The 109,389-nt window shown below is 68.4% G+C and carries 115 protein-coding genes and 1 tRNA gene (1 of these 116 only partly in view); 55 read left to right on the top strand and 61 right to left on the bottom strand.

The genetic code is table 11. The features are described 5' to 3' along the window. Positions 1-237, top strand: partial view of a flagellar motor switch protein FliG gene (gene fliG / locus B9N97_RS13075; protein WP_085087081.1) — the end only. It extends 786 nt beyond the left edge of the window; the window shows 237 of its 1,023 coding nt (coding positions 787-1,023); the start codon falls outside the window, past its left edge; it ends in the stop codon at positions 235-237. Positions 238-331: 94 nt separating this feature from the next. Here the strand turns inward: fliG and B9N97_RS13070 are convergent, their stop codons facing one another. Further along, positions 332-961, bottom strand: coding sequence for a M23 family metallopeptidase (locus B9N97_RS13070; protein WP_085087079.1), 630 nt, complete (start codon positions 959-961; stop codon positions 332-334). Positions 962-1,245: 284 nt separating this feature from the next. Between B9N97_RS13070 and B9N97_RS13065 the strand changes: the two genes are divergently transcribed. Together B9N97_RS13065 and B9N97_RS13060 are read left to right on the top strand one after the other, a co-directional pair. After that, positions 1,246-2,109: an AraC family transcriptional regulator gene (locus B9N97_RS13065; protein WP_085087077.1), complete on the top strand. Its 864-nt coding sequence runs from the start codon at positions 1,246-1,248 to the stop codon at positions 2,107-2,109. Positions 2,110-2,153: 44 nt separating this feature from the next. Further along, positions 2,154-2,609 (top strand): DUF2000 domain-containing protein, encoded by a 456-nt coding sequence (locus tag B9N97_RS13060; RefSeq protein WP_244560702.1) that lies wholly within the window; start codon positions 2,154-2,156, stop codon positions 2,607-2,609. A gap of 15 nt (positions 2,610-2,624) precedes the next feature. On the opposite strand, the gene B9N97_RS13055 is transcribed toward B9N97_RS13060, so the two are convergent. Then, positions 2,625-3,821 (bottom strand): sensor histidine kinase, encoded by a 1,197-nt coding sequence (locus tag B9N97_RS13055; RefSeq protein ID WP_085087075.1) that lies wholly within the window; start codon positions 3,819-3,821, stop codon positions 2,625-2,627. Between the two features lie 69 nt (positions 3,822-3,890). Further along, a complete protein-coding gene (locus tag B9N97_RS13050; protein WP_085087073.1) occupies positions 3,891-4,388 on the bottom strand; it encodes a low molecular weight protein-tyrosine-phosphatase in 498 nt (165 codons plus the stop codon). A gap of 108 nt (positions 4,389-4,496) precedes the next feature. Here B9N97_RS13050 and B9N97_RS13045 point away from each other — a divergent pair, with 108 nt between their 5' ends. After that, positions 4,497-5,237: an NAD-dependent deacylase gene (locus B9N97_RS13045; RefSeq protein ID WP_085087071.1), complete on the top strand. Its 741-nt coding sequence runs from the start codon at positions 4,497-4,499 to the stop codon at positions 5,235-5,237. Beyond that, positions 5,230-5,841 (top strand): uracil-DNA glycosylase family protein, encoded by a 612-nt coding sequence (locus B9N97_RS13040; protein ID WP_085087069.1) that lies wholly within the window; start codon positions 5,230-5,232, stop codon positions 5,839-5,841. Before B9N97_RS13045 ends, B9N97_RS13040 begins: the two co-directional genes overlap by 8 nt. A 36-nt stretch (positions 5,842-5,877) precedes the next feature. Here the strand turns inward: B9N97_RS13040 and B9N97_RS13035 are convergent, their stop codons facing one another. After that, complete coding sequence (locus B9N97_RS13035) at positions 5,878-6,228, bottom strand: metallopeptidase family protein (protein WP_083896940.1); 351 nt, start codon at positions 6,226-6,228, stop codon at positions 5,878-5,880. Positions 6,229-6,369: 141 nt separating this feature from the next. Between B9N97_RS13035 and B9N97_RS13030 the strand changes: the two genes are divergently transcribed. Together B9N97_RS13030 and B9N97_RS13025 are read left to right on the top strand one after the other, a co-directional pair. Beyond that, complete coding sequence (locus tag B9N97_RS13030; RefSeq protein WP_085087067.1) at positions 6,370-6,672, top strand: 4a-hydroxytetrahydrobiopterin dehydratase; 303 nt, start codon at positions 6,370-6,372, stop codon at positions 6,670-6,672. A 72-nt stretch (positions 6,673-6,744) separates the two neighbouring features. Continuing rightward, the gene (locus tag B9N97_RS13025; RefSeq protein ID WP_085087065.1) at positions 6,745-7,056 is read left to right on the top strand and encodes a polyhydroxyalkanoic acid system family protein; all 312 of its coding nucleotides are present in this window, start codon (positions 6,745-6,747) and stop codon (positions 7,054-7,056) included. A gap of 59 nt (positions 7,057-7,115) precedes the next feature. On the opposite strand, the gene B9N97_RS13020 is transcribed toward B9N97_RS13025, so the two are convergent. Genes B9N97_RS13020 through B9N97_RS34965 form a run of 3 tightly spaced genes read right to left on the bottom strand, consistent with a single transcriptional unit; the run spans position 7,116 to position 10,191 of the window. Then, on the bottom strand, positions 7,116-8,141 hold the full coding sequence (locus tag B9N97_RS13020) for a site-specific tyrosine recombinase XerD (RefSeq protein ID WP_085087063.1): 1,026 nt from the start codon (positions 8,139-8,141) through the stop codon (positions 7,116-7,118). 42 nt (positions 8,142-8,183) lie between these two features. Then, a complete protein-coding gene (locus tag B9N97_RS13015) occupies positions 8,184-10,070 on the bottom strand; it encodes a hypothetical protein (RefSeq protein WP_085087061.1) in 1,887 nt (628 codons plus the stop codon). Then, the gene (locus tag B9N97_RS34965; protein WP_167393297.1) at positions 10,051-10,191 is read right to left on the bottom strand and encodes a hypothetical protein; all 141 of its coding nucleotides are present in this window, start codon (positions 10,189-10,191) and stop codon (positions 10,051-10,053) included. The genes B9N97_RS13015 and B9N97_RS34965 overlap by 20 nt, the downstream gene beginning before the upstream one ends. 350 nt (positions 10,192-10,541) lie before the next feature. Here B9N97_RS34965 and B9N97_RS13010 point away from each other — a divergent pair, with 350 nt between their 5' ends. The 5 genes from B9N97_RS13010 to B9N97_RS12990 all read left to right on the top strand — a co-directional run bounded on the left by B9N97_RS13010 (position 10,542) and on the right by B9N97_RS12990 (position 14,361). Beyond that, positions 10,542-11,183 carry a shikimate kinase gene (locus B9N97_RS13010; protein WP_085090555.1) on the top strand — a complete coding sequence of 214 codons (642 nt, stop codon included), beginning with the start codon at positions 10,542-10,544 and terminating at the stop codon, positions 11,181-11,183. A 50-nt stretch (positions 11,184-11,233) separates the two neighbouring features. Then, a complete protein-coding gene (gene aroB / locus B9N97_RS13005) occupies positions 11,234-12,379 on the top strand; it encodes a 3-dehydroquinate synthase (protein ID WP_085087059.1) in 1,146 nt (381 codons plus the stop codon). Between the two features lie 118 nt (positions 12,380-12,497). Then, positions 12,498-13,001, top strand: a complete 504-nt coding sequence (locus tag B9N97_RS13000; RefSeq protein WP_085087057.1) for an SRPBCC family protein — start codon at positions 12,498-12,500, stop codon at positions 12,999-13,001. 166 nt (positions 13,002-13,167) lie between these two features. Beyond that, positions 13,168-13,629 carry a CBS domain-containing protein gene (locus B9N97_RS12995; RefSeq protein WP_085087055.1) on the top strand — a complete coding sequence of 154 codons (462 nt, stop codon included), beginning with the start codon at positions 13,168-13,170 and terminating at the stop codon, positions 13,627-13,629. Positions 13,630-13,743: 114 nt separating this feature from the next. Beyond that, positions 13,744-14,361, top strand: a complete 618-nt coding sequence (locus B9N97_RS12990) for a DUF2889 domain-containing protein (protein WP_085087053.1) — start codon at positions 13,744-13,746, stop codon at positions 14,359-14,361. Positions 14,362-14,385: 24 nt separating this feature from the next. On the opposite strand, the gene B9N97_RS12985 is transcribed toward B9N97_RS12990, so the two are convergent. After that, positions 14,386-14,790: a ribbon-helix-helix domain-containing protein gene (locus B9N97_RS12985; protein ID WP_244560701.1), complete on the bottom strand. Its 405-nt coding sequence runs from the start codon at positions 14,788-14,790 to the stop codon at positions 14,386-14,388. Here B9N97_RS12985 and B9N97_RS36250 point away from each other — a divergent pair. Then, entirely contained in the window at positions 14,789-14,932 is a 144-nt protein-coding gene (locus tag B9N97_RS36250) for a hypothetical protein (protein WP_244560700.1), read from the top strand. The genes B9N97_RS12985 and B9N97_RS36250 overlap by 2 nt on opposite strands. A gap of 191 nt (positions 14,933-15,123) precedes the next feature. On the opposite strand, the gene B9N97_RS12980 is transcribed toward B9N97_RS36250, so the two are convergent. Next, entirely contained in the window at positions 15,124-15,399 is a 276-nt protein-coding gene (locus B9N97_RS12980; RefSeq protein ID WP_085087049.1) for a BolA family protein, read from the bottom strand. A 211-nt stretch (positions 15,400-15,610) separates the two neighbouring features. On the opposite strand from B9N97_RS12980, the gene B9N97_RS12975 reads away from it, so the two are divergent. From B9N97_RS12975 to cobT, 4 genes are all read left to right on the top strand, one after another. Next, positions 15,611-16,195, top strand: coding sequence for a J domain-containing protein (locus B9N97_RS12975; RefSeq protein ID WP_085087047.1), 585 nt, complete (start codon positions 15,611-15,613; stop codon positions 16,193-16,195). Positions 16,196-16,269: 74 nt separating this feature from the next. Next, positions 16,270-17,274 (top strand): cobaltochelatase subunit CobS, encoded by a 1,005-nt coding sequence (gene cobS / locus B9N97_RS12970; RefSeq protein ID WP_085087044.1) that lies wholly within the window; start codon positions 16,270-16,272, stop codon positions 17,272-17,274. Between the two features lie 112 nt (positions 17,275-17,386). Further along, the gene (locus B9N97_RS12965) at positions 17,387-17,782 is read left to right on the top strand and encodes a GxxExxY protein (protein ID WP_085087042.1); all 396 of its coding nucleotides are present in this window, start codon (positions 17,387-17,389) and stop codon (positions 17,780-17,782) included. A gap of 81 nt (positions 17,783-17,863) precedes the next feature. Next, positions 17,864-19,735: a cobaltochelatase subunit CobT gene (gene cobT, locus B9N97_RS12960; protein WP_085087040.1), complete on the top strand. Its 1,872-nt coding sequence runs from the start codon at positions 17,864-17,866 to the stop codon at positions 19,733-19,735. 65 nt (positions 19,736-19,800) lie between these two features. Here cobT and B9N97_RS12955 read toward each other — a convergent pair whose 3' ends face one another. After that, positions 19,801-21,813 carry an adenylate/guanylate cyclase domain-containing protein gene (locus B9N97_RS12955; RefSeq protein ID WP_085087038.1) on the bottom strand — a complete coding sequence of 671 codons (2,013 nt, stop codon included), beginning with the start codon at positions 21,811-21,813 and terminating at the stop codon, positions 19,801-19,803. Positions 21,814-21,908: 95 nt separating this feature from the next. Then, positions 21,909-23,375: a M48 family metalloprotease gene (locus tag B9N97_RS12950; RefSeq protein WP_085087036.1), complete on the bottom strand. Its 1,467-nt coding sequence runs from the start codon at positions 23,373-23,375 to the stop codon at positions 21,909-21,911. 52 nt (positions 23,376-23,427) lie between these two features. On the opposite strand from B9N97_RS12950, the gene B9N97_RS12945 reads away from it, so the two are divergent. Further along, entirely contained in the window at positions 23,428-24,324 is an 897-nt protein-coding gene (locus B9N97_RS12945) for a thermonuclease family protein (protein ID WP_244560698.1), read from the top strand. Then, positions 24,321-25,181, top strand: a complete 861-nt coding sequence (locus B9N97_RS12940) for a cytochrome c (RefSeq protein WP_167393296.1) — start codon at positions 24,321-24,323, stop codon at positions 25,179-25,181. The genes B9N97_RS12945 and B9N97_RS12940 overlap by 4 nt, the downstream gene beginning before the upstream one ends. Positions 25,182-25,190: 9 nt before the next feature. Here B9N97_RS12940 and ptsP read toward each other — a convergent pair whose 3' ends face one another. The 8 genes from ptsP to B9N97_RS12900 all read right to left on the bottom strand — a co-directional run bounded on the left by ptsP (position 25,191) and on the right by B9N97_RS12900 (position 32,446). Next, positions 25,191-27,029 (bottom strand): phosphoenolpyruvate--protein phosphotransferase, encoded by a 1,839-nt coding sequence (gene ptsP, locus B9N97_RS12935; RefSeq protein WP_085087034.1) that lies wholly within the window; start codon positions 27,027-27,029, stop codon positions 25,191-25,193. After that, the gene (locus B9N97_RS12930) at positions 27,019-27,321 is read right to left on the bottom strand and encodes an HPr family phosphocarrier protein (protein WP_085087032.1); all 303 of its coding nucleotides are present in this window, start codon (positions 27,319-27,321) and stop codon (positions 27,019-27,021) included. Before B9N97_RS12930 ends, ptsP begins: the two co-directional genes overlap by 11 nt. A gap of 10 nt (positions 27,322-27,331) precedes the next feature. Continuing rightward, on the bottom strand, positions 27,332-27,730 hold the full coding sequence (locus B9N97_RS12925) for a PTS sugar transporter subunit IIA (protein ID WP_042690507.1): 399 nt from the start codon (positions 27,728-27,730) through the stop codon (positions 27,332-27,334). Positions 27,731-27,852: 122 nt separating this feature from the next. Further along, the gene (gene rapZ, locus B9N97_RS12920) at positions 27,853-28,821 is read right to left on the bottom strand and encodes an RNase adapter RapZ (protein WP_085087030.1); all 969 of its coding nucleotides are present in this window, start codon (positions 28,819-28,821) and stop codon (positions 27,853-27,855) included. After that, positions 28,818-29,291 (bottom strand): HPr kinase/phosphorylase, encoded by a 474-nt coding sequence (locus B9N97_RS12915; RefSeq protein ID WP_085087028.1) that lies wholly within the window; start codon positions 29,289-29,291, stop codon positions 28,818-28,820. The genes rapZ and B9N97_RS12915 overlap by 4 nt, the downstream gene beginning before the upstream one ends. 144 nt (positions 29,292-29,435) lie before the next feature. Further along, entirely contained in the window at positions 29,436-29,852 is a 417-nt protein-coding gene (locus B9N97_RS12910) for a hypothetical protein (RefSeq protein WP_085087026.1), read from the bottom strand. 193 nt (positions 29,853-30,045) lie between these two features. Continuing rightward, on the bottom strand, positions 30,046-31,779 hold the full coding sequence (locus B9N97_RS12905) for a stimulus-sensing domain-containing protein (RefSeq protein WP_085087024.1): 1,734 nt from the start codon (positions 31,777-31,779) through the stop codon (positions 30,046-30,048). Further along, positions 31,751-32,446, bottom strand: coding sequence for a response regulator transcription factor (locus B9N97_RS12900; RefSeq protein ID WP_085087022.1), 696 nt, complete (start codon positions 32,444-32,446; stop codon positions 31,751-31,753). The genes B9N97_RS12905 and B9N97_RS12900 overlap by 29 nt, the downstream gene beginning before the upstream one ends. A gap of 236 nt (positions 32,447-32,682) precedes the next feature. On the opposite strand from B9N97_RS12900, the gene B9N97_RS12895 reads away from it, so the two are divergent. The 3 genes from B9N97_RS12895 (at position 32,683) to B9N97_RS12885 (ending at position 37,030) form a co-directional block, all read left to right on the top strand. Further along, positions 32,683-33,630 (top strand): HugZ family pyridoxamine 5'-phosphate oxidase, encoded by a 948-nt coding sequence (locus tag B9N97_RS12895; RefSeq protein ID WP_085087020.1) that lies wholly within the window; start codon positions 32,683-32,685, stop codon positions 33,628-33,630. A 511-nt stretch (positions 33,631-34,141) separates the two neighbouring features. Further along, positions 34,142-35,965, top strand: a complete 1,824-nt coding sequence (locus B9N97_RS12890) for a phosphoenolpyruvate carboxykinase (GTP) (RefSeq protein ID WP_085087018.1) — start codon at positions 34,142-34,144, stop codon at positions 35,963-35,965. Between the two features lie 279 nt (positions 35,966-36,244). Beyond that, the gene (locus B9N97_RS12885) at positions 36,245-37,030 is read left to right on the top strand and encodes a DUF1003 domain-containing protein (protein ID WP_085087016.1); all 786 of its coding nucleotides are present in this window, start codon (positions 36,245-36,247) and stop codon (positions 37,028-37,030) included. A gap of 27 nt (positions 37,031-37,057) precedes the next feature. Here B9N97_RS12885 and B9N97_RS12880 read toward each other — a convergent pair whose 3' ends face one another. The 8 genes from B9N97_RS12880 to B9N97_RS12845 form a co-directional block, all read right to left on the bottom strand. Continuing rightward, positions 37,058-38,818: a hypothetical protein gene (locus B9N97_RS12880; protein ID WP_143266685.1), complete on the bottom strand. Its 1,761-nt coding sequence runs from the start codon at positions 38,816-38,818 to the stop codon at positions 37,058-37,060. An 81-nt stretch (positions 38,819-38,899) separates the two neighbouring features. Continuing rightward, the gene (locus B9N97_RS12875) at positions 38,900-39,139 is read right to left on the bottom strand and encodes a hypothetical protein (RefSeq protein WP_085087012.1); all 240 of its coding nucleotides are present in this window, start codon (positions 39,137-39,139) and stop codon (positions 38,900-38,902) included. Positions 39,140-39,317: 178 nt separating this feature from the next. Beyond that, entirely contained in the window at positions 39,318-39,761 is a 444-nt protein-coding gene (locus B9N97_RS12870) for a ferritin-like domain-containing protein (RefSeq protein ID WP_085087010.1), read from the bottom strand. An 803-nt stretch (positions 39,762-40,564) separates the two neighbouring features. Next, positions 40,565-40,813, bottom strand: coding sequence for a hypothetical protein (locus tag B9N97_RS12865; RefSeq protein WP_085087008.1), 249 nt, complete (start codon positions 40,811-40,813; stop codon positions 40,565-40,567). Positions 40,814-41,037: 224 nt separating this feature from the next. Beyond that, positions 41,038-41,111, bottom strand: a tRNA-Gly gene (locus B9N97_RS12860). Between the two features lie 47 nt (positions 41,112-41,158). After that, a complete protein-coding gene (locus tag B9N97_RS12855) occupies positions 41,159-42,058 on the bottom strand; it encodes a lysophospholipid acyltransferase family protein (protein ID WP_085087006.1) in 900 nt (299 codons plus the stop codon). Between the two features lie 7 nt (positions 42,059-42,065). Further along, on the bottom strand, positions 42,066-42,971 hold the full coding sequence (locus B9N97_RS12850; RefSeq protein WP_143266683.1) for a GNAT family N-acetyltransferase: 906 nt from the start codon (positions 42,969-42,971) through the stop codon (positions 42,066-42,068). Between the two features lie 317 nt (positions 42,972-43,288). Further along, on the bottom strand, positions 43,289-43,702 hold the full coding sequence (locus tag B9N97_RS12845) for a Ros/MucR family transcriptional regulator (RefSeq protein ID WP_085087004.1): 414 nt from the start codon (positions 43,700-43,702) through the stop codon (positions 43,289-43,291). A gap of 89 nt (positions 43,703-43,791) precedes the next feature. Between B9N97_RS12845 and B9N97_RS12840 the strand changes: the two genes are divergently transcribed. Next, positions 43,792-44,046, top strand: a complete 255-nt coding sequence (locus tag B9N97_RS12840; protein WP_085087002.1) for a sulfurtransferase TusA family protein — start codon at positions 43,792-43,794, stop codon at positions 44,044-44,046. Positions 44,047-44,049: 3 nt separating this feature from the next. On the opposite strand, the gene B9N97_RS12835 is transcribed toward B9N97_RS12840, so the two are convergent. Both B9N97_RS12835 and tsaB read right to left on the bottom strand, forming a co-directional pair. Continuing rightward, entirely contained in the window at positions 44,050-44,520 is a 471-nt protein-coding gene (locus tag B9N97_RS12835; RefSeq protein ID WP_085087000.1) for a GNAT family N-acetyltransferase, read from the bottom strand. Then, on the bottom strand, positions 44,517-45,251 hold the full coding sequence (tsaB, locus tag B9N97_RS12830) for a tRNA (adenosine(37)-N6)-threonylcarbamoyltransferase complex dimerization subunit type 1 TsaB (protein ID WP_085086998.1): 735 nt from the start codon (positions 45,249-45,251) through the stop codon (positions 44,517-44,519). The genes B9N97_RS12835 and tsaB overlap by 4 nt, the downstream gene beginning before the upstream one ends. Before the next feature lie 199 nt (positions 45,252-45,450). Between tsaB and ddpX the strand changes: the two genes are divergently transcribed. From ddpX to B9N97_RS12815, 3 genes are all read left to right on the top strand, one after another. Continuing rightward, on the top strand, positions 45,451-45,999 hold the full coding sequence (ddpX, locus tag B9N97_RS12825) for a D-alanyl-D-alanine dipeptidase (RefSeq protein WP_085090551.1): 549 nt from the start codon (positions 45,451-45,453) through the stop codon (positions 45,997-45,999). Between the two features lie 191 nt (positions 46,000-46,190). After that, on the top strand, positions 46,191-47,243 hold the full coding sequence (locus B9N97_RS12820; protein ID WP_085086996.1) for a polysaccharide deacetylase family protein: 1,053 nt from the start codon (positions 46,191-46,193) through the stop codon (positions 47,241-47,243). Positions 47,244-47,373: 130 nt separating this feature from the next. Further along, the gene (locus tag B9N97_RS12815; RefSeq protein WP_085086994.1) at positions 47,374-47,904 is read left to right on the top strand and encodes a hypothetical protein; all 531 of its coding nucleotides are present in this window, start codon (positions 47,374-47,376) and stop codon (positions 47,902-47,904) included. A 49-nt stretch (positions 47,905-47,953) separates the two neighbouring features. On the opposite strand, the gene B9N97_RS12810 is transcribed toward B9N97_RS12815, so the two are convergent. Continuing rightward, on the bottom strand, positions 47,954-48,157 hold the full coding sequence (locus B9N97_RS12810; protein ID WP_085086992.1) for a hypothetical protein: 204 nt from the start codon (positions 48,155-48,157) through the stop codon (positions 47,954-47,956). 636 nt (positions 48,158-48,793) lie between these two features. Between B9N97_RS12810 and dnaK the strand changes: the two genes are divergently transcribed. The 3 genes from dnaK to B9N97_RS12795 all read left to right on the top strand — a co-directional run bounded on the left by dnaK (position 48,794) and on the right by B9N97_RS12795 (position 53,414). Then, complete coding sequence (gene dnaK, locus B9N97_RS12805) at positions 48,794-50,710, top strand: molecular chaperone DnaK (protein WP_085086990.1); 1,917 nt, start codon at positions 48,794-48,796, stop codon at positions 50,708-50,710. A 150-nt stretch (positions 50,711-50,860) separates the two neighbouring features. Continuing rightward, a complete protein-coding gene (gene dnaJ / locus B9N97_RS12800) occupies positions 50,861-52,012 on the top strand; it encodes a molecular chaperone DnaJ (RefSeq protein WP_085086988.1) in 1,152 nt (383 codons plus the stop codon). A gap of 214 nt (positions 52,013-52,226) precedes the next feature. Then, positions 52,227-53,414, top strand: coding sequence for a GGDEF domain-containing protein (locus tag B9N97_RS12795; RefSeq protein WP_085086986.1), 1,188 nt, complete (start codon positions 52,227-52,229; stop codon positions 53,412-53,414). Here B9N97_RS12795 and thpR read toward each other — a convergent pair. The 4 genes from thpR to B9N97_RS12775 all read right to left on the bottom strand — a co-directional run bounded on the left by thpR (position 53,411) and on the right by B9N97_RS12775 (position 57,008). Then, positions 53,411-53,956 (bottom strand): RNA 2',3'-cyclic phosphodiesterase, encoded by a 546-nt coding sequence (thpR, locus tag B9N97_RS12790; protein ID WP_085086984.1) that lies wholly within the window; start codon positions 53,954-53,956, stop codon positions 53,411-53,413. The two genes, B9N97_RS12795 and thpR, sit on opposite strands and share 4 nt — an antisense overlap. 204 nt (positions 53,957-54,160) lie before the next feature. After that, a complete protein-coding gene (locus tag B9N97_RS12785) occupies positions 54,161-55,204 on the bottom strand; it encodes an NADP(H)-dependent aldo-keto reductase (RefSeq protein WP_085086982.1) in 1,044 nt (347 codons plus the stop codon). Positions 55,205-55,232: 28 nt separating this feature from the next. Further along, positions 55,233-56,384: an FIST signal transduction protein gene (locus tag B9N97_RS12780; RefSeq protein ID WP_085086980.1), complete on the bottom strand. Its 1,152-nt coding sequence runs from the start codon at positions 56,382-56,384 to the stop codon at positions 55,233-55,235. 3 nt (positions 56,385-56,387) lie between these two features. After that, on the bottom strand, positions 56,388-57,008 hold the full coding sequence (locus B9N97_RS12775; protein WP_244560697.1) for an arylesterase: 621 nt from the start codon (positions 57,006-57,008) through the stop codon (positions 56,388-56,390). Between the two features lie 112 nt (positions 57,009-57,120). Between B9N97_RS12775 and B9N97_RS12770 the strand changes: the two genes are divergently transcribed. The 3 genes from B9N97_RS12770 to B9N97_RS12760 all read left to right on the top strand — a co-directional run bounded on the left by B9N97_RS12770 (position 57,121) and on the right by B9N97_RS12760 (position 61,500). Then, the gene (locus B9N97_RS12770) at positions 57,121-57,903 is read left to right on the top strand and encodes an ABC transporter ATP-binding protein (protein WP_085086976.1); all 783 of its coding nucleotides are present in this window, start codon (positions 57,121-57,123) and stop codon (positions 57,901-57,903) included. A 199-nt stretch (positions 57,904-58,102) separates the two neighbouring features. Next, positions 58,103-60,628 carry an ABC transporter permease gene (locus B9N97_RS12765; RefSeq protein ID WP_085086975.1) on the top strand — a complete coding sequence of 842 codons (2,526 nt, stop codon included), beginning with the start codon at positions 58,103-58,105 and terminating at the stop codon, positions 60,626-60,628. Between the two features lie 146 nt (positions 60,629-60,774). Then, positions 60,775-61,500, top strand: coding sequence for a Bax inhibitor-1/YccA family protein (locus tag B9N97_RS12760; RefSeq protein WP_085086973.1), 726 nt, complete (start codon positions 60,775-60,777; stop codon positions 61,498-61,500). Positions 61,501-61,588: 88 nt separating this feature from the next. Here B9N97_RS12760 and B9N97_RS12755 read toward each other — a convergent pair whose 3' ends face one another. The 7 genes from B9N97_RS12755 to B9N97_RS12725 form a co-directional block, all read right to left on the bottom strand. Then, positions 61,589-62,317 (bottom strand): SAM hydrolase/SAM-dependent halogenase family protein, encoded by a 729-nt coding sequence (locus B9N97_RS12755; RefSeq protein WP_085086971.1) that lies wholly within the window; start codon positions 62,315-62,317, stop codon positions 61,589-61,591. Positions 62,318-62,481: 164 nt separating this feature from the next. Further along, complete coding sequence (phoB, locus tag B9N97_RS12750) at positions 62,482-63,186, bottom strand: phosphate regulon transcriptional regulator PhoB (protein WP_083896944.1); 705 nt, start codon at positions 63,184-63,186, stop codon at positions 62,482-62,484. 95 nt (positions 63,187-63,281) lie between these two features. Continuing rightward, positions 63,282-64,124: a phosphate ABC transporter ATP-binding protein PstB gene (pstB, locus tag B9N97_RS12745; RefSeq protein WP_085086969.1), complete on the bottom strand. Its 843-nt coding sequence runs from the start codon at positions 64,122-64,124 to the stop codon at positions 63,282-63,284. 8 nt (positions 64,125-64,132) lie between these two features. Then, positions 64,133-65,449 carry a phosphate ABC transporter permease PstA gene (gene pstA, locus B9N97_RS12740; RefSeq protein ID WP_085086967.1) on the bottom strand — a complete coding sequence of 439 codons (1,317 nt, stop codon included), beginning with the start codon at positions 65,447-65,449 and terminating at the stop codon, positions 64,133-64,135. Next, the gene (gene pstC / locus B9N97_RS12735; RefSeq protein WP_085086965.1) at positions 65,442-66,824 is read right to left on the bottom strand and encodes a phosphate ABC transporter permease subunit PstC; all 1,383 of its coding nucleotides are present in this window, start codon (positions 66,822-66,824) and stop codon (positions 65,442-65,444) included. Before pstC ends, pstA begins: the two co-directional genes overlap by 8 nt. Before the next feature lie 40 nt (positions 66,825-66,864). Beyond that, complete coding sequence (locus B9N97_RS12730) at positions 66,865-67,914, bottom strand: PstS family phosphate ABC transporter substrate-binding protein (RefSeq protein ID WP_085086963.1); 1,050 nt, start codon at positions 67,912-67,914, stop codon at positions 66,865-66,867. Positions 67,915-68,041: 127 nt separating this feature from the next. After that, positions 68,042-69,691: an ATP-binding protein gene (locus B9N97_RS12725; protein ID WP_085086961.1), complete on the bottom strand. Its 1,650-nt coding sequence runs from the start codon at positions 69,689-69,691 to the stop codon at positions 68,042-68,044. Between the two features lie 174 nt (positions 69,692-69,865). On the opposite strand from B9N97_RS12725, the gene B9N97_RS12720 reads away from it, so the two are divergent. Next, positions 69,866-70,471: a helix-turn-helix domain-containing protein gene (locus B9N97_RS12720; RefSeq protein WP_085086959.1), complete on the top strand. Its 606-nt coding sequence runs from the start codon at positions 69,866-69,868 to the stop codon at positions 70,469-70,471. An 11-nt stretch (positions 70,472-70,482) separates the two neighbouring features. After that, complete coding sequence (locus B9N97_RS12715; RefSeq protein WP_085086957.1) at positions 70,483-71,052, top strand: GNAT family N-acetyltransferase; 570 nt, start codon at positions 70,483-70,485, stop codon at positions 71,050-71,052. Positions 71,053-71,202: 150 nt separating this feature from the next. Here B9N97_RS12715 and B9N97_RS12710 read toward each other — a convergent pair whose 3' ends face one another. Continuing rightward, positions 71,203-73,467, bottom strand: coding sequence for an NADP-dependent malic enzyme (locus B9N97_RS12710; RefSeq protein WP_085086955.1), 2,265 nt, complete (start codon positions 73,465-73,467; stop codon positions 71,203-71,205). A 305-nt stretch (positions 73,468-73,772) separates the two neighbouring features. Between B9N97_RS12710 and B9N97_RS12705 the strand changes: the two genes are divergently transcribed. From B9N97_RS12705 to B9N97_RS12685, 5 genes are read left to right on the top strand one after another with little or no spacing between them, the layout of a single operon-like run. Further along, a complete protein-coding gene (locus tag B9N97_RS12705) occupies positions 73,773-75,074 on the top strand; it encodes an MFS transporter (RefSeq protein ID WP_208621215.1) in 1,302 nt (433 codons plus the stop codon). A 39-nt stretch (positions 75,075-75,113) separates the two neighbouring features. Further along, positions 75,114-75,833 (top strand): ribonuclease PH, encoded by a 720-nt coding sequence (gene rph, locus B9N97_RS12700; protein WP_085086951.1) that lies wholly within the window; start codon positions 75,114-75,116, stop codon positions 75,831-75,833. A 27-nt stretch (positions 75,834-75,860) separates the two neighbouring features. Continuing rightward, entirely contained in the window at positions 75,861-76,475 is a 615-nt protein-coding gene (rdgB, locus tag B9N97_RS12695) for an RdgB/HAM1 family non-canonical purine NTP pyrophosphatase (protein WP_085086949.1), read from the top strand. Then, the gene (hemW, locus tag B9N97_RS12690) at positions 76,463-77,632 is read left to right on the top strand and encodes a radical SAM family heme chaperone HemW (protein WP_085086947.1); all 1,170 of its coding nucleotides are present in this window, start codon (positions 76,463-76,465) and stop codon (positions 77,630-77,632) included. Before rdgB ends, hemW begins: the two co-directional genes overlap by 13 nt. 33 nt (positions 77,633-77,665) lie before the next feature. Continuing rightward, positions 77,666-78,160 (top strand): dihydrofolate reductase, encoded by a 495-nt coding sequence (locus B9N97_RS12685; RefSeq protein ID WP_085086945.1) that lies wholly within the window; start codon positions 77,666-77,668, stop codon positions 78,158-78,160. Positions 78,161-78,183: 23 nt separating this feature from the next. Here the strand turns inward: B9N97_RS12685 and B9N97_RS12680 are convergent, their stop codons facing one another. The 7 genes from B9N97_RS12680 to B9N97_RS12650 form a co-directional block, all read right to left on the bottom strand. Then, positions 78,184-79,095 carry a ParB/RepB/Spo0J family partition protein gene (locus B9N97_RS12680; RefSeq protein WP_085086943.1) on the bottom strand — a complete coding sequence of 304 codons (912 nt, stop codon included), beginning with the start codon at positions 79,093-79,095 and terminating at the stop codon, positions 78,184-78,186. Further along, positions 79,092-79,889 carry a ParA family protein gene (locus B9N97_RS12675; protein ID WP_063635622.1) on the bottom strand — a complete coding sequence of 266 codons (798 nt, stop codon included), beginning with the start codon at positions 79,887-79,889 and terminating at the stop codon, positions 79,092-79,094. The genes B9N97_RS12680 and B9N97_RS12675 overlap by 4 nt, the downstream gene beginning before the upstream one ends. A gap of 62 nt (positions 79,890-79,951) precedes the next feature. Beyond that, positions 79,952-80,566, bottom strand: coding sequence for a 16S rRNA (guanine(527)-N(7))-methyltransferase RsmG (rsmG, locus tag B9N97_RS12670; protein WP_085086941.1), 615 nt, complete (start codon positions 80,564-80,566; stop codon positions 79,952-79,954). Next, on the bottom strand, positions 80,563-82,443 hold the full coding sequence (gene mnmG / locus B9N97_RS12665) for a tRNA uridine-5-carboxymethylaminomethyl(34) synthesis enzyme MnmG (RefSeq protein WP_085090550.1): 1,881 nt from the start codon (positions 82,441-82,443) through the stop codon (positions 80,563-80,565). Before mnmG ends, rsmG begins: the two co-directional genes overlap by 4 nt. Before the next feature lie 117 nt (positions 82,444-82,560). Beyond that, positions 82,561-83,889, bottom strand: coding sequence for a tRNA uridine-5-carboxymethylaminomethyl(34) synthesis GTPase MnmE (mnmE, locus tag B9N97_RS12660; protein WP_085086939.1), 1,329 nt, complete (start codon positions 83,887-83,889; stop codon positions 82,561-82,563). A gap of 10 nt (positions 83,890-83,899) precedes the next feature. Continuing rightward, on the bottom strand, positions 83,900-84,259 hold the full coding sequence (locus tag B9N97_RS12655) for a (2Fe-2S) ferredoxin domain-containing protein (protein ID WP_085086937.1): 360 nt from the start codon (positions 84,257-84,259) through the stop codon (positions 83,900-83,902). Next, positions 84,256-84,507, bottom strand: a complete 252-nt coding sequence (locus B9N97_RS12650) for a DUF6489 family protein (protein WP_063635627.1) — start codon at positions 84,505-84,507, stop codon at positions 84,256-84,258. Before B9N97_RS12650 ends, B9N97_RS12655 begins: the two co-directional genes overlap by 4 nt. 182 nt (positions 84,508-84,689) lie before the next feature. Between B9N97_RS12650 and B9N97_RS12645 the strand changes: the two genes are divergently transcribed. The 3 genes from B9N97_RS12645 to B9N97_RS12635 are packed head-to-tail and all read left to right on the top strand — an operon-like array spanning position 84,690 to position 88,272. Beyond that, positions 84,690-86,741, top strand: coding sequence for a thioredoxin domain-containing protein (locus tag B9N97_RS12645; RefSeq protein ID WP_085086935.1), 2,052 nt, complete (start codon positions 84,690-84,692; stop codon positions 86,739-86,741). Between the two features lie 18 nt (positions 86,742-86,759). Then, positions 86,760-87,257 carry a methylated-DNA--[protein]-cysteine S-methyltransferase gene (locus tag B9N97_RS12640; RefSeq protein WP_085086933.1) on the top strand — a complete coding sequence of 166 codons (498 nt, stop codon included), beginning with the start codon at positions 86,760-86,762 and terminating at the stop codon, positions 87,255-87,257. Between the two features lie 40 nt (positions 87,258-87,297). After that, positions 87,298-88,272, top strand: coding sequence for a quinone oxidoreductase family protein (locus tag B9N97_RS12635; RefSeq protein WP_085086931.1), 975 nt, complete (start codon positions 87,298-87,300; stop codon positions 88,270-88,272). 164 nt (positions 88,273-88,436) lie between these two features. On the opposite strand, the gene dnaQ is transcribed toward B9N97_RS12635, so the two are convergent. From dnaQ to B9N97_RS12610, 5 genes are read right to left on the bottom strand one after another with little or no spacing between them, the layout of a single operon-like run. Continuing rightward, positions 88,437-89,120 (bottom strand): DNA polymerase III subunit epsilon, encoded by a 684-nt coding sequence (dnaQ, locus tag B9N97_RS12630; RefSeq protein WP_085086929.1) that lies wholly within the window; start codon positions 89,118-89,120, stop codon positions 88,437-88,439. Then, positions 89,113-89,757, bottom strand: coding sequence for a dephospho-CoA kinase (coaE, locus tag B9N97_RS12625; protein WP_085086927.1), 645 nt, complete (start codon positions 89,755-89,757; stop codon positions 89,113-89,115). Before coaE ends, dnaQ begins: the two co-directional genes overlap by 8 nt. A gap of 10 nt (positions 89,758-89,767) precedes the next feature. Next, positions 89,768-90,634 (bottom strand): shikimate dehydrogenase, encoded by an 867-nt coding sequence (locus tag B9N97_RS12620; protein ID WP_085086926.1) that lies wholly within the window; start codon positions 90,632-90,634, stop codon positions 89,768-89,770. Continuing rightward, positions 90,631-91,233, bottom strand: a complete 603-nt coding sequence (locus B9N97_RS12615) for a Maf family protein (RefSeq protein ID WP_085086924.1) — start codon at positions 91,231-91,233, stop codon at positions 90,631-90,633. The genes B9N97_RS12620 and B9N97_RS12615 overlap by 4 nt, the downstream gene beginning before the upstream one ends. Continuing rightward, positions 91,230-92,069 (bottom strand): pyruvate, water dikinase regulatory protein, encoded by an 840-nt coding sequence (locus B9N97_RS12610; protein ID WP_085086922.1) that lies wholly within the window; start codon positions 92,067-92,069, stop codon positions 91,230-91,232. Before B9N97_RS12610 ends, B9N97_RS12615 begins: the two co-directional genes overlap by 4 nt. Positions 92,070-92,577: 508 nt before the next feature. Here B9N97_RS12610 and hemE point away from each other — a divergent pair. The 4 genes from hemE to rho all read left to right on the top strand — a co-directional run bounded on the left by hemE (position 92,578) and on the right by rho (position 96,916). Next, complete coding sequence (gene hemE / locus B9N97_RS12605) at positions 92,578-93,603, top strand: uroporphyrinogen decarboxylase (protein ID WP_085090549.1); 1,026 nt, start codon at positions 92,578-92,580, stop codon at positions 93,601-93,603. 72 nt (positions 93,604-93,675) lie between these two features. Continuing rightward, positions 93,676-94,809, top strand: a complete 1,134-nt coding sequence (gene hemH / locus B9N97_RS12600) for a ferrochelatase (RefSeq protein WP_085086920.1) — start codon at positions 93,676-93,678, stop codon at positions 94,807-94,809. Between the two features lie 41 nt (positions 94,810-94,850). Next, on the top strand, positions 94,851-95,279 hold the full coding sequence (gene hemJ / locus B9N97_RS12595) for a protoporphyrinogen oxidase HemJ (RefSeq protein ID WP_085086918.1): 429 nt from the start codon (positions 94,851-94,853) through the stop codon (positions 95,277-95,279). A 380-nt stretch (positions 95,280-95,659) separates the two neighbouring features. Beyond that, positions 95,660-96,916 (top strand): transcription termination factor Rho, encoded by a 1,257-nt coding sequence (rho, locus tag B9N97_RS12590; RefSeq protein WP_085086916.1) that lies wholly within the window; start codon positions 95,660-95,662, stop codon positions 96,914-96,916. 109 nt (positions 96,917-97,025) lie between these two features. On the opposite strand, the gene secB is transcribed toward rho, so the two are convergent. Together secB and B9N97_RS12580 are read right to left on the bottom strand one after the other, a co-directional pair. Continuing rightward, complete coding sequence (secB, locus tag B9N97_RS12585) at positions 97,026-97,514, bottom strand: protein-export chaperone SecB (RefSeq protein ID WP_085086914.1); 489 nt, start codon at positions 97,512-97,514, stop codon at positions 97,026-97,028. Between the two features lie 184 nt (positions 97,515-97,698). Continuing rightward, on the bottom strand, positions 97,699-98,328 hold the full coding sequence (locus B9N97_RS12580; RefSeq protein WP_085086913.1) for an FxsA family protein: 630 nt from the start codon (positions 98,326-98,328) through the stop codon (positions 97,699-97,701). Positions 98,329-98,578: 250 nt separating this feature from the next. Between B9N97_RS12580 and B9N97_RS12575 the strand changes: the two genes are divergently transcribed. Both B9N97_RS12575 and mltA read left to right on the top strand, forming a co-directional pair. Beyond that, positions 98,579-99,259 (top strand): Tim44/TimA family putative adaptor protein, encoded by a 681-nt coding sequence (locus B9N97_RS12575; RefSeq protein ID WP_432264191.1) that lies wholly within the window; start codon positions 98,579-98,581, stop codon positions 99,257-99,259. Positions 99,260-99,282: 23 nt separating this feature from the next. Further along, positions 99,283-100,497 (top strand): murein transglycosylase A, encoded by a 1,215-nt coding sequence (gene mltA / locus B9N97_RS12570; protein WP_085086912.1) that lies wholly within the window; start codon positions 99,283-99,285, stop codon positions 100,495-100,497. A 64-nt stretch (positions 100,498-100,561) separates the two neighbouring features. On the opposite strand, the gene hslU is transcribed toward mltA, so the two are convergent. From hslU to B9N97_RS12555, 3 genes are all read right to left on the bottom strand, one after another. Next, the gene (hslU, locus tag B9N97_RS12565) at positions 100,562-101,905 is read right to left on the bottom strand and encodes an ATP-dependent protease ATPase subunit HslU (protein WP_085086910.1); all 1,344 of its coding nucleotides are present in this window, start codon (positions 101,903-101,905) and stop codon (positions 100,562-100,564) included. A gap of 5 nt (positions 101,906-101,910) precedes the next feature. Beyond that, complete coding sequence (gene hslV / locus B9N97_RS12560; protein WP_085090547.1) at positions 101,911-102,474, bottom strand: ATP-dependent protease subunit HslV; 564 nt, start codon at positions 102,472-102,474, stop codon at positions 101,911-101,913. An 89-nt stretch (positions 102,475-102,563) separates the two neighbouring features. Then, positions 102,564-104,018 carry a S1C family serine protease gene (locus tag B9N97_RS12555; RefSeq protein WP_244560696.1) on the bottom strand — a complete coding sequence of 485 codons (1,455 nt, stop codon included), beginning with the start codon at positions 104,016-104,018 and terminating at the stop codon, positions 102,564-102,566. A 210-nt stretch (positions 104,019-104,228) separates the two neighbouring features. On the opposite strand from B9N97_RS12555, the gene hisB reads away from it, so the two are divergent. The 7 genes from hisB to B9N97_RS12520 are packed head-to-tail and all read left to right on the top strand — an operon-like array spanning position 104,229 to position 108,436. After that, a complete protein-coding gene (gene hisB / locus B9N97_RS12550) occupies positions 104,229-104,852 on the top strand; it encodes an imidazoleglycerol-phosphate dehydratase HisB (protein ID WP_085090546.1) in 624 nt (207 codons plus the stop codon). Positions 104,853-104,906: 54 nt separating this feature from the next. Then, positions 104,907-105,551 (top strand): imidazole glycerol phosphate synthase subunit HisH, encoded by a 645-nt coding sequence (hisH, locus tag B9N97_RS12545; RefSeq protein ID WP_085086906.1) that lies wholly within the window; start codon positions 104,907-104,909, stop codon positions 105,549-105,551. Between the two features lie 4 nt (positions 105,552-105,555). Then, positions 105,556-106,098, top strand: a complete 543-nt coding sequence (locus tag B9N97_RS12540; RefSeq protein WP_085086904.1) for a GNAT family N-acetyltransferase — start codon at positions 105,556-105,558, stop codon at positions 106,096-106,098. 31 nt (positions 106,099-106,129) lie between these two features. Next, complete coding sequence (gene hisA / locus B9N97_RS12535) at positions 106,130-106,876, top strand: 1-(5-phosphoribosyl)-5-[(5-phosphoribosylamino)methylideneamino]imidazole-4-carboxamide isomerase (RefSeq protein ID WP_085086902.1); 747 nt, start codon at positions 106,130-106,132, stop codon at positions 106,874-106,876. Further along, entirely contained in the window at positions 106,876-107,661 is a 786-nt protein-coding gene (gene hisF / locus B9N97_RS12530) for an imidazole glycerol phosphate synthase subunit HisF (protein ID WP_085086900.1), read from the top strand. The genes hisA and hisF overlap by 1 nt, the downstream gene beginning before the upstream one ends. Then, positions 107,654-108,037 carry a phosphoribosyl-ATP diphosphatase gene (locus B9N97_RS12525; RefSeq protein ID WP_085086898.1) on the top strand — a complete coding sequence of 128 codons (384 nt, stop codon included), beginning with the start codon at positions 107,654-107,656 and terminating at the stop codon, positions 108,035-108,037. Before hisF ends, B9N97_RS12525 begins: the two co-directional genes overlap by 8 nt. 30 nt (positions 108,038-108,067) lie before the next feature. Further along, positions 108,068-108,436 (top strand): histidine triad nucleotide-binding protein, encoded by a 369-nt coding sequence (locus tag B9N97_RS12520; RefSeq protein ID WP_085086896.1) that lies wholly within the window; start codon positions 108,068-108,070, stop codon positions 108,434-108,436. Positions 108,437-108,474: 38 nt separating this feature from the next. Here B9N97_RS12520 and B9N97_RS12515 read toward each other — a convergent pair whose 3' ends face one another. Together B9N97_RS12515 and B9N97_RS12510 are read right to left on the bottom strand one after the other, a co-directional pair. Continuing rightward, complete coding sequence (locus B9N97_RS12515) at positions 108,475-108,873, bottom strand: helix-turn-helix domain-containing protein (RefSeq protein ID WP_085086894.1); 399 nt, start codon at positions 108,871-108,873, stop codon at positions 108,475-108,477. 24 nt (positions 108,874-108,897) lie between these two features. Next, on the bottom strand, positions 108,898-109,389 hold a 492-nt coding region (locus B9N97_RS12510; protein ID WP_143266678.1), incomplete at its 5' end, for a Smr/MutS family protein.

Genomic DNA, 109,389 nt, shown 5'->3' with positions numbered 1-109,389 from the left:
CAGAAGCTGGGCACCGCGCTGAAGGGCGCGTCGGAAACGCTGAAGGACCTGTTCTTCTCCAACATGTCGGAGCGTGCGGCGAAGATCCTGCGCGAGGACATGGCGGCGATGGGTCCGGTGCGCGTGCGCGACGTGGACGAGGCGCAGATGTACATGGTGCAGTTGGCGAAGGACCTTGCCGCCCGCGGCGAGCTGGTCCTGGCCGAGGGCAGCGGCGAGAACGAACTGATCTACTGATCGGGATGCACATGAAGAGGCCGACAATGGCCTCTTCATTCATCTGCCGGCCGAGCGCGCTTGGAACTGGGCTCCTGGAAGCAGTCTACTCTGATCAAGCCATGCAGGATTGGAGGGCATTGATTGGATCTTTGAAGAAGGTCGTGGGATTCACCCAGCCGACGCTGTCGGGGTGCACACCAACGGGAGTTCTTCCCCACCCGTATTTCCGCCCCTTGCTGTCCTTGTCCGAATAGATTGTGTACATCTTCCTTGCATTGATGCCAAAATGCAGATGCGGGATATTACCCTTTGAACTAGCAATCTTGCCGACTACGTCACCTCCCTGCACACGGTCTCCAATTTTCAGATCTGACGAAATGTGGCCATAATGACCCCAGAAATCTTTTCCGCTGTAATTGTGCAGTATGACAAGAAGTTTTAAGTTATAGTTTGTTTCAGCGGTATAGTTTTTCATGACTGTTCCAGGGCATATTGCATAGACAGGTGACTCTGCGTCTCGGCAATAGTCCGCACCAGCATGCTCCGCCTTGAATTTCTTTGGATAGGATGGAGCCATAAATTGAAAGCATTTTTCTTCTGGCGTTGCTGTCGTTGGGAACCAAAGTTTCTCAGACATCATCACCGGCGGCTTGCTGCATGAACCACCAATGTTAGATGGGAACGTAGATTCAGGAATGTAAAATCCATTTTCAAACGAAGTGTACGGAAAAAATTTAGACATTTAACAGTCCCCCGCGTTCATATCGCTTCCATTGGAAATTCTATATTAGCTTAAAGTATTTTCCAAATATTTCGAATACATACTTATATATGATAGACGCATATATTATTCACATACTTCTGTAATCAGTCGGTTACTTACTAAATTTGCGCAGATACGCTGGAACGAGTAAATATCATGCGCTAACATTGCAGCATATTTCCGAGTGCGTTGGTAAGAACGAAATAAAGTACTGATTTCTGCTGGCCGGAAAATGAACGGCAGTCCGGCAACGGAAGTACAGAATGGATGAAGCAGTGGGCAAGACAGCAGACCGGGAGGACTGGGTGGCGGTGCGGCGCGATGCGGAGACCGGCATCGAAACCATCCGCGCCCATTTCCGCGGCCATGCCTATGACCTGCACGACCATGACGAACTGCTGGTCGGCGTCACCGAGCAGGGGGTGCAGGCCTTCCGCTGCCGGCGGCGACTGCACACCAGCATCCCCGGCCGCGTCATCCTGATCGAGCCCGGCGAGGCCCATGACGGCCACAGCCCGGGGGAAGAGGGCTTCACCTATGCCATGCTCTATCTGCCGGTGCCGCTGCTGTCCGCCCGCGGCGAGGCGCTGCGCAGCCTGACGCCGCGGGGTGGCGGCATGCCGCTGGGCTTCCGCGATACGCTGGCCGACGATCCCGGCCTTGCGGCGACGATCCGCTCCGCCTTCCTGGCCCTGCACCAGCGCGAGGGGCGGCTGGCCCGCGACCTGTCGGTGGACCGGCTGGCGGCACGGCTGGCCGGCCATCTCGCTTTGCCGCAGGAGCGCCGACCGCTGCGCCCCGACCGCGCTGCCGCGCTGGCGCGCGACCTGCTTCATGCCCGGATGGCCGAGGATGTCGGGCTGGACGAGTTGGCGGCGGCGGCCGGCGTCGACCGATTCCGGCTGAACCGCGCCTTCCGCGCCGCCTTCGGCCTGTCGCCGCATGCCTATCTGGTCCGGCTGCGGCTGCGCGCCGCCCGGCGCCGGCTGGCCGAGGGAGAGGCGCCGGCCCTGGTCGCGGCAGAGGTGGGGTTCGCCGATCAGAGCCATCTCGGCCGCTGGTTCCGCCGCGCCTATGGCCTGACTCCGGCCGCCTATCGCGATCTGTGCACGAACGTTCCAGACTGAGGCGTGATCATCCGGCATCTGGTTGGGCAAAGGAGACCATTGCCATGCCGGACAGCCTGATGCCCGAAACCACGTCCTCCGACGCTCCCGTCCGCTTCGATACCAAGGTCGCGCTGGTCATCCGCGCCGACCTGGCGGTGTGGCAGAAGCTGAACGTCGCCGCCTTCCTCGCCACCGGGATCGCCGCCGCGGCGCCGGAGGCGCTGGGCGATGAGTATGTCGATGGCGCCGGACGCCGCTATGGCCGGATGCTGGGTCAGCCGATGATGATCTTCGCCGCCGACGGCGGACAACTGCGGGCCGTCCGCGATGCCGCGCTGGAACGGGGTCTGACGCTGGTGCCCTATGTCGCCGCGATGTTCGGCACCGGCCATGACGCTGCCAACCGCGCCGCCTTCCGGGCCGAGGATCCGGACGCCCCCGATCTGGTCGGGCTGGCCCTGCGCGGGCCGAAGAAGGCGGTCGACAAGGCGGTGAAGGGGCTTGCCCTGCACAGGTGAAAGCCCCCCTGCCCGTCACAACTCCTGCGGCACCGTGATCGTCACGGCGGTGCCGGCGCCCGGCTTGCTGTCGATGGAAAGCCGGCCGCCGAGAGGGCCGGTCACGGTGTTGAACACCACCGCCAGCCCAAGCCCCTTGTGGCCGCGGCCGCGGGCGGTGGTGAAGAAGGCATCGGTCAGGGTCGGCAGGTTGCCGGCCGGAATGCCGGCGCCGCGGTCGCGGACGGTGAGGTTCCAGGCCGGAACCGCGTCCAGCTTCGCCGGCTGGATCGTCACCTCGACCTCGCCCGGACCGCCGCCATAGCCATGGGCGGCGGCGTTGGCGAACAGGTGGTGCAGCACCCGGTCCAGATGCGGAGCACAGCCGATCCAGGGGCAGGCGGGACCCGGCGCGACCCGGATGGCCAGCGGCAGGTCGGGATGCTGGACGGCGAACAGGTCCGCCGCGTCCTCCGCCATGCGGCGCAGCTCCAGCGCCTCCAGCGGTTCGGAGGTCTGGCAGGCGGCGATGGCGGAAAACGCCTCCACCAGCTCCACCGCACGGGCGAGGTTGGCGTCGAGCAATGCTGCCGGTTCCCGCAACTCCTCGGACGACAGCGGGCCGTTGCCGGGCCGGGCCAGATCCTGCAGGTGGCTGGCGGCGGTGACGCAGACGCCGAGCGGCGTGTTCAGCTCATGCGCCAGCCCGGTCACCGCCTGGGTGATGGCGCGCTGGCGGGCCAGCGCCGATTCGGCGATGCGGGCGCGGCGTTCCAGATCCTCGCGCACCACCCGTTCCGACACCTCGCGGATCATGCGGCTGAGTTCGCGCAGCAGCTTCGCCAGCAGGTCGGGCGAGGGGGAGATCAGCGCCAGGAACAGGTCGCGTTCCAGTTCGAACACCGTCACCGGCGTGGCGGCGATGACGGAGGCGGAGCGGGCGCCGCCGTCGATCAGTGCCATCTCGCCGAAACAATCGCCGGCGCGACGAAAGCCGACCTCAACCTGGGCACCGAACGGGTCGTTGCGCACCACCCGCACCGTGCCGTCGAGCAGGACGTAGAGCGAACTGGCGACGTCGCCCTCCCGCATCAGCACCGTGCCGGCCGGGGCATCGAACACCCGCCCGCGCGAGGCCACGGCGGCGCGCTCCTCCGGCGTGAAGGCCTCGAACAGGACGATGCCGTCGAGGATCCCGCCGGGCGTGGTGGTGCCGGTGGCTGCGCTGGTCATGGCTGACGGATGCTCCGAATGGGCTTTGTCCCGGCAGCATAGACCAAGCGGCCGGGGAACCGCGACACGTTACCCCATGCTTTCGCGAATCGGAAACCTGCATTCCCGCGACAGGCGGTCCAGCAGGCCGCGCGATCCGGCCTCGCACAGGTCCAGCACCTCTTCGAACCCGTCGGCGCCGCCGTAATAGGGGTCGGGCACCTCCCGCCCCTCCAGCCCAGGCGCATCGTCCAGGAACAGGCGCAGCGCCGCGGTGGCGCCGGCCGGGGCGAGGCGGCGCAGCTGGGCCAGATGGCCCTGGTCCATCGCCAGGATAAGGTCGAAGCGGGTGAAGTCGGCCGCGGCCACCTTGCGGGCGCGCAAGGTCGACAGGTCGACGCCGCGGGCCAGCGCCGCGGCTTGCGTGCGCGGGTCGGGCGGCTCGCCGACGTGATAGCCGTGGGTGCCGGCGGAGTCGGCGATCACATGACCGCCGAGGCCGGCGCGTTCTGCCAGATGGCGGAACACCCCCTCGGCGGTGGGCGAGCGGCAGATGTTGCCCGTGCAGACGAACAGGACCTTGACCACCTGCGGTATCCCCCTTCTTTCTTTTCAGCGGCTTTACTTCCGGGCGCGACGAGCGTACGCCGCAGCAGTTTTCCATGTGACCGGTTTCCGAACCGCTAAGGGAATGCCATGCCCTCACCCGCGCTGACCAACCGACTGCGTCCGACCGACTCGATCGTCATCCTGACCGGGGCCGGGATTTCCAAGGAATCCGGGCTGGACACCTTCCGCTGCGCCGGCGGCATCTGGAGCCAGGTCGATCTGGAGGATGTGGCGACGCCGGAGGGGTTCGCGCGCAACCCCGACCTCGTCCACCGCTTCTACAACGACCGCCGCCGCGGTCTCGCCGACCCGGCGGTGCAGCCCAACGCGGCGCACAAGGCGCTGGCGGAGCTGGAGCGGCGCTGGAAGGGAGAGGTCCTGCTGGTGACGCAGAACATCGACGATCTGCACGAGCGGGGCGGGTCTGTTGCGCCGCTGCACATGCATGGCGAGCTGCTGAAGGCCTTCTGCCTGCATTGCCGCACGGTGACGGAGGTGCGGGGCGACCTGTCGGTGCACGATCATTGCCTGACCTGCGGGCGCAAGGGCGGCATGCGGCCCGACGTGGTGTGGTTCGGCGAGATGCCCTATCAGATGGAGCGCATCCAGCGGGCGCTGGAGGAATGCGACCTGTTCGTGTCGATCGGCACGTCGGGCCATGTCTATCCCGCCGCCGGTTTCGTGGCGGAGGCGCGGTCGGCCGGCGCCTATACGGTCGAGCTGAACCTGGAACCGTCGGAGGGCGCCTCCTATTTCCACAGCTCGATCAACGGCCCGGCGACCCAGGTGGTGCCGGCCTTCGTCCAGGATTTGCTGACGCTTGTCTGATGTACCGGTTGAGGGCGGTTCGGATCTCGACCGCCTGTTCGCAAGGGCGCGCGCCTGCACGCTGTGCGCAGGGGTGCTGCCCCACGGCTGCCGTCCGGTCCTTCGCGGCAGCCCCACCGCCAGCCTGCTGATCGTCGGGCAGGCGCCCGGCGCGCGGGTGCATGCCAGCGGCATCCCCTGGGACGACGCCTCCGGCGACCGGCTGCGCAAGTGGCTGGCGATGGACCGCGCCGCCTTCTACGACGAATCCCGCATCGCCGTGGTGCCGATGGGGCTGTGCTATCCCGGGACCATGCCGAAGGGCGGCGATTACCCGCCGCGGCCCGAATGCGCGCCGCTGTGGCACCCGCCGCTGCTGGAGGCTCTGTCGGGCGTGCGGCTGACGCTGCTGGTCGGGCAGTACGCCCAGGCGCGCTATCTCGGCGAGCGGCGCAAGGCGACGATGACGGAGACGGTGGCGAACTGGCGGGAGTATGGCCCGGCCTTCATGCCGCTGCCGCACCCGAGCTGGCGCAACACCGGCTGGCTGAACCGGAACCCCTGGTTCGACGAGGAGCTGGTGCCTGCCCTGCGCCGCCGGGTGGCGGATGCGCTGGGCGGCTGAACCGCCTGCCCTACTCCCCCGCCCTACTCCCCCGCCTTACTCCATGGTCTCGATCCGCTCCATGTCCTCGTCGGAGAAGCCGAAATGGTGGCCGATCTCGTGGATCAGGACATGGCGGACGATGGCGGGAAGCTCCTCCCCCGTCTCGCACCAGTAATCCAGGATCGGGCGGCGGTAGAGGAAGATCATGTCCGGCCCGCCGCGCAGGTCGGCGACGCTTTGCCGCGTCAGATCCACGCCCCGATAGAGCCCCAACAGGTCGAATGGGCTTTCCAGCTCCATCTCCCGCTCGGTATCCTCATCGGGAAAATCCTCGACATGGATGACGAGGTTCCCGACCGGGGCGAGCAGCTCCGCCGGGATGGTGTCGAGCGCCTCTTCGGCCATGCGCTCCAGGTCTTCGACCGTGGGCGGAACCGTATGGGGACCTGAAGGTTTCCGTATCATGCCGCAGAAGGTAGCGAACCGCCGCCCGTTCGCCAAGAAGCTGCGGGAGGCAAAAGAGTGACTGAGGAAAGGGAGGTCATCATGTCCGATCGCCTTGTCGGCGTGCCCCGCCAGACGGCCCTGAAGGAACTGCACGGCTGGGCGGAGGTGTTGGAGCGCGACGCCATCCGCAAGACCTACCATTTCGCCGATTTCCCGGCCGCCTGGGGCTTCATGACCCAGGTCGCCTTGCTGGCCGAGAAGACCGGCCACCATCCCGAATGGTTCAACGACGTCGGCCGGGTGGAGGTGATCCTCTACACCCGCAGCGCCGACGCCGTGACCCAGGCCGACATCGACTTCGCCCACCGCCTGGACCAGATGGCGCCGCTGCACGACCGCTGAGGGCATGGGTTCGGGACCCAACGCCCGCTTGCGGGCGTTACCCTATCCCTGTGACGTGCGGAGCCGCCGACCATGCCGAAGCCCCTGACCCTGTCCATCCCCCATTCGCTCGGCCGGGCGGAGGCCAAGCGCCGGCTGGTCGACGGCATGGGCGAGGTGCGGGCGCGCCTGAGCGCCGTGGCGGCCAGCGTCGACGACAGCTGGACCGACGACCGCCTGAACTTCCGCGTCGTGGCCCTGGCCCAGACCATCGCCGGCCACATCGACGTGCTGGACGACAGCGTCGAGATGGAGGTGCAACTGCCCTGGGCGCTGGCGCTGCTGGCCGACAAGATCAAGAACAAGGTGACCCGCCAGGGCACGCTGATGCTGGAGAAGAAGTAGGGGCTGGTGGGCAAGTGTCGGCTTCGATTGCCCCCACCTAACCTCCATCCTTACCTCCCCTACCCCTCCGACGGCTCTTCCACTTTGCGCCGCGCCAGCGGGTGGTGGTCGTGCATGACCTTCTTCAGCCGTTCCGTCACCACATGGGTGTAGATCTGCGTGGTCGCGATGTCGGCATGGCCCAGCATCTTCTGGACGGAGCGCAGGTCGGCGCCATGGTCGAGCAGATGGGTGGCGAAGGCGTGGCGCAGGACGTGCGGGCTGACCTTCTCCGGGTCGATGTGGGAGTCGATGGCCAGTTGCTTCAACAGCTGGGCGAAACGCTGGCGCGTCAGGTGCCCTTCGGCGGAGCTGCGTGACGGGAACAGGAAGGGGCTGTGTCCGGCCTCCGCACCCGCGATCGGCGGGATGAAATGGCCGCGGAACGGGATGTAGCCGGCCAATGCCGCCAGCGCCGGGTCGGACAGCGGCACCATCCGCTCCTTGCCGCCCTTGCCGCGCACCAACAGGCCACGGCCGTCGCGCATGATCGCGGTCATCGGCAGGCCGACCAGTTCCGACACGCGCAGGCCGGTGGCGTAGAGCACCTCCAGCAGCGCCACCAGCCGCAAGCCCTCCGGCCCGCCGCGCGCCTCGGCGGTGGACAGCATGGCGCCGACCTCCGCCTCCGTCAGGATCTTGGGCAGCGGGCGGCCCTGCTTGGGGCTGTCGAGCGGCGAGGCCGGATCGTCCACACGGCGGCCTTCGGACAGCAGGAAACGGTAGAACTGCCGCATCGCCGACAGCCGCCGCGCCACGGTGCGGGGGGCGCCGTCCTTGCTCTGCACCGCCAGATAGGCGCGGAGGTCCTCCGTCCCGGCCGCCTCCAGCGCCACGCTGCGCTGGGCAAGCCAGCGGCCGAGGTCGGCAAGGTCGCGCTCATAGGCCAGCCGGGTGTTCACTGCCGCCCCGCGCTCCGCTGTCAGCATGTCGAGGAAGGCGTCCAGATGCGGGGAGGTGGCGAGCGTGCGCGGCTTGCACGGCCGGCCGCGGCGTTTGGCACCGGGTTTGCCGGTCGCCTTGGTAAGGGACTTGCTGCCGGTCATGGTGTCGGCGTCATGGTTGTGGTGGGTTCCCCGGGCATGAGGTCATTCGGCGGGTGAGATGGGCGTGGAAGGGCCGGCGATGGCGGCCATCGCCTCGCGGACCAGCGCGCGGGCGTCCGGCTCCAGCCCGATCGCCTTCAGGTTGGCCGCCACGCGGGCGGTGACGACCGGCGGCAGGGCGGCGGGTCCGGCCTCCCCCATCAGCAGCAGGGCGACGGCCACCGTCTCGCCGATGCGTCCGCCGGCCGCGGCGTCGCCCAGCCGCTGCCACAGCGCCGGATCGACGCCGGCATCGCTGCCGCTGGGCGGGCCGGCGCCGTCGGTGGCCTTCATCCACGCCTCGTCCGGGATCGCCACTCCGATGGCCTGGAGAAGCGCCAGCTGACCGGCGATGCGGTTGCGGGCAAGGGGGTCGGCGCCGCGCAGCGCCTCGTCCAGCCACGCCGTCAGCGCGCGCGGATCCTCGGCTCCCCGCCCGGTAGCGACCACGGAGAGCGGCCACAGCCAGGCGGTGTCGGCGCTCCGCCCGCTGCGCAGCGCCAGATCCTGCCAGCGCCGCGCCTGGTCGAGCCGGCCGAGCGCGTAATAGAGTCGTGCCGCCGCCGGGGCCAGCGCCGCGGCGTCACCGCTCGGCGACAGGCTGTCGAGCAGCCCGGCGGCGGCATTGCCGACCGGCCCGGCGCGCAGGCGCGGATCGACCAGTTCCACCGCCAGAGCGGCCAGCGCGACGCGGCGCCGGCCGTCCATCGCCGCCGCCATCGCCTGATGGACCAGGGCACGGGTGCGGGTGCTGCGGTCGCGTTGGGCGATGTCGCGCACCCGCAGCAGCTCGTCCCCCACCGCCGGCACCTGGGCATAGAGGTCCGTCAGCTGGCGGGCGTCGAGGAACAGCGAGGCCGCCGCCCGTTCGCCGGCGGCGGCGCGGGTGGTGGGATCGGTGGAGGGGTTGGTGGCGATGGCGGCCAGCGCCGGCGGGTTGTCCAGCGGCAGCCGGTCGGGCGGCACGCCGATCCGCGCGGTGCGCATGGCGGCGAGCAGCAGCGCCGGCCCCTCGCCATCGCCCTGCAGGGACAGCATCCGGGCCGGCGGCGGTGCGGCGCCGGCCAGCGCCTCGGCTACCAGCAGGAACGGGTCGGACCGCCGGCCGGCGCCGCGCAGCGTGGCCAGCGCCTCGTCGGTGCCGGCCCGGTCGCCGACGCGGGCATGGCAGAACAGGGCCAGCCGGGTCCAATAGGCGGAGGCGAAGCTCCGGCCGCGGGCCAGCGCCCGCGTGCAGTCCAGGCCGCCGCGCACCAGCTCCGCATCGGTCAGCGCCCTGGCCGCCGGCTCGTCGGCCGCCAGCGCCGCCGGCAGCAGGTCGGCCAGTTCGGCCGCCCCGGCGGGGTCGCCCAGCCGCGCCAGCTTCTCGATGCGCAGGGCACCGAACCGGCGGGGTGGCGGCGCCTCACCCGTCGCGACGGCGGGGGAGCCGGCGCTCAGCAGCAGCCGGCGCTCCAGCGCCTTCACGGTGGGCGACGGGGTGTCGACCGGAAGCGCGGCGATCAGGGGCAGAAGCTCCGCCCGGCCGATGCCGCGCCAGGGATCGCCGCCCAGCCCCTGCACGCCGCTGAGGGTACCGGCGCCGTCGGGGTCGGGCGCACCCAGCGCCTCGCGCGCGACGGGTGCCGGCCGCGCCACCACCGGGGAGACGGCGGGCGGCGGGGTCACCACGGGCGGATAGGCCGGCACGACAGCCGGAGCGGGCACCGGAGCGGGCGCGGGCGTCGCCACATCGGGCGTCAGCCGGATCGGCGGGCCGAGGGCCTGAGCGGCGGCGGACATGTCCCAGCCCACGGCCCAGCCGGCCGCCAGCAGCCCGGCCAGCAGCCGAACCGCGATTCGGGGGACACCCCCGGCCGATGGTCGGGGTTCAGCGCGGGAAGCGCTCATCCGGCAGGACCTTCTCCACCGTTTTCGACGGAGCCGGCAGGTCCCACGAGGCGAGGAACACCATGCCACCGGCGATCACCAGCAACAGCAGGACGAAGAGGATCGAGAGAAACCGGCTCATGGCACCAGGGACGTGTTGTGTCGGAAGAACGGAGGAGCGGAGCGGAGCTACCACGCCCTGCAGCCGCAGGGCTTGGGACAAGCAATGGCTTTTCTGCTAAAGCATCCGCGGCCCCGGCCGGGGACCGGGAGGCGGCGCAGTGTAGCCACAGGTCGGACCGCGGCGCAACCCGTCCACCCGATCTTCGGACAAGGCCGGGGCGCTTGTGCCGGCCAGCTGTCGGCGGGTATGAGTGTTGTCTGTTTCAGCGGTGTGACGGCCGGCGGGGACATCGGGCGGGGACATGGGCCCGCCGGCATCGAAGGGCACGGGTGGCGGATCGGATGGATGTGATGGGACTGCGCAAGGCAATGACGGCCCAAGGTCCGGGCACGGGTGCGGCGGAGGATGCGGAGCCGCTGCTGCCGCGCACCGTGGTGCTGGTCGGGCTGATGGGGGCCGGCAAGAGCGCCATCGGGCGCCGGCTGGCGACGCGCCTGCACCTGCCCTTCCGCGACGCCGACACCGAGATCGAGGCGGCGGCCGGCTGCACCATCGCCGAAATCTTTGCCCGTGACGGCGAACCGGTCTTCCGTTCCGTCGAACGCCGCATCATCAGCCGTCTGGTGAAGGACGAGCCGGTGCATATCCTGGCGACCGGCGGCGGCGCCTTCATGGACCCGGAGACCCGGGCCGCCATCCGCGAGCACGGCGTGTCGGTCTGGCTGCGCGCCGAGCTGGACGTGCTGGTCGCCCGCACCGCCCGGCGCACCCACCGCCCGATCCTGAACCAGGGCGACCCGCGCGCCATCCTGGGCCGGCTGATGGAGCAGCGCTATCCCATCTATGCCGAGGCCGACCTGACCGTGGTCAGCGACGAACGCCCGCCCGACGTGACGGTGGAGCTGGTGATCGACGCGCTGGAGGCGCATTTCGGCGTCCAGCTTCCCCACCGTGCGCCGCGCGGCGGACGGCCCGGCAAGAGCGACGCTTCCAAGACAGACGCCTCCTGACCCGCTGTTCCCATCCTTTTCCTGAACCACCAGCTTCGCGGACTGCCCCGATGACCTCCGTCTCCGCCACCACCCCGGCCGCTATCGACACCGTCCGCCTGGAGCTTGGCGCCCGCAGCTACGACATCCTGGTCGGCGACGGCGTGCTGGCCCAGTCCGGCGAGCGCATCGCCGCCGTCACCCGCGGCCGGGCGCCGATCGTGGTGACCGACGCCAACGTGGCGCCGCTGCATCTGGACAGGCTGAACGCGGCGATGCAGGCGGCGGGGATCGCGCCGCAGCCGGCCATCGTCCTGCCAGCCGGCGAGAAGACCAAGGACTTCGCCCATTTCCAGCAGCTGATGGACGACATCCTGGGCCGTGGCATCGAGCGGTCGACCGTCCTGCTGGCGCTGGGCGGCGGGGTGATCGGCGACATCACCGGCTTCGCCGCGGCGTCGGCTTTGCGCGGCATCGACTTCATCCAGGTGCCGACGACGCTGCTGAGCCAGGTCGACAGCTCGGTCGGCGGCAAGACCGGCATCAACAGCCGCCACGGCAAGAACCTGATCGGCGCCTTCCACCAGCCGCGCCTGGTCATTGCCGACACCGCCACGCTGGACACCCTGCCCCGCCGCGAGGTGCTGGCCGGCTATGCCGAGGTGGTGAAATACGGCCTGATCCGCCAGCCCGACTTCTTCGCGTGGCTGGAGCAGAACGGCCGGCGCGTGGTGGACGGCGACAGCGACGCCCGGCGCCATGCGGTGACGGTCAGCTGCCGCGCCAAGGCCGACATCGTCGGGGTGGACGAGCGCGAGAGCGGCGACCGCGCGCTGCTGAACCTGGGCCACACCTTCGGCCATGCGCTGGAGGCGGCGACCGGCTTCGGCCAGACCCTGCTGCATGGCGAGGCGGTGGCGATCGGCATGGTCCTGGCCTTCGACCTGTCGGTCCGGCTGGGCCTGTGCCCGGCCGAGGATGCCCGGCGCGCCCGCGCCCATCTGGCCGAGGTCGGCCTGCCGGTGCGCCCGGCCGACATCCCCGGCGTCGCCTGGGACGTCGATGGGCTGGTGAAGTCGATGGCCAAGGACAAGAAGGTGCAGGACGGCCGTATCACCTTCATCCTGGCCGACCGCATCGGCAACGCCTTCACCCGCCGCGACGTCGATGCCGCCGCCGTGCGCGCCGTTCTGGAGGAGTCGGTCCGGCCCGCCTGATCCGCTATATCACGGACAATCCGCCTTTCGCACAATAGCCGTGCCGACGGTTGCCCGCCCATACTTCCCGGACAAGACCGCGGCCGTTCCGCCGCGGCGAAAACCGGGAGGATGGGCGATGAAGGCAATGATGGGCATGTCGGCCGTAGGGGCGGCTTTGGGGGCGGTCCTGCTGCTGGCGGCGGCGCCGGCCATGGCGCTGGAGGTGCGCGAGCAGGCGACGATCAAGGCGCCGATCGAGCAGGTGTGGAAGCAGATCGCCCCCTTCTGCGCCATCGGCGACTGGCACCCGGCGGTGGAGAGCTGCAACCTGCGCAAGACCGGCGACCGCCAGGAGCGCGACCTTGCGCTGAAGGGCGGCGGCGCCATCCAGGAACGGCTGACCGGCCTGTCCGCCGCCAAGCACCGGCTGCGCTACACGCTGCTGAGCGGACCGCTGCCGGTGAAGAACTACAACTCCACCATCCGGCTGAGCGCGGTGGACGCCCACACCACCCGCATCACCTGGTCCTCGAAGTTCGAGGCCAAGGGCGCTTCCGACGCGGACGCCCGCAAGACCATCGCCGGCATCTACACCAGCGGCTTCGACGGGCTGCGCAAGCGGCTGGAATCCGGCCAATAACCGGGCCGGCGGCAAAGACATACCAAGATATGTGGTAAGTCTACAGCAATCGGTTCTATTGACTATCTGTGCATCAAGCTGACAGGATCGGTATGCCGCGCTGCGAAATCGCGGTCGAGTGCATCGTTCGTCCACAAAACCTGCAATCACGAGGGAGATGGGACACATGCCGACACGCCGACTGATGCCGGACGTCATCAAGAACCAGGAGCTGACCTGCCTGCCGCCGGACGCCACCGTGCGCGATGCCGCCACGCTGATGGCTGAAAAGCGCATCGCCGCGGTGCTGGTCACCGAAGGGCGCACGCTGAAGGGCATCGTCACCGAGCGCGACATGACCGCCCGCGTGGTCGCCGCCGGCCTGGACCCCGACACCACCCGGCTGTCCGCGGTGATGACCGCCGATCCGGACACGCTGGAACCCTCGGCCACCGCGCTGGCGGCGCTCGACCTGATGGAAAGGCACCATTACCGCCACCTGCCCATCGCGGTGGGCGGCGAGGTCGTCGGCATGGTGTCGATCCGCGACCTGTTCGCCGTGGTGCGCAGCCATCTGGAGGACGAGTTGCGCAACCGCGAGGCCTACATGTTCGGCACCGGCTATTCGGCGGAGGCCACCCTGGGATGACCGCAAGGTTGACCTATAGGTAACGCTGCGTTGCGGCGGGGTCGGGTTGACCGGGCGCCCGGCCCCGCCGATAGTCGAGGATGAGTCATCCTACCTGCTGAACTGGAACGCCCGATGTCCGCGCCCTCGCTGTCCGCCCCCGCCGCGCGCGAGCCGATCCACACCCGCCGCGTCACCTGCCAGGGCTTCCGGCGTGCCGACGGGCTGTGGGACATCGAAGGCCATCTGACCGACGTCAAGAGCTACGGCTTCCACACGGAGGAGCGCGGCCATCTCGAACCGGGAACGCCGATCCACCAGATGTGGATGCGCCTGACGGTGGACGACAAGCTGACCGTCCGGGCGGTGGAGGCGGTGACCGAACACAGCCCCTACAAGGCCTGCGGCAGCATCACGCCGCGATTCCAGCAGTTGGTCGGCCTGCGCATCGGTCCAGGCTGGACCCGTGCGGTGAAGGAGCGGTTGGGCGGGCCGAAGGGCTGCACCCATCTGGTCGAACTGCTGGGGCCGCTGGCGACCACCGCCTTCCAGACCGTCTACCCGATCCTGGCGCGCGAGGCGGCGGAACACGCCAAGACAGCCGGCAAGCCGGCCCAGGACGACGGCAAACGGCCGGCCCTGCTGAACATGTGCCACATCTTCGACAGCAATGGGGAGGTGGTGCGCAAGCACTGGCCTGCGCACTACACCGGCGGGGAAAACGAGGACGCCCGCGAAGAGGCGGCGGAATAAGCCCCAATCCCGCTGAGATCCCGCTCAGGCGTCCAGATGGGAATGGGCGGAACCGGCCAGGACCGGGCCGGGTGACGGGAAATTGCCGGCGACCCCGACCGCGGCCTGGATGCCTTCGGCCTCGTCGGAGGGCGGCAGATCGAACGGCGTGCCGACGAACGGATCGCTGCCGCCGTGCCCGGCGCGCTGATGGCCGTCCTCGGTGCAGGCCCGGCGGTAGTAGGAGGCAATGAACACCCGCACCGCGGACGTCAGGGTGACATCCGCATCCTCCGGGTTGATGCCCCGGCGGCGCGCCTGCTCCTCGATCCGTTCCTTGATCTGGGTGCAGAGACGGTTGACGGTCAGACCTTCCCGACGGCCGATATCCTCCAGAGCATCCCACATCGACGGCTCCAGCCGCATGCTCGTGCGGTGGCCGCCGATCATGATGTTCTGGCTCCTCAACGGTTCCACCCCCGTCTGGGGAGTGTTCACCCGCTTTTTCTTCGGCCCACGCTTCGCCATCCGCAGCCCCTTCCACGAAGCCGCCGGCGGACATGCGAAGTTTTTGTCCGCCACGGCGCGATAAATGGTTGCATATCTGGCACTTTACTAAACGCGGCGGGAATTGCAACCACGCTAGCGTCTTTCATTCTTACAAGATTTCCTGAAATCGACTCTTGGTTGCATCCATATGTATGCTATTTCCGGCGTCCGCCCGCCCAATACTTTGAGCGTGCGAACGGTGATCCGTGACCGCGGCTGTTCCCTTGAATCCGGTCAGGCCCCGGCTTCGCCCGGAGCGTGGGTGGTCAGGCCCAGCGCATGCACGCGCTCGCGCAGTTCGTCGGCCAGCAGGGCGTAGACCATCCGCTGGCGCTCCACCCGCGACTTGCCGGCAAAGGCGGCGGAGACGACGGTGACGTGGAAATGGGTTTCCCCGGCGGCATCCGCCCCGGCATGGCCGGCATGGCGGGCGCTGTCGTCGACGACCTCGAGCCGGTCCGGGGCCAGTCCGGCGGTCAGCTTTTCGCGGATGCGGGTGGCGTATTCCATGGCGGATCCTGATGTCTGGGCACTGGTCGGGAATGCGTGGGACGGGCGGCGCCTGGAATGCGGTTTCCGAAGGCCGCGCCGGCAGCCAGGAGAGGGTGCGAGCCCCCGCAATGTCAAGCGCCTGTCAAGCGCGACGCCCCGCGGATTGCGGATGACGGAAGCCCGATTCGGCGCGCTTGCCAGAGGCATCGGCTCTTCCCATACTTGGCCGATGACCAGGAACCGCACCCGCTCCAGTTACGACAGCTACGCCGCTCCGCGTGCGGCCACCCGTGTGTGCGACCACCCCGAGTGCGTCGCCGCGGGCGAATACCGTGCGCCGAAAAGCCGCAGCAGCCTCAACGAGTACTGGTGGTTCTGTCTGGACCATGTCCGGGAATACAACCGCGCCTGGGATTATTACGCCGGCATGTCGACCGACCAGATCGAGGCGGAGGTGCGGCGCGACACCACCTGGCAGCGGCCGAGCTGGCCTCTCGGCAAATGGGCGACGCAGGAGCGCTTCATCCGCGAGCGCGTGGTCAACGGCTTCAGTTTCGAATTCGGCCACGAGGCCGGCAAGACGAAGGATGAGGAAAAGGCGCACCGGCGCCACCATGCCCGCACCGACGAGGAAAAGGCGCTGGCGGTCCTCGAATTGACGCCACCCGTGGACTTCGCAAGGATCAAGGCACGCTATCGGGAGCTTGCGAAAAAGCATCATCCCGATGCCAACGGCGGCGACAAGGCTGCGGAAGAACGCCTGAAAGAAATCAATCAGGCCTACAATACGCTGAAAGCCTGTTATGCTGCCTGAAACCCCGTTGGCGGGCCGGGTCGATCCCGCGGCCGCCGGACAACCGACACTCGCTGGAACGTAAGAAACCACCCATGGCTTCCCAAGGAGCGACCCAGGCCAGCTCGGCCCTGTTCGACCACAAACCCGACACGACGGTCTCGGTGCGCGAGGTCTTCGGCATCGACAGCGACATGCAGGTGCCGGCCTTCAGCCAGCGCTCGGAGCATGTCCCCGACCTCGACAGCGCCTACCGGTTCGACCGGGACACGACGCTGGCCATCCTCGCCGGCTTTGCCTACAACCGCCGCGTCATGGTCCAGGGCTATCACGGCACCGGCAAGTCGACCCACATCGAACAGGTGGCGGCACGGCTGAACTGGCCCTGCATCCGCGTCAACCTGGACAGCCACATCAGCCGCATCGACCTGATGGGCAAGGACGCCATCGTGTTGCGCGACGGCGTGCAGGTCACCGAATACCGCGAGGGTATCCTGCCCTGGGCCTTGCAGCATGCCTGCGCCCTGGTGTTCGACGAGTATGACGCCGGCCGCCCCGACGTGATGTTCGTGATCCAGCGCGTGCTGGAGGTGGAAGGCAAGCTGACGCTGCTCGACCAGAACCGCGTCATCCGCCCGCACCCGGCCTTCCGCCTGTTCGCCACCGCGAACACCGTCGGCCTCGGCGACACCACCGGCCTGTACCACGGCACGCAGCAGATCAACCAGGGCCAGATGGACCGCTGGAACATCGTGGCGACCCTGAACTACCTGCCGGTCGATGCCGAGGTGAAGATCGTCCAGGCCAAGGTCGCGTCCTATGACGACGCCAAGGGCCGCGACACGGTGGCGTCGATGGTGCGTCTGGCCGACCTGACCCGCGCCGGCTTCATCAACGGCGACATCTCCACCGTCATGAGCCCGCGCACGGTTATCACCTGGGCCGAGAACGCGCGGATCTTCAACGACGTCGCCTTCGCCTTCCGCATCACCTTCCTCAACAAGTGCGACGAGGTGGAGCGGCCGACGGTGGCCGAATACTACCAGCGCTGCTTCGGCGTCGAGCTGCCGGAGACGGGGGTCCAGGCGAACCTCGTGTGATGTCGTGTGCTTGGCCGCGGAACTCCCCTGGGCGGGCGCCGTCTTGGGGAGAGTCGCGGCCACGCACACAAGATCGACACGGATGTCACGGATTTAAACACGGATGTCACGGATGAAGGTGAGCCTGGGCGACGCGCTGGACGGATTGACCGAGCGCATCGTGGGCGCCGCCTTTGCAGTACATAGCGGCTTAGGTCATGGCTTCGTCGAAGCAGTCTATAAAAAAGCATTGCTACGCGAACTGGCGGACTGTGGTCTGGCAGCCGTTGCCGAGGTACCGTTCCAAGTACGTTACAAAGACGACCCGGTGGGAAGCTACTATGCGGATATCGTTGTGGAAGGACAGGTCATCATCGAGTTGAAAGCATGCGAAGCGTTGGGCGATTCACATGTCAGGCAGGTCTTGAACTACCTCCATGTCAGTGGCTTGCCTACGGCTCTCCTTTTCAACTTCGCTGAGCCGCGCCTTGCGATCAGGCGTGTACTGCCGCGGTCAAGACATCCGTGAAATCCGTGTCTAAATCCGTGACATCCGTGTCAATCTTGCCCGCCGCGCCGTAACTCTCCCAAGAACGAAGACGCCCCAGCGATGACCACCCAGAACGACACCCCCGTCGAGGCCTTCAAGCGGTCCACCACCGCCACGGTGCGCGCCATGTCCCGGCGGGCGGAGGTGCAGGTGGGCTTTTCGTCCGATCCGCCGGGCTTGTCGGGCCAGCGGGTGCGGGTGCCGCTGCCGGCGCGCGATCTGAACCCCGTCGAGGTCGCCAAGCTGCGCGGGGCGGCCGATGCCGTGGCCTTGCGGCTGCGCTATCACGATGCAACGGTCCACGCCCACCGCATGCCGCTGGGCGACGCGGCACGCCAAGCCTACGACGCGATGGAGCAGGCGCGTTGCGAGGCACTGGGCAGCCGCGACATGGCCGGCGTCGCCCATAATCTGGAAGCGGCGCTGGACGACCGCTACACCCGCCAGGGCCTCGACCGCGTCGAAGATCGCGGACAGGTGCCGCTGTCCGAAGCGCTGCGGCTGATGGCGCGCGAGGCGATGACCGGCGCGCCGCCGCCGCCCGCCGCCGCCCATGCCGTCGACCTCTGGCGCCCCTGGATCGAGGAGCGGCTGGGCAAGGACATGAAGGGACTGGCCAATTACGCCGGCGACCAGGAGGCCTACGCCAAGGCCGTCCGCCGCCTGCTGGCCGATCTCGACATGGAAGTCGGGCAGGAAGCCGACCAGGAAGAGGAGGAGGACCAGCAGACCCAGTCCTCCGAGGATGAGGAGTCGCCCCAGCACGGCCAGACCCGCGGCCAGGACGAGGACCAGTCGGACTCCGAATCCATGGCGTCGTCGGACATGCAGGATTCGTCGGAGGCCGGCGAAAGCGCCGAGGAGGGCGCCGGCGAGGAAGGCGACATGGAGATGGGCGAGGGCGAGGGGGCGGAAGAGCCCGCCGGCCCCGGCCAGCCCTGGCGCAACGACGTCAACCGCCGCAACGAACCCGATCCCAACGCCTACAAGGCCTTCACCACCCAGTATGACGAGGTGGTGGACGCCGCCGACCTCTGCGACCCGGCGGAGCTGGAACGGCTGCGCCACCTGCTGGACCAGCAGCTGCAGCATCTGCAGGGCGTGATCTCCAAGCTGGCGAACCGGCTGCAGCGCCGGCTGATGGCCAAGCAGCAGCGCTCCTGGAACTTCGACCTGGAGGAGGGCATCCTCGACGCCGCCCGCTTGGCCCGCGTCGTCGCCAACCCGGTGCTGCCGCTCTCCTTCAAGGCGGAGAAGGAAATGGATTTCCGCGACACGGTGGTGTCGCTGCTGATCGACAATTCCGGCTCGATGCGCGGCCGGCCGATCTCCATCGCCGCGATGAGCGCCGACATCCTCGCCCGCACGCTGGAGCGCTGCGCGGTGAAGGTGGAGGTGCTGGGCTTCACCACCCGCGCCTGGAAGGGCGGACAGGCGCGCGAGGCCTGGGTCGCCGCCGGCAAGCCGCCGCATCCCGGCCGCCTGAACGACCTGCGCCACATCGTCTACAAGGCCGCCGACATGCCGTGGCGCCGCGCCCGCAAGAATCTGGGCCTGATGCTGCGCGAAGGCATCCTGAAGGAGAACATCGACGGCGAGGCGCTGCAATGGGCGCACAACCGGCTGCTCGGCCGGCCGGAACAGCGCCGCATCCTGATGGTGATCTCCGACGGCGCGCCGGTGGACGACTCCACCCTGTCGGTGAATGCCGGCAACTATCTGGAACGCCACCTGCGCCAGACCATCGAGCAGATCGAGACCCGGTCGCCGGTGGAACTGGTGGCGATCGGCATCGGCCACGACGTGACCCGCTACTACCGCCGCGCCGTCACCATCGTCGATGCGGAGCAGCTGGGCGGCACGATGATGAACAAGCTGGCCGAACTGTTCGACGAGGACGACCGCCGCGGTGGCCGTCGCGGCTGGCGTTGACGTAAGGATAGGCGGGAGGGTGTTTCCAGTCTTTTCAGTGACTTAGCTGAAAATTCCGACCCGGATCAGGGTGTATCCTTACCTGCGAACGCCGGCTTCGCGCCTTCTCCCGCATCGGGAAGGGAAGGGAGGGAGAGAGATGGCGTCGCCTTCTCCCCCGCCGGGGGTGCGGCCTTCTTCTCCTCCTCCAGCACGAGGCGCCAGAGTTCGGTCATGCCGGTGCGGCCGCGCAGTGACCGGCCGCCCTGGCGGACCAGCGGGACGGCGTCCTTGCCCTTGGCGGCGGTGACGCCGCTGGTCAGCACGATCACCTCGGCCTCGCCCTGAAGGGCCGCAGACAACTCCTCGATGCGGGCGGCAACGTTCACGGTGTCGCCGACGATGGTGTAGTTGATCCGGCTGTCGGAGCCGATGTTGCCCACCACCACCGGGCCGCTGTGCAACCCGACGCGGACATGGATCGGCGCACGGCCGGCGGTGACGCGGCGGCGGTTGTCGGCGCGGATGGCGTGGTGGATCGCCAGCGCGGCGCGCAGCGCGCGGACGGCATGGTCCTCCTGCGCCTCCGGCGCGCCCCAGAAGGCCATCAGGGAATCGCCGATGAACTTGTCCACCGTGCCGCCCTCCGCCTCGATGCAGGCGGCGAGCAGGGTGAAATGCTCGTTCAGCAGGGCGGCGGTGTCGGCGGCGGCCATGTGCTCGGCCATGCGCGAGAAGCCGCGGATGTCGGTGAACATCACCGTCACCTCGCGCTGCACGGAGTCGAGCCCGCCCTCGGTCTCGCGCTGGCGCATCAGGCGCAGGACCAGCGCCTTCGGCACATAGGTCTCGAACCAGCGCAGGCCGGCGACCATGGCGTTGAAGGCGGCGGCGGCGCGCGCCATCTCGCGCAGGCGGGAGTCCGGCAGGTCGGGGATGGCGCGGAATTCGAAGGCGCGGACACGGTCGGCGGCCTCGGCCAATCGCGCCACCTGCCGGCTGATCCGCCGCCCGACCAGCAGCGCCACCCCGACCGACACCAGTAGGATGGCGAAGCCGACGGCACCGGTGACATAGAGCCGGCGGATCTCCACCCCCATCTCGCCGTCGCGATAGCCGATGCCGATGATCCAGTCCTGCTGGCCGTAGCCGGACATCTTGCGGGTCAGGAAGGTGTAGTCGCTGCCGAGAACGCGCACGCTGCGCCCTTCCACCCGCTTCTTCAGCGACTGCACCGGCACGCCGCCGGACCACAGCGCCGCCAGCGCCGGGTCGTCGACCTGATCGATGCGCGGCAGCGGCGGACCGTCGAGCTTGCCGGAGAAATCGAAGCTCCGGCCGACCAGCGCCGGATGGGCCAGCACATGGCTGTGGTCGTAGAGGACGAAGGCGTTCAGCCCCTGTTCCACATAGAGAACCTGCAGGAAGCGCGACAGGTCACCCAGCGAGACGCCGACCGCCACCTGCCCAAGATAGCGGCCGTCGCGCCGCACCGGCTGGTAGACGGTGACGAAGCTGTTCTGCGCCTCCTTCAGCCAGCGCGGCTCGGCCCAACTGGCGGCGCTGCGGTTGGGGCCGTCCAGCACCTCCGGCGGGATGTCGCTTTCGCCCTGCATGTCGAAGGGTTCGGCCATCAGCTCGCCGTTCAGCCGGGCGACGCGCACGCCGGTCAGGTCGGGGCGGATGAAGGCGAGGCCGGTGACGTCCGGCGCGCCGGCCAGCGCACCGCGCAGCGTGTCGATCATCGCCGTGGTGTCGCCGGCCCGCAGGTCGCCGCGCTCCACCAGCCCGGCGACGAAGCGCGCCATCTCCCGCGCGGGGTCGAGTTGGTGGCGCACCCGCACCTCCACCCCGGCCAGCGCCAGATCGGCCTTGTCGTTCAGCAGGGCGAAGGTGTTGGTGGTGGCGCTGACCAGACCCAGGACCAGAACGCTGGCGACCGCCGCCAGCATCAGCGACCCGAACCCGGCAACCAGCACCGCGGCGATCGGCAGCCGCAGCCGCCGACGCCCGGCGGGCTTCGGCTTCTGCGCCGGCTTCGCAGCCTTTACCGGAACGGCCGGTGCGATCGGGACGCGCGCTGACGGGGTATCGGACATGCGCGGCAGCCTACCCGCCCGCCCGTCCGGCGGCAACCCGCCGGGCTGTATCCTTACGCGGATTTCATGCGGCCACGCTCACGCCGGGAAAGGCTCTATTCGCCGACGATCACCTTCACCCGCTGGCCGGGCTGCAGAGGCGTTCCGGGCGGCAGGTCGTTGATGATCCGGAACAGTTCCTCGGCGTAGGGTTCCTGCGGCATGCGGCGGACGAAGCCGTCGACACTGTCGCCCGGCCGCACCGCCACCACCTGGACGCGCCGGGGGCGGTAGCGGGCGGCCTCCTCCGCGGTCAGGCGGTGGAAGCTGTTGGCCGCCGCCTGGAAATCGGCATCGAAACGAGCCAGCGCCCCCGCCGGCGCCAGGAAGGTGAAGCGGTACATCTTGCCGTCCGGCGTGCGGATCGCCACCAGCCGGATGTCGGCGCTGTCGCCGTTGGACTCGCCGCGCGTGGTGGCGGTCGCCGCCGGCATGCCGCCGATGGTGATGCGCTGGACGTTGGACAGATTGGCCCCCTTGCCCCAGACGCCGGTCAGGAAGGCGACCGGGTCGGAGACCCCGGCGGCCGATCCGCCGTCGAAGGCCATGGCGGTGCCGTTCTTCCCCTTGGCGACCACCTGATCGGCGCCGTTCAGCAGCGAATAGCCCTGCGGCACGGTGAAGGCGATCCCCAGCTGCGGATGGGCGAATGTCCGGCCCCGGACATAGCCGTTCTCCGGGCTGTCGCCATAGACCATGCCGTCGACCGCCTCCAGGTAAGGATCGCGCGGGCGGGCGCCACCCTGCGGCATCTTGCGGGCAAGGTCGGCGGCGATGCGCACGCGCTCCTCGGTCGCCGGATGGCTGGCGAAGAAGTCGAAGCCGCCCTCGCCCTTGTCGCCGGCGCGCAAGCCTTCGTACTGGCTGTCGCGGCGCAGCGTCTCCAGGAAGGTCGCCATGGCGAAGGGGTCGTAGCCGCTCCGCTGCAGGGTGTCGACGCCGAGCCGGTCTGCCTCCAGCTCCTGCTCGCGGGAATAGCTGGCGACCACGGCGGTGCCGCCCAGCCCGGCCAGCTGCGCCAGCGTGTCGTTGCCGAACACCAGCCCGACCCCGGCGGCAAGGATGCCGGCGATGGTCTGCCGGGTCTGGCGCTGCGCCGAATGGTGGGCGGTGACATGGCCGATCTCGTGGGCCAGGACGCCGGCCACCTCCGCCTCGTCCTCCGCCAGCGCCAGCAGGCCGCGGGTCACATAGACATAGCCGCCGGGCAGGGCAAAGGCATTGACGACGTCGCTGTCCAGCACGGTGAAGGTCCAGGGCTCGCGCGCCAAATCGGTGGTGGCGGCGAGCTTGCGGCCGAGCCGGTCGATATAACCCTGCAGCTTGGCATCCTTCACCTCCCCGCCGAACTGGGCGAGGATTTTCGGATGCTCCTGCGCGCCGAGCGCCGCCTCGTCGCCGCCCGACAGCACGTTGTCGAGCAGCCCGGCCTGCGCGGTCGGGGCCAGGACGGGGGTGGCGGCGAGCCAGAGCGCGGCCAGCGCCATGCGGAACGGCTTGCGGAAGGGGACGTGGGTCGGCATACCGGTCAGAACCCCGCCCGGCGGCGGATGTTCCGCAAGGACGGCATTCCCGATGCGATATGTCACGCTTCCGCTTGTGCGCTTGGCCGTGCCGCTTCTGGGCTGGCTGCTTCTGGCCGGGGGCGCTTCGGCGGAAGGGCTGCGGGTCGCCGCCGTGCTGGACGGGGATACGCTGGAGCTGGAGGACGGCCGACAGGTCCGGCTGGCCGGCATCGAGGCGGCGAAGCCGCCGCGCAACTCCAATCCCGCCGACGGGCGGGTCTGGCCGCTGGCGGAGGCGGCGACGAGGGCGTTGAGCGATCTGGCGCTGGGCCGCCGCGTCCTGCTGCATGGGCCGGCGCCGGTCGACCGCCGTGACCGGCTGCTCGCCCAACTGGTGCGGGAGGATGGGCTGTGGCTGCAATCGGCGCTGCTGGTCCGCGGAATGGCGCGGGTCCACACCCGGCCCGACGCCCGCGCCTATGCCGCCGAGATGCTGGCGGGCGAGACTACCGCGCGCGATGCCGGACGCGGGCTGTGGCGCAGCCGGGTCTATGCCGTGCGCGATGCCGCCGACGCCGACGAACTCGCCCGCGACCGCGACAGCTTCCAACTGGTGGAGGGGGTGGTGCTGGCCGTCTCCAAGAGCGGCGGCGAGACCTGGCTGGATTTCGGCGCCGACTGGCGCAGCGACGTCACCGTCCATATCGGGCGCGCCGCGATGCGCGAGGTCACCCGCGCTGGCATCGACCCGCTGTCCTACGAGGGCCGGCGCGTGCGCGTGCGCGGCTGGATCACGCTGCGCAACGGCCCGATGATCGAGATCACCCATCCCGAACAGATCGAGCGGCTGGAGCGGGAACCGGCCTCCGCCGCCCGGCGAGGCTCCGCCCCCGACGATGACGACCCGTGGGACGACCCGTGGGACGACCCATGGAATGAGGACGACGCGGAGGAAGACCCGGAATGATGAAGCCGTCGATTGCGCGTATGGGCGGGCGCCTGCTCGCCACCTTGTTTCTTCTGCTTGCCGCCTTGCCAGTGCATGCGGCACTGGCCGGCGGGCCGACGCTGACCATCGCCGTTGCCGGGGCCGAGCGGGTGTTCGACCGCGACGCCCTGCTGGCCCGGCCCGATGTGGTGACCGTCGACATTCCCGCCGACATCTCCTATGGCCGGCCGATGCGCTACCGCGCCGTGCCGCTCGCCAGCCTGCTGGGCATCGGCGATTTCCCGCCCGGTACCGTACTGGAAGGGGTGGCGTCGGACGGCTTCACCGCGCAGCTGCCGCCGGAGCTGTGCCTGCGCACCGGACCCGACGGCGCCGTCGCCTTCCTGGCGGTGGAGCCGGCCGACCGGCCCTGGCCCAACCTGCCGGGCAAGGAGGTGTCCGCCGGTCCCTTCTATCTGGTGTGGGTGCGGCCGGAGGCGTCGGGGGTGCGCAGCGAACAATGGCCCTACCAGTTGGCCCGCATCGTCGCCTCGGACGATCCGTTGCGGCGCTGGCCGCAGCTGGCGGTCGAGCCGGGACTGGCCGCCGACTCGCCGATCCGCGCCGGACAGGCGGTGTTCATCACCCAGTGCATGGCCTGCCACACCCTGAACGGCGCCGGCAGCGCCACGATGGGGCCGGACCTGAACCGGCCGATGAGCCCGACCGAATATCTCACCCCCGCCGGGCTGAAGAGACTGGTCCGCGATCCTCGCTCCGTCCGGACATGGCCCAGCCAGCAGATGCCGGGCTTCGATCCGGCGATGCTGAGCGATGCCGACCTCGACCGCGTCGTCGCCTATCTGGCTCACATGGCGGGACGCAAGGCACCTTGAACGGGGGCGCTACAGGATGGCGTTGAAGTCGTCCAGCAGCGTGGCGATGCGGCCGCTGTCGCTCTGGTCCATGATGACGCGGGCACGCTTGCTCGCCTCCATCAGGTCGAGCGAGCGGATGCGCTTCTTCACCGCCGGCACCGACAGCGGCGCCATCGACAGCTCGCGCACGCCAAGACCCAGCAGCAGCGCGCAATAGCGCGGATCGCCGGCGATCTCGCCGCAGACCGACACCGGAATGCGGGCGCGCAGGGCCGCCTCCACCGTGAACTGGATCAGCCGCAGCACGGCCGGATGCAGCGGGTCGTAGAGGGTGGCGACCTGCTCGTCGGCGCGGTCGATGGCCAGCGTGTACTGGGTCAGGTCGTTGGTGCCGATGGAGAAGAAGTCGGCGGCATAGGCCAGCGCGTCGGCGGCCAGCGCCGCCCCCGGCACCTCCACCATCACCCCGACCGGCGGCAGCGGATCGGCGATGGCGACGCCGCGGCGGCGCAGCCGGCGGGCGACCTGCCCCATCATCTCCCGCACCTTCTGCACCTCAGTGACCGAGGCGATCATCGGCAGCAGGATGCGCAACGGCCCATGGGCGCCGGCCCGCAGCATGGCGGCCAGCTGGGTCTCCAGCAGCTTCGGTTCGCGCAGGCCCAGCCGGATGGCGCGCAGGCCCAGCGCCGGGTTGGCCGGCTCGCCATAGCGCCCGGCCATCCAGCCGGCCAGCTTCTCGCCGCCCAGATCCATGGTGCGGGCGGTGACGGTGCGGCCGCCCATCCCCTCAATCATGGTGCGCAGCACGGTGTACTGCTCATCCTCGTCGGGCAGATGGTCGCGGTTCATGAACATGAACTCGGTCCGCAGCAGGCCGATGCCCTGGGCGCCATGCTCCAGCGCCTGATCCAGGTCGCGGGGCAGCTCCAGGTTCGCCATCAGCGTCACGGCGGTGCCGTCGCGGGTGACGGCGGGCAGCTTGCGCAAACTCTTCAATCCCTGGCGCTCGCGTTCGCGGGCGGCCCGGCGTTCGCCGTAGTCGTCCAGCACGTCGGCCGGCGGGTCGATCAGCACGCGGCCCTGCAGCCCGTCGACGATCACCGTCACGCCGTTGCGCACGCCGGCCAGCAGGCCGGGCGCGCCCAGCACCGCCGGCAGGCCGAGCGAGCGGGCGAGGATCGCCGTGTGCCCTTCCGCTCCGCCCAGAACGGTGGCGAAACCGCCGACGACGGCGGGGTCGAGCAGGGCGGTGTCGGCGGGGGTCAGCTCCTCCGCCAGGATGATGCTGCCGGGAGCGAGCGTGCTGAAGGCCCGGTATTCCTGCTTCATCAGGTTGCGGGTCAGCCGCCGCCCGACCTCGCGGATGTCGTCGATGCGGCCGGCCAGATAGGCGTCGTCCATGCCGGCGAAGGTGGCGGCAATGGCGGCGATCTCCGCCTGGATGGCGGCCTCGGCGTTGACGCGGTCCTGCTTGATGCGATGCTCCACCCCGCGGGTCAGGCGCGAGTTGGTGACCATCGACAGGTGGGCGTCCAGCAGGAATCCGATCTCTTCCGACGCCGAATCGGGCAGGACCAGCGCCTTGCTCTTCAGCTTCTTGATCTGGCGGCGCGCCTTGGTCGCCGCCTCGTTGAAGCGGGCGACCTCCGCCTCGACGGCGTCGGGTTCGATGACGTATTCCGGGATGGCGACGGCACCGCTTTCCACCACATGGGCCGGGCCGATGGCGATGCCGGGCGACACGCCGAGGCCGCGCAGGGCGCGTGCCGAACCGCTCAGCTGGTCGAGGGACGGCGTTCCGCCGGAACCGCCGCGGTCGGGGCCGGCCACCGGGCCACCGGCGGGGGGCAGGTCACTCTTCATCGAACTTGCGGTTGATCAGATCCAGGAGGGCATCCATCGCCGCATCGGCCTGGGCGCCGCTGGCGCGCAGTTCCACGCTGGTCCCCGGACCGGCGGCCAGCATCATCAGCCCCATGATCGATTCGCCGGACACCACGGAATCGCCGCGGCGCACCGAGATCTCGGCATTGAAGGTGGCGACCAGCTTGACGAACTTGGCCGAGGCGCGCGCATGCAGGCCGCGCTGGTTGGTGATGGTGGCGGTGCGGCGGATCTCGCCGTCGGTCGGCGCCATGTCGTCGGGGTGGCTCATCGCGGGCGGTTCAGTCCGACAGGAGGGTGGAGGCGACGTTGATGTATTTCTGCCCGGCGTCGCGGGCGGCGATCACCGACTTGTCGAGCGGCTCGGTCTTGCGCACGCTGGCGAGCTTGATCAGCATCGGCAGGTTGACGCCGGCGATCACCTCCACCTTCGCCTTGTCCATGATGGAGATGGCGAGGTTGGACGGCGTGCCGCCGAACATGTCGGTCAGCACCACGACACCCGATCCGTCATCGACCTCCGCCACCGAATTCAGGATGTCCTGGCGGCGCTGCTCCATGTCGTCGTCCGGCCCGATGCACACGGCGCGCACCTGCTGCTGTTCGCCCACGACGTGGAACAGCGCGGCGATGAACTCCTCGGCCAGCCGCCCGTGGGTGACAAGAACCATACCGATCATGGGACATCCTTCAAGGTTGGGTCCTCCCCGGAGACCTGCGCGCGGGCCGGTGCCGCAAGGCGCCTGCCCACATCGCATCTGGATCGTTGGTTGGACGTATGGTCGTCAAGGCGCAATTTGCATCATCCCTGATGAGGGGCCTGGTGGGGAGCCTGACCGCCGCCCTGGGCGCCGGTCCCGGTGCGCAGGCCCTGCCGGTCCAGTTCGCGATGGCTCAGGTTGACCCGCAGCCCCTGCTCCTTCAGCCATGCCGCCAGCCGTTCGGCGACGAAGACGGAGCGATGCTTGCCGCCGGTGCAGCCGATGGCGATGGTCAGGTAACTCTTGCCTTCCTGGTTGTAGCGCGGCAGCAGCGGGCGCAGCAACTCGGTCAGGTTCCGGAAGAAGGCCGGGTAGTCGGCATCTCCCTCAACCCGCGCGGCGACGGCCGGATGCAGGCCGGTCAGCGGCCGAAGCTCCGGATCGTAATGCGGGTTGGTCAGGAACCGCACGTCGAAGACCAGATCGGCTTCGCGCGGAAGTCCCTGGCGGAACGAGAAGGAGGTCACGAACACCTGCAAGGCTGCCTGGGCATCACGCCGGAAATGTCCGGACAGGATGCGCCGCAAATCGTGAATGGACAGTTGCGTGGTGTCGATGGTGACGTCGGCCTCCTCCTTCAGCGGGAACAGCAGGGCGCGTTCGCGCTGGATGCCATCGGGCACCGTGCGGTCCTCCGCCAGCGGGTGGCGGCGGCGGGTCTCGGTGAAACGGCGCTGCAGCACCTCGTCGCCGCAATCCAAGAAGACCAGGCTGACGTCGAGGTCGCTGTCGCCCCGCAACTCCTCCAGCTCGTCCAGGAAGTTCTGCGCGGAAAAGTCGCGGGTGCGGCTGTCGATCACCAGGGCCAGCGGCCGGCGTTTCGGGTCGGCCTGCCGAATCAGGGCGGGGACCAGCGACAGGCGCAGATTGTCCACCGCCTCGTATCCTAGATCCTCCAGCGCCTTCAGCGCCACCGACATGCCGGCGCCCGACAGGCCGGTGACCAGCACGACGCGCCCGCGGGAGGCAGCGGTGGTGGCGGGATCAGACGGCACGTCGGAAGATGTCATGATGTGACCGGGCTCGGCTGGGCGGACAGGCTGGCGGGCACCCGGTCCAGCCGGCCGCCGCACAGGCTGGCGGCGGCAAGGCGGATCTTGGCGGGGGTCGAGGCGTCGAAGGCGCAGAGCCCGAGGCGGGGCAGGGCGACGCCCAGCAGCGTCTCGGTCTCCGCCTCCGGCAGGCGCTCCACCTCCGGACGGGAAACCAGATCGACGACGAGACCGACAAGAGCGGACGGGGCCGAGGGAACGGGCAGGATGCCGACGCCCCGCACCTCCAGCAGCCCGGACAGGGCGGGCGGGGATGAGGCGGTCAGGCGGCCGGGCTCGCTCTGCAGCACCACCCGGTCATCCGCGACCAGCAGGGCGCCGCCATCGATCAGTCGCAAGGCCAAATCCGATTTTCCCCGTCCGGACTCTCCACGCAGCAGCACGCCGATTCCGGAGAGCAAGACGCAGGTGCCGTGAATCGTCACCATAGTCTGGCGAAGGTGAGACGTGGCGCCGATTCTGTCAATGGAAACGGAACGGTGGCCCATGATGTCAGGCGGGGAAACCTGTCCGGGCTCCCCCATCCGCTTCCGACCGTTCTTTCGGTCTGATTGCTTGAGCGGCGAGACTCCTCAGGCGTTGGCGGCGCCGCGGGGGGTGCGGCGGATCGCCTCCAGTTCCAGGGCCAGCGCGTCGCGGCGCCGGATCATCTCGTCCAGATCCTCCAGCTCCGCCGCCTCCTGGCAGGCGTCGCGGAAGTCCTTCTCCCGCTTCAGCCGCACCAGCAGGACCTTGTAATTGTCGGCGATGCTGGCGAGGTGGCGTTGCGCGCCCTGCAGCGCCTCCGCCAACTGCGTCCGCTCCTGCGCGGAGTCCCGCATCAGCTTCGCCAGCTCCCCCTGCTGCCGCCCGGCATCGCGGATCAGGCGGGCCAGACGGTAACGGCGCAGATCGACGACCTCCGCCGAAGCGGTGCCGACACCCGCGGGAGGGCGGCCGGGACGAAGCGGGAGCTGTACGGGGGACTCGGGTGGAGCGGACTCAGGCATGGCAACCCCACATCCTTGTTCCGGGCTGTGGCCGCCCTCTTCCAGATGTGTCGATCTGAAGCAAACAACCGGACTGGCGTGGTCCGGGCGCCTCGGCAGCCGACAGGAGAGAACGACCTGAGCCATGATCGGTGCTTGCAGGCGGCTTGTCTAGCCGAGAGTGCAAAGGATGTATGAAATTCCGCAGAGCTTCCTAAAGCAGAGGCAGGATCACGACGAAGTCGGCACCATCGATGCTCCCGCCCGATATCTTCCTATTTTGCGCAAATACTGAACCGTTGTGTGCGCCTACTATTTGTTTCACGATCGATAGTCCGAGACCGGAGTGGGTGCCGAACTTTTCGCCCGCCGGCCTCTCGGTATAGAAGCGGTCGAAGATCGCCTCCTCCTTCCCCTCCGGGATGCCCGGCCCCTGGTCCGACACCACCACCGTGACGCTGCGGCCGGTGCGCCGGGCGGTCAGCCGCACCAGGCCGCCGGGCGGCGAGAAGGACAGGGCGTTGTCGATCAGGTTCTGGAACAGCTGTGTCAACCGTCCCTCCAGCCCCGGCACCACCAGACGCTCGCCCGCCGGCACGTCGACGACGACGCGCGGCGGCGTGGCGGCGGTTTCTCCCGTTCCGCCGGCCGCCACCGGTTCATCGACGGTTTCGGCCACGGTTTCGGCGACCGTCTGGCGCAGTTCGGCCAGCATGGTCAGCAGCAGACCGATGTCCACCGGTTCCGGTTCCGCCCGCGACAGCTCGGCATCCAGGCGGGAGGCGTTGGAGATGTCGCTGATCAGCCGGTCCAGCCGCTGCACGTCGTCGGCGATGATCGCCATCAGCCGGTCGCGGTGGCGCGGATCGCTGACGCGGCCGGCGGTCTCCACCGCGCTGCGCAGGGAGGTCAACGGGTTCTTGATCTCGTGGGCGACGTCGGCGGCGAAACGTTCGATGGCGTCCATCCGCGTCCACAGCGCGTCGGTCATCTCGCGCAGCACGCCGGACAGCTCGCCGATCTCATCGCCGCGGCGGGTCAGGTCGGGAATCTCGGCATGGCGCCCGTGGCTGGTGCGCAGCCGGTCGGCGGCCTGGGCCAGCCGGCGGATCGGCCGGGCGATGGTGCCGGCCAGATAGAAGGACAGCCCCACCGTCACCAGCAGCGCCACCGCGAACACCCGCAGGATGTCGAAGCGGACCGAGCGGATGGCGCGGTCGATCTCGCCGCCGCCGCGGGTCAGCAGCACCGCGCCCAGCACCTCGCGGTAGCGCTGGACCGGCACCGCCACCGTCAGCAGCAGCTCCGGATCGCCGCCGGCGCCGTCGACACGCCAGACCGTGGCCGCCGCCTCGCCGCCCAGCGCGCGCTCCACGTCGGGGTTGGGCTCGCCCGGCTGCTCGCGGTAGACCGGCAGCCCCTCGCGGCTCGGCACCACGTCGATCAGGCGGGTGTAGAGGTCGTTGATGGCGCGCGACAGCGGGTCGCCGGCCGGCGGGGAGGGCAGCTCGCGGATCTCGATGCGGCCCTGCGATCCGACCAGAACCCGGCTGTCGGACAGCATGCGCCCGTCGATGTCGTACAGGCGGGTGCGCGTCGCCGTCGCCTCGGCCAGACGGCGGATCATCGGCCGGGCCAGTTCGGGCGCCAGTTCGAACCGCTCGCCCCCCTCGTCGCCGGTGGGGGACGGGGCGGTCAGGATGCGGTTCACCGCCCCTTCGCCGAGCGCAGAGGCGAAGATGCGCGCCTCCGTCTCCAGCGCCTCGGTCTCCGCCTGGATCAGCCGGTCCTGATAGCGGCCGAGATAGAGCAGGCCGGCCATCAGCAGGACCAGCGCCAGCACGTTCACCGCAAGGATGCGCAGGGTCAGCGGCGACACGCGCCGTCTGGTTCCGCCCCGGCCCAAGGTGGACACCGCGCTATTCCTTGTACCGGTAGCCGACGCCATAAAGCGTTTCGATCTGGGAGAAGTCCGGGTCGACCGCCTTGAACTTCTTGCGCAGCCGCTTGATGTGGCTGTCGATGGTGCGGTCGTCGACATAGACATGCTCGCCATAGGCCGCGTCCATCAGCTGGTCGCGGTTCTTCACATGGCCCGGCCGCTGGGCCAGCGCGCGCACCAGCAGGAATTCGGTCACGGTCAGGTCGATCGGCTGGCCCTTCCAGCTGCAGGCATGGCGGGCGCCGTCCAGCAGCAGCGGGCCGCGGGTGATCAGCTGGCCGGGATCGGCCTCCACGCTCTCGCCGCGCAACGCCTCGCGCCGCAGCAGCGCCCGGATGCGCTCGATCAGCAGGCGCTGCGAGAAGGGCTTCTTAATGTAGTCGTCGGCCCCCATGCGCAGGCCCATCAGCTCGTCCAGTTCGTCGTCCTTGCTGGTCAGGAAGATGACGGGCATCTGGCTGGTCTGACGCAGGCGTTGCAGCAACTCCATGCCGTCCATGCGCGGCATCTTGATGTCGAGCACGGCGAGGTCGGGCGGGCGCTGGCTCAATCCGCGCAGCGCCTCGGCGCCGTCGGTGTAGGTGCGCACCTCGAACCCTTCGGCCTCCAAGGCGATGGAGATCGAAGCCAGGATGTTGCGGTCGTCATCCACCAGGGCGACGGTGTGGGCCATGGTCGTAACAGATCCTATTGAAACGGGTCAGGTCAGGGCGGGGCGGCCGAAGTGCCGGTTCACAGAAATGTTAGCGGAAACATCAGGCATAGGCGGAGTGGTCATTCCAATACTTTATGCCAGAGTCCAGGTACCAGAGGCAGTTTTCTCTTTTCCCGCAGCATTTGTATGGTCCAATATGGCGGCAATGCGGCGCCGAACAACGGTGCCGCGCGGGAGAACGCACTCGTTTCGGAATGAGTTTTTCGAACGCCCTTCCCGCGTCCTCTCCGGCCGGCGCCATGCCGGACGGCAAGGAGGGCGCGACGCCGCCGGGCACCGGCCGGAGCGGCCCGGACTCCGCCATCCCGGCTGCGGCAGCCATGGCTGCGGCAACCATGGATCCGGCAACCATTGCTGCGGCTTTGGGCGCCCGGCGCCTGATGCGCGCTTGCGACCGCGCCGCGCTGGCGACCGCCCAGCGGCCGGCCGATGACGGCACCGGAACCGGCGCCGCCGGCTGGCCATATCCCTCGCTGGTGCTGGTGGCGTTCGACCATGACGGCAGTCCGCTGCTTCTGCTCTCCACGCTGGCCGACCACACGCGCAACCTGCTGGCCGACGGCCGGGTCGGGCTGCTGTTCGACGGCACCGCCGGGCTGGCGCAGCCGCTGACCGGCGCCCGCTTGTCGGTGCTGGGCCGGGCGGAGCGGTCGGACGATCCGATCCACCGCGCGCGCTATCTGCGCCGCCATCCCGCCGCCGCCTTCTATGCCGGCTTCGCCGATTTCGCAATCTACCGCGTGGCGGTTGAGCGCGCCCATCTGGTCGCCGGCTTCGGCCGCATCCACTGGCTCTCCGCCGCGGAACTGGACCTGCCCGCCGCGGCCCCCGCCCTGGCGGCGGGCGAGGCGGCGCTGCTTGACCATCTGAACGGCGAGGGGTACGGCCCCCGGCTCGGTCCAGCCACGGATGGCGACGGAGAAAGCTGGAGCCTGACCGGAATCGACCCGGAGGGATGCGACCTGCGACGCGGGGGGTACGTCGCCCGCGTCGATTTTGAGCAGAGAATCCACGACCCCGAATCGGCTAAACTGACGCTGGACACGCTGATCCGGCCGCAGGACGGGTCCGGACAACCCGGAGGATCGACATCCGGGACCGAAAAGGCTGGGACCGAAACAGCCGGTGGCGGGAGTACCTGATGGTGCCCGATGCCGGAAAGAACAAGAAGAAGATGAAGAACAAGAAGAACGGTCGGAACGAAAAGCAATAACGAGAGAGGCGAGAAGCCAACCGTCAGCCTGCCAACCGTCAGCCTGAACGACCAGCCGAGAGGTCGCTTCGACACCACCGGGCGCCGCACCAAAAACAAGAACGCGGCGCGCGGGCACGCGCAACCAGGAGAACACTTCAGTGGACCATAACGGATCGACCCGTTTCCCGTCCGGGCCATTGGCCCCCAGACCTGTCGCCTCAGGACCGCCTTTTGCACCGTATCGTCGCCGCACCCTGCCCGTGTCCTGGGCGGTGCAGCGCATCGCGGCGGGGTTCCAGCCCGACCGCCCCTTCGGACCGGCGCCCCGCTGATGCGGCGGTCGCCTTCCATCTGACGACACGACAACGGACGAAAGAACGGCCGGACCGGCCGCGGGACCCCCGGCGAGGGGCATGCCCGGGCGCAAGGGGACCGGCCCAGCCTTCGAGAGGGACGATATGACTGGACATACGCGGACGCGGAACAAGAAGCTCCTGGCCTGGGTCGAGGAGATCGCGCTGAAATGCAAGCCGGAGCGCGTACACTGGTGCGACGGGTCGCAGGAGGAATATGACCGTCTCTGCAACGAGATGGTGGAATCGGGCACCTTCATCCGCCTGAACGAGGCCAAGCGCCAGAACTCCTTCCTCTGCCGCTCCGATCCGGGCGACGTCGCCCGTGTCGAGGACAGCACCTACATCTGTTCCAAGACGCGCGAGGAAGCCGGTCCGACCAACAACTGGATGGACCCGGAGGAGATGAAGGCCAAGCTGGACGGCCTGTTCGAGGGCTGCATGCGCGGCCGCACCATGTATGTGGTGCCGTTCAGCATGGGGCCGCTGGGTTCCGACATCTCGCACATCGGCGTGCAGATCTCCGACAGCCCCTATGTCGCGGTCAACATGCGCCTGATGACCCGCATGGGCCAGAAGGTTCTCGACATCCTGGGCGACGGCGATTTCGTCCCCTGCCTGCATTCCATCGGCGCCCCGCTGGAGCCCGGCCAGCAGGACGTCGCCTGGCCCTGCAACGCCGACAACAAGTACATCGTCCATTTCCCGGAGGAGCACCGCATCGTCTCCTACGGCTCCGGCTATGGCGGCAATGCTCTGCTGGGCAAGAAGTGCTTCGCGCTGCGCATCGCGTCCTCCATGGGCCGCGAGCAGGGCTGGCTGGCCGAGCACATGCTGATCCTGGGCGTGGAAAGCCCGGCCGGCGAGAAGACCTATGTCGGCGCCGCCTTCCCGTCGGCCTGCGGCAAGACCAACTTCGCCATGCTGGTCCCGCCGAAGGAGTTCGAGGGCTGGAAGGTCCGCACCATCGGTGACGACATCGCCTGGATCAAGCCGCAGCCCGACGGCACGCTGCGTGCCATCAACCCGGAGGCCGGCTTCTTCGGCGTCGCCCCCGGCACCAGCGTGAAGTCGAACCCGAACGCGCTGAAGACGCTGGACCACAACGTCATCTTCACCAACGTCGCGCTGACCGACGACGGCGATGTCTGGTGGGAAGGCCTGACCGACGAGGCGCCGGCCCACCTGATCGACTGGCAGGGCAAGGACTGGACCCCGGGTTGCGGCCGCCCGGCCGCCCATCCGAACAGCCGCTTCACCGCGCCGGCGGCGCAGTGCCCGTCGATCGACCCGGCCTGGGAGGATCCGGCCGGCGTTCCGATCAGCGCCTTCATCTTCGGCGGCCGCCTGTCGAAGACCTTCCCGCTGGTGTTCGAGGCCTACAACTGGCGCGAAGGCGTCTATTGGGCCGCGACCATGGGCTCGGAGGCCACCGCCGCCGCCGTCGGCCAGGCCGCCATCCGCCGCGACCCGTTCGCCATGCTGCCCTTCTGCGGCTACAACATGGCCGACTACTGGAACCACTGGCTGTCGATGGAAGGCAAGGTGGAGAGCCTGCCGCGCATCTACCGCGTCAACTGGTTCCGCAAGGACGAGAACGGCAAGTTCGTCTGGCCGGGCTTCGGCGACAACATGCGCGTGCTGAAGTGGATCGTCGACCGCGTCCGCGGCCGTGCCACCGACGTGGCGGAATCGCCCTTCGGCTATTCCCCGCGCTACCAGGATCTGAACTGGTCGGGCCTGAACTTCCCGGCCGACAAGTTCGCCAAGATCATGGACATCGACCGCAAGGAGGCCGAGGCCGAGGCGCGGGACCAGGAGGAGCTGTTCAACCGCTTCGGCGACCGCCTGCCCGAGGAAATCGAGCAGCAGCGCCTCGCCGTCCTGAAGCGGCTGGAGAACAGCCCGGACGTCTGGCGCATCGGCTGACCAGCCGAAACCGTCAGCGGAAAGCCTGTCAGCAGGTAAGGATAGGGGCTGCCGCAAGGCGGCCCCTTTTCCGTTGCGGCGGCCGAGATGAACGGGAATTCATCCGAAACCGGCCCGTTGGCGGCCGGGTCCGGCGGCAGGGAGGCCAAGGTTCAGCCTTTGCAAGGCGATGCCATCCTTACCCGCCGCATCAGCCTTTCGGTGATTTAACCGGCGTGTCAAAAAGATCGGGCATAAAGTCGCCCGCGCCGGTTCGCGCATGCCAGGGAGGGCGACGTCATGTCCGATCATCAAGTTCCACCGCAGGATGGTGACGATTCCGCGGAACCGACCTTCCCGTCCGCCGATCCGGAGGACGCCGGCGGCCTGCTGTCGTCCAAGCGTCAGCCCTGCGCCATCAGCGGCAAGCGCCGGCCGAAGCGCGACCTGATCGCGCTGGACGCGCTGCGCCCCAGCCTGGCCGACCGCATCCGCCACGACCACCCGCATCTGGAGCCGGACGCGCAGATCAGCCGGCAGGAACTGGCGCGCTACCGCTCGCTCTATGTCGCCGAGCTGCTGAAGGAGGAGCATGGCGAACTCAGCGAACTGGACCGCGAGGTCGCCGAAAGCCTTGCCCGGCACGAGACGCTGGCCGAAAACCCGGAGGAGGAGTACGACGACCACCGCACGCTGGGTGAACGGTTGTCGGACGGTCTCGCCAGCTTCGGCGGCAGTTGGGCCTTCCTGATCTCCTTCGCCTTCTTCCTGGGCGTGTGGATGCTCATCAACGTCCTGGAAGGCGACACGCGGGCCTTCGATCCTTACCCCTTCATCCTGCTGAATCTGCTGTTGTCCTGTCTGGCCGCCATCCAGGCGCCGGTCATCATGATGAGCCAGAAGCGGCAGGAGGCGAAGGACCGCCTGCGCTCCGAAAACGACTACCGCGTCAACCTGAAGGCCGAGCTGGAGATCCGGCACCTGCACGAGAAGATGGACTATCTGATCCAGCGCCAATGGCAGCGTCTGACCGAAATCCAGCAGCTGCAGCTGGAGATCATGCAGGAAAAGCGGCTGCGCAAGTAAGCCGCAAACCGGCGGCCGGGCGGCGCCTCAGCGCTTGCGGCGGCCGTCCAGTTCCAGCATGCCGCGCAGCGCGGCGATGGTCTTGCTGAGCGGCGTCGGTTCGCCGCCGGGCTTGACCTCCAGCTTGGCTTCCGGATTGGCGGGCTTTGCCGTGTCCGGCTGAACATCGGGCAGCTTGGCTTTGGGCGGCGTCCCTGCCTCCGGCGCGGCGGATCCGCCGCGGGCCGGAGGACGCGGCTTGGCGGCGCGGGGTTTCGGTTGGGAAGCGGGCGCCGGCGACTCCGGCTGTATCTCGTCCTCGATCATCCCGCGCAAGGCCTTCATCGCCTCCTCGATCTCGCGCTCCTGGGCGGAGCGGCGACCGGCCGGGGGCGGCTCCGGTTCCTGTTCCGGGGCCGCAGCCTCCGGCGCCGGATCGGACTCGCCCCAGCCGGCGGGCACCGACCAGTCATCCCCGCCCCGGCCGGGCACCGGATCATCCGGCTCCTCGCGACGGGCAGGCTTGTCGACGATCCTGCCGGCATTGCGCGGGTTCTTGAGCGACGGCGCAGCCTCCTCCTCTTCCTCCGCAGGCTCGTTCGCCGCATCCTCGATCATGGAGCGCAGGGCGGCGAGGGTCCGGTCGAAGCCTTCCTCGTCCTCTGGCGGCGGGGGCGGGCGCAGGGCCCGGCGTTCGGCGCGATGCTGGTCGAAGTCGAGCGGCTCGGCAGGCGGCGGCGCCGGCTTCGCCGGGCGGGAGACGGATGCCGGGACGGGCTTCTCCGGGTCGCGGATGGCGAAGGACAGGATCTCGTCCTCCGACGGTTCCTCGCCGTCCGGATCGCCGTCTTCCAGATCATCCTCCCGGCCGCTGTCCCCGGACTCCAGGTGCCAGGGATCGGATCCGGCGTCCGCGCCGTCGTCCTCGTAATCCCGGCGCACCAGGACCTTGTGCGAAAAGACCGGCGGTTCGTCCTGGGCATCCTCGTCCTGCCCGCGCCCACGCAGGCCCGGCCCGTCGTCGACGGGACCGTCGGCGGACGGAGGTTCGGCAAAACTCGTTGCGCGGCCGGCCTGGGGCTCAGGCGCAGGGTCGTCCTCGTCGTCGTCGGAGCCGTAGGCCTGCGCCAGCAGCCGGCGCATCGCCATCAGCGTCTCGTCGCCATCATCGTCGGGATCGCCATCCTCGGACTCGGCGCCGTCCGGATCAGCGGTACCGCCAACTTCGTCGCGGGCCGGCTCCGGCCCCTCGTCGTTGGCGGCAGTCCTGGCATCGTCCACCGCCGGCTCATCATCCCAATCGTTGGACCAATCATCCGCCGGCGACGGACTGCCCAAGCGCGCCGCCATGTCCGCGAGCGAAACGGGTTCCCACAGCGGAGCGGCGCCATCCTCCGCCGGACCGTCGGCCACGAGGTCGGACAGCGGACGTTCCGACACCGGCTTGCCGCGAACAGGCGCCGGAGGAGGGGGAGGGGGAGGGGGCTCCGCATCGGCCGTCCTGTCCCGGCCGCCGTCTCCGCCACGCAACGAGGCGAGCAGGCCGTTCAGTGCCGCCAACGGCGCATCGAAGGACGGCTCGTCATTGCTGGCGGTAGGGAGGCCGGCGGTCGGGGGGTCGGCCAGGATCGGCCGGCTTTCGATATCGCGGGAGTCGCAGCGCGAGCAGCGGTAATGCGGCGCGATCGACAGCACCGGATAATTGGGGCCGAAGCGCCGTTCCAGCATGGCACGGGGCAGCACGCCACCATGTCCGCAGGCGCGGCAGCGCAGTTGCACGTCGGCGTCGATGTCGCGGAGGAACAGCATACGGGCCATGCCGCGCAGTATAGCGGCGGCCCCGCGGCTTTCCCATTCGTTTCAGTGCCGCCCCGGCCCCTTGGGTTGAGGTCAGACCGCGCGGGTGACGGTCAGGCCCTGTTCGGACAGGCTGTCGAAGATGTCCTTGAACTTCCGCAGATAACGGGTGCGGTAGGCGTCGAAATCGGCAGCGATGGCCGCCTCGGCATTCTGGGACTTCTGGAACTCGGACACGCGGTGGGCATTCTCGGCGCGGTACAGGGCGAAAGCGCCCTTCGTCACCAGATCGCTGCCGACCGGGTCTGCAGTCTTCGATTTGTCGCTGTTCATCAATCCATGTCCAGATGGAGTGGACATCCGGCCGCCGGCTTTGGACGGGCGGGGCCGGATGATCGGAGCCGTTCATCGGCGGAGGCTGCGATACGACCCTGGGGCCATATCAATGGGTTGCAGCCACCGGGAAAAGCCTACGCCCGCTTTCCCACACCCGCAATGTTGCAACGCACCATCATGCCACCACCCCGCGCAGGGCGGCCATGCGGTCACGGTCGACGCGGATGCGGTCCAGATGCTGGGCGATCACCGCGGTGATGGGCAGGGGAAGCTCTTTCGCCATCGCTTCTTCGTAACGGCGCAGGCATTCGCTTTCGCCGCGTTCGACCTCCTGGATGATGGTGGCACGGTCATGGCCGAGCACGGCGGATTTCAACTCCAGGAAGAAGCGGTGGGCACCGCCCAGCATGGTGCCGCCCATGTCGGGCGCCCCGCCCTGTTCGGCGACCAGCCGCTGGATCTCGCGCACGATGGCGCCGCGCTGGGCGGCGAGATCGTTGAACAGAGCCTTCAGATCCTCGTCCTGGGCGGATTCCGCGGCCTGCCGATAGCCCTCGTGGCTGTCCTCGACGATGCGGATCAGGTCATTGAGCGTATCGACGATCTCGTCTTTTTCCATGGCGGCAGGCCCTCCCATGCGTCCCCTACGCTGCCACAACCCTTTGGCAGGGCCGAATGTTCCAAACTGCCACCGGGGGCAATACCAGTGCGACGGGCCTGACGCAGGTGGCCGACAGTCCGGCGATGCCAAGAGCGTTGGGAGATAATCGAGCAGGAATACCGTCATGGGGCGCCGTAGCATGAACAGCATGCTGCAGCGCAACGAAGGCGGCGGACGCTAGTCCCGGACGGTTAACCAGATATGAACATCGTTGTGACCGGAAACAGACCGGAAGATGGTCCCACGATGCCCTCGACAGTTTCGAAATGCAATCGTCTGGAGCGTGTAGGCAACTCCAGTGATTATTGTGTGTACTCTGCCTCGTCGCGCTCCCATGAAACGGGTTTGGAAAGGTTTGTCAGGCGGAAGCCCGGCGATTTCGGAGAGGATCCTGCCCATCCTTGTCATTGGCTTTGACGACGTACAGCGGCATTCTCGCACCGTCACGGCAGCATCGTTATCGACGATGTCTTTATCGGCGCTGGCGGACCGGGATCGGGGGATCATCCGGTAATTGGCGCAATCCGGACGAACTGGGGGAACCATCATGGCGCTGTACGGCCGCCATCCTGCCTCGCTTGGCTGGGAACCGAAGCCGAAAGCGGGCAAGACCGGCGAAGCACGCGGCCATGCCGGCCGCGCCAGCCGCAGCGGGCATCTATGCTGTGGCTGCGGCCGGCCGATCCGCGCCGGCGACCCGCATTGGGCCGGACATGGCCACCAAAATCCCTGGCACTATGCCTGTGCCGAGCGTGCCGGCCTTACATGGTCATGGGCGGGCCGCCCGGCCGCGCCGCCGCTTCCGGCCGCGGAGATGGACTGACCGCGCCGGCGTTCGCCCCGGCCTGCGCCTCTTCGCGCCCGCGCCGGTAGGCATCGCGTTCAGCCTCCAAAATGGCGTCGGCCAGACGCCGTTCGAATTCGCGTTCCACGAGGGCGGAGAACAGGTCGATGCGGAAGCGGGCCTGCAGGGACCGGCTCAGCCGGCGGGCTCTTTCGATCGGCGGCATCGGCGTTCTCCTCTCGGCTGGCTGACAATGCCGCCCAGCTTCAAGGATTGCGGGTGATCCCGGCAACCGCGCCATCGGCGAACCGCCAACGCAAAGGAGAGCGCCCATCCGCACCCATCGGTGCGAACCGCTCGTTTGCGAAAACCGGATTTTAAAAGGCTTTTGGGAGGAAGCGGCTCAAGGCCGGCTGCCATGCAGCTGGTATGATGCTGCCGGCTGGCGTTTGGAGCGGGTGAAGGGAATCGAACCCTCGTCGTAAGCTTGGGAAGCTTCTGCTCTACCATTGAGCTACACCCGCGCGCCCGCTGTTTATAGGCGACTGCCGCGGCGGATACAAGAGCGGAATCAAGCACTCCCGGGAGCGGGATCGGCGACCGGCGGCGCAGGTGTGGCAACACCGGCGGCGGCTGGGACGACGGCGTGCTTCGCCGGGGGCGGCCCCTCGGGGCGGCCGGAGATGGCGCGGGCGACACCGTCGGCGATCACGCGCTGGCAATGCTCGGCCAGGGCCTTGCGGCTGCTGAAACCGTCGATGGTCACCGGCGGGTGGAACTCCACCTCCACCGTCATGCCGCCCAAGCGGAAGGCCTGCCACAGATGCGGCGCCAGATCCATGTCGCCATACCACGCATAGAAGGGGCGGAAGGCGAAGCCCATCGGGATGCCGTCAAGCCGGGTGGCGGCGATGCTGACCGGTTGGACCGTCAGCGGACGGCCGTCGATGCGGCGGGCGGCGACGGCGAACAGGGCGGTCTTGAAGGGCAGGGTGCGGTTGCCGTCGCTGGAGGTGCCCTCCGGGAACAGGATCAGGCTGTCGCCGGCATCCAGACGGCTGCCGATGTCGTCACGCTGCTTGTCGACCGTGGCGCGCGCCTTGCGTTCGACGAACACCGTGCGCTGAAGCCGGGCGAGCAGGCCGAAGAAGGGCCAGCTCCCGACCTCCGATTTCGCGACGAAGGAGCCGGGGATCTGCGAGCCCAGCACTGTGATGTCCAGGTAAGAGGAGTGGTTGGACACGAACAGCACCGGCCCGTCGGCGGCACGCTGGCCGCGCACCACCACGTCCAGCCCCATCAGCCGGGTGCAGACCCGGTGATAGAAGGCCGGCAGCGTGCGGCACAGCCGCCAGCCGCGCGCCACCGCCAGGGCCTGCAGCGGGATCAGCAGAAGCGTCCACAGCAGGTACAGCGTCAGGCGCAGGGCGCCGCGGCCGGACGACCCCAGGGCGCGGGCGGTGCGGGTCATGGTCGCCTCAGCCGGCTTGGCTGTCGCGGCTGCGACGTTCGTAATGCTTGGCGTACTTGTCGGTGATCAGGTCGCTCTTCACCACGATGCAGACATCGGTGGTGTTGAACTGGTGGTCGATCACGGCACCGTCGCCGATGAAACCGCCCAGCCGCAGATAGCCCTTGATCAGCGGCGGCAGGATGTTCAGCGCCCGCCGCGGATCGATCTGGTCCTTGGGCATGCGGTCCAGCGACACGAAGCGTTCCGGCAGGGCCGTCGCCCGCAGTTCCGCCGGGGCCAGATGATGGTGGTAGAGATAAGACAGCGGCTCCGCCATCGCATCCGGATCGGTGCCGGGCAGGCTGGCGCAGCCGAACATCAGGGCGATGTCGTGTTGGAACACATAGGCGGCAATGCCCTGCCACAGCAGCTGCATGCTGCCGCGCGACCGATAGCCGGCATCGACGCAGGACCGGCCAAGCTCCAGAACCTCGCCGGGATAGCTGGCGAGGCGGCCGATGTCGTACTCGTCGCTGGAATAGAAGCGGCCGACCTTCTCGGCGGCGGGACGGCGGATCAGGCGGTAGGTGCCGACCACCATGTCGGGACCGTTGCCGCGGGCATGGTCGATGACCAGCAGATGGTCGGCGACGCCGTCGTAATCGTCGAAATCGCGTCCCCGGGCCTGCATCTCGGGGGAGGGGATCGCCGCCATCTCCTCGTAGAAGACGCGGTAGCGCAAGGCCTGCGCCCAGTCGATCTCCTCCGCGGAACGGGCCAGCCGCACCTCCAGCGTGCCGAGGCGGATGCCATCGGTCAGCTTTTCGCCGGCGGTCGCATTTTCGATGGTGGCGGCCTCGGATGCGGACGCCTCGCTCCGCTCCGGGCTAGTCCGGATCATGCCCGGCTGGTCCAAGCTTGCATCAGCCATGTCGACGGTCCGCTGCGATGGTTCGGGACTGTGCGCCGCGCCGGCCTGCCGCCGCCGGGCCACGGCGGCCAGGGTCGGGACGGACAGCGTCGCACGCACCACAAGGCATAACACGATCCGCCGGTTGCCGGTCAACCGACATCGTCGCGTGCCGTCAGCCGAAACCTGCGGCGAACTTCGGGGATGCAGCCCCTTCGGCACTCCGGGTGTACCGGCAGCCAATACCGGCAACCAATGCGGAAGGAAGAAGCGGGAGAGGGCAGGCACGGGCGGCGGCGCCGTCACGGCGCCGGTCCGCCCTGCGGAAGCCCCAGCCGTCAGGCGCCGCGGCGGGCGCGGGTGCCGAGGCCGATCTGCTTGGCCAGCGAGCTGCGCTGGCGGGCATAGTTCGGCGCGACCATCGGGTAGTCGGTCGGCAGGCCCCAGCGGTCACGGTATTCTTCTGGAGTCATATTGTACGCCGTCTTGAGATGGCGCTTCAGCATCTTCAGCTTCTTGCCGTCTTCCAGGCAGACAATATAGTCCGGCGTGACCGACTTCTTGATCGGCACGGCGGGCTGCGGCCGCTCCTCCGCCACCACCGGTTCGGTGCCGACGTTGGCCAGCGACTTGTAGACCTGTTCGATCAGTGTCGGAAGATCGGTCAGAGAGACTGTATTGTTGGAGACATGCGCCGCCACGATCTCCGTGGTCAGAGACAACAGCGCGTTGGAAGGGGACCCGTTGCTCATGTAAGCTTGCTCCGCGGCATTCGTACCTCACCATATAAAGAGGTTTTCTGCATCGTGCAATATCCATCCTTTGGAACAAAGAGGAATCGGTGACCGAAAAAATCTCCGCAGACTTGTTTCTCGACATCACCTCGCAGGTTTGTCCGTTAACCTTCGTCAAGACCAAGTTGATGGTAGAGCGGATGGACGCGGGGCAGACACTCGAAGTCCGGCTGAATGCCGGTGAACCCTTGGAAAACGTTCCACGATCCTTGGTCGAGTTGGGTCACAGCATTCTGTCTGTCCACCCCGAACGATTGGATGATCCTGACGGAGTCCACCGCCTGATCGTGCGGAAAAATTAACCCCTATGCCCCATCCAGATTGCGGCGCAGGACAAGCGCCGCGACCCGGCCGTCGGCACGCCTGTAGTATCCGGGACGGCGGCCGACGGAAAAAAAGCCGCTGGCCTTGTATAGACTCGATGCCGCCGGATTATCCTCGGCGACTTCAAGAAACAGCGCAGTCGCACCCAGGTCTTGCGATCCGGTGACGGCGGCCTCGACCAGAAGGCGGCCGATGCCGCCGTGTCGCGCCTGGGGCAGCACGCCGATCGCCAGGATCTCGGCATCCTCAGCCGCGACGCGGGCCATGACGAAGCCGACCGGCTGGTCCTGCGGGTCGAGCGCGATGACGGCGAAGCCAGCCGGCGGCGTTGTCAGGGTGGCGACCGACGCCTCGTCCCACGGATCGTCGGGAAAGCAGGCCTGCTGCAGGGCCGCGACCACCCCGGCCTCCAGCGGGCCGGCGGGGTGGAGGCGGACGGTGGGCGCGGTCATGCCGCCGCTCCCGGTTCCGGCTTGCGGGCAACCGACTTCGGCAAAGTGACGTCGGGCGGACGGAGATAGAAGGGCTCGGCCGGCAGGCCGGTGGGGCGGGCCGCCCCCAGCGCCGCGACCACGGCGGCATCCGGCAGCCCGTCGCCGGACGCCCGGACGACATCGGCCCGGCCGCCCAGCAGCGGGAGCAGTGCCGCCGCCGCGTCACCGGCCAGCAGCAGCGGACCGGACGGGCACAGCGCGTCGAGCCAGCCGGCGATCGCCGACGGGTCGGGCATCGCCGGCTCGCCCACGGGGGTCAGCGCCGCGTCGTACAGCTGCAGGAAGGGCTCGGCACGCCGGCTGTCGACGGCGACCAGCAGCGAACGGCCGGCGCGTTCGGCCGCCGGCACGCCATGGGCGATGGCGTCGAAACTGGTGATGCCGACCACCGGCAGGTCCTGGGCGACGGCGATGCCGCGTGCGGCAGCCAGCGCGATGCGCAGCCCGGTGAAGGCGCCCGGCCCGACGGTGACGGCGATGCGGTCGAGGTCGGCGAAGCCGATACCGGCCTCTGCCATCACCTTCTGCGCCAGCGGCACCAGCACTTCGGCCTGACCGCGCGACATCGGCGGGCTGCGCCGAACGGTCACGCGCGCACCGCCGGCCTGACCGGCCGTTCCTTCCCACACGCCCTCCCATACTGCCGCCGAACAGCCGGACGTGGCCGTATCCAGACCCAGAACCTTCATCGCTCCGCCTTCCTGGCCGCCGCGTCGCGCGGACGGCCGCTGTGTAATACGCAGGCACGCCTTCCCTGGATTGCCACACCGGGACCGTTCCACCGGGAAAGACCGCCTCCGGCATGGCAGACCCGTGACCATGGCAGATGGCGCCGCGGCCATGCTAGAGGACGATCCTTGTCCTCATACGCCCATGGTTGTCCATTCCATGCTGACCGAGATCGCGCCCCCGGCCTTTGACATCGATCTGGAGCTTCTCTACGCCACCGCCGACAACCTGTCGGGCGTGCCGATCTACCGCTCGGCGGTGTGCCTGCTGCATCCCGAAGCGGCCCGCCGGCTCGGCGACGCCATCCGGCTGGCCCGCGGCATCGGCTGCCGCTTGCGGATTTACGATGCCTTCCGCCCGGCGGAGGCGCAATGGAGGCTCTGGCACGCCTTTCCCGACCCCGTCTATATCGCCGACCCGCGGCTGGGCTCCAACCACACCCGCGGGGTGGCGGTTGACCTGACGCTGGTGGATGGCGCCGGCTCGGCCCTGGACATGGGTACCGGCTTCGACGCGATGACCGAGCGGTCGCACCATGGCCGCAGCGACCTGACCGCCGAACAGCAGCGCAACCGCGCCCTGCTGCTGGGCGTGATGGTCGGCGCCGGGTGGGAGCATTACCCGTCGGAATGGTGGCACTATCAGCTTCCGAATGCCGAGCGCTACCCGCTGCTGACCGATGCCGCGGCCGGCGGCCGGCTGATGTAGGAAGGGTTGGGTGCCGGCTCCTATATCGCGGCTTGTGCCGGCGCGGACGTCTTCCATTGTTGCACGCGCGCACCGCATCGCCGCCGTCCGTGGAAAAGCGGCGGACGGAGCTTGTTCGCATGGCGGGGACTGTGGCACATCCTTTGCGTCTGGGCGAAGGTCGCCCCGATCAGCCTTTTCCGCAGGCCGCCATGCCGTTCCGTCGTGCCGTCAGGGTACTCGCCGCCGCCGCGCTGTCCGTCTGGACCGCGCTCGTGCCGGTGTCCCGGCCCGCCGCCGCCGAATCCGCGTCACCGCAGGGCGCCAGCGCGGTGGTCTTCGCCTATGACCGCTTCGGCGAGGACCAGAACCCCTCGATCAGCATCCGAATCGACCAGTTCGAAGCCCATCTCGACGAGCTGACCGACGGCGATTACCACGTCCTGCCGCTGCCGAAGATCCTGGACGCCCTGCGCACCGGCAAGCCGCTGCCCGACCGCACGGTGGCGATCACCATCGACGAGGCCAGCCGCTCCGCCTTCACCGAGGCTTGGCCGCGGCTGAAGGCGACCAATCTGCCCTTTACCCTGTTCGTCGCCACCGACGCCGTCGACCGCGGATCGCCCGCCCACATGAGCTGGAGTGAAATCCGCCAGCTGGCGGCGGCGGGGGTCACCATCGGGGCGCTCGGCACCTCGACCCAGTCGATGCTGGCCCGCACCCCGGATCAGCTGGCGGCCGACCTGCGCCGGATGTCCGACCGCTTCCAGACCGAATTGGGCAAGCGCCCGGCGATCTTCGCCTATCCGCAGGGGGAATATTCGCTGGCCGTGCGGCAGCTGGTGGTCGACCAGGGCTTCACCGCCGCCTTCGGCCAGCAGTCGGGGGTCCTGCACCCGCAGGCCGATCCCTGGAGCCTGCCGCGCTTCGTCATGAACGAGACCTACGGCAGCGCCGACCGTTTCGAGCTGGCGGCCAACGCGCTGCCGCTGCCGGTGTCGGACCTGACGCCCGACGACCCGCTGGTCACCGTCAACCCGCCGCCGCTGGGCTTCACCATCGCCGACGGCGTGGGCGACAGCTCCAAGTTGGCCTGCTTCGCCACCGGCCAGGGCCGCACCGCGCTGGAGCGCATCGCCGAGGATCGGGTGGAGGTCCGCATCAAGGATCCCTTCCCGCCGGGCCGCGCCCGCGTCAACTGCACCCTGCCGGCCGCCGACGGCCGCTGGCGCTGGCTGGGCGTGCAGTTCCTGATCCCCGAGTAAATCCCGGAGCAAGCGGTCGCGGCGGCAATCCCGACCGGTTCAAACTGGCATTGGCGGGAAGACGGGCGCCGCCTATGGTGCCGGTCCCGGCGTGCCACAGCAGCACGCGGCGATTTTTCGGGAGCAGGCGATGGCCGACGATACCTATTCACCGGACGGGCAGGGGAACGGGCCCGGCTCCGACATCGGCTGGTCCGATACGGTGCGGTTCCGGCTGCCGGCCGGCTGGGCGGTCGATGTGGAAGAGCATGAAGGGCAGCCGGTGGGCACCTTCCGGCCGCCGCCGCCGGCCGCCGGCGTGCTGCGGCTGGTGACCGACCGGGTGGTGCCGCGGCCGGACTCCGGCGGAACGGCAGCCACCCTGCAGGAGATGGCGCTGCGCTTCGTCCGGCCGCAGGACCCGCGGGCGGGCGACCGGACGTTGGACAGCCGCGCCGACGGCGCCGTGATCGCCCAGGCGATGATGCGGACGGAAGAGGAAGGCCGCGCCGAGACCCACTATTTGTGGCTGGTCGGCGCGGAACGCCCGGATGCGGCGGGGAGCGTGGCCGCGGTCGCGATGTTCAGCTTCGCGCTTCCCGACCTGATGGATGGCGATGAGTCCTGCGCCGAAATGCTGGGCCGGATCGACGACGCCATCCGCAACGCCGAAATCCTATAAAGCAGAGGGGCTTCCGCTCCTGCAATTCAAGGCGGACCAGGGTTGCCGGTCAGCAGTGGCCGGCCCCGGTCGCCATCAGCGCCTTCAGACGGACGGCCTGGGGGTCGTGGGCGACGGCCGCCTCTTCCGCGGCGAGAGCGGCGAGGCTGATGAAGCGCGCCAGGTCGTCGAGGTCGCAGCGCGTCGCGTCGCTCATCAGGCTGTCCAGGCAGGACTTGATGGCCAGGGCCACATCGCGTCGTTCGTCCATCATCGCGCTTCCCTTTCACACCTGTGTGACCAGCTTTGCATGGAACCGCATGCTCCGGTGGCGGCGACGGAAGCGTCGCTGGCCCAATCCCTTGCGGTCGTCCCTATGACACAAAGGAGATAGCATATTCCTTTCGGCTTTTCACTATATAGATTCTCCGGAACATGAATAATCACAGCAACCGCGAATTGATTGGAAGAGGCGCTGCACGCCATTGCTTGTTAATGAAAGGTTAACTGCATCGACTGGTTCATGATCGAAGCATTAATCACTTGTAACATCTGTGACGATTTGAATCAGAGAGGGTGATTATCGGGATACTCGCCTTCGCTTGCTTGAATACACCGGTATTCTATTGCGAAGAGCAGCGGGACGGCGGCGGCATGGCGGAGGATGTCGCGGCAGCGTTTTTTCGCCGCATTTGCGGGTCGAAAGGCGCGCCACCCTGTTGCAGCCCGAAACGGCTCCGCCTATATCTCCGCCAGCACGGGCCGGACCCGGGGGCCTTTGCTCTCAAGCATCGGCTCCCAGGCGCCAGACCCCCAAGCGCTCCACCGACGTTTCACCGACCCTATGGGGATCGCGGCGGTGCCGGACCAGACGGGCCGCCACGCATCTGCCGAACGAAAGAGGCTGAACATGAGCAAAGTGATTGGTATCGACCTCGGCACCACGAACTCGTGCGTCGCCGTGATGGAAGGCGGCAGCGCCAAGGTGATCGAGAACGCCGAGGGCGCGCGGACCACGCCGTCCATGGTCGCCTTCAGCCAGGGCGGCGAGCGGCTGATCGGCCAGCCCGCCAAGCGCCAGGCGGTCACCAATCCGGAAAACACCCTCTTCGCCATCAAGCGTCTGATCGGCCGCCGTTTCGACGATCCGCTGACGAAGAAGGACCAGGGCCTGGTTCCCTACCGCATCATCTCCGGCGACAACGGCGACGCCTGGGTCGAGGCGCACGGCAAGAAGTACAGCCCCAGCCAGATCAGCGCCTTCATCCTCACCAAGATGAAGGAGACCGCCGAGAACTATCTGGGCGAGAAGGTCACGCAGGCGGTCATCACCGTCCCGGCCTACTTCAACGACAGCCAGCGCCAGGCCACCAAGGACGCCGGCAAGATCGCCGGCCTGGACGTGCTGCGCATCATCAACGAGCCGACGGCCGCCGCTCTGGCCTATGGCATGGAGAAGAAGGGCTCCGGCACCGTCGCGGTCTATGACCTGGGCGGCGGCACCTTCGACATCTCCGTGCTGGAGATCGGCGACGGCGTGTTCGAGGTGAAGTCGACCAACGGCGACACCTTCCTGGGCGGCGAGGACTTCGACAGCCGGGTCATCGAGTATCTGGCCGACGAGTTCAACAAGGAGCAGGGCATCGACCTGCGCAAGGACAAGCTCGCGCTGCAGCGCCTGAAGGAAGCTGCGGAGAAGGCGAAGATCGAGCTGTCGTCCACCACGCAGACCGAAGTCAACCTGCCCTTCATCACCGCCGACCAGACCGGTCCGAAGCACCTGAACATCAAGCTGACCCGCGCCAAGCTGGAAGCCCTGGTGGACGATCTGGTGCAGCGCACGATCGAGCCCTGCAAGGCGGCCCTGAAGGATGCCGGCCTGAAGGCCAGCGAGATCGACGAGGTGATCCTGGTCGGCGGCATGACCCGCATGCCCAAGGTCATCGACGCGGTGAAGCAGTTCTTCGGCCGTGAGCCGCACCGCGGCGTGAACCCGGACGAGGTGGTCGCCATCGGCGCCGCCATCCAGGGTGGCGTGCTGAAGGGCGAGGTCAAGGACGTCCTGCTGCTCGACGTCACCCCGCTCAGCTTGGGCATCGAAACGCTGGGCGGCGTCTTCACCCGTCTGATCGACCGCAACACCACGGTCCCGACGAAGAAGAGCCAGACCTTCTCGACCGCCGAGGACAACCAGAACGCCGTCACCATCCGCGTCTTCCAGGGCGAGCGCGAGATGGCGGCCGACAACAAGATGCTGGGCCAGTTCGATCTGGTCGGCATCCCGCCGGCCCCGCGCGGCGTGCCGCAGATCGAGGTGACCTTCGACATCGACGCCAACGGCATCGTCAGCGTCACGGCGAAGGACAAGGCGACCGGCAAGGAGCAGCAGATCCGCATCCAGGCCTCGGGCGGCCTGTCGGACGCCGACATCCAGAAGATGGTGAAGGACGCGGAGGCCCATGCCGACGCCGACAAGAAGCGCCGTGAGCTGGTCGACGCCCGCAACCATGCCGACGCCCTGATCCACACCACCGAGCGGACCATCAAGGAGAACGGCGACAAGATCCCGGCCTCCGACAAGACCGCCGCAGAGGCTGCCGTCACCGAGCTGAAGTCGGTGCTGGACAGCGAGGATCTGGACGGCATCAAGGCGAAGACCGAGGCTCTGGCCCAGGTCTCGATGAAGCTGGGCGAGGCGATGTACAAGGCCGGCCAGGGCGAGGCCCCGGGTGCGGGCGGCGAGGCGCCGGGCGCCCAGCCGAACGAGCCGGGCGTCGTCGACGCCGACTTCGAAGAGGTCCAGGACGACAAGAAGAAGTCGGCCTGAGGTTAGGCCAGCTTCTTTTTGATACGGACCTGACGCGAGCATCGATGGCCCGCCGCCTTTTCCCGGCGGCGGGCCTTCGGTATGCTGGGGTCAGGCTCCGACGCGACGCGGACAGTTTGGACCAGAACGACTCAAAGGCGGTCGGCCCCCATGGCGAAACAGGATTATTACGAGCTGCTCGGTGTGGCGAAGAACGCCAGCGCGGATGAGCTGAAAAAGGCTTATCGCAAGATGGCGATGCAGTACCACCCGGACCGCAACCAGGGTGACAAGGACGCCGAGCAGAAGTTCAAGGAAATCAGCGAAGCGTACGACGTCCTGAAGGACGATCAGAAGCGCGCGGCCTACGACCGGTTCGGCCACGCCGCCTTCGAGAATGGCCGTGGTCCGGGCGCGGGCGCCGGGGCCGGCGGCTTCAATTTCGACTTCGGCGGCGGCGGCGGCTTCGCCGACATCTTCGACGAGATGTTCGGCGAGTTCATGGGCGGGCGCCGCGGCGGCGGCGGTGCGTCGGGCCGCGGCCAGGATCTGCGCTACAATCTGGAGATCGGGCTGGAGGACGCCTTCAAGGGCACCCAGACCACCATCCGCGTGCCCACCACCGTGCAGTGCGACAGCTGCAACGGCTCCGGCGCCGCGGCGGGGACCCAGCCGATCACCTGCCCGACCTGCCAGGGTCACGGCAAGGTGCGGGCGCAACAGGGCTTCTTCACCATCGAGCGGACCTGCCCCGGCTGCCACGGTGCCGGCAAGGTCATCAAGGACGCCTGCAAGAACTGCGGCGGCTCCGGGCGGCTGCGCAAGGAGAAGACCCTGCAGGTCAACATCCCCGCCGGCGTCGAGGACGGCACCCGCATCCGTCTGGCCGGCGAGGGCGAGGCGGGGCTGCGCGGGGCGCCGGCCGGCGACCTCTACATCTTCCTGGCGCTGGCGCCGCACCCGATCTTCCAGCGCGACGGCGCCAACATCCACTGCCGGGTGCCGATCCCGATGACCACGGCGGCGCTCGGCGGCTCGGTGGAGGTGCCGACCATCGACGGCAGCCGCACCAAGGTGACGGTCCCGCCGGGCACCCAGTCCGGCCACCAGTTCCGCATCAAGGGCAAGGGCATGTCGGTCCTGCGCAGCGCCCAGCGCGGCGACATGTACATCCAGGCGGTGGTCGAGACGCCGGTGAACCTGACCAAACGCCAGCAGGAACTGCTGCGCGAGTTCGAGGGTGCCGCAAAGGAAGGGTCGAACCCGCAGTCGGAGGGCTTCTTCGCGAAGGTGAAGGAGCTTTGGGAGGACCTGAAGGACTGATCCTTCACCAATGCGAAAATTATCAGCGGGCGGCGTGTCGGTGATGCGCCGCCCGTTACTTTTTGTCGCATGCCGGGATCTTTCCGTGTTTTCCGGCGGCCGGTGAGCCATTTCGGCGCGAAAGCCGTTGAAGGGGACGTCATGCCCGTGTAATCACCCAGCATGGCTAATCCATTGGCGACATGTCCGGCCGGTGCCGGGGGCAGGCTGCCTGATGCGGGTTGACAGGCTTCTTGCCACCCTGTTCGGCGCCTTCGTCCGCGGCGACGAACTGCCCGACCTGATCCGTCCGGCCGGTCACACGCCGATCCTGCAGCGCCGCCGCGCCGCGATGATCCAGTCGCGCGTGCGCATGGTGGCACTGATCTTCGGCGTGCTGACGCCGCTGTGGATCGCCATCGACGTTACCGTCTTCGAATGGAAGCTGGCGGTCTGGCTGATCGTTCTGCGCCTGAGCGCCAGCGCCGCCTTCCTGGCGCTCGCCTTCGACCGCCGGTCGTGCGAGGACATGACCTGCGCCTGGTGGCGGCTGACCGCCCTGCTGGCGATCCCGACGCTGTTCTTCGCCATCTCGCACCCGCTGCTCTACAACCAGGGCGTCGACGACCTCCGCATCGCCGTCAGCGCCGGCTACGGCTATCTGCCCTTCGTGATGGTGGCGGGGCTCAGCGTCTTTCCGCTGACCGCGCTGGAGGGCGCGCTGTTCGCAGCCCCGATGCTGGGCGCCCATCTCGCCGCCGGCTTCTACGGCTCGCTGGTGATGCCGTTTCCCTCCTACATCAGCGCGCTGTGGCTGCTGGCGCTGATCGCGGTGGTGGCGACGCTGGCGGCGATCAGCCAGCTGCATTTCATGATCGCGCTGCTGGAACAGGCGGCGCACGACGCCCTGACCGGGGCCTTCTCCCGCCGGATCGGCGAGGAGTTGCTGAAACTCCAGGTCGCCCATGCCGAACGGGCGGCGCAGCCGCTGTCGGCGATCTTCGTCGACCTGGACGACTTCAAGGCGGTCAACGACCGCTATGGCCATGAGGAGGGCGACCGCGTCCTGCGCCATGCCGCCAACACCATCCGCAGCCTGCTGCGCCAGTCCGACGCGCTGGTGCGCTGGGGTGGGGAGGAGTTCCTGGTCGTCATGCCGGACACGCCGGTGGAGGGCGCGATGATCGCGGTGGAGCGGATGCGGCGCGCCGGTTTCGGCAAGCGGCCGGACGGCAGCCTGCAGACCGCCAGCATCGGCATCGCCGAACAGACGGCCGACCGCCCCGCCGACTGGGAATCCCTGGTCGAACTGGCCGACCAGCGCATGTACCGCGCCAAGCAGGACGGCAAGGATCGGGTGGTGGGGACCGGCGGCGGCAACGGACCCGCCGAGGCTCAGCCCTGGGACGGCATCACCGTCTAGGCACCGCTCTCCAGCGGATATTCCCGCAGGGCTTCATAGACGGCACCGCCGTTGCCGAGATGGCTGCGGTAGAGCGTGACGTGATCGACCGGCATCGGCCCGGCGCGGAACAGGCCGCGGTCGGACAGGAAGCGGCCGATGCGGTCGGCCGGCGCGTCCTTCAGCCGGGCGAGCGTGATGTGGGGGGAGAACTTCCGCTCCTCCGCCGGCAGGCCGCAGCGGACGAGAGCCGATTCGACCTTGGCCTGGAGATGGGCCAGCGCCTCGTTGCGCTCCACCCCCGCCCACAGCACCCGCGCCTTGCGGCCGCTGCCGAACATGCCGACGCCGTCGAAGGTGAGCTGGAACGCCGGCGCCCGTACCTCCGCAAGGGCGGCGTCGATGTCCATCGCCTGATCCTCCGGCACCTCGCCGATGAAGCGCAGGGTCAGGTGCATGGCCTCCTGCTCGATCCAGCGCGCGCCGGGCACCCCGCCGGCCAGACCGACCAGCCGCTGGCGAATCTCCTCCGTGAGGTCGACGGCGACGAACAGGCGGAGCATGGGAGCCTCCGGGGTTGGTGCAGCGGCTGATGCCCCCACCCTAACCCTCCCCCGCTTCGCGGGAGAGGGGACTGCCGCCGCCTTGAGATAAAGTCACGCCGACAAGCGTGCTACCCCCTCTCCCGCGATCGGATCGACCTTCGGCCGACCGAGGGCGGGGGAGGGATGGGGAGGGGGCAATCGAGAGGACATTTACCAAACAGCTTACGGACACGGATCCGGCATGCGGTTGTGCACGGAGTCGATCTCCGCCATCACCTCCGGCGACAGGGTCAGGTCGATGGAGTCGATGTTGGAGATCAGCGTTTCCATCGTCGTCGCCCCGATCAGGGACGAGGTGACGAAGGGTTGCTGCAACGTGAAGGCGATGGCCATCTGGTTGGGTGCCAGACCGTGGCGGCGGGCGATGTCCAGATAGGCCTCCGTCGCCGCGTCGGCGTTGACGGTGGCGTAGCGCGACGGCCGGTGGTCGAGCGCGCGGCGGCTGCCCGGCGGGACGGCGCCGTTCAGGTACTTGCCGGTCAGCGTGCCGGCGCCCAGCGGCGAATAGGCGAGCAGCCCGACATCCTCGCGCAGGGCCACTTCCGACAGGCCGTTCTCGAAGGTCCGGTTCAGCAGGTTGTAGGCGTTCTGGATCGAAGCGACGCGCGGCAACCCCGCAACCTCGGCGGCGCGCAGCCAGCGCATCACGCCCCACGGGCTCTCGTTCGACAGGCCGACATGGCGGATCTTGCCGGCCTGCACCAGTTCGGCCAGCGCCGCCAGCGTCTCCTCGATCGGCACGCCGTCCTGTTCCGGCTTGTGCCGGTAGGTGCGGACGCCGAAGCGGTTGGTGACGCGGTCGGGCCAATGGATCTGGTAGAGGTCGATATAGTCGGTCTTCAGCCGCGACAGGCTGGCCTCCACCGCGGCGAAGAGGTTGGCACGGTCGAGCCGCGACTTGCCCTCGCGCACCCAGCCGAAGCCGCCGGCCGGCGCCCCGATGATCTTGCTGGCGAGGATCACCTTGTCCCGCTTGCCGCGCGACTGGAACCAGCTGCCGATCACCGCCTCCGTCTTGCCATAGGTGTCGGCGGTGGGCGGGATGGCGTACATCTCCGCCGTGTCCCAGAAATTGATGCCGCGGTCGAGCGCGGCGTCCATCTGGGCATGGCCTTCGGCCTCGGTGTTCTGGCGGCCCCAGGTCATGGTGCCCAGGCCGATGGCGCTGACCGACAGGCCAGTCCGGCCGAGCGGACGATACTGCATCCGGAACGTTCCTTATTCGAAATGATCTTTACAAGAACAGCGTCAGCACGCCGGTGTAGCCATAGAGCCGGTTGTGCGACACCTCGCCCGAGGCGAAGAAGCCGGTCAACGGGATGTCGCCGAAGGTGTCGCGGATCATCGACAGCTCGGCGTTTGCGGCACCGAACAGGCCGGGGCCGCGGGCGATGCAACTGACATACACCGCTCCCTTCGGCGTCGCCTTCACCCGTTTCTTGAGGCTGTCCAGCATCCGGCGCATGTCGGCGGCGGCGGTCTCGGGGTCACGGCGGGTGAACATCACCGGCTGGCCGGTCGTCACCCGTTCGGCGATGGAGATCCAGCCGGCACGCGGGTCGATGGCGATCAGGTCGCGCACCAGATAATCCTGGGTGTCGGAGCCGGCGATGGGCAGCCCGGCGCAGATCAGCCCGGCAACCTGCCGCAGATCGGCGGCAAGCTCCGGCCCGATGTCCTCCTTGAAGACGTCCAGCGCCGGGCGGTTGTCGATCTCCAGGATCACGTTGTCGTCGCTGGCGGTGACGGTGCGCGTCGGCCCGATCGGGCGGCAGCCCTGGGTCAGGGCGGTGGCGACCGGCAGGTTCGGCGCGAACAGCACGCCCGACACGCCGCCCTCGGTGACCGGATCGGCATCTTCCGCCCCGGCGGCGATCTGCGGGAACTCCCCGCGCGACGCGGTCAGGCCGCCGACCAGGAAGACGCCGGCCTCCTCCGACAGACGGGACACCAGCCCGGCCATGTCGGCATGGTGCGGGTCGACATGGACCAGCGCCAGCGCCGCGCCATGCTTGTCCAGCCAGCCGCCGGCGCTGCCGCGCAGCGGCTCCAGCCCGTCGGTCAGGGTGGGGAACAGGCGGAAGCTGTCCTCCGGCAGGCGGGCGGCCATGATCGCCATCCCCGGCTCGTCGAACAGCACGGCACCGTTGGCCATCACGCCGATGCCGGCGGTACCGACCCAATGGCGGATGCCGGTGACCCCGCGCAGCAGGGTGACGATGCTGGTCGCATGCTCCGCCAGCCCGTCGGTCAGGTAGACGAAACCCAAGTTGCAGCCGGCAACCGGCCCCAGCCGGTCGAGACAGGCCTTGACCGTCGGCCCCCACTCCGCCCCGGCGGCGCAGGCGGCGTGAAAGCGGGTGTCGCTGTCGAGGGTCACGGTCATGGGTCAGCCTCCGGTCTTGGCCGTAGTCTTGCCGATATTGGGGAGGCCGTCGAGCAGCGCGGTGACGGAGGGCAGGATGCGCTCCACGATCACCGCCACGCCCTGGGCGTTGGGATGCATCCCGTCGGGCTGGATCAGCGCCTGCTGCAACGCCACCCCGTCGAGGAAGAAGGGATAGAGCGGCAGGTCATAGCTCTTCGCCAGATCGGGATAGATGGCGTTGAATTTGTCGGTGTAGGGCTTGCCCAGGCTGGGCGAGGCGAGCATGCCGGCCAGCAGGGTCGGGATCTTTCGCTCCCGCAGCGTCTTCAGGATGGCGTCGAGATTCGCCTTGGCCTGATCGGGGTCGAGCCCGCGCAGCATGTCGTTGGCGCCCAGCTCGACGATGGCGGCGTCCGGCTTGTCGGCCAGCGCCCAGTCCAGCCGCGCCCGGCCGCCGGCGGTGGTGTCGCCCGACACGCCGGCATTGATGACGGTGACGTCATAGCCCTTGGCGGCCAGCGCCTTTTCCAGCTGGCTGGCGAAACTCTGAGGTTCCGGCAACCCATAGCCGGCGGTCAGGCTGTCGCCCAGCGCCAGCAGCTTCACCGGCTGCGCGGCGTTTGCGCGGGTCGGAACGGTCATCGGTACCCCTGCGGCAAAGACGAAGGCCAACGCCGCGGCGAAGGCGCCCGTGTTGAAAGCCCGGCGGGTCGTGCCATATGGCGATGGTCCGTTCCGCTTGTGCGAGAGTCGCATGTCCAAGGCTCAGTCCCCTGCAACGTCGTCAAAATCCATCGCCTTGTCCCCCAACGATTCCATTGGCAACGATTCCATCGTTGAACTCGACGACGTCCACCTGAAATTGGACAGCGGTGCCGGACCCGTCAACATCCTGCGCGGCGTGAATCTTCAGGTGGCGGCCGGGGAACGGGTCGGCGTAGTCGGTCCCAGCGGTTCCGGCAAGTCGACCATGATGATGGTGATGGCCGGTCTGGAACGCCCCAGCGGCGGCACCGTCCGCGTTGCCGGCCAGGATCTCGGGCGCTTGAACGAGGATGGCTTGGCGCGTTTCCGCCGGCAGCATGTCGGCATCGTCTTCCAGGCCTTCCATCTGGTGCCGACCATGACGGCGCTGGAGAATGTCGCGATTCCGCTGGAATTCGCCGGGGTCGCCGACGCCTTCGACCGCGCCCGCATCGGGCTGGAGCAGGTCGGGCTCGGGCACCGCATCCACCATTATCCGGGCCAGCTCTCGGGCGGTGAACAGCAGCGCACCGCACTGGCCCGCGCCTTCGTTACCGAGCCGTCGCTGCTGCTGGCCGACGAGCCGACCGGCAACCTCGACATCGACACCGGCGCCACCATCGTGAAGCTGCTGTTCGATCTGGCCGAGCGGCGGGGCACGACGCTGGTGCTGATCACCCACGACCAGACCCTCGCCGCACGCTGCGACCGCACGGTGCGGCTGGCGGATGGCCGCATCGCCGACGACGGGCAGGCGGCCCGGCGCGCGAAGCTGCAGACGGCGGGGGAGTGAGGGGGATGACCTATCCGAATCCAGCGAGATCTCCCTCTCCCCCCCGGGGAGAGGGTCGGGGTGAGGGGGACACGCGGCGTGGCGTTGTTCGGCGTGCGACGCCCCGATCACCAACCCAATCCTCGCCCTGCACCCCCCTCACCCTAACCCTCTCCCCGGGGGGAAGAGGGAATGATTGCGGGTGTGAGGGGGGCGCAAGATGACCAACCTCATCCTCGCGCTCCGCCTTGCACGGCGGGAGCTGCGCACCGGGCTGAAGGGGTTCTGGGTCTTCCTCGCCTGCCTCGCGCTGGGGGTGGCGGCCATCGCGTCGGTGCAGTCGGTGTCGAGCGGGCTGCTCGACGGGCTGGCGAGCGACGGGCGGTCGATCCTGGGTGGTGACGTCGCGTTGCGGCAACTCTACAGCCCGCCGGCCGACGGGCAGATGGCGGCGCTGAAAGCCGATGGCCGGGTCTCGACCTCAGCCGAAATGCGGGCGATGGCGCGGGCCGGTGACGAAACCCGCTCCTCGCTGGTCGAATTGAAGGCTGTGGACGACCTTTATCCACTCTACGGCACCGTGGCGCTGCAGGGTGGCGGCGACCTGCGCGACGCGCTGGCACAGAAGGACGGCCGCTGGGGTGCGGTGGTCGAGGCCAGCCTGATCGACCGGCTGGGGGTGAAGCCCGGCGATACCATCCGCGTCGGCGAAGGCGTCTACCGCGTCGCCGCCGTGCTGGACCGCGAGCCGGACCGCGCGTCCTCCAACGCCTTCTCGCTGGGACCGCGCCTGCTGGTGGCGCTGCCGTCGCTGCAGGGCACCGGGTTGCTGCAACCCGGCAGCCTCACCTGGTGGAGCGCCAAGGTGGCGCTGCCGCCGCAAACCGACCTGAAGGCATGGCAGGAGGGATTGCGCGCCCGCTTCCCCGATGCGCCGTGGCGGATGCGCGACTACACCAACGCCTCGCCGCAGATCGAGCGATTCATCGACCGCATGACGCTGTTCCTGACGCTGGTCGGGCTGACCGCGCTGCTGGTCGGCGGCGTCGGGGTCGGCAACGCGGTGCGCAGCCATCTGGAGTCGCGTGCCCGCACCATCGCCATGATGAAGTGCATCGGCGCGCCCGGCGCCCTGGTGTTCCAGCTCTATCTGGCGCAGATCCTGGCGCTGGCGCTGCTGGGTATCGTCATCGGGCTGGCGCTGGGCGCGGTGGCGCCGCTGGCGCTCGGCCGGCTGCTCGACGGCGTGCTGCCGGTGTCGGCCCATATCGGCGTCTATCCCGGAGCCCTGGCGCTCGCCGCGCTCTATGGCGTGCTGACCGCGCTGACCTTCTCGCTGTGGCCGCTCGGCCGGGCGCGCGAGGTGCCGGCGGGTGCCCTGTTCCGCGACGTGATCGCTCCCGCCGGCGGGCATCCGCGCACGCCCTATACCGTGGCGATGATCGTTTCCGCCCTGGCGCTCGCCGGGCTGGCGGTGCTGACCGCGCACAACAGGCTGTTCGCGCTATGGTTCGTCGGCGGGTCGATCGCCACCTTCCTCGCCTTCCGCGCCGCGGCGGCGCTGGTCACCTGGGGGGCGAAGCGGGTGGGCCGCGTCAAGCGTCCGGGGTTGCGGCTGGCGCTCGCCAACCTGCACCGGCCGGGCAACCCGACGGCGGCGGTGGTGCTGTCGCTGGGGCTCGGCCTGACGGTGCTGGTCGCCATCGCGCTGATCCAGGGCAACTTCTCCCGCCGGGTGTCGGAGACGATCCCGCAGGACGCCCCCAGCTTCTTCTTCGTCGACATCCAGCGCGACCAGTTCGATCCCTTGCGCGATCTCGTCACCGCCGTCCCCGGCACCAGCGCCTTCGAGGCGGTGCCGAGCCTGCGCGGCCGGATCGAGCGGGTGAACGGGCAGGAGGCCGAGAAGGCGCTGGTCAATCCGGAGCAGGCCTGGATTCTGGCCGGCGACCGCGGCATCACCTATTCCGCGACGATCCCGAAGCATTCGACCGTCACCGCCGGCAGCTGGTGGCCCACCGACTATGCCGGGCCGCCGCTGATCTCCATCCACCAGAGCGTCGCCGAGGCCTTCGGCATCGGTCCCGGCGCCACCCTGACCATCAACATCCTGGGCCGCAGCATCGAGGCGAAGGTCGCCAACGTGCGCTCCGCCGATTTCAGCAGCATGGCGATCAACTTCACCATGGTCTTCGCCCCCGGCACGCTGGAAGGCGCGCCGCAGACCTGGGTCGCCACCGTCCGCGCCACGCCGGACGCCGAAACGCAGGTGCAGCGCACCGTGCTGCAGCGCTTCCCCAACATCACCATGGTGCGGGTGAAGGACGCGCTGGACACGGTGTCGGAGATGCTGGGCCATATCGGCACCGCGGTGCGTATCGTCGCCGGCATCACGCTGGCGGCCGGCACGCTGGTCCTGGCCGGCGCGGTCGCCGCCGGGCACCGCCGCCGGGTCTACGACGCGGTTGTGCTGAAGGTGCTGGGGGCGACGCGCGGCGACGTGCTGCGCGCCTTCCTGCTGGAATATGGGCTGCTCGGCCTGCTGACCGCGGTCATTGCCGGTGTCATCGGCACGCTGACCGCCTGGGCGGTGCTGACCTTCCTGATGCATTGGGAGTGGAGCTTCCTGCCGTCGGCGGTGGTCACCACCGCATTGCTGAGCACGGCGATCACTCTGGCGTTCGGGTTCTATGGTACTTGGCGGGCTTTGGGCCAGCCTTCGGCGCCATTGCTTCGGAACGAATGATTCGCGCGTCAGAAAGCCGCAGGAAAAACGAATCGTGAAAGCTTTTTCATCTAGAAAAACCGCTGTCGATTCCTATTGAACCGCCTGACGGACTCGCCAATATGTCCTGCGACGGGATCACCCAATTCCACCGAGGAAACCAAACCATGGCAGACCCGACCTATAACCGCTTCGCGACCGCAGGCCGCGCGACAGATCGGGGATACTTCGACGAAGGCCTGCGGCAGCACATGCTGCGCGTGTACAACTACATGGGTGCCGGCCTGATCCTGACGGGTCTGGTCGCGGCGCTCGTGTCGTCCAGCCCGGCCATGCTCCAGGCCATCTTCGGCACGCCGCTGAAGTGGGTGGTCATGCTGGCTCCGCTGGCCTTCGTCATGGTGCTGTCCTTCGGCATCCAGCGTCTGTCCTTCGCATCGGCACAGTTGATCTTCTGGGCCTATTGCGGCGCCATGGGCCTGTCGATGTCGGCCATCTTCCTGGTCTTCACCGGGGCGTCGATCGCGCTGACCTTCTTCGTCACCGCCGCCACCTTCCTGGCGATGAGCCTCTACGGCTACACCACGAAGGCCGACCTGTCGAAGATGGGGTCCTTTCTGATGATGGGCGTCATCGGCCTGGTGATCGCCGGCCTGGCGAACATCTTCTTCCAGTCGCCGGCCCTGCACTTCGCGATCTCCGCCATCGGCGTGCTGATCTTCACCGGCCTGACCGCCTATGACACCCAGTCGATCAAGGAAAGCTACGCCGAGGGCTACGATCACGAGAGCACCGGCAAGCTGGCCCTGATGGGCGCCCTGACGCTGTACCTGGACTTCATCAACCTGTTCCAGTTCCTGCTGCAGTTCCTTGGCCAGCGCAACAACGACTGATCCTTGAGACGCCTGATCGGACAAGCATCGGATCAAGCAGCAGCCGCCCGGAAGCCCCCGCTTCCGGGCGGTTTTCTTTTGGGGTTTCTCAGGACTCCACCGTCACGGAATCGCCGACGTCGAGCCCCAGCACCCGATCGGCCCGCCCGCGGTTGACCGCGATCTCCGCCAGCCCATTGGAGTTCTCGTACCACAGCGGCTGCCCCGGCCCGACGGCGCCGAAGGTGCGGGCGCGGGCGATGCGGGTGCCGGCGGCGGTCAGCACCGCATCGGCGGGCAGGGAGGATGCCCGCATGCCGGTCATGGCGTTGCCGTAGACATCGACATAGACGATGCGCGGCAGTTCGTCCGGCCAGTCGGGACGCCCGATGGCAGAGGCGGGGAGGGGGCTGCGCTCGACAGGACGGCCGGCGGCGAGATCGGCAGCGACGGGAGCGAACAGGTCGCGGCCGTGGAAGCTGGCGGACAGCCGGTCCGGGATCCAGTCGATGGTCCAGGCGTTTAGCGACGTTGCGCGGCGGGCGATCAGGGCGAACAGGCCGTTGTCCGGGCCGACGAACCAGCGCCCGTCGGCCTCAACCATCACCGGCCGCCGGTCGGTGCCGACGCCGGGATCGACGACGCAGAGAAAGACGCTGCCGGCGGGAAAGGCCGGGGCGTAGGCGGCCAGCAGGTAGGCGGACAGCTGCGGGTCGAAGGCGGGGGCGTCGGCGAACAGGTCGATGGCGGGGACGTTGGGCGCCTGTTGCGCCAACACCGCCTTCATCTGGCCGGTGTAGGGGCCGGAGAGGCCGAAGTCGGTGAAGAGCAGGATCATGCTGTGTTACCCCACTGCGGCTTTCCCCCCTCCCTAACCCTCCCCCGCTATGCGGGAGAGGGAACTCCGCCGCTTCTCGATCAAACCACGCTCACAAGCATCCTGCCCCCTCCACCGCCAAAGGCGGGGGAGGGATGGGGAGGGGGCAATCAATGCCAACACCCTCACACCGACTTCGTATCCAGTGCATACCCCGCCGACCGTACGGTGCGGATCAGGTCCAGCTCGTCCTCTTCGTTCATCGCCTTGCGCAGGCGGCGGATGTGTACGTCGACCGTACGCGGCTCGACGTACACGTCGTGGCCCCACACCAGATCGAGCAGCTGTTCGCGGGAAAAGACGCGGCCGGGATGCTGCATGAAGTGGCGCAGCAGGCGGAATTCCGTCGGTCCCAGATGTACGTCCCGGCCGTTGCGGCGTACGCGGTGGGCGGCCAGATCCATCGTCACGTCGGCGAAGGTCAGAACCTCGTCGGTCATGCCGGGAGAGGCACGGCGCAGCACCGCACGCATGCGGGCCACCAGCTCGGTCGGAGAAAAGGGCTTGGTGATATAGTCGTCGGCACCGGAATTCAGGCCGCGCACCCGGTCGCCCTCTTCGCCGCGGGCGGTCAGCATGATGATCGGGATGTCGCGGGTCTTGGCGTTGCGGCGCAACTGGCGGCAGACCTCCAGCCCGCTCATCAGCGGCAGCATCCAGTCGAGCAGCACGATGTGCGGCGTCTGTTCGCCGGCGGCCAGCAGGGCCTCTTCGCCGTCGCTGGCGGTGGCGACGCGGAAGCCTTCCTTTTCCAGGTTGTACTTCAGCAGCGTCAGGATGTCGGCCTCGTCCTCGACGATCAGGACGAGCGGCTTGAGGGCCGCGTTCATGGTGGCTCCGTTCACAGCGCGCGTCTCGACGTTAACCGGCATGGCACAGCCTTTTCAACAAAGGAGGGAAGGGGGGCGCAGGCATAAGGCAGGGTTCAGCCGTAGCGGCCGGTGATGTAGCCCTGGGTGCGCTCGTCGCGCGGGTTGGTGAAGATTTCCTCGGTGTCGTCGCACTCCACCATCTCGCCCAGATGGAAGAAGGCGGTGCGCTGCGACACGCGGGCGGCCTGCTGCATGTTGTGGGTGACGATGACGATGGTGTAGTTGGCCCGCAGCTCGTCGATCAGCTCTTCGATATGGGCGGTCGCGATGGGGTCGAGCGCCGAGCAGGGCTCGTCCATCAGGATCACTTCGGGGCTGACGGCGATGGCGCGGGCGATGCACAGCCGCTGCTGCTGGCCGCCGGACAGGCTGGTGCCCGGCTCGCGCAGCCGGTCCTTCACCTCCGCCCACAGGCCGGCGCGCTTCAGCGAGGTCTGCACCACCTCGTCCAGCTCGTCCCGGCCGGAGGCGAGACCGTGGATGCGCGGGCCGTAGGCGACGTTGTCGTAGATCGATTTCGGGAAGGGGTTCGGCTTCTGGAACACCATGCCGACACGCGCGCGCAGCTGCACCGCATCGACGGCCTTGCCATAGACGTCCTCGCCGTCCAGCGCGATCCGCCCTTCGACCCGGCAGCCCTCGATGGTGTCGTTCATCCGGTTCAGGCAGCGCAGGAAGGTCGATTTGCCGCAGCCGGACGGGCCGATCAGCGCCAGCACCCGGTTTTCCTGGATGTCGAGGTCGATGCCCTTCAGCGCCTGCTTGGCGCCATAGAACACCTTCACCCCGCGGGCGGTCATCTTGGCGGGCAAGGCCGCAGCGGCCGCCCGATCCGTTTGCCTGTCGGCGCGGGGACGCAGCTTCAGCTGGCCCGGGATGCCGCTTTTAATGCTCATGGGGGCGCTCACCACCGTCTCTCGAAAATCTTGCGCAGGATCACGGCCGCCCCGTTCAGCAGGATCAGGACGCCGAGCAGGATCAGGATCGCCGCCGAGGTCCGCTCGGTGAAGGCACGCTCCGGGCTGTCGGCCCACATGTAGATCTGCACCGGCAGCACCGTGGCGCTGTCGGTCAGCCCGTGGGGGATGTCGACGATGAAGGCGACCATGCCGATCATCAGCAGCGGCGCCGTCTCACCCAGCGCGCGGGCCATGCCGATGATGGTGCCGGTCAGGATGCCCGGCATCGCCAACGGCAGCACATGGTGCAGCACCGTCTGCAGCGGCGAGGCGCCGATGCCCAGCGCCGCCTCGCGGATCGACGGCGGCACCGCCTTCAGCGCGACGCGGGACGCGATGATGATGACCGGCAGCGTCATCAGCGCCATCACCAGCCCGCCGACCAGCGGGGCGGAGCGCGGCATGCCGAAGAAGCCGAGGAACACCGCCAGACCCAGCAGGCCGAAGATGATCGACGGCACCGCGGCGAGGTTGTTGATGTTCACCTCGATCAGGTCGGTCCAGCGGTTCTTCGGTGCGAATTCCTCCAAATAGACCGCGGCGGAGATGCCGACCGGCACCGACAGCGCCATGGTCACCAGCAGGGTCAGCAGCGAGCCGACGATGGCGCCGCCGATGCCGGCCTGTTCCGGCTCGCGGCTGTCGCCGGCGGTGAACAGGGTGGTGTTGAAGCCCTGCGCCAGCGCGCCGGACGCCAGCAGCGCGTCGGTTGCCGCAACCTTGGCATCGCTGAGGCCGCGCTCGCTTTCCGGCAGGTCGCGGCGATAGCCGCCCTTCACCAGCTGGTCGATCTGGTCGTCGGCACGGACCCAGACGGTCCGGGTCGTCCCGACCAAAGCCGGGTCCCTGGCGACCATCGCCTCCAGCTCGTACGGCGCGCCCGACGACAGCAGGTCGTTCAGCACGCGGCGGCCGGCGCGGTCGGTGACCTGCGGGAACTGGGCATAGAGCGCCCGGCGCAGCAGGGCGGTGTAGTTGCGGTCGGCGACCTCCGCCGGGTCCAGCGTCACCTCCAGCCGGATCCGCGTCTCCAGGAAGGCACTGGCGCCCTTGGCGACGATGGAACCCAGCAGCAGCACCAGGATCAGCGCCGCCAGCGCCACCGCGGCTGCGCCGGCCAGCCGGAAGCGGCGCTCCGCGGCATGGCGGGCGCGCAGGCGGCGGGCGAAGGCTTCGCTGCGCAGGCGCGATTTGGCAGGGGAGGAGGAGGGGGAGGGGGATGGCGTCACGGCCGCCACGTCCTGCTCGACGAGGTCAGTCATATTTTTCCCGATAGGTCCGGACCACCCGCAGGGCGACCATGTTGAGGCAGAGCGTGACGAGAAACAGCACGAGGCCGAGGCCGAAGGCCGACAGCGTCTTCGGACTGTCGAACTCCTGGTCGCCGACCAGCAGCGTGGCGATCTGGGTGGTGACGGTGGTGACGGCCTGCAGCGGGTTGGCGGTCATGTTGGCGGTCAGGCCGGACGCCATGGTGACGATCATCGTCTCGCCGATGGCGCGGCTGACCGCCAGCATCACCGCGGCGACGATGCCGGGCAGCGCCGCCGGCAGGACCACCTGCTTGATGGTTTCCGACTTGGTGGCACCGAGGCCGTAGGAGCCGTCGCGCAAGCTCTGCGGTACCGCATTGATGACGTCGTCCGACAGGGAGCTGACGAAGGGGATGATCATCACCCCCATGACGATGCCGGCGGCCAGCGCCGATTCCGAACTGACGTCCAGCCCCAGCGCCCCGCCGACCGACCGCACGAAGGGCGCCATGGTCAGCGCGGCGAAGAAGCCGTAGACCACCGTCGGGATGCCGGCGAGGATCTCCAGCGCCGGCTTCAGCCAAGTGCGCACGCCGCGCCCGGCATATTCGGACATATAGATCGCCGCCATCAGCCCGACCGGCACCGCCACTGTCATGGCAATGACGGTGATCAGCAGGGTGCCGGCGAACAGCGGGATCGCGCCGAAGGAACCGCTGGAGCCGACCTGATCGGCCCGCATCGCCATCTGCGGGCTCCAATGGGTGCCGAACAGGAAGTCGAGCGGCGAGACGACGGTGAAGAAACGCAGCGCCTCGAACAGCAGCGACAGGACGATGCCGACCGTGGTCAGGATGGCGACCAGCGAGCAGACGACCAGCACCACCCGCACCACCCGCTCCACCGCCGGGCGGGCGCGCAGGTCCGGGCCGATGCGGTGGCGGCCCCAGGCCAGCCCGGCGACGGCAAGGCTGGCGCCGACGGCCAGCAGGCTCCAGTCGGCAAGGTCGCGCAAGGCGGCGTAGCGGCGGGCCGCCTCCATCACCAGCGGATCAGCCTCGCGTCCGGTGGCGATGCCGTGGGCGAGGTTGAGGATGTCGGCCTTCAGCAGCCCGACGGACTGGCCGTCGCCGGTGGTCAGCCGCTCCGGCAATGCCGACAGCACCAGCTGCATCGCCAGCCAGCCTTCCGACGCCGTCCAGGCGACGAACAGCAGCAGCGCCGGCAGCCCGGCCCACAGCGCGACATAGACGCCGTGGTAGGAGGGGACCGAATGCAGCTCCGCCACCCGCCCGCCGACCGACGACGCCGCGCGCGACCGGCCGATCAGGAAGCCGATCACGGTGAGCAGGGCCAGGATCAGGGCGAGGAGGGTCAGCTGCATGCGGGTCGCTTCGGCGGAAGAGGGGCAGGCGGAAAAGGGATCAGAACTGCAGTGGGGTCAGGTTCACCGCCTCGACGCGGGCGGCCTCGCGCAGCGCCTTCGGCTCCGGGATCAGGCCCTTGTCGACCAGATAGCCGTCGTCGCCCAGCGCGCGTTCGGAGGTGTATTCGCCGACGAACTCGCGGATGCCCGGGATGACGCCGGCATGGGCGTTCTTGACATAGATGTAGAGCGGACGCGCCAGCTCGTACTTGCCGGCGGCCACCGTCTCCGCCGTCAGCTCGACCCCGTCCATCCTCGCCGCCTGCAGCGTGTCGCGGTTCTGGTCGAGATAGCTGTAGCCGAAGACGCCGAAGGCGTTGGGGTTGGCGGTCAGCTTCTGGACGATCAGGTTGTCGTTCTCGCCGGCCTCGACATAGGCGCCGTCCTCGCGGATGGTCATGCAGGCGCGTTCGTGCGCCTTCTCGTCGGGAACCGCCTTGGCCACCTCGGCCACCTTCCTGCACCCTTCCAGCATCGCCAGCTCGTTGAAGGTGTCGCGCGTTCCGGAGGTGGGCGGCGGCCCCAGCACCTCGATCGCCGTCTTGGGCAACGAGGGGTCGATGTCGGACCACAGCCGGTAAGGATTGGCGACCAGCGCGCCGTTCACCGGCACCTCCTTCGCCAGCGCCTTCCACAGCACGACGGTGGACAGCGACACCGGGGCGGCCTTCTTGGACGAGGCCAGCGCGATGCCGTCATAGCCGATCTTCAGCTCGGTCATCGTGGTGACGCCGTTGGCGGCGCACTGGTCGATTTCCGACTTCTTGATCCGGCGCGAGGCGTTGGCGATGTCGGGATGGGCCGGGCCGACGCCGGCGCAGAACAGCTTCAGCCCGCCGCCGGTGCCGGTCGATTCGACCACCGGCGTCTTGAACTTGCCGGTCTTGCCGAAGGCCTCCGCCACCGCCGTGGTGAAGGGGAAGACGGTGGAGGAGCCGACCGCGCGGATCTGGTCGCGCGACTGCGCCGATGCAGGGGCGGCGGCGAGGCCGGGCGCCAGGGCCAGCGTCAGGGCGGTCGCGGCGAAGACATGCGTCCGGGTGGTCACGGGTGCCCCTCCTTCGGGAAACGGAGACTGGTCCATCGGAATGGCGCGGACCATAGACCGGGAGGGCGACCGAATGATTGCGTTTTTATGACACTTTCATGACAGCGTCACAGACCACCCACCGCTCTCACACCCCGCCAAGTCCCCTCTCCCCCCCGGGGAGAGGGTTAGGGTGAGGGGGAAGCGCGGCGGCCCTTCCGCGAAAATCCTGACGCGCCTCCCCCTCACCCCGGCCCTCTCCCCGGGGGGGAGAGGGAGAAAGCAAGGAGGAAGATGCGGCTTCCCCCACCGCCGGCAAATAGACGGTGAAGGCGCTGCCTACCCCGACCTCGCTTTCGATGGTCAGGCGGCCACGGTGGCGGTTCAGGATGTGCTTGACGATGGCGAGCCCCAGCCCGGTGCCGCCCATGGCACGGGATCGCGCGGCATCGACGCGGTAGAAGCGTTCGGTCAGGCGGGGCAGGTGGGTGCGGGCGATGCCGTCGCCATGGTCGCGCACCGACACCGACACCATCGCGGTGCCGCTGCGCAGCGCGCGCTTGTCCTTCGCCGCACCGCCGGAAGCGGGCAGGCCGGTGAAGCCCACCGCCGCACCGTCGACCAGCGCGACGGTAACGGTCACGTCGGTGTCCTCGCGCGTGTATTTGATCGCGTTGCTGACGAGGTTCTGGAAGACCTGGGTCAGCTGGTCCTCGTCGCCGACGACGGGCGGCAGCTCCTCCGGCGCTTCCAGACGCAGGCGGATGCGGCGCTCCGCCGCTTTCAGCTGCAGCGCGGCGATGACGTTCTCCAGCTCCTCCACAACGTCGACCCGGCCGTTGGGCGGCATGTGCTCGTCCAGTTCGATGCGGGACAGCGACAGCAGGTCGTTGACCAGCCGGGTCATACGGCTGGCCTGATCGTGCATGATCGCCAGGAAACGGTCCTGCGCCTCCGGATCGTCGCGGGCGGGGCCGCGCAGTGTCTCGATGAAGCCCAGCAGCGAGGACAGCGGCGTGCGCAGCTCGTGGCTGGCGTTGGCGATGAAGTCGGCGCGCATCTGCTCCGACCGGCGGGCGGCGGTGACGTCGTGCAGGGTGAGGATCGCCATGCGGGCGACGGTGGGCGGGCGCGGCGCCGGCTCCTCCTCGATGTCGCCATCCAGCAGCGACGGGTCGGGTTCGGGCACCAGTTGCTGGAAGGGCTTCACCTGCGCCTCGAAGCTGCGCTCCACCGGGACCGGCAGCGTGAACTCGATGATGCGCGACGCACCGCCGCGCAGAACCGAATCCACCGCTTCCAGCACCGCCGGCGTGCGCAGGCACGAAGCGAGGTCGCGGTCGACGACCTTGTCGCCGAACAGCTCCCGCGCGGTCCGGTTGGCGCGCACCACCTGCCGTTCGGCATCCATCAGCAGCAGCGGGGCGGGCAGGGCGTCGATCACCGCCTCGTCGGCGTCGAGCTGCATCCGCACGCTCTCGGCCCGGCGCAGGCCGACCCGGTGCAGACGGCCGATGGTGGCGGCCAGCGCCTGCAGGGCGGGCGGCGTTCCGGCAGGGGGCAGCGGCTCGTCGGTCTCGGCCAGCCGCGCGGCGTAGTCGGTCATCGCGTCGGCATTGCCGCGATAGGTGCGCAGGACCAGGACCGCGCCCGCCAGTGCCGCGGCGCCCGCCACCAGCGCCAACCCGCCGTGCAGCGCGCCGGCATGGACCGCCCAGGCCAGCACGCCGGCCATCGGCACCAGCATCAGCAGGATCGCGGTCAGCAGCGGGACGGGCGGCAACGCCTTCGGGCGCATGGGGTCGGCACCGGGTTCGGGTGTGGATTTGGGCGGGCAACGTGACCTTCAGCCCTGTTACATGGCCCTTCTACACCATCGTCGCGTACACCGCGCGACGGTCATAAAAGATTCATGGCTATGACAAAGCGGTGGATCGTTGACTCCACTATCCTGGATCGAAATTCTACCTTCATGGAAAATGCCGAAAACAACATTGACAGTCGGCTCGCCACCCGGCTGCGCGCCCTGCGGGCGGACCGCGGCCTGACGCTGGACGGTCTGGCGGAACGGTCGGGCGTCAGCCGCTCGATGATCTCGCTGGTCGAGCGGGGAGAAAGCAGCCCGACCGCCTCCGTGCTCGATCGGCTCGCCGCCGGGCTGGGGGTGACGCTGGCGGCATTGTTCGCGGAGGCCGAGCGCGAGGACGCCAGTCCGGTTGCCCGCCGGGCCGACCAGATCGCCTGGGCCGACCCTGCCTCCGGCTATCGCCGCCGCAACCTGTCGCCACCGGGCTATCCGTCGCCGATCGAACTGGTGGAGGTGGAGCTGCCACCGGGCGCCCGCGTCACCTATGACAGCGGCAACCGCGCCGCCATGGTCGAACAGCAAGTCTATCTGCTGGACGGCGCCATCGAACTGACGGTGGGGGAGGTGACGCACCGCCTGTCCACCGGCGACTGCCTCGCCATGCGGCTCGACCGGCCGACCGGCTTCCACAACCCGACCGAGCGCACCGCCCGCTACATCGTGGCGCTGACGACCGACGGGCGCCCTGCTTTAAACGCCGTTAAACGCTGAAGGAGCATGCGATGGACAGTGCCTGCCTGGACGCCCGCCAGCGGGATGGGAAGAGCGGCGCCGCCGCGGTGACGGTGCGCGTGCTGTCTTCCGCGGAGGCTCACGCCGCCCTGCCAGGGTTGACCGACGTGCTGCTGGATTGCGTGGACGGCGGTGCGTCGGTCAGCTTCATGGCGCCGCTCGACCGCGCCACCGCCGAGGCCTTCTGGGGCCAGGTGGCGGCCGGGGTGGAGCGGGGAGAGCGCATCCTGCTGGTGGCGGAGGACGGGAAGGGCGTGCTGGGCACCGTCCAGCTCGTGGTCGGCCAGCCGCCGAACCAGCCGCACCGCGCCGACCTGTCGAAGATGCTGGTCCACCGCCGCGCCCGCCGCCGCGGCGTCGGTGCCGCCCTGATGCTGGCGGCCGAGGAAGCCGGCCGTGCCGCCGGCAAGACCCTGCTGGTGCTGGACACCGCTTCGCCCGAGGCCGAACGCCTGTATGAGCGCGCCGGCTGGGTGAAGGTCGGCGTCATCCCGAACTACGCCCTGTGGCCGCAGGGTGGGCTCTGCGACACGACGTATTTTTACAAGGCGCTGGGGTAAGGGGCTGCGATCTCCTTCTCCCCCCTGGGGAGAAGGTCGGGATGAGGGGGTTCGGCGCAGCCGAAGACAGTTCGGCATGTGCGTTCCCCTCACCCTAACCCTCTCCCCAGGGGGGAGAGGGGACTGTTGGAAGGTGGAGAAGGCGGCGCCTCACCACGGCAGCGAGTCATGCGCCGCCAGCGCTGCGGCGGTGACGATGTCGTTGACCGAGGCGCCCATGCTGACGATCTGCGCCGGCTTGTCCAGGCCGATCAGCAGCGGGCCGATCATCTGGCCGCCGGCCATCTTGTTCAGCAGCTTGGCCGAAATGTTGGCGGAATGCAGGCCGGGCATGATCAGCACATTCGCCGGACCGGACAGCCGCGAGAACGGATAGACCCGCTTCATCAGCTGATAGTCCAGCGCCACGTCGGCCGACATTTCGCCGTCATACTCGAAATCGACCCGGCGGCTGTCGAGGATCGACAGGGCTTCCCGCAACGGATCGGTGTTCGGGTGCGGCGTCTGGCCGAAGTTGGAGAAGGACAGCATCGCGATCCGCGGCTCGTGCCCCATCTGCCGGGCCTTGGCCGCGGCGCCGACCGCGATGTCGGCCAGCGTCTTGCCGTCGGGACGGACATGGACGGTGGTGTCGGCGATGAAGACGGTGCGGCTGCGGGTGATGAACAGGTGCAGGCCGAACACCGGCTCGCTCGCCTTCGGGTCGACGACGCGGCGGATTTCCTCATAGGCGACGCCGAAGCTGCGGGTCAGGCCGGTTACCATGGCGTGGGCATCGCCCTGCGCCACCATGCAGGCGGCGAAGACGTTGCGGTCCTGGTTGACCATCCGCTGGCAGTCGCGCAGCAGGGCGCCCTTGCGCTGCAGGCGGCGGTAGAGGTGATCGGCGTAGCGCCGGTTGGCGTCCGACAGGCGGGCGTTGTGGATCTCGAACTGGATGTGCGGCTGGCCCATCGCCGCCAGCTGTTCCTTGATGACCTCCTCGCGGCCGATCAGGACCGGGATGCCATAGCCGTGGGCGCGGAAGGCCATGGCGGCGCGGATGGTCCGCTCCTCCTCGCCCTCGGCGAAGACGACGCGGCGCGGGTTGGTCCGCACCTTCTCCAGGATCAGTTCCAGGCTGTCGGCGGTCGGGTCCAGGCGGGTGCGCAAGGAATGCTTGTAGCTGGTCAGGTCGAGGATCGGTTTGCGCGCCACGCCGCTTTCCATCGCCGCCTGGGCGACGGCGGCCGGGACGGTGACGATCAGGCGCGGGTCGAAGGGCACCGGGATGATGTAGTCCGGGCCATAGCGCAGCCGGCGCCCCGAATAGGCGGCGTCGACCTCGTCCGGCACATCCTCGCGCGCCAGCGCCGCCAGCGCCTTGGCGGCAGCCACCTTCATTGCCTCGTTGATGGTGGTGGCGCGGACGTCCAGCGCGCCGCGGAACAGGTAGGGGAAGCCCAGGACGTTGTTGACCTGGTTCGGATAGTCGGAGCGGCCGGTCGCCACGATGGCATCGGCGCGCACCGCCTTCACATCTTCCGGCGTGATCTCCGGATCGGGGTTGGCGAGCGCGAAGATGATCGGCTTGGCCGCCATCGACTTCACCATCTCCTGCGTCATCGCCCCCTTGGCCGACAGGCCGACGAACACGTCGGAGCCGGCGACCGCCTCCTCCAGCGTGCGCTTGTCGGTGTCGACGGCGAAGGACGACTTCCACTGGTTCATGCCGTTGGTGCGACCGCGGTAGACCACGCCCTTGGTGTCGCACAGGATGATGTTTTCACGTGAAACACCCATCGTGCAGAACAGCTCGGCGCAGGCGATGCCCGCCGCGCCGGCGCCGTTCACCACCATCTTCACGTCTTCGATCCGGCGGCCGGTGATGTCGCAGGCGTTGATCAGGCCGGCGGCGGCGATGATCGCGGTGCCATGCTGGTCGTCATGGAAGACCGGGATGTCCAGCAGCTCGCGCAGCCGCTCCTCGATGATGAAGCAGTCGGGCGCCTTGATGTCTTCCAGGTTGATGCCGCCGAAGCTGGGGCCGAGGAAGCGCACGCAGTTGACGAACTCGTCGACGTCGCGGGTGTCGACCTCCAGGTCGATGCCGTCGACATCGGCGAAGCGCTTGAACAGCACCGCCTTGCCCTCCATCACCGGCTTGCCGGCGAGCGCGCCCAGGTCGCCCAGGCCCAGCACCGCCGTGCCGTTGGAGATGATGGCGACGATGTTGCCCTTCGCCGTGTAGTCATAGGCGAGCGACGGATCCTCGGCGATGCGCAGGCAGGGCGCGGCGACGCCCGGGGAATAGGCCAGCGCCAGATCGCGCTGGGTGGTCAGCGGCTTGGTCGGGGTGATTTCCAGCTTGCCGGGCCGGCCGCTGGAATGCAGCAGCAGGGCCTCTTCGTCGGTGACGCGCTTGGTGTCGGACATGGATGTCGTGTTCCTCAACGGAGTGCTGATGCCCGTCGGTCTTCGTTGGTGCCTTTTGTGCGGTGCGCTGCCGACGGTGGGGCCGCGATGGTATACGCCGCATGCGCAACTCGCCAAGCCTCCATCGCCCGCATTTTGTACGAATCATGCATTTTTTTGACGATTGACGACACATCCAGTTTGCTTCACGTCCTATCTGATCCGCTTGCCATGCATGACCATGCAGGTTGGGAATGCCGGGAGGCGGCTGGTATCATGCGGTGCGAAACACAACTCCCGCTATTCCGCCCGCCGGAGCCGCCGTCTTGTCCCTGGCCCCCAAATCCGCAGGCGCGCTGACGCCGAACGAACGCCGAATCACGCTGGTCATCGCGGCGGTGCAGTTCATCAACATCCTCGACTTCATGATGGTGATGCCGCTCGGCCCCGATTTTGCCCGCGCCCTGGACATCCCGGCGGCGCACATCGGCTATATCGGCGGCAGCTACACCGCCGCCGCGGCCCTGGCCGGACTGATCGGGTCGATGCTGCTCGACCGGTTCGACCGACGCCGCGCGCTCGCCGTCGCCATGGCCGGGCTGATCGTCTCGACCGCGCTGGGCGGGCTGGCCTGGGACTTCCACTCCTTGCTGGCGGCGCGTGTGCTGGCCGGACTGTTCGGCGGCCCGGCGGTCGCGGTCGCCATCGCCACGGTGACCGATCAGGTGGCGCCGCAGCGGCGTGGGCAGGCGATGGGGGCCGTCATGTCGGCCTTCTCGCTGTCGGCCATCGCCGGGGTGCCGGTGGGGCTGGAGCTGGCGCTCTATGGCGGCTGGCGGCTGCCCTTCTTCGCGGTGGCCTTCGCCGGCCTGATCGTCGCCGTGGCCGCCATCGCCATCCTGCCGCCGCAGCGCGGCCATCTCACCGGAGCAGGGGTGAAGACCGGAGCCTGGGTGCGGATGGCGGCGCTGCTGTCGCGCCGCAAGGTCTGGCTGGCCTATGCCACCGTGGCGCTGGTGCAAATCCAGCAATTCATGATCGTCCCCAACATCGCCGCCTATGTGCAGGGCAATCTGGGCTTCCCGCGCGACCATCTGAGCCTGGTCTATATGACCGGCGGCACGCTGAGCTTCTTCGCCGCGCGCTGGGCCGGTCGGCTGGTCGACCGCCATGGCTCAAGCGCCGTTACCTTCGCGGCGACGGTGGGGCTGAGCCTGGTGATCTTCTTCGCCTTCATCGGCTACCGGCCCTGGATGCCGGTGCTGGGGCTGTTCCCCTTCTTCATGACCTTCGTCGGCATCCGCATGGTCGCCAACGGCGCCGCCTTCTCCCGCGTGCCGGACCCGCAGGAGCGCGCCGGCTTCATGGCGCTGGTGTCGGCGGTCCAGCATCTCAGCTCCGCCTTCGGCGCCTTCCTGTCTGCCGAGATCCTGACCAACGCCGCCGACGGCCGGCTGGAGCATGTGACCACCATGGCGACCATCTCCATCACCATCGGACTTGCCGTGCCGCTGCTGACGCTGTGGCTGGAGCGGGCGACGCAGCCCGCGCAAATGCCCGCCGTCATGCCGGCACCTGTACCGGTGGTCGCCGACGCCGTGCTGGACGGGGGCGGGCAGAGCCGTTAGCTTGCCGCCGAACCGCAAACGACCTTCGGAATGATACCCATGCGCCCCTCCGGCCGCGCCTTCGACCAACTGCGCACCGTCTCCCTCGAGCCCGGCTTCAGCCGCTATGCCGAGGGCTCCTGCATGGTGCGCTTCGGCAACACGCATGTGCTGTGCACCGCCAGCGTCGACGAGACGGTGCCGCGTTTCCTGAAGAACACCGGGCTCGGCTGGGTCACCGCCGAATACGGCATGCTGCCGCGCTCCACCCACAGCCGCACCGACCGCGAGGCGGCGAAGGGCAAGCAGTCCGGCCGCACCCAGGAGATCCAGCGTCTGATCGGCCGCGCGCTGCGCGCCGTCACCGACCGCTCGGCGATGGGCGAGAAGCAGATCAAGATCGACTGCGACGTCATCCAGGCCGACGGCGGCACCCGCACCGCCGCCATCACCGGCAGCTATGTCGCCCTGCATCTGGCCTTCCAGCACCTGATGCAGATCGGCGCGCTGAAGACCATGCCGCTGACCGACCAGGTCGCCGCCGTGTCCTGCGGCCTGTTCCAGGGCAACGCCGTTCTGGACCTGGACTATGACGAGGATTCCAAGGCGCAGGCCGACGCCAACTTCGTCCTGACCGGCAAGGCCGGCATCGTCGAAATCCAGGGCACCGCCGAGGAAACCCCCTTCTCCGAGCCGCAGTTCATGGAACTGCTGGCGCTCGCCCGCAAGGGCGTGAACGAGCTGGTGGCGTTGCAGAAGCAGGTCCTCGGCATCAAGTAAGGCCGATTCAGCCAGAGGTTCATCATCATGTCCGCTCCCCGCCGCTTCACCGGCGACACGCTCGTCATCGCCAGCCACAACAAGGGCAAGGTGCGCGAGATCGCCGATCTGCTCGGCCCCTATGTCGCCACCTTCACCTCGGCCGGGGAGCTGGGCCTGCCCGAACCGGAAGAGACCGGGACCAGCTTCATCGCCAATGCGGAGCTGAAGGCGAAGGCCGCGGCGGCCGCAGGGCATGTCGCGCTCGCCGACGACAGCGGGCTGGTGGTGCCGGCGCTGAACGGCGATCCCGGCATCTATTCCGCCCGCTGGGCCGGCCCGACCAAGGACTTCGCCATGGCGATGCGGAAGGTAGAGGACGGGCTGGCCCAGCAATCTATGGCCGGCAAGACCGACCGCAGCGCCTATTTCGTCTGCGCCCTGTCGCTCGCCTGGCCGGACGGCCATGTCGAGACGGTGGAGGGCCGCTGCTACGGCACTCTGGTGTGGCCGCCGCGCGGTCCCCACGGCTTCGGCTATGACCCGATGTTCCTGCCGGACGGCCACGAACTGACCTTCGGAGAGATGGACCCGGCCAAGAAGCACGAGATGAGCCACCGTGCCGACGCCTTCCGCCAGCTGGTGGAGCGGTGTTTCCGGTGAGCGTGTCCGATCCTGGTTTTGCCGTTTACGTCCATTGGCCCTTCTGCAAGTCGAAGTGCCCCTATTGCGATTTCAACAGCCATGTCCGCGAGCGGGTCGACCATGACCGTTGGCGGGCCGGGCTGCTGCGCGAGCTGGACCATTACGCCGACCTGACCGCCGGCCGCACCGTCACCTCGATCTTCTTCGGCGGCGGCACCCCGTCGCTGATGGAACCGGCCACGGTCGGCGCCGTCATCGACCGCGTCACCCAACGGTGGCAGGTTGCCGACGGGCTGGAGGTGACGCTGGAGGCCAATCCGACCTCCGTCGAGGCCGACAAGTTCCGTGCCTTCCGCAGCGCCGGGATCAACCGCGTCTCGCTGGGCATCCAGGCACTGGACGACGCCAGCCTGAAGTTCCTCGGCCGCCAGCACAACGCGGCGGAGGCGACCGGCGCCATCGAACTGGCGGCAAGGACCTTCGACCGCTTTTCCTTCGACCTGATCTATGCCCGTCCCGGCCAGACGGTGGCGACGTGGCAGGCGGAACTGGCGCGGGCGCTGGATTACGCCGTCGGCCACCTGTCGGTCTACCAACTGACGATCGAGGAGGGCACCGCCTTCTATCCGCTGCATGCCCGCGGTGAGCTGGTGCTGCCCGACGAGGATTTGGCCGGCGATCTCTACGAGGCGACGCAGAGTCAGCTGACCGCGGCGGGGCTGCCGGCCTACGAGATTTCCAACCATGCCCGGCCCGGCGAGGAAAGCCGCCACAACCTGACCTACTGGCGCTATGGCGACTATGTCGGCATCGGTCCCGGCGCCCATGGCCGGCTGACCATGCATGGCGAGAAGTTCGCCACCCGTGCGCATCGTGCGCCTGAAATCTGGCTGGAGCGGGTGGAGCGCGACGGCCATGGTGCCGCCGCCCCCGATCCGATCGACCGCGATGCCCGCGGCACCGAGCTGCTGATGATGGGACTGCGCCTGAGCGAAGGGGTGCGGCTTGCCCGTCTGGTGGAGGAGACCGGCCGGTCGCTCGACGATTTCGTCGATCCGGTGGCGCTGTCGCGGCTGATCGACGGCGGCTTTCTCACCCGCGATGCCGAACGCCTGTTCGCGACATCGGAGGGACTACAGCGTCTGAACGCGGTGCTCGGCGCAATTCTGGCGTAAGATCCCTGGTCTTCAATGGGGAAAGGGCAGGGGATGCTCATCAGTCTGATCGTCGCCGCGGCTACGAACGATGTGATCGGCCGTGACGGCCGGCTTCCCTGGCACCTTCCCAGCGATCTGCGCCGGTTCAGGGAACTGACGATGGGCAAGCCGATCCTGATGGGTCGGAAGACCTGGGAGTCGCTGCCCCGACGGCCGCTCCCCGGCCGCGACAATCTGGTGCTCAGCCATCAAGGCACGGTCGGCGAGCAGGACGGCGCACGCTGGTTCACCGGTCTTGGGGCGGCGGTGTCGTGGGCACAAGGCTCCGGTGCGGCCGAACTGTGCGTCATCGGCGGCGCCGCCCTGTTCCGCGAGACACTGCCGATCGCCGATCGCCTTCACCTGACCCGCATCGAAAGCGTGGTGGAAGGCGACACGCTGATGCCGCCCATCAGTGCGGAATGGGCGGAGGTGTGGTCGAGCGCACCCATGGAAGAGAACGGGCTGTTCTATCGCTACATCGATTTCGAGAAGGTGCGCGGGTAGGGGGCAAGCGCCCCCGAAACCCGTTACTCCTCGCCGCCCAGCCGGTGCAGAACGTCGTCCAGCTGGTCGAGCGTCTGGTAATGGATGGTGATCGTCCCGCGCTGCCCCTGCGGGTTGATCGCGACCTTCAGCCCGATGCGGGCGGAGATCTCCTCCTCCAGATTGATCAGGTCGACGTCCTTCATCGCCGGGGCGGATCCGGCTCCACCGCTCGCGGCCTTGCCCTTCTTCGCCTTCGGCTGGTCGCCGCGCATCAGGTCTTCGGTCTGGCGGACGTTCAGGCCGCGCGTCACCACTTCGCGGGCAACCGCGGCCGGATCCGGGGCGGTCAGCAGGGCGCGGGCGTGGCCGGCGGTCAGCGCGCCATCCTGAACCATCGACTTGACCGGTTCCGGCAGAGCCAGCAGGCGCATCATGTTGGCGACATGGCTGCGGCTCTTGCCGACGGCGCGGGCCAGATCCTCCTGCGTGTGCTCGAACTCCTCCATCAGGCGGCGATAGCCCTCCGCCTCTTCCAGGGGGGTCAGATCCTGGCGCTGGATGTTCTCGATCAGCGCGATTTCCAGCGCCTCGCGGTCGCTGAGATCGCGGATGACGACCGGAACCTCGTGCAGGCCGGCGATCTGCGCGGCGCGCCAGCGGCGCTCGCCGGCGATCAGCTCGTAGGAGTTGGCATCCTCGCCATCGCGGCGGACGAGCAGGGGCTGCAGGATGCCCTTGTCGCGGATGGAGTCGACGAGGCCCTGGATGGCCTCCTCGTCAAACTTCCGCCGCGGCTGGTACTTGCCGGGGTGCACGAACTCGATCGGCACCTGCTTGGACTGCCGCACCTTGTCGAGCGCCGAATAATCCTCGGTCGCCTCGCCGAACAGGGCGGAAAGGCCGCGGCCCAGGCTGGCGCGGCGGGCGCCCCCTTGCTTGGTGTCGTCGATCATGCGGTCAGTCTCTTCTCACGGCGCAGCACCTCGCCCGCCAGATGGATGTAGGCCTGGGATCCGGGGCAGCGCATGTCGTAGATCAGCACCGGCTTGCCGTGGGACGGCGCCTCCGACACCTTGACGTTGCGCGGGATCACGGTGTCGTACACCTTCTCCCCGAAGAAGCCGCGGACGTCCGCCGCCACCATGTCGGACAGATTGTTGCGCTTGTCGAACATGGTCAGCACGACACCGTGGATGTCCAGGTTCGGGTTGAAGGCGCGCTTCACCCGCTCGATGGTGCGGACCAGATGGCTGAGACCCTCCAGCGCGTAGAACTCGCACTGCAGGGGAACCATCACCGCATGCGACGCGACCAGCGCGTTCAGCGTCAGCAGGCCCAGCGCCGGCGGGCAGTCGATCAGGACATAGTCGTATTCGAGCGCGCTGTTGGCGACCGCTTCGCGCAGGCGGAACTCGCGGCGCTCGGCGCCGACCAGCTCGATCTCCGCGCCCGACAGATCGACCGACGAGGTGATTATCGACAGGTTCGGCACGGAGGAGGGGGTGGCCGCCTCTTCCAGCGACACATCGTCGAACAACACGTCATAGATGCCGACGCGGCGGTCCGAGCGGGGGATGCCGAGACCGGTGGACGCATTGCCCTGCGGGTCAAGGTCGATCACCAGTACCCGCTTGCCGATGACGGCGAGCGCGGTGGCGAGGTTGATCGTCGTCGTGGTCTTGCCCACGCCGCCCTTCTGGTTGGCAATCGCAACCACACGGGCAAGGGGACGGGTGACGGCAGACATGGCAGCCTCTCGGGAGTCCGGTTGGCGGGAAGAAGGCGGAGGGAGAGTGTCAGGCACCGTTTTCACGCACGCTTTAAGTCACTCACACGCAGGATGGCTCCGCTCGGATCTGTGCGGCTGTCAAATCGCTCGGGTTCCATTGTCCAATATTGCGTGGTGGCGGTCAATTCGTCGTCCAGCGCGGCGCCCTTCAGGAACAGGCACTTGCCGCGCGATCCGATGAAAGGATGGGCCCAGGCGAAGAGGTCTGCCAGCGGCGCCAATGCACGGGCGGTGACCACGTCGGCCTCGATGCCGGTGACGGTCTCGATCCGCTTGGTGTGGACGGTGACCGGTGCTTCGCAGACGCGGGCGACCTCGCGCAGGAAAGCGCATTTGCGCACGTCGCTTTCGATCAGATGCACCTGCGGCACACCGAGGATGGCGAGCACCAGACCGGGAAAACCGGCACCGCTGCCGAGGTCGACCAGTACCCGCGTGCCCTCCGGCAGCAGCGGGTAGAGCTGGGCGGAATCGAGGAAGTGGCGCTTCCAGGCGTCGGGCAAAGTGGAGGGGCCGACCAGATTGATCTTCGGCTGCCACTTGCGCAGCAACCCGTCATAGGCGATCAGTCGGTCGAGCGTTTCACGTGAAACACCGGTGGCCTCCTGAAATGCAACCGCGTCGAACCCGCTCATTCGGCCGCCACCCCGGATGAGACCACGTCACGACGCTTCACATGGCGCAGCAGGGCAACCAGCGCCGCCGGAGTCATGCCGGGAATGCGGGCCGCCGCACCCAGAGTGGCCGGGCGCGACTGGCGCAGCTTCTGCCGGATCTCGGCGGACAGGCTGCCGATGCCGTCGACATTGAGATCGTCGGGCAGGGCGAGGGACTCGTCCTTGCGGAAGGCGCGGATGTCGGCCTCCTGCCGGCCGAGATAGCCGGCATACTTGCCGTCGATCTCCAACTGCTCGGCGATCTCCGGTGCGATCTCGCCCAGTTCCGGCCACAGCCGGGCAAGGGCGGCGAGGTCGATGTCGGGGTAACGCAGCAGGTCGGCGGCACTGCGGCGCACGCCATCCTGGTTCACCGCGACCCCCTGGCGGGCCAACTCTGCCGGCGTCGCCTGCAGCGAGGCGACCAGGGCGCGACCAGCCGACAATGCGGCGCTCTTGGCGGCAAAGACATCGCGGCGCTCCGAGCCGACGCAGCCGATGGCAACGCCCTTGTCGGTCAGCCGCTGGTCGGCATTGTCGGCGCGCAGCAGCAGCCGGTATTCGGCGCGCGAGGTGAACATGCGGTAGGGCTCGTTGGTGCCCCGGCCGATCAGGTCGTCGATCAGCACGCCGATATAGGCGTCGGCGCGGTCGAGCACGAAACCCTCGCGATTACCGCTCGCCGCCAGCGCGGCGTTGATGCCGGCCATCAGGCCCTGGGCCGCCGCCTCTTCATAGCCGGTGGTGCCGTTGATTTGGCCGGCCAGGAACAGGCGCGGTGCGCGGCGGGTCTCCAGCGTCGGCTTCAGTTCCCGCGGATCGACATAGTCGTATTCGATGGCGTAGCCCGGACGGATCATCACCACCTTCTCAAGCCCCGGCATGCTGGCGAGGATGCCGAGCTGCACGTCGCGGGGCAGGGAGGTCGAGATGCCGTTCGGATAGACGGTCGGATCGTCCAGCCCCTCCGGTTCGAGGAAGATCTGGTGCTTCTCCTTCTCGGCGAAGCGGACGACCTTGTCCTCGATCGACGGGCAATAGCGTGGGCCGGTGCCGGTGATCTGGCCGGAATACATCGGCGCGCGATGCAGGTTGGCGCGGATCAGCGCATGCGCTTCCGGCGTGGTCCAGGTGATCGCGCAATCGATCTGCGGCGTGTCGATCCGCTCCGTCATATAGGAGAAGGGCGGAGGTGGGGTGTCGCCAGGCTGCTTCTCCAGCGCGTCCCAATCGATGGTGCGGCCGTCGAGGCGCGGCGGCGTACCGGTCTTCAGCCGGCCGAGCGGAAAGCCGAGACGGGCCAGCGTGTCGGACAGGCCAATGGACGGCGCCTCGCCAACGCGGCCGGCGGGGGTGCGCTCCTCGCCGATGTGGATCAGGCCGCGCAGGAAGGTGCCGGTGGTCAGCACCACCGCGCCGGCGCGGATGGACTCGCCGGCCCCGGTGATGACGCCCGTAATACGCTGGTCCGCATCGACGATCAGGTCCTCGGCACCGCCGGCCTCGATGAACAGGTTCTCCTGCTCGGCCAGCAGCGACTGCATCGCCTGACGATAGAGCTTGCGGTCGGCCTGGGCGCGCGGGCCACGGACGGCCGGACCTTTGCTGCGGTTCAGGATGCGGAACTGGATGCCGCCGCGGTCGATGGCCTTCGCCATCACCCCGTCCAGCGCATCGATCTCGCGCACCAGATGGCCCTTGGCCAAGCCGCCGATGGCGGGGTTGCAGGACATCTCGCCAATGGTTTCGATCTTGTGGGTCAGCAGGAGCGTGCGCGCACCCATGCGCGCTGCCGCCGCAGCCGCCTCACAGCCGGCGTGACCGCCGCCGACAACGATGACATCAAAGTTCCGCATGCGCGGGACCATAGCCGAATGGCGCCGGGGATCCAAGAGGGAGGCAGGGCGGCGGGGCAGGGACAAGTGGGGCGCATCAGCGCTGTTTCACGTGAAACACGCCCTCACTTCCCGCTCTCACTTGCCAATGCAGAAGTCGCGGAAGATCACGTCCAGCAGATCCTCCACATCCACCCGTCCGGTGATGCGCCCCAACGCCCGGCTGGCGAGGCGTACATCCTCCGCCGCCAGTTCGGGGAGCGGCGCGTCCAGTGCCCGCAGCAACGACCCCCGGCACTCGGTCAGCGCGGCACGGTGCCGGGCACGGGTCAGGGATGGAGCGCTGCCGATGGCAAGCCGGTCGGCGCTGAAGGCGGTCAGCGCCTCCTCCAACGCCTTCAGCCCGGCGCCGGTGTGGGCGGAGACCAGGATCGGCGACAGATCCGGGCGCAGATCGCCGGCCGTCGCGAGGTCGGTCTTGTTGAACACCACCACTGTGTCGGTATCGATCAGGCCCAGCGTCGCCGGGTCGAGATCGGGCAGGGTGGTGGCATCGAACACCGCAACCTTCACGTCGGCGCGCGCAGCCCGGTCGCGGGCCCGGCGGATGCCTTCCTCCTCCACCTCGTCGGCCGCAGCCTCGCGCAGGCCGGCGGTGTCGGCCAGCACGACGGGATAGCCGCCGAGGTCGAGATGCACCTCGATGATGTCGCGGGTGGTTCCGGCGCGGGCGGAGACGATGGCGGCATCCCGGCGGGCAAGCGCGTTCAGCAGGCTCGACTTGCCGGCATTCGGCGCGCCGACGATGGCGATGTGCAGCCCTTCGCGCAGACGCTCGCCACGGCCGCCGTCATTCAGGTGCGTCGCGATCTCGTCGGCCAGCCCGGTGATCACCGGACGGACAGCGTCGGCGACACCGCCGGGCAGATCGTCCTCGGCGAAATCGATGTCGGCCTCGATGTGGGCGAGCGCGCGGGTCAACCGCTCCCGCCAGCCGTCATAGAGCTTGCCGAGCGCACCCTCCATCTGCCGCAACGCCTGCCGGCGCTGGGCCGTGGTCTCGGCGTCGATCAGGTCGGCGACCGCTTCGGCCTCCGTCAGGTCGAGCTTGCCGTTCTCGAAAGCGCGGCGGGTGAACTCGCCGGGTTCGGCCAGCCGCAAACCGGGCAGGGTGGCGAGCGCCTCGATCACGCCGGTGACGACGGCGCGACCGCCATGCAGGTGCAACTCCACCACGTCCTCGCCGGTGAAGCTGGCGGGGCCGGTGAAGCGCAGGACCAGCGCATCGTCGAGGGCATCGCCGCTCCCGGGATCGCGCAGCTTGGTCAGCACGGCACGACGCGGCGCGGGCAGGGGACGGCCGGTCAGCGCCGTGAGGGCGGATCCGGCCTCGGGTCCCGAAATGCGAACCACCGCCACACCGGATCGGCCGGGGGCGGTGGCGAGAGCGTAGATGGTGGTGAACATCGGGTATGGATCAGCCGCGCTGCTCGGGCCGCAGCTCCCGCTGCTCCGGCGTCAGCATCAGCCGCTCGACGCGGCGGCCTTCGACCAGATGGGTCTGCAGGATTTCATCGACGTCGCCGGTGCTGTGATAGGTGTACCAGACGCCTTCCGGATAGATCACCAGCGTCGGACCCAGCTCGCAGCGGTCGAGACAGCCGGCGGAATTGATCCGCACCTTGCCGTCGAAGCCGAGTTCACGGGCGCGGGCTTTCATATAGTCGCGCAGCTTCTCCGACCCGTGGGCGGCGCAGGACCCGCGCTTGTGCCCGTCGGGACGGCGGTTGGTGCAGCAGAAGACATGGGCTTCGAAGTAGGGCTTCTGTTCGGTCACTTTCTTCCTTCCTGGCCCAGGGCCGAGGCCATCTGGGACCAAAACATCTTCTGCATCTGCTCCATGCCCTGGATGCCGGCGGGAAGCCAGGTCTTCAGCATGGTCTCCGGGTCCATGGCCTGCAGGTTCGCACGCATGCGTTCCTGGATCTCCTGCATCATGGCATCCTGCATCGGCTTCACGTCGGGCAGGCCCAGGAAGTGCCGGGCCTCGTCCGGGGTGCAGTCGATGTCGACGGTGATTTTCATGGGACCCCCTCCAGACCGGGACCAAGCACCGGATCCGGCACCGGTCCAGGCATTGGCCGTGTTGATTTTGGGGTTGAGCGCCGCGGCGGCTCATGCCCCACTATACAGATAGGATGCACTGGCGCAACGCCACCCCGGCGCCACCTATTGTCTAACGACACACCAACAGATCGGACACCGCCATGCCCGCCACTCCGTTGGGCGCGAACCTGCTAGGCCGGGAGACGAGCCCCTATCTGCTGCAGCACAAGGACAACCCGGTGCATTGGATGCCCTGGGGCCCGGAGGCCTTCGCCCGTGCCAAGGCGGAGAACAAGCCGGTGCTGTTGTCGGTCGGCTATGCCGCCTGCCACTGGTGCCACGTGATGGCGCATGAGAGCTTCGAGAATCCGGAGATCGCCGGGCTGATGAACGAGCTGTTCATCAACATCAAGGTGGACCGGGAGGAGCGGCCGGATCTCGACACCATCTACCAGTCGGCGCTCGCGCTGCTGGGGCAGCAGGGTGGCTGGCCGCTGACCATGTTCCTGACGCCGGATGCCGAGCCCTTCTGGGGCGGCACCTATTTCCCGCCGGCAGCACGCTATGGCCGCGCCGGATTCCCCGATGTGCTGCGCGGCATCGCCGGCACCTATGCCAATGAGCAGGACAAGGTCGGCAAGAATGTCGACGCGCTGAAATCGGCGCTCGCCGGAATAGGGGAGAACCGGTCGGCCGGCGCCGTCGATGCCGGTGTGCTGGACCAGGTGGCGCAACGGCTGCTGCGGGAGGTCGATCCGATCCATGGCGGCATCGGCAGCGCACCGAAGTTCCCGCAGGTGCCGCTGTTCGAACTGCTGTGGCGGGCGTGGCAGCGCACCAGGCGCGAGCCGTTCCGCGAGGCTGTGACCCACACGCTGGCCAACATGGCACAGGGCGGCATCTATGACCATCTCGGCGGCGGCTTCGCCCGCTATTCGGTCGATGAACGCTGGCTGGTGCCGCATTTCGAAAAGATGCTCTACGACAACGCGGAGCTGCTCGACCTGATGACGCTGGTCTGGCAGGAGACGCGCGATCCGCTGCTGGAAACCCGCATCCGTGAGACGGTCGGCTGGCTGCTGCGCGAGATGATCGCCGACGGCGGCGGCTTCGCCGCGACGCTGGATGCCGACAGCGAGGGCGAGGAGGGACTCTTCTATATATGGCAGGAACACGAGGTCGACCGGCTGCTCGGCCCGGCGCTGGGTGACGACGGGCTGGGGACGTTTAAGCGCGTTTACGAGGTGCTGCCGCAGGGCAATTGGGAAGGCGTCACCATCCTGAACCGGCTGGGCGGGCTGACCCTGGCCGACGACGCCACCGAGGCGACGCTCGCCAAGGGTCGGGACATTCTGCTGCGGGCACGGGCCAAGCGGGTGCGGCCGGGCTGGGACGACAAGGTGTTGGCCGATTGGAACGGCCTGATGATCGCGGCGCTGACCCACGCCGCCCTGGCCCTGGACGAGCCGGAATGGCTGGACGCCGCCGGCCGCGCCTTCGCCTTCGTCCGCGACCGGATGGATACGGGAGGACGGCTCTGCCACAGCTGGCGGCACGGGCAGGGCAAGCACGCCGGCATGCTCGACGACTATGCCCAGATGGCACGCGCGGCCCTGGCGCTGCACGAGGCGACCGGGGATCCGGCGGCGCTCGATCAGGCGAAGGTCTGGGTGGCGGCGCTCGACGCCCATTTCTGGGATAGCGCCAACGGCGGCTATTTCTTCACCGCCGACGATGCCGAAGGGCTGATCGTCCGCACCAAGAGCGTCTACGACAACGCCACGCCCAGTGGCAACGGCACCATGCTGGCGGTGCTGACCACGCTGTTCCAGCGCACCGGCGAGGATGCCTATCGCGAGCGGGCGGACGCGCTCGCCGCCGCCTTCTCCGGTGAGCTGACGCGCAACTTCTTCCCGCTGCCGACCTTCCTGAACGCCGTGGAACTGATGACGGCGCCGCTGCAGATCGTCATCGTCGGCCCGCCCAAGGCGGCGGAGACGGAAGCGCTGCGCCGCACCGTGCTGGACCGCTCGCTGCCCAACCGCATCCTGACCGTGCTCCCACCGGAGGCGGATCTGCCCGCCACTCATCCGGCACAGGGGAAGGGGATGCGCGACGGGACGGCCACCGCCTATGTCTGCCGCGGCATGACCTGTTCGGCCCCGGTGACGGCGCCGGCGGATCTGGCCGCGCTTCTGGCAGCGAAAAGCTGACTTCCACGGGAGGAACCCATGGCGCGACTTTCCATCGACAGCCCGCTTGGCCCCCTGATGCTGACCGGGGACGGATCCGCCCTGACCTCGGTCAGTTGGGGCCGCTTCGACCATGACGAGCCGGACGCAGTGTTGGCCGAGGCGGCGCGCCAGCTGGAGGCCTATTTCGCCGGCCGGCTCCAGCGTTTCGACCTTCCGCTGAAGCCGGCGGGCACCGCTTTCCGGCAAAGCGTCTGGAATGCGATGCTGGCGATCCCCTATGGCGGCACCGCGACCTATGGCGGGATGGCGAAGATGTTGGGAAGTGCGCCGCGCGCGGTCGGCGGGGCCTGCGGCGCCAACCCGATCCCGATCGTCATCCCCTGTCACCGGGTGCTGGCCAGCGGCGGAGCGCCCGGCGGCTATTCCGGCCATGGCGGGCTGGACACCAAGGCGTGGCTGCTGGCGCTGGAACGCCGGCATGCCGGGGTGGGGCGGGGCAACGGCGCCGCGGCGGAGCAGTTCGCCCTGCTTTGAGGCTGATACAAACGTCAACGAATAGGGAAACCAAACCACCATGGTTCACGCGATCCGCATCCACGAACACGGCGGGCCGGAGGTTCTGCGCTGGGACGAGGTCGAGGTGGGAGAGCCCGGGCCCGGTCAGGTGTGCATCCGCCAGACCGCCGTCGGCCTGAACTACATCGACACCTATCACCGCTCCGGCGCCTACAAGCTGCCGGATCTGCCGGCGGTGATCGGCATGGCGGGCGCCGGCGTGGTCGAGGCGTTGGGTCCGGACGTCACCACGCTGAAGGTCGGCGACCGCGTCGGCTACGCCATGTCGATCGGTGCCTATGCCGAGAGCCGCCTGATCGCCGCCGACCGGCTGGTGCCGCTGCCGAGCTGGCTCGACGAGCAGGCAACGGCGGCCACGCTGCTGCAGGGGCTGACCGCGCAGTATCTGCTGCGCAGCACCTACGTGGTCCAGCCCGGCGACACCATCCTGGTGCAGGCCGCCGCCGGCGGGGTGGGGCTGCTGCTCTGTTCCTGGGCGCGCCATCTCGGCGCCACCGTGATCGGCACCGTCGGATCGGAGGAAAAAGCCGAGCTGGCGAAGGCCCATGGCTGCCACCACACCATCGACTACACCCGCGAGGACTTCGTCCAGCGGGTGAAGGACCTGACGGACGGGCAGGGCGTGCCGGTGGTCTATGACGGCGTCGGCAAGACGACCTTCCTCAAGGGGCTGGATTGCCTGCGTCCGCGCGGACTGATGGTGCTGTTCGGCGCTGCGTCGGGGGCGCCGGCGCCGCTGGATCTGGGGCTGCTGGCGGCGAAAGGGTCGCTCTATGTGACGCGGCCGACGCTGGCGACCTACACCGCCAAGCGGGAGGATCTGATGGCCTCGGCAGCCGATCTGTTCGACGCGGTGAAGAATGGCGGGGTGACCTTCACGGTCAACCAGCGCTTTGCGTTGAAGGACACGGCGGAGGCGCACCGGGCCTTGGAATCGCGGGCGACGACCGGGTCGACGGTGCTGGTGCCGTAAGGTTTCGGCTGACGAATGCCCCCACCTTGATCCTCCCCCGCTGGGCGGGGGAGGAGATAGGAGCTTTGTCAGCGTTCAATCTCTTTACCGTTTTAACGGCAGTCCCTCCCCCGCCCAGCGGGGGAGGCTAGGTGGGGGTCTAACGCCGCAAGCAACAGCCCCCCTCACTCCACCGCCCAGAGCGGGTTCTTGATCTTCTTCAGCATCTCCGCATGCGCCGCGGCCTCTTCGTCGCTGACGGCGAAGACGCGGGCTTCGCGGAAGGGGCGGTCGATGCGGACCGGGCCGGTGGCTCCGCTCTTCGCCGTCGGACCGCCGGCGAAGGACAGGCCGGTCTGCCGGCCGCCCAGCAGTTCCAGATAAACCTCGGCCAGCAGCTGGGCGTCGAGCAGCGCGCCGTGAAGCGTGCGGTTGGAGTTGTCGACGCCGAAGCGCTTGCACAGCGCGTCCAGGGTGGCGGGCGAGCCGGGGAACTTCTGCCGGGCCATCAGCAGCGTGTCGATGGCGCGGTCCTTCGGCATCACCGGATAGCCGGCGATCTTCAGCTCCCAGTTCAGGAAGTGCATGTCGAAGGCGGCGTTGTGGATCACCAGCGGGGAGTCGCCGATGAAGGCGACGAAATCCGCGGCGACGTCGTTGAACAGCGGCTTGTCGGCCAGGAATTCCGCACTCAGCCCATGGACGGCGAAGGCCTCCGGCGGCATGTCGCGTTCGGGATTGAGGTAGACGTGGAAGCGTTCGCCGGTGGCGAGGTGGTTGACCAGCTCGATGCAGCCGATCTCGACCAGCCGGTGACCCTCCTCCGGCTTGAAGCCCGTGGTTTCGGTGTCGAGAACGATTTCACGCATGATGGATCTGCCCTGGTTGATAGCCGCGCGGCGGCCACTGCCTGCCCGGCCGCCGTACCACATCCCGCACAATGCCCTGAAGCGCCCGCCGCGTCACCAGCCGACCGGCCCCCGTCGGCACGACATAGTCGGCACGGCGCCGTTTCTCCGCATCCGGCATCTGGCGGGCAAGAATACCGGCGAACTTCTCCGCCGTCATGCCCGGCCGGGCCAGCACGCGGGCGCGCTGCACGGCGAAGGGAGCGGAAACGACGATGGTGGCGTCAACGCGCCGGTCGCCCCGGGTCTCGAACAGCAAGGGGATGTCGAGAACGGCGATCTTGGCGCCCCGTCTTGCGGCACGGGCGAGGAACTCGCGCTGCGCCGCCTGGACCATCGGGTGCAGGATCGCCTCCAGCCGCTTCAACGCATCGGTATCGCGGAACACCGCGGCGCCGAGCGCCGGCCGACTGACCGCGCCGTCCACCACCACGCCGGGGAAGGCGGCGTCGATGACCGGAACCGCCCGCCCGCCACGGCCGAGCAGCCCGTGCACCACCGCGTCGGAATCGCAGACCGGGGCGCCCATTGCCTGCAGCATGCGGGCAGCGGTGCTCTTGCCCATGCCGATGGAGCCGGTCAGGCCCAGCACGATCATGGCCTGAGCCTCAGCCTTCCAGGACGAAGCGGGTCAGCTCCGGCGTCACCTGCGGTTCGACGCCGAACCAGGCCTTGAAGCCGGGACGCGCCTGATGCAGCAGCATGCCGATGCCGCCGGCGACCGGGTTGCCGCGCACCTTCGCCTCGGCCAGCAGCGGGGTTTCCAGCGGCACATAGACGATGTCGTTGACGACGGCCGAGACGGGCAGGGCGCGCAAGGACAGGTCCAGCGCCGGCTGACCCGCCATTCCCTGGGTGGTGGTGTTGACCAGCAGCGCGGCGCCGTCGAGCGCGGTTTCACGTGAAACCCAATCGACCACCGTCACGCCGCCGTTGAGGCCGACCGCGGCCAGATCCGCCGCCAGTTCCTCGGCACGGGCGCGGGTGCGGTTGACCAGACGGACCTCCGGCGCGCCGGCGTCGAGCAGGGCGACCACCACGGCACGGGCGGCACCGCCGGCGCCGATCACCACCGCCGGACCACGCTCCGCCGTCCAGCCCGGCTGTTCGGCGCGCAGGTTCTCGATGAAGCCGAAACCGTCGGTGTTGCCGCCTTCCAGCGCGCCATCCTCGGCCACCACGATGGTGTTGACCGCCCCCATGCGCTTTGCCACCTCGTCCAGCCGGTCGACGGTACGGAAAGCGATTTCCTTCAACGGAACGGTGACGTTGCAGCCGCGAAAGCCGAGCGCGGGCAGGGCACGGATCGCCTGTTCGGCACGCTCGGGCGCCACCGCCAGCGGCACATAGGCGCCATCGATCCCATACTGGCGCAGCCAGAACCCATGCAGCCGGGGAGAGCGTGAATGGCCGATCGGCCAGCCCATTACGCCGGCGATCCTGGCCTTGCCGCTGATGAAGTGACCCGCCGTCATTCCCTGCCCACTCCATGCACGCGCAGAAAGCCGAGCAGCGGCAGAAGCGGCAGCCCGAGGATGGTGAAGAAATCGCCCTCGACACGGTGGAACAGCTGCGCCCCCAGCCCTTCCAGCTGATAGGCGCCGACCGAGTGCAGCACGTCGTCGCCGACACGATCGAGATACTCGTCGAGGAAGGCTTCGCTGAAGTTGCGCATGGTCAGGCGGGCGCTGTCGATCTGGTGCCACATCCGCTCGCCGTCGCGCACCACCACGGCACAGCTGACCAGCCGGTGGGTCCTGCCGCGCAGGTCGAGAAGCTGGGAGCGCGCCGCGGCGCGGTCGGCTGGCTTGTCAAACCAACGTCCCTCGCATTCCAGCATCTGGTCGGCACCGACCACCAGCGCGCCGGGATGGCGGCGGGTGATGCGTTGGGCCTTCAACTCGGCCAGGGCCTCGGCGACGATGTCGGCGGAAACGCCCTCGGCGCGGCCGGCGGCCTTCACCTCGTCCTCGTCGACCAGCGGCTTGTCGAGGACAGGGCTGAACCCCGCCCGCTCCAGCATCGCCGCCCGCGTGCGCGAACCCGACGCCAGCACCAGAACCGGCGCGCTCACGTCTTCTTTCCTTCCGGACTGAAGTTGGCGCTCTGCCGGCGGGCGAGCAGCATCATGATCTCGGCCGCGGTCTCTTCAATGGAACGGCGGGACACGTCGATCACCGGCCAGCCGCGCCGGCTAAACAGGCGGCGCGCCTCCTGGACCTCGGCACGGACCAGTTCCGGATCGGCGTAGCTGGAGCCTTCGCCCTGGTTCAGCAGCTTCAGCCGGTTGCGGCGGATCTGCACCAGACGGTCGGGGTCCTTGGTCAGTCCGACGATCAACGGCCGGGTCAGCAGATCCAACTCCGCCGGCAACGGGCTGCCGGGCACCAGCGGGATGTTGGCCGCCTTGATGCCGCGGTTGGCCAGATAGATGCAGGTCGGCGTCTTGGAACTGCGCGACACGCCGATCAGCACCACGTCGGCCTCGTGCAGGTCCCAGTTCGACTGGCCGTCGTCATGGGACAGGGCGAAATCGACGGCGTCGATGCGGCTGAAATACTCGGCATCCAGCACATGCTGGCGGCCGGGCTGGCGCTGCGATTCCACGCCCAGGAAGGCGGCGAGCGCGTTGATCAGCGGATCGAGCACGGGGATGCAGGGCACCTGCATCTCGCGGCAGAAATCCTGCAGGCGGCGGCGCAGCGTCTCGTCGACCAAGGTGAACATCACCAGCCCGTGATTGTCCCGGATCCCCTCCAGCACGAGATCGAGCTGGCGGTCGGTGCGCACCAGATTCCAGAAATGCTCGATGGGACGCACGTCGTCGAACTGGATGACGCAGGCGCGCGCCACGCTGTTGATGGTCTCGCCCGTCGCATCGGACACGAGATGTAGGTGGAACTCTTTCATCCGTCCCCAACATTCTGTGGAGAACCCGGCCCAGATCTGTGGACAACCGGATCCGCCTTCGTTTCGTCCCGACCGGGGGACTCCTCCTCCCCGATACGGCCAAGCGCGGAACAACTCCGCCGACCGCTTCGGAAGCTGGGAAGATCCGGCCCCGCCCGCCCTGTTATCCACGGGACTCCCGTTCGTCCAGCTATAGCATTTCCGCCGTTTCCGGCGGTAGTGCTCCGAATCGTCCACAGATCCGCGCACATGACCGCACAAGCCCCCGGATCTGTGGATAGATTCATTTGAGTCGGGGATCACCGTTATCCACAGGCATCCACCTCATCCTCTTCCTTTCTCCCTTTAAAAAATATAGTGAAGAAGAGGGGATAAACCCGTCCCAGATTCTGGCGCAGAATCGGCGCTGGAATCGCGGGGTCCAGATTCGCATTCAGGGGAACGCACCGTCTTGTCCGCCACCAGCTCCGACGTCCAGAATCAGGCTTCCCAGCCTGCCCTGAAGCCGATGCTCGCCGCCCTGGCGGGAGAGGTGCGGACGCGTCCGCCCTTCTGGCTGATGCGTCAGGCCGGACGCTATCTGCCGGAATATCGCGAGCTGAGGGCGAAGGCCGGCAGCTTCCTAGACCTCTGCTACAACCCCGACTTCGCGGTCGAGGTGACCCTGCAGCCGCTGCGCCGCTACGGCATGGACGCGGCGATTCTGTTCTCCGACATCCTGGTGGTGCCGCATGCCCTGGGGCAGCCGCTGGCCTATCTGGAAGGGGAGGGGCCGAAGCTGGATCCGGTCCGCACCGTGGAGGACCTGAAGCGCCTGTCGCGCGACCGCTTCCACGAGACGCTGGCGCCGGTCTACGAGACGGTGCGCCGGCTCTCCACCGCGATTCCGGATGGCACGACGCTGATCGGCTTTGCGGGGGCTCCCTGGACCATCGCCTGCTACATGGTCGAAGGGGCGGGCTCCAAGGAATATGCGCACGTCAAGCGCTGGGCCTATGGCGACCCGGCGGGATTCGGTCAGCTGATCGACCTGATCGTCGAGGTGACCGCCGACTATCTCTGCCGCCAGATCGAGGCGGGGGCCGAGGTGGTGCAGCTGTTCGACAGCTGGGCCGGCGTGCTGCCGGTGGCGGAGTTCCGCCGCTGGGTGATCGAGCCGACGCGGCGGATCGTCGCACTGGTGAAGGCGAAGCACCCGAACACGCCGGTCATCGGCTTCCCACGCGGCGCCGGCCATGCCTATGAGGAGTATGTCGCCGGGGCCGGGGTGGATGCCGTCGGGCTCGACACCACCGTTCCGCCGGTGTGGGCGGCACAGAACCTCCAGACGCGGCTGCCGGTGCAGGGAAACCTCGACCCGATCATGCTGGCGGCCGGCGGCAAGGCGCTGGAGACGGCGACCCACGACATCCTGGCGGCGTTGGCCGGTGGCCCCTTCGTGTTCAACCTGGGTCACGGCGTCATCCAGTCGACCCCGCCGCAGCATGTCGCCGACCTGACCCGCATCCTGCGGGAATGGCCGGGGCAGGGCTGACCCTAAAGGGCTGAAAAAGCGACGGCGGGGGTCTGGACAGAGCGACGGCGACGCTCCAGTTTAGCGGGCACCATGAGCCAGCAATTCTCCCAGACCTCCGCCTCGACCAACACAACCCCCGGCAACCCGGCTCCCAATGGCCGGCCGCGGCGCGTGGCAGTCGTGCTGTTCAACCTCGGTGGTCCGGACGCGCCGGAGGCGGTGCGGCCTTTCCTGTTCAACCTGTTCGCGGATCCGGCCATCATCCGGCTGCCGAACCCGTTCCGCTTCCTGATCGCCAGCCTGATCAGCGGGCGGCGGGCCAAGCCGGCCAGCGAGATCTATGCCCAGCTTGGCGGCAAGTCGCCGCTGCTGGAGAACACGGAAGCCCAGGCGGCGGCGCTGGAGAGCGCTCTGGGGGCAAATCCGGAGGCAGATCCGGCGGCCGGCGGTGCTGAGACCAAGGTCTTCATCGCCATGCGTTACTGGCACCCGATGAGCGCCGAGACGGCCGCCCGGGTGAAGGCCTACGACCCGGATCTGGTGGTGCTGCTGCCGCTCTATCCGCAATTCTCCACCACCACGACGGCGTCGAGCGCCAAGGCGTGGCATGGGGCGGCGAACACCGTCGGGCTGACGGCGCCGACCAGGCTGCTGTGCTGCTACCCGACCCAGGCCGGCTTCATCGACGGCACGGCGGATCTGATCCGTCCGCTGTACGAGGCGGCCAAGGCCCATGGCAAGCCGCGCGTCCTGTTCTCCGCCCACGGGCTGCCGAAGAAGGTGGTGGCCTCCGGCGACCCCTATCAGTGGCAGTGCGAGCGGACGGCGGAATCCATCGCCGCGGCGCTTGGCATCGACGATCTCGACTGGGTCAACTGCTACCAGAGCCGCGTCGGCCCGATGGAGTGGATCGGCCCCAGCACCGACGCCGAGATCCGCCGTGCCGGCCGGGACGGCGTGCCGATCCTGGTGGTTCCGATGGCCTTCGTGTCGGAGCATTCCGAGACGCTGGTGGAGATCGAGGTTGAGTACCGCCATCTTGCCAAGGAATCGGGGGTGCCGCACTTCACCCGTGTGCCGACGGTCGGGGTGCATCCCGGCTTCATCGACGGGCTTGCCAAGCTGGTGCGGCAGACGGTCGCAGGCAAGGCGGCGGTCTGCTCCCAGAAGGGCGACCGGATCTGCCCGTCCAACTTCTCCGGCTGCCCGCAGGCGCGGCACTGAGCCGCAACGGCCGAACCGCAACCAAAGAGGGGACACGCCCGGTGCTGTACGAATGGATCAAGGCGCTGCACGTCATCAGCATCATCGCCTGGATGGCGGGGCTGCTCTACTTGCCGCGCCTGTTCGTCTACCACTGCGAGGCGCCGGCCGGATCAGAGACGTCGGAAACCTTGAAGGTGATGGAACGCCGCCTGCTGCGCGCCATCATGAACCCGGCGATGATCGCGGCGTACGTGTTCGGCATCACCATGATCGTGCTGACGCCGGAATGGCTGAAGCAGGGCTGGCTGCATGCCAAGATCCTGTTCGTGCTGCTGCTGACCGCCAGCCACATGATGATGGCCCGCTGGCGCCGGGATTTCGCCGAGGACCGCAACACCCGGCCGCAGCGCTTCTACCGCATCGCCAACGAGGTGCCGACGCTGCTGATGATCGGCATCGTCATCTTCGTCATCGTGAAGCCCTTCTGACCGCCGTCAGGTGATCGCACCGTCTTCCAACTCCCGGAAAAAGCGGAATCCGCGACCTTTGCGGGTTTCGCTTTCGTTTGACTTGCGCCCGCCGATCCGATAACCATGTCAGGACCACGGGGTTTTTCGCCCCGCGGTCTCCCACGCCCACATCTGCCGATCCGACGCTCTGTTCTTGAGCCGGGCCTGGTGGCTGGCGATCCGCTCCCGTGCGACCACTTACCGGACGCCCTGGTGCGCACCCGCCAATGCGCCACCCGCTGCCCACCCGACGCGACCGCGTTGCGGCGTCCCCCGCCGCCAACCGCCGTCGGCCGGACCTTCTGGCACCTCCCATCCCCAAGGCCACTCCCCCGCATGACGATTTCACAGGCAATCCGATGCATCTCCAAGAGCTGAAGTGCAAAAGCCCCGCCGAACTGCTGGCGTTCGCGGAGGAGCTGCAGATCGAGAACGCGAGCACGCTGCGCAAGCAGGACATGATGTTCGCGATCCTGAAGCAACTGGCCGAAAACGACATTCCGATCTTCGGCGACGGCGTTTTGGAGGTGCTGCAGGACGGGTTCGGCTTCCTGCGCTCGCCGGAAGCCAATTATCTGCCGGGTCCCGACGACATCTATGTCAGTCCCAGCCAGGTGCGCCGCTTCGGCCTGCGCACCGGCGACACGGTGGAGGGGCAGATCCGCTCGCCCAAGGACGGTGAGCGCTATTTCGCCCTGCTGAAGGTCAACACCATCAATTTCGACACGCCGGACAAGGTCCGTCACCGCATCAACTTCGACAACCTGACGCCGCTCTATCCGGAAGAACGCATCCGGATGGAGGTCGAGGATCCGACCAAGAAGAACCTCACCGGCCGCATCGTCGATCTGGTGGCGCCGCTGGGCAAGGGACAGCGCGGGCTGATCGTGGCGCCGCCGCGCACCGGCAAGACGGTGATGCTGCAGAACATCGCCCATTCGGTCGCCACCAACCACCCCGAAGCCTATCTGATCGTCCTCCTGATCGACGAGCGTCCGGAAGAAGTGACGGACATGGCCCGCTCCGTCCGCGGCGAGGTCATCAGCTCCACCTTCGACGAGCCGGCGACCCGCCACGTCCAGGTCGCCGAAATGGTGATCGAGAAGGCCAAGCGGCTGGTCGAGCACAAGCGCGACGTGGTGATCCTGCTGGACTCCATCACCCGTCTGGCCCGCGCCTACAACACTGTGGTGCCGTCATCGGGCAAGGTGCTGACCGGCGGTGTCGACGCCAACGCCCTACAGCGGCCCAAGCGCTTCTTCGGCGCCGCCCGCAACGTGGAAGAGGGCGGGTCGCTGACCATCATCGCCACCGCGCTGATCGACACAGGCAGCCGCATGGACGAGGTGATCTTCGAAGAGTTCAAGGGCACCGGCAACTCGGAAATCGTGCTGGACCGCAAGCTCTCCGACAAGCGCACCTTCCCGGCCATCGACATCTCCAAGTCGGGCACCCGCAAGGAGGAACTGCTGGTCGACAAGGGCACCATGTCGAAGATGTGGATCCTGCGCCGCATCCTGATGCCGATGGGCGTGACCGACGCGGTCGACTTCCTGGTCGACAAGCTGAAGCACACCAAGTCGAACAACGAGTTCTTCGAGAGCATGAACCAGTAGGATCATGCCGGATCTGCCCTCTCCTTCGGGGGAGGGCGGCACGGAAAAGGGCGGGGGCCTTTCGGCCACCCGCCCTTTTTCATTTCGGCTCTGTTCGATGCCCAGCAGATCAGAAGGGCGGCTGCTGCGGCTGCTCGGCCTGCTGGGCCGACTGGCGGTGGTACAGCTCGGCGAAGTCGATCGGGTTGATCATCAGCGGCGGGAAGCCGCCTTCGCGGGTCGCGCTGGAGACGATGGCGCGGGCGAACGGGAAGATCATCCGGGCGCCTTCGATCATCAGGACCGGGCGGTGATGCTCCTCCGGCAGGCCGGGGAACTGGAACAGCGCGCCATAGGCCAGCTCGACCAGGAAGGCCACGGACTCGCCCTGGCGGGCCTCGCAGCGCAGGTTCAGCGTCAGCTCATAGATGTCGTCGCCGACCTTCTGGCCCTGGACGTCGACACCGATGTTCACCTGCGGCTGCGGCTGGTTCGGCAGCAGGCTCTGCGGGGCGTTGGGGTTCTCGAACGAGAAGTCCTTCACATACTGCGCGAGGACATGCATCGGCAGCGAAGAGGTCTGCTGCTGCTCGGCGCCGTTGCTCATCTGATCGGACATAACGGACTCCTAATCGCCGGCTGTCGTCCCGGCCATCGTCCCGCATCGGGAAGGGGCGGGGACGGTGGGCCGACCCGGATGTGAGGTGACAGGGGTTGGTTCGCGACGGTTGTGCCTTCGCCCAAGGGGCTGGCTATCACGGATCGGTCGTCCTGCCAACGGAAACCACCGGCCCGCCGGCCGGTCAGCGCCGCTCATCCGGGCGGTGCTTGCCCCATTGGGAATCGCTCAGCCGAGGGGCATCGCGGTCGTCGGCCTTCTCTTCTCCCGGAGTGACGTCACGGTAATCGGCGTCGATCACGCCGGGAGCGGGACGGAAGGGATCATCGGCACGGCGGGAACCGCCGGCGCCGAAATCTGCACCGCTGAAATTCCCATTGCCGAAGTCCTGACCGGCGGAACCCGGTCCGCCGAAGCCGCCGGCTCCAAAGCCACCCCGGCCCGTGGTGGTGAAGACCGGCATCCCGGCCCCCATGCGGCCGAGCAACCAGCGTCCGATGCCGCGGCGCAGCGGCCCGATCAGCAGGACGATGCCGAGGATGTCTGTCAGGAAGCCGGGGATGATCAGCAGGATGCCGGCCAGCACGGCGCAGAAGCCGTCCAGCACGGTGCCGATCGGCGCCTCGCCGCGGGCGGCTGCCGCCTGGGCGCGGGTCAGCGAGGCCAGCCCCTGGTGGCGGACCAGCAGCACGCCCACCACCGCCGACAGGGCCAGCAGCCCGATGGTCGGCCCGGCGCCGATCCAATCGCCGACCTGGATGAATCCGACGATCTCCAGGATCGGCAGAAGAAGGATCAACAACAGGGGATTCATGGTGTCCTTGCTCTTCGGGCTCGCTGCCCCTATCTAGGTTTGGATAGGTCGTCCGGACGAAACACCGGCGGCTGCATCCAATTGGCGGTTACTGGTGGCGTTCACTGGCGGGCAAGCAACACGTAATGCCGCCCGGCCGCAAGGTCCAGGGGCGGGCCGGATCCGCCGGCGATTTCGCCCCTGACACGGGCTTCGACACAGGCTTCACGACAAGTCGTTTTGGAAGGAACAGATGATGGGAGACGGGTTCGTGTTCATCGAGATCGTGATCTTCGCGATGATCGCGGCCTTCCTCGTTTATCGGCTGCGCAGCGTGCTCGGCCGCCGGACCGGGGAGGAGCGTCAACGCCCCAACCCCTTCACCGCCGCTCCGAACCCGGCGAAGCCCGACAATGTCGTGCCCCTGCCGGAGCGCAACCGGCCGCGGCCTGATGTCGCACCCGGCTCGGACGTGACGGCCTCGGATGAGCCGCTGTCGCTGGCCGCCTCCATCGACCAGCTCCGGGCCGCCGATCCGAACTTCGACGAGAAGCATTTCCTGGAAGGCGCCAAGGCGGCCTTCGCCATGATCGTCGACGCCTTCGCCCGCGGCGACACCGCGACGCTGCGCCCGCTGCTGGCCGACGACGTCTATGACAGCTTCGCCCGCGTCATCCGCGACCGTCAGGCCGCCGGCGAGCAGCACGAGGCCCGCATCGAGATCGTTCGCGAGGCCGAGGTGGTGGAGGCGAAGCTGGATGCCGCCCGGACCGCCCGCGTCACCGTGCGTCTGGTCACCGATCAGGTGAATGTGGTGCGTGACCGCGACGGCACCGTCATCGACGGCGATCCCAAGGCGTTGGTGGAGAACACCGACGTCTGGACCTTCGCCCGCAACCTCCGCTCCCGCGATCCCAACTGGGCGCTGGTCGAGGTTCGTCCAGTCGAGTAACGAGTAGAGAACGACCAGCAGTAATGACGTTCCACCATCGTACCGGTTTCAGCGCCATCGCCCTCTTCGGGGCGGTGGCGTTGCTGTTTTCGGCCTGCGCCCCGAAGGAAGAGGCGAAGCCGCCGCCCGAGGCCCTGACCCTGACACCGCTGTCCTTCGCCGACTTGGCCGGCTGGCGCAGCGACCCGGTGGCCCAGGCGGTGCCGGCGCTCGCCCGCTCCTGTGCGCGGTTCAAGACCCAGCCGAAAGACCGTGCAGTCGGGCCGGGCGGGGTGGCGGGGACCATCGGCGACTGGCAGGCCCCTTGCGCCCAACTGGCGGATCTGCCCCCCGGCGACGATGCCGCCGCCCGCGCCTTTTTCGAAGCCAACTTCACCCCCTATGCCGCCGGCAACAACGGCACGCGCGAGGGGCTGTTCACCGGCTATTACGAATCCGAGCTGGAGGGCAGCCGCAAGCCGGATCCGGCCTATCCGGTGCCTCTCTATCGCCGGCCGGCCGATCTGGTGATGGTCGATCTCGGCGATTTCTCCGACCGCTGGAAGGGGGAGCGCACCGCCGGCCGGGTGGTCGATGGCAAGCTGAAGCCTTACGAGGATCGCGCCGCCATCGTTGCGGGGGCGCTCAAGGGCAAGGGGCTGGAACTGGTCTGGGTGAAGGACCCGATCGGCGCCTTCTTCCTGCAAATCCAGGGATCGGGGCGGATCCGGCTCGCCAATGAAGGCGATGGTGGCGGCGAGATGCGCGTCGGCTATGCCGGCCAGAACGGCCACAAATACGTCGCCATCGGCAAGGAGCTGATCGAGCGCGGCGCGCTGAAGCGGGAGGAGGTCTCGCTGCAGACCATCCGCGACTGGCTGCTCGCCCATCCCGATCAGGCCGCGGCAGTGATGAACGTCAACCCGTCCTACGTCTTCTTCCAACCGCTGTCGGGCGACGGCCCGAACGGCGCGCAGGGTGTGGCCTTGACGCCGGGCCGCAGTCTGGCGGTGGACTCCAAGTTCATGCCCTATGGCGTGCCGGTCTGGCTGGATGCCGAGGACCCGCTCGATGCCGGGCAGCGATTGCAGCGGCTGCTGGTGGCCCAGGATACCGGCGGGGCGATCCGCGGCCCGGTGCGCGGCGATGTCTTCTGGGGCCATGGCCCGGAGGCGGAGCAGCGGGCCGGGGTGATGAAGAGCCGGGGGAGCTATGCGCTGCTGCTGCCGAAGAGCGTGAAGGTGGCGGCAGGCGGGTAGGGGCCCGGCAGAGGAATGTTTCACGTGAAGCAGGGGGCACCCGGCGCGAGTGCCCCCCGCGTCATCACAGAATGAACTTCGACAGATCGGCGTTCTTCGCCAGACCGCCGACCCGCTCGCGGACCAGGGCGGCGTCGATGGTAACGGTCTCGCCGGCACGGTCGCTGGCGGCGAAGCTGATCTCTTCCAGCAGGCGCTCCAGCACCGTGTGCAGGCGGCGGGCGCCGATGTTCTCGACCGAGCTGTTGATCTCCGCCGCCAGCCGGGCCAGCTCGTCGATGCTGTCGTCGGTGAAGACCAGATCGACCTCCTCCGTCTTCATCAGCGCCTTGTACTGGCGGATCAGGCTTGCTTCAGGCTCGGTCAGGATGCGCTTGAAGTCGTCCTGGCTCAGCGCCTTCAACTCGACACGGATCGGCAGACGGCCCTGCAGCTCCGGCAGCAGGTCGGACGGCTTGGCGATGTGGAAGGCGCCGGACGCGATGAACAGGATGTGGTCGGTCTTCACCGGGCCATGCTTGGTCGAAACGGTCGTGCCCTCGATCAGCGGCAGCAGGTCGCGCTGGACGCCTTCGCGGCTGACATCGGCACCGCGCGCGTCGGAGCGGGCGGAGATCTTGTCGATCTCGTCCAGGAAGACGATGCCGTTCTGCTCGACCGCGCGGATCGCCTCCGCCACCACCTTTTCCTGGTCCAGCAGCTTGTCGGATTCCTCGGCCATCAGCACGCCGTGGCTTTCGGCCACCGTCATCCGGCGGGTCTTGGTGCGGCCGCCCATCATCTTGCCGAACATGTCGTTCAGGTTCAGCATGCCCATCTGGGCGCCCGGCATGCCGGGGATGTCGAAGGTCGGCATGTTGCCGGCGCCGGTGTCGGCGACCTGGACCTCGATCTCCTTGTCGTTCAGCGTGCCTTCGCGCAGCATCTTGCGGAACTTGGCGCGCGTCTCCGCACTGGCGCTGTCGCCGCACAGTGCGTCGAGCACCCGCTCCTCCGCCCGCAGTTCGGCCTTGGCGGCGACCTCCTTGCGCAGGCGCTCGCGGGTCAGGCCGATGGCGGCCTCGACCAGATCGCGGATGATCTGCTCCACGTCGCGGCCGACATAGCCGACCTCGGTGAACTTGGTGGCCTCCACCTTCAGGAAGGGGGCCTGGGCCAGTCGGGCGAGGCGGCGGGCGATCTCGGTCTTGCCGACGCCGGTCGGGCCGATCATCAGGATGTTCTTCGGCAACACCTCTTCCCGCAGGCCCTCGGGCAGCTGCTGGCGGCGCCAGCGGTTGCGCAGCGCGATGGCGACCGCGCGCTTGGCGTCGTTCTGGCCGACGATGTAGCGGTCGAGTTCCGAGACGATCTCGCGCGGGCTGAAGGCGGCGCTGTCGGCGGACACGGAGGCGGTCTGAATCGTCATGGCGCTCACAGCTTTTCCAGGGTGACGTTTTCATTGGTGTAGACGCAGATGCCGGCGGCGATCCTCATCGCCTTGCGCGCCACCGCCTCCGCATCCATCCCATCGATGTCGATCAGCGCACGGGCCGCCGACAGGGCGTAGGAACCGCCGGAGCCGATGCCGATCAGCCCATCCTCCGGCTCCAGCACGTCGCCGTTGCCGGTCAGCACCAGGCTGACGGACTTGTCGGCGACGGCCATCATCGCCTCAAGCCGGCGCAGATAGCGGTCGGTGCGCCAGTCCTTGGCCATCTCGACGCAGGCGCGGGTCAGCTGGCCGGGATACTGCTCCAGCTTGCCTTCCAGCCGCTCGAACAGGGTCAGCGCATCGGCGGTGGCGCCAGCGAAGCCCGCCATCACCGTGCCGCCGGCCAGCCAGCGGACCTTGCGCGCGTTGGCCTTCATCACCGTCTGGCCGACCGAGACCTGCCCGTCGCCGGCGATCACCACCTGACCGTTCTTGCGCACCGACAGGATGGTGGTGCCATGCCATTGGATGGGATCGTGTGGATTGGACGCTGGATAGGTCATGCGGAAACCATGCTGGAAAATGGGAAACAGCCCGCCGCCCGGATACAGAAGCCCAAGACCCCATGAATCGTGGCGGCAGGCCATCCGGTCTATGTGGGAGGGGCAATGTCACCGTCAAGCAGTTCGGCATCCGGCAGGTCACTGTCCGGCATCTCGTCCTCCCACCACGGGTCGGGCGGGTTGCCGCGGTGTGGTTTGCCCGGCTTGGAGGGGGCCGGAGGTTGAACGGCCGCGGCCGGATCCGCCCCCAGCCGGTCGAGCAGCGGTCCGATCGCCAGGAACTGCACAAGCCCGGCCGGCGTGACCGGGGAACGGCCGGCGGCCGGCGCCACGCCGATCAGCGCGCCGCTTCCGTCCAGCAGTGGGTCGCCGGTTTCCGTCACCGTGGTGAACAGGTCGGCCGAGCCCAGATCCGCCTGGATCAAAGTGCCGCCGCGAGCCTCGTCGACCGGCAGACCGCCGACGATGCCGAGCATTTCCTTGCCGCGTCCCCCGACGACCGCCTTCACCGGTTCGCTGATGCGCGGGGTCGCGGTACGCATGGGCAGGGCACGCAACCGCGCCGGCACCCGAACCAGGGCGAAGCCGCTCGCCGCGTCGCGTCCGACCACCCAGCCGGTCAGCTCCACGCCTTGAGCCGGCCGCACCGTGACGGTGGGGTCGGATCCGGGGAGGGGAGCCAGCAGCACCGCCTGCGCCTCGCCGGCCACATCGGTCTCTCCAATCACCAGCCCGTGCGACCGGCCGACCGGTATCCGCGCCGATGCGATGCGGCCGGATCCGGCCCCGCCGCGAAGGAGCAGGCGGTTAGGGGCAGCCTGCGCAGGGGCTGCGACCGGAGCGGAGGGTGCCATCCCCGGCGTGGCGTTTGGCGTCAGCGGAATGGGGCCGGATCCGGCCGGCGCCGTCACGGGAAACGCCGTCGATGGCGGCGCGGACGGGGAGGGCAGGGTGCCGCCGGACAGCAGGGCGCGGAAGCCCGCATCGGCGGCAAGCGCCTCCACCGCCGCGGCGAAGGCCTCCTCGACCAGCAGGGTCTCGCCCTGGGGCACGCCGCGCTCCTGTGCCGTGGCGCCGGTGGTGACCACACGGTGGACCAGCCCGTCGCCGCGCGCGTCATAGACCGTCCATTCCACCTTGACGCTGCCGGTGCCGGAACTGCCCTTGCTGCTGCCGGTCAGCCAGTTGGTGCGGTGGCACAGCTCCAGCTGCACGTCGCGCAGGTCGCCCTGCACGGTGAAGCGGGCGCGGCTGCGGTTGCCGTCCGGGTTGTCGGGACCGCCGGGCCGGCCGACCACGTCGAAGCCGGCGGCGGTCATCACCTCGGCGAACCGCTCGTCGAAGGTGGAGCCGCGCCGCATGTTGACGCCGCTGGTCCAATAGACGTCGTCATAGGGCGGGGCGCAGTCGATGCCCCAGACATAGCGGCCGATCTGCATCCCCCGCCGCATCGACCCGATGGTCAGTTCGCCGAAGCGGAATGGCGCGGTGGTCCCGGCTGCGACCGGTGGCGCCGCCTTTCCGACCGGCGGAGGCGGGGACATGCCGCCGCAGCCGGCCGGCAGAAGGCCGAGAAGGAGAATCAGGACTGCGGCGAATGGGCGCGGGTGGGTCATCATAATCGGATATGCACGCAGAAAGTGTGAAAGACTCTACCCCGCACACCTTCGTAGGACAATCGTCGGAATGGACAGGCCGCGCATCATTCGTGCCGGATGCTGGCGCGTGCGGATGCTTCCTGCTACAAAACCGCCATGGACCAGACCCCCACGAATGGCGGCCGCCGCGCCTCGATCGAGCGGAACACCACGGAGACCCGGATCCGGGTCGCGCTGAACCTTGACGGCACCGGCGTCTACGACGTCAAGACGGGGGTCGGCTTCCTCGACCATATGCTGGAACAGCTGTCGCGCCACAGCCTGATGGACCTGACGGTCCTGGCCGACGGCGACCTGCACATCGACTATCACCACACGACCGAGGACACCGGCATCGCCATCGGCATGGCGGTGGCGAAGGCGCTGGGCGACCGCAAGGGCATCCAGCGCTACGGCCATTCCTATATCCCGATGGACGAGACGCTGACGCGGGTGGCGCTGGACTTCTCCAACCGGCCCTACCTGATCTGGAAGGTGACCTTCACCCGCGACAAGATCGGCGATTTCGACACCGAGCTGTTCCGGGAATGGTTCCAGGCCTTCGCCATGGCCGCCGGCGTGACGCTGCACGTCGAGAACCTGTATGGCGAGAACAACCACCATATCGTGGAAAGCTGCTACAAGGCGCTTGCCCGCGCGCTGCGCGCCGGGGTGGAGATCGACCCGCGCAAGCGCGATGCGGTGCCCTCCACCAAGGGCACGCTCGGCGGATCGCTCTGACGGCGGGGACCTGAAGTCCCCCTCCGCCGTCCTTTCGGAAGGTTTGTCACGTCCATGGAAACGGTCGCGCTGATCGATTACGGCTCCGGCAACCTGCGCTCCGCCGCCAAGGCGATCGAGCGCGCGGCCGGCGAAGCCGAAGCCTCCTACAACGTCCTCGTCACCTCCGACGCCGATGCGGTCCGCCATGCCGACCGCGTGGTGCTGCCCGGCGTCGGCGCCTTCGCCGACTGCAAGCGCGGCCTGTCGGAGGTCCCCGGCATGCTGGAATCGCTGGAGGAGGTGGTGCACCGCCGCGGCCGGCCCTTCCTCGGCATCTGCGTCGGCATGCAGCTGATGGCCGAACGCGGCCGCGAATATGGCGTGACCGAGGGGCTGGGCTGGATCCGCGGCGAGGTGGTGAAGCTGGAGCCGGCGGATCCGGCCCTGAAAATCCCGCATATGGGCTGGAACGAGCTGAACATCCGCCGCCCGCACCCGGTCCTGGCCGGGCTGCCGGAGGGCGCGCATGCCTATTTCGTCCATTCCTACCAGTTCAAGCCGGCCGACCCCGACACGCTGATCGCGTCCGCCGATTACGGCGGGCCCTTCGCCGCGGTGGTCGGGCGCGACAATCTGGTCGGCACCCAGTTCCACCCGGAAAAGAGCCAGGCCACCGGTCTGGCCCTGATCGCCAATTTCCTGCGCTGGAAGGTCTGAACCGATGGCCGAGATCGCCATCGACAAGGTCGACTCGCTGAAGACCGCCGATCTGCACGACCTGTGCGACGCGGCCGACGATGCCATCCGCGCCGGCGGCGGCTTCGGCTGGGTCGAGCCGCCGCCGCGCGACGTGATGGAGCGCTTCTGGAAAGGCGTGCTGGTGGTGCCGGAACGGGTGCTGTTCATCGCCCGCCTGGACGGGGTGGTGGCCGGATCCGCCCAGCTGGTCAAGCCGCCGCGCAACAACGAGGCGCAGGCCCACGCCGCCCAGCTGACCACCAGCTTCGTCGCCCCCTGGGCGCGCGGCCATGGTCTTGCCCGCCGCCTGACGCTGGCGGTGGTGGAGGAGGCACGCGCCGTCGGCTTCCGGGTGCTGAACCTGGACGTCCGGGTGACGCAGGAGGCGGCCATCGCGCTCTACGAATCGCTCGGCTTCAAGCGCTGGGGCACCCATCCCTTCTATGCGCTAGTGCAGGGCCAGCCGCTTGCCGGACATTTCTACTGCAAAGACCTTCAGCCCGATTCCCAGCAGCCCGCTCCATAACCGCCAGCCACGCCATAGGAAGACGCCCGCGATGATCATCTATCCCGCCATCGACCTCAAGGACGGTGCCTGCGTCCGCCTGCTGCGCGGCGAGATGAGCCAGGCCACGGTCTTCAACACCGATCCCGGCGAACAGGCCCGCCTGTTCCAGAGCCAGGGCTTCGAATGGCTGCATCTGGTCGACCTCAACGGCGCCTTCGAAGGCAAGCCGGTGAACGGCGCCGCGGTTGAGAGCATCCTGAAGTCGGTGACCATCCCGGTCCAGCTCGGCGGCGGCATCCGCGACCTGAACACCATCGGCATGTGGCTGGAGAAGGGCATCAGCCGCGTCATCCTGGGCACGGTGGCGCTGCGCGATCCGGATCTGGTCAAGGCCGCCTGCCGCGAATTCCCCGGCAAGGTCGCCGTCGGCATCGACGCGCGCGAGGGCTATGTCGCAGTGGCCGGCTGGGCCGAGACCTCCGACATCAAGGCGCTGGACCTGGCGCTGAAGTTCGAGGATTGCGGCGTCGCCGCCATCATCTACACCGACATCAACCGTGACGGCGCCATGGGCGGCGTCAACGTGGAGTCGACGTCCGACCTCGCCTTCCACCTGACCACCCCGGTGATCGCGTCCGGCGGCGTCTCCTCCATCGAGGACCTGAAGGCGCTGAAGATGGAAGAGGACACCGGGATCGAGGGCGTGATCTGCGGCCGTGCGCTGTATGACGGCCGGATCGATCCGAAAGAGGCGCTGGCCCTGCTCTCCGCCCCCGCCGTCGAGGACGCCGACTGATGCTGAAGATGCGCGTCATCCCCTGCCTGGACGTCAAGGACGGCCGTGTGGTCAAGGGGGTCAATTTCGTCGATCTGGTCGATGCCGGCGATCCGGTGGAACAGGCCCGCGTCTACGACCGCGAGGGGGCAGACGAACTGACCTTCCTCGACATCACCGCCAGCCACGAGAACCGCGACACCATCTTCGACGTGGTGCGGCGGACGGCGGAACAGGTCTTCATGCCGCTGACCGTCGGCGGCGGCGTGCGCACGGTGGACGACATCCGCAAGCTGCTGCTGGCCGGCGCCGACAAGGTGTCGATCAACACCGCGGCGATCCACCGTCCCGACTTCGTGCGCGAGGGCGCCGAGAAGTTCGGCGCCCAGTGCATCGTCGTCGCCATCGACGCCAAGAAGGTCGCTCCCGGCAAATGGGAGGTCTTCACCCACGGCGGGCGCAACGCCACCGGCATCGACGCCGTGGAATGGGCCAAGCGGATGGAATCGCTGGGGGCGGGCGAGATCCTGCTGACCTCGATGGACCGCGACGGCACCAAGAGCGGCTTCGACCTGGAGCTGACGCGCACCGTGGCGGACTCGATCCGCGTTCCAGTGATCGCGTCCGGCGGCGTCGGCACGCTCGACCATCTGGTGGAGGGCATCCGCGAGGGGCACGCCACGGCCGTGCTCGCCGCCTCGATCTTCCATTTCGGCACCTACACCATCGGGCAGGCCAAGGCCGCGCTGAGCGCCGCCGGCATTCCGGTGCGGCCGGCGAAGGCCGTGGAGACCGCAAATGGGTGACAAGAAATCCGTGGAGAAGGCCGCCGAAAAGGCGGCGGCCCTGCCGCCGGCCCCGCTGTCCGCCGAGGTGCTCGACCGGCTGTTCGCCACCGTGCTGGCCCGCAAGGGGGCGGATCCGGAGACCTCCTACACCGCCAAGCTCTACAGCCGCGGCACCGCCAAGATCGCCCAGAAGGTGGGCGAGGAGGCGGTGGAGGCCATCCTGGAGGCCGTGCGCGGCGACAAGGCGGCGCTGGCCGCGGAGTCCGCCGACCTGCTCTATCACCTGCTGGTGCTGTGGGCCGACACCGGGCTGGATCCGGCGGAGGTCTGGAGCAAGCTCGCCCAGCGCGAGGGCACCAGCGGCATCGACGAGAAGAAGTCCCGTAAAGTTTGAGCGGGATTCCCCACCAAGAGGACGCATGCGATGGCCAAGAGCTATGACGCCAACAACGTGTTCGCCCGCATCCTGCGCGGCGAGATCCCGTGCAAGAAGGTGCACGAGACCGAACACGCGCTCGCCTTCCACGACATCGACCCGCAGACGCCGACCCATGTTCTGGTGATCCCGAAGGGCGCCTATGTCGACATGGACGACTTCACCGCCAAGGCGTCGGACGCTGAGATCGCCGGCCTGTTCCGCGCAGTGGGCGAGGTCGCCCGCATGGTTGGCGCCGACGGCCCCGGCTATCGCGTGCTGTCCAACTGCGGCGAGGCCGCGCACCAGGAAGTGCCCCACCTGCACATCCACATCTTCGCCGGCCGCGACCTGGGACGGATGATCGGGAAGGCTTGAGGTAAGATTTTCCTCTCCCTCCGGGGAGGGGGAAACATCTACCGCCGCCGCACCCCCACCCGCCGCCGCGTCCCCTTCTTCGGCGGCACCGCGTCCAAAATCGCCAGGATCGCTTCGATCCCCTCCTCGTCCAGGTCGCCGATGCGTTCCGACAGCCGGTTGGCGAGTTCGGTCGCCTTGGCGCTCAGCCCCGCGGTGTCGACCGTCACGCGGGGATGGGACAGATCCGCCAGCCGTTCCAGCTCTTCCGCCTCGTCCCAGATGATGCCGAAATAGGCGCAGATCTGCCGGACCAGCTGCGGCGACGGCTGGCCGCGCTTGCCATGTTCCAGGGCGGACAGATAGGCGGACGAGATGGACAGGTCGGTCGCCATCTGCTTCAGCGTCACGCCCTTGGCGTTGCGCAGCGACCGGACCCGTTCGCCGAACGGGGTCATGTGGAGTCCCTGACTGTTTGGGACTCAGTCCTTACGGTCGCGCCGCCGTTTGATCAAGACATACAGCGCACCGTCGCCGCCATCCTTCGGCCGGGCCGGCTGGATCGCCAGCACCATCGGGCGCAGGGCCGGATCCGCCAGCCAGCGGGGGGTGGCCTGACGCAGCACGCCCAGACCGCCGAAGCTGCCCTTGCCGGTGATGACCAGAACACAGCGCCGCCCTTCGTTCCAGGCGCGGTGGACGAAGGCGGCAAGCGCGGTGTGCGCCTGGGCCTGGGTCATGCCGTGCAGGTCGATGCGGCCGTCGATCTCCAGCTCGCCGCGGCGGAAACGGTCGCCGGTGCGGCGGTCGATGTTGGCGGTGGACCCCGGCGTCAGCGGCGGATGGCTCGGCCGGGCAGGACGGGGCGGGGAGGGGAATTGCCGGGCGGTCGGCGGCGGGGCGAGGCTGGTCGCCACCGGCTCCTCCACCAGCTCCGCCATGGTCGCCACCGGTTCCGGCTCGGCCTCAATCGC

The sequence above is a fragment of the Azospirillum oryzae genome (assembly GCF_900177515.1).
GTDB lineage: Bacteria > Pseudomonadota > Alphaproteobacteria > Azospirillales > Azospirillaceae > Azospirillum > Azospirillum oryzae_A.
The sequence above is the reverse complement of the archived record's forward strand: the minus strand, read 5'-3'. Positions and strand labels throughout refer to the sequence as shown.

What these genes read in the sequence shown, in the direction of transcription:
- B9N97_RS12855 (WP_085087006.1), bottom strand. Translation starts at nt 42,058, where the DNA reads ATGACCCGCACCGCCCGCGCCCTGGGGTCGTCCGGCCGCGGCGCCCTG.
- B9N97_RS12815 (WP_085086994.1), top strand. Translation starts at nt 47,374, where the DNA reads ATGGCCGACGATACCTATTCACCGGACGGGCAGGGGAACGGGCCCGGC.
- B9N97_RS13000 (WP_085087057.1), top strand. Translation starts at nt 12,498, where the DNA reads ATGAAGGCAATGATGGGCATGTCGGCCGTAGGGGCGGCTTTGGGGGCG.
- aroB (WP_085087059.1), top strand. Translation starts at nt 11,234, where the DNA reads ATGACCTCCGTCTCCGCCACCACCCCGGCCGCTATCGACACCGTCCGC.
- B9N97_RS12780 (WP_085086980.1), bottom strand. Translation starts at nt 56,384, where the DNA reads ATGACCGTGACCCTCGACAGCGACACCCGCTTTCACGCCGCCTGCGCC.
- B9N97_RS12910 (WP_085087026.1), bottom strand. Translation starts at nt 29,852, where the DNA reads ATGCCTGAGTCCGCTCCACCCGAGTCCCCCGTACAGCTCCCGCTTCGT.
- hslV (WP_085090547.1), bottom strand. Translation starts at nt 102,474, where the DNA reads ATGACCTATCCAGCGTCCAATCCACACGATCCCATCCAATGGCATGGC.
- B9N97_RS12985 (WP_244560701.1), bottom strand. Translation starts at nt 14,790, where the DNA reads ATGATCGGCGGCCACCGCACGAGCATGCGGCTGGAGCCGTCGATGTGG.
- mltA (WP_085086912.1), top strand. Translation starts at nt 99,283, where the DNA reads ATGACGTTCCACCATCGTACCGGTTTCAGCGCCATCGCCCTCTTCGGG.
- cobT (WP_085087040.1), top strand. Translation starts at nt 17,864, where the DNA reads ATGACCACCCAGAACGACACCCCCGTCGAGGCCTTCAAGCGGTCCACC.
- B9N97_RS12950 (WP_085087036.1), bottom strand. Translation starts at nt 23,375, where the DNA reads ATGCCGACCCACGTCCCCTTCCGCAAGCCGTTCCGCATGGCGCTGGCC.
- B9N97_RS12930 (WP_085087032.1), bottom strand. Translation starts at nt 27,321, where the DNA reads ATGAGCCACCCCGACGACATGGCGCCGACCGACGGCGAGATCCGCCGC.
- B9N97_RS12835 (WP_085087000.1), bottom strand. Translation starts at nt 44,520, where the DNA reads ATGACCGCGCCCACCGTCCGCCTCCACCCCGCCGGCCCGCTGGAGGCC.
- hisA (WP_085086902.1), top strand. Translation starts at nt 106,130, where the DNA reads ATGATCATCTATCCCGCCATCGACCTCAAGGACGGTGCCTGCGTCCGC.
- B9N97_RS12675 (WP_063635622.1), bottom strand. Translation starts at nt 79,889, where the DNA reads ATGTCTGCCGTCACCCGTCCCCTTGCCCGTGTGGTTGCGATTGCCAAC.
- B9N97_RS12975 (WP_085087047.1), top strand. Translation starts at nt 15,611, where the DNA reads ATGACCAGGAACCGCACCCGCTCCAGTTACGACAGCTACGCCGCTCCG.
- dnaQ (WP_085086929.1), bottom strand. Translation starts at nt 89,120, where the DNA reads ATGCGTGAAATCGTTCTCGACACCGAAACCACGGGCTTCAAGCCGGAG.
- hemE (WP_085090549.1), top strand. Translation starts at nt 92,578, where the DNA reads ATGCTCGCCGCCCTGGCGGGAGAGGTGCGGACGCGTCCGCCCTTCTGG.
- B9N97_RS12895 (WP_085087020.1), top strand. Translation starts at nt 32,683, where the DNA reads ATGAGTTTTTCGAACGCCCTTCCCGCGTCCTCTCCGGCCGGCGCCATG.
- B9N97_RS13060 (WP_244560702.1), top strand. Translation starts at nt 2,154, where the DNA reads ATGCCGGACAGCCTGATGCCCGAAACCACGTCCTCCGACGCTCCCGTC.
- B9N97_RS13010 (WP_085090555.1), top strand. Translation starts at nt 10,542, where the DNA reads ATGACGGCCCAAGGTCCGGGCACGGGTGCGGCGGAGGATGCGGAGCCG.
- dnaK (WP_085086990.1), top strand. Translation starts at nt 48,794, where the DNA reads ATGAGCAAAGTGATTGGTATCGACCTCGGCACCACGAACTCGTGCGTC.
- B9N97_RS12990 (WP_085087053.1), top strand. Translation starts at nt 13,744, where the DNA reads ATGTCCGCGCCCTCGCTGTCCGCCCCCGCCGCGCGCGAGCCGATCCAC.
- cobS (WP_085087044.1), top strand. Translation starts at nt 16,270, where the DNA reads ATGGCTTCCCAAGGAGCGACCCAGGCCAGCTCGGCCCTGTTCGACCAC.
- B9N97_RS13070 (WP_085087079.1), bottom strand. Translation starts at nt 961, where the DNA reads ATGTCTAAATTTTTTCCGTACACTTCGTTTGAAAATGGATTTTACATT.
- B9N97_RS12685 (WP_085086945.1), top strand. Translation starts at nt 77,666, where the DNA reads ATGCTCATCAGTCTGATCGTCGCCGCGGCTACGAACGATGTGATCGGC.
- mnmG (WP_085090550.1), bottom strand. Translation starts at nt 82,443, where the DNA reads ATGCGGAACTTTGATGTCATCGTTGTCGGCGGCGGTCACGCCGGCTGT.
- B9N97_RS12995 (WP_085087055.1), top strand. Translation starts at nt 13,168, where the DNA reads ATGCCGACACGCCGACTGATGCCGGACGTCATCAAGAACCAGGAGCTG.
- B9N97_RS12880 (WP_143266685.1), bottom strand. Translation starts at nt 38,818, where the DNA reads ATGCTGTTCCTCCGCGACATCGACGCCGACGTGCAACTGCGCTGCCGC.
- B9N97_RS12915 (WP_085087028.1), bottom strand. Translation starts at nt 29,291, where the DNA reads ATGGTGACGATTCACGGCACCTGCGTCTTGCTCTCCGGAATCGGCGTG.
- dnaJ (WP_085086988.1), top strand. Translation starts at nt 50,861, where the DNA reads ATGGCGAAACAGGATTATTACGAGCTGCTCGGTGTGGCGAAGAACGCC.
- B9N97_RS12955 (WP_085087038.1), bottom strand. Translation starts at nt 21,813, where the DNA reads ATGTCCGATACCCCGTCAGCGCGCGTCCCGATCGCACCGGCCGTTCCG.
- rdgB (WP_085086949.1), top strand. Translation starts at nt 75,861, where the DNA reads ATGTCCGCTCCCCGCCGCTTCACCGGCGACACGCTCGTCATCGCCAGC.
- B9N97_RS12650 (WP_063635627.1), bottom strand. Translation starts at nt 84,507, where the DNA reads ATGAAAATCACCGTCGACATCGACTGCACCCCGGACGAGGCCCGGCAC.
- B9N97_RS12865 (WP_085087008.1), bottom strand. Translation starts at nt 40,813, where the DNA reads ATGCCGCCGATCGAAAGAGCCCGCCGGCTGAGCCGGTCCCTGCAGGCC.
- rapZ (WP_085087030.1), bottom strand. Translation starts at nt 28,821, where the DNA reads ATGACATCTTCCGACGTGCCGTCTGATCCCGCCACCACCGCTGCCTCC.
- B9N97_RS12680 (WP_085086943.1), bottom strand. Translation starts at nt 79,095, where the DNA reads ATGATCGACGACACCAAGCAAGGGGGCGCCCGCCGCGCCAGCCTGGGC.
- B9N97_RS12785 (WP_085086982.1), bottom strand. Translation starts at nt 55,204, where the DNA reads ATGCAGTATCGTCCGCTCGGCCGGACTGGCCTGTCGGTCAGCGCCATC.
- B9N97_RS12640 (WP_085086933.1), top strand. Translation starts at nt 86,760, where the DNA reads ATGGCGCGACTTTCCATCGACAGCCCGCTTGGCCCCCTGATGCTGACC.
- B9N97_RS12775 (WP_244560697.1), bottom strand. Translation starts at nt 57,008, where the DNA reads ATGACCGTTCCGACCCGCGCAAACGCCGCGCAGCCGGTGAAGCTGCTG.
- mnmE (WP_085086939.1), bottom strand. Translation starts at nt 83,889, where the DNA reads ATGTTCACCACCATCTACGCTCTCGCCACCGCCCCCGGCCGATCCGGT.
- B9N97_RS12555 (WP_244560696.1), bottom strand. Translation starts at nt 104,018, where the DNA reads ATGTCCCCGCCTCCGCCGGTCGGAAAGGCGGCGCCACCGGTCGCAGCC.
- B9N97_RS12645 (WP_085086935.1), top strand. Translation starts at nt 84,690, where the DNA reads ATGCCCGCCACTCCGTTGGGCGCGAACCTGCTAGGCCGGGAGACGAGC.
- B9N97_RS12940 (WP_167393296.1), top strand. Translation starts at nt 24,321, where the DNA reads ATGATGAAGCCGTCGATTGCGCGTATGGGCGGGCGCCTGCTCGCCACC.
- B9N97_RS12580 (WP_085086913.1), bottom strand. Translation starts at nt 98,328, where the DNA reads ATGAATCCCCTGTTGTTGATCCTTCTTCTGCCGATCCTGGAGATCGTC.
- B9N97_RS13020 (WP_085087063.1), bottom strand. Translation starts at nt 8,141, where the DNA reads ATGACCGGCAGCAAGTCCCTTACCAAGGCGACCGGCAAACCCGGTGCC.
- B9N97_RS13045 (WP_085087071.1), top strand. Translation starts at nt 4,497, where the DNA reads ATGCCCTCACCCGCGCTGACCAACCGACTGCGTCCGACCGACTCGATC.
- B9N97_RS12980 (WP_085087049.1), bottom strand. Translation starts at nt 15,399, where the DNA reads ATGGAATACGCCACCCGCATCCGCGAAAAGCTGACCGCCGGACTGGCC.
- B9N97_RS12875 (WP_085087012.1), bottom strand. Translation starts at nt 39,139, where the DNA reads ATGAACAGCGACAAATCGAAGACTGCAGACCCGGTCGGCAGCGATCTG.
- B9N97_RS12770 (WP_085086976.1), top strand. Translation starts at nt 57,121, where the DNA reads ATGTCCAAGGCTCAGTCCCCTGCAACGTCGTCAAAATCCATCGCCTTG.
- B9N97_RS12870 (WP_085087010.1), bottom strand. Translation starts at nt 39,761, where the DNA reads ATGGAAAAAGACGAGATCGTCGATACGCTCAATGACCTGATCCGCATC.
- B9N97_RS12945 (WP_244560698.1), top strand. Translation starts at nt 23,428, where the DNA reads ATGCGATATGTCACGCTTCCGCTTGTGCGCTTGGCCGTGCCGCTTCTG.
- tsaB (WP_085086998.1), bottom strand. Translation starts at nt 45,251, where the DNA reads ATGAAGGTTCTGGGTCTGGATACGGCCACGTCCGGCTGTTCGGCGGCA.
- rsmG (WP_085086941.1), bottom strand. Translation starts at nt 80,566, where the DNA reads ATGAGCGGGTTCGACGCGGTTGCATTTCAGGAGGCCACCGGTGTTTCA.
- B9N97_RS12845 (WP_085087004.1), bottom strand. Translation starts at nt 43,702, where the DNA reads ATGAGCAACGGGTCCCCTTCCAACGCGCTGTTGTCTCTGACCACGGAG.
- pstB (WP_085086969.1), bottom strand. Translation starts at nt 64,124, where the DNA reads ATGAGCATTAAAAGCGGCATCCCGGGCCAGCTGAAGCTGCGTCCCCGC.
- hemH (WP_085086920.1), top strand. Translation starts at nt 93,676, where the DNA reads ATGAGCCAGCAATTCTCCCAGACCTCCGCCTCGACCAACACAACCCCC.
- B9N97_RS12620 (WP_085086926.1), bottom strand. Translation starts at nt 90,634, where the DNA reads ATGACGGCGGGTCACTTCATCAGCGGCAAGGCCAGGATCGCCGGCGTA.
- B9N97_RS13055 (WP_085087075.1), bottom strand. Translation starts at nt 3,821, where the DNA reads ATGACCAGCGCAGCCACCGGCACCACCACGCCCGGCGGGATCCTCGAC.
- B9N97_RS34965 (WP_167393297.1), bottom strand. Translation starts at nt 10,191, where the DNA reads ATGAGCCGGTTTCTCTCGATCCTCTTCGTCCTGCTGTTGCTGGTGATC.
- B9N97_RS12765 (WP_085086975.1), top strand. Translation starts at nt 58,103, where the DNA reads ATGACCAACCTCATCCTCGCGCTCCGCCTTGCACGGCGGGAGCTGCGC.
- B9N97_RS12900 (WP_085087022.1), bottom strand. Translation starts at nt 32,446, where the DNA reads ATGGCCCACACCGTCGCCCTGGTGGATGACGACCGCAACATCCTGGCT.
- ptsP (WP_085087034.1), bottom strand. Translation starts at nt 27,029, where the DNA reads ATGAAGAGTGACCTGCCCCCCGCCGGTGGCCCGGTGGCCGGCCCCGAC.
- B9N97_RS12725 (WP_085086961.1), bottom strand. Translation starts at nt 69,691, where the DNA reads ATGCGCCCGAAGGCGTTGCCGCCCGTCCCGCTGCTGACCGCGATCCTG.
- B9N97_RS13025 (WP_085087065.1), top strand. Translation starts at nt 6,745, where the DNA reads ATGCCGAAGCCCCTGACCCTGTCCATCCCCCATTCGCTCGGCCGGGCG.
- B9N97_RS12850 (WP_143266683.1), bottom strand. Translation starts at nt 42,971, where the DNA reads ATGGCTGATGCAAGCTTGGACCAGCCGGGCATGATCCGGACTAGCCCG.
- phoB (WP_083896944.1), bottom strand. Translation starts at nt 63,186, where the DNA reads ATGAACGCGGCCCTCAAGCCGCTCGTCCTGATCGTCGAGGACGAGGCC.
- B9N97_RS12755 (WP_085086971.1), bottom strand. Translation starts at nt 62,317, where the DNA reads ATGATCCTGCTCTTCACCGACTTCGGCCTCTCCGGCCCCTACACCGGC.
- B9N97_RS12715 (WP_085086957.1), top strand. Translation starts at nt 70,483, where the DNA reads ATGGACAGTGCCTGCCTGGACGCCCGCCAGCGGGATGGGAAGAGCGGC.
- B9N97_RS12925 (WP_042690507.1), bottom strand. Translation starts at nt 27,730, where the DNA reads ATGATCGGTATGGTTCTTGTCACCCACGGGCGGCTGGCCGAGGAGTTC.
- coaE (WP_085086927.1), bottom strand. Translation starts at nt 89,757, where the DNA reads ATGATCGTGCTGGGCCTGACCGGCTCCATCGGCATGGGCAAGAGCACC.
- B9N97_RS13015 (WP_085087061.1), bottom strand. Translation starts at nt 10,070, where the DNA reads ATGAGCGCTTCCCGCGCTGAACCCCGACCATCGGCCGGGGGTGTCCCC.
- B9N97_RS12720 (WP_085086959.1), top strand. Translation starts at nt 69,866, where the DNA reads ATGGAAAATGCCGAAAACAACATTGACAGTCGGCTCGCCACCCGGCTG.
- B9N97_RS12515 (WP_085086894.1), bottom strand. Translation starts at nt 108,873, where the DNA reads ATGACCCCGTTCGGCGAACGGGTCCGGTCGCTGCGCAACGCCAAGGGC.
- rho (WP_085086916.1), top strand. Translation starts at nt 95,660, where the DNA reads ATGCATCTCCAAGAGCTGAAGTGCAAAAGCCCCGCCGAACTGCTGGCG.
- hslU (WP_085086910.1), bottom strand. Translation starts at nt 101,905, where the DNA reads ATGACGATTCAGACCGCCTCCGTGTCCGCCGACAGCGCCGCCTTCAGC.
- hisB (WP_085090546.1), top strand. Translation starts at nt 104,229, where the DNA reads ATGGACCAGACCCCCACGAATGGCGGCCGCCGCGCCTCGATCGAGCGG.
- B9N97_RS12525 (WP_085086898.1), top strand. Translation starts at nt 107,654, where the DNA reads ATGGGTGACAAGAAATCCGTGGAGAAGGCCGCCGAAAAGGCGGCGGCC.
- B9N97_RS36250 (WP_244560700.1), top strand. Translation starts at nt 14,789, where the DNA reads ATGATGTTCTGGCTCCTCAACGGTTCCACCCCCGTCTGGGGAGTGTTC.
- B9N97_RS12905 (WP_085087024.1), bottom strand. Translation starts at nt 31,779, where the DNA reads ATGGCGTCGGCTACCGGTACAAGGAATAGCGCGGTGTCCACCTTGGGC.
- pstC (WP_085086965.1), bottom strand. Translation starts at nt 66,824, where the DNA reads ATGCAGCTGACCCTCCTCGCCCTGATCCTGGCCCTGCTCACCGTGATC.
- B9N97_RS13030 (WP_085087067.1), top strand. Translation starts at nt 6,370, where the DNA reads ATGTCCGATCGCCTTGTCGGCGTGCCCCGCCAGACGGCCCTGAAGGAA.
- B9N97_RS12610 (WP_085086922.1), bottom strand. Translation starts at nt 92,069, where the DNA reads ATGAAAGAGTTCCACCTACATCTCGTGTCCGATGCGACGGGCGAGACC.
- B9N97_RS13065 (WP_085087077.1), top strand. Translation starts at nt 1,246, where the DNA reads ATGGATGAAGCAGTGGGCAAGACAGCAGACCGGGAGGACTGGGTGGCG.
- B9N97_RS12810 (WP_085086992.1), bottom strand. Translation starts at nt 48,157, where the DNA reads ATGATGGACGAACGACGCGATGTGGCCCTGGCCATCAAGTCCTGCCTG.
- B9N97_RS12520 (WP_085086896.1), top strand. Translation starts at nt 108,068, where the DNA reads ATGGCCAAGAGCTATGACGCCAACAACGTGTTCGCCCGCATCCTGCGC.
- B9N97_RS12710 (WP_085086955.1), bottom strand. Translation starts at nt 73,467, where the DNA reads ATGTCCGACACCAAGCGCGTCACCGACGAAGAGGCCCTGCTGCTGCAT.
- ddpX (WP_085090551.1), top strand. Translation starts at nt 45,451, where the DNA reads ATGCTGACCGAGATCGCGCCCCCGGCCTTTGACATCGATCTGGAGCTT.
- B9N97_RS12635 (WP_085086931.1), top strand. Translation starts at nt 87,298, where the DNA reads ATGGTTCACGCGATCCGCATCCACGAACACGGCGGGCCGGAGGTTCTG.
- B9N97_RS12795 (WP_085086986.1), top strand. Translation starts at nt 52,227, where the DNA reads ATGCGGGTTGACAGGCTTCTTGCCACCCTGTTCGGCGCCTTCGTCCGC.
- B9N97_RS12820 (WP_085086996.1), top strand. Translation starts at nt 46,191, where the DNA reads ATGCCGTTCCGTCGTGCCGTCAGGGTACTCGCCGCCGCCGCGCTGTCC.
- B9N97_RS13035 (WP_083896940.1), bottom strand. Translation starts at nt 6,228, where the DNA reads ATGGCCGAAGAGGCGCTCGACACCATCCCGGCGGAGCTGCTCGCCCCG.
- B9N97_RS12885 (WP_085087016.1), top strand. Translation starts at nt 36,245, where the DNA reads ATGTCCGATCATCAAGTTCCACCGCAGGATGGTGACGATTCCGCGGAA.
- rph (WP_085086951.1), top strand. Translation starts at nt 75,114, where the DNA reads ATGCGCCCCTCCGGCCGCGCCTTCGACCAACTGCGCACCGTCTCCCTC.
- hisF (WP_085086900.1), top strand. Translation starts at nt 106,876, where the DNA reads ATGCTGAAGATGCGCGTCATCCCCTGCCTGGACGTCAAGGACGGCCGT.
- B9N97_RS12540 (WP_085086904.1), top strand. Translation starts at nt 105,556, where the DNA reads ATGGCCGAGATCGCCATCGACAAGGTCGACTCGCTGAAGACCGCCGAT.
- thpR (WP_085086984.1), bottom strand. Translation starts at nt 53,956, where the DNA reads ATGCTCCGCCTGTTCGTCGCCGTCGACCTCACGGAGGAGATTCGCCAG.
- B9N97_RS12890 (WP_085087018.1), top strand. Translation starts at nt 34,142, where the DNA reads ATGACTGGACATACGCGGACGCGGAACAAGAAGCTCCTGGCCTGGGTC.
- pstA (WP_085086967.1), bottom strand. Translation starts at nt 65,449, where the DNA reads ATGACTGACCTCGTCGAGCAGGACGTGGCGGCCGTGACGCCATCCCCC.
- hisH (WP_085086906.1), top strand. Translation starts at nt 104,907, where the DNA reads ATGGAAACGGTCGCGCTGATCGATTACGGCTCCGGCAACCTGCGCTCC.
- secB (WP_085086914.1), bottom strand. Translation starts at nt 97,514, where the DNA reads ATGTCCGATCAGATGAGCAACGGCGCCGAGCAGCAGCAGACCTCTTCG.
- B9N97_RS12760 (WP_085086973.1), top strand. Translation starts at nt 60,775, where the DNA reads ATGGCAGACCCGACCTATAACCGCTTCGCGACCGCAGGCCGCGCGACA.
- B9N97_RS12965 (WP_085087042.1), top strand. Translation starts at nt 17,387, where the DNA reads ATGAAGGTGAGCCTGGGCGACGCGCTGGACGGATTGACCGAGCGCATC.